This is a genomic window from Rhizobiales bacterium NRL2 (assembly GCA_001664005.1).
Lineage (GTDB): Bacteria > Pseudomonadota > Alphaproteobacteria > Minwuiales > Minwuiaceae > Minwuia.
Map to the genome: position 1 here is coordinate 1,257,059 of CP016093.1, position 115,343 is coordinate 1,372,401.

Genomic DNA, 115,343 nt, shown 5'->3' on the forward strand with positions numbered 1-115,343 from the left:
GTCGGTCACCTCGCGCTCGACCTTGCGGAAACCCTGGATGCCCTCGTTGACGATGTTTTCGACAAGGGTATAGCCCAGCAGGGTCAGCGGCATGTTGATCACAGCCAGCGCCACAAGCACGATCTGCTGCTTGTAGCTGTACTTCAGAATGAAGCTGAAGACGTTCCGTTCCATCCGCTTCCCCTCTGATGCGGGCTGAGTGGCCCGCATCCGTACCCCTCCAGGCCGTGCGCGCCACGCAACATTAGTTGACCGGACAGGCACCCACAATCTGTGACAGCCGACAATTTGATCATTTACGGTTCTTGCAACGATCTGGCATAGTCCGGCGAAAATCTGGGGCGTATCGGGGATTCGCATGGCTACTAGCCGTGGATCGCGCGTGCTGATTTACAGTCACGACACTTTCGGGCTGGGTCATCTGCGCAGATGCCGGACGATCGCGCATTCGCTGGTCGAGAACCACAAGAACCTGTCGGTTCTTATTCTCTCCGGCTCGCCGATCATCGGCAGTTTCGACTTTCGCGCGCGCGTCGACTTCGTGCGTGTGCCGGGCGTCATCAAGCTGCGCAACGGCGAGTACACCTCGCTGAACCTTCACATGGACATCGAGGACACGCTCGACCTGCGCGCCTCGATCATCCGCCACACCGCGGCCAGCTTCGATCCCGACATCTTCATCGTCGACAAGGAGCCGCTGGGCCTGCGCGGTGAGGTCAAGGCGACGCTGGAGATGCTGAAGAGCCGAGGCACGCGTCTGGTGCTGGGCCTGCGGGACGTCATGGACGAGCCCAAGCTGCTGGCGCCCGAATGGCAGCGCAAGAACGTCATGCCCGCGCTGGAGGATCTCTACGACGATATCTGGGTCTACGGCCTGCCCCAGATCTGCAATCCGCTCGAAGGGATGGAACTGACGCCGAAGGTGCAGTCCAAGATGGTCTATACCGGCTATCTGCCGCGCCGGCCCGGGACGGCCGCGTCCGTCTCCCTGCCGGAGATCACGCAGCGCCCGTTCCTGCTGGTGACCACAGGCGGCGGCGGCGACGGCGAGGGGCTGATCGACTGGGTGCTGAAAGCCTATGAAAGCGACCCGCTGCTGCCCTATCCGGCGCTGCTGGCCCTGGGGCCGTTCATGCCGCCGGAACTGCAGGCCAGCTTCCACGAGCGCGCCGCCCGGCTGGAACGCGTCGAGGCAATCACCTTCGATCCGCATTTCGAGAACCTGATGGCCAGCGCCGCCGGCGTGGTGGCCATGGGTGGCTACAACACCTTCTGCGAGATACTCTCGCTGGACAAGCGCGCCATCATCGTGCCGCGCCGCGTGCCCCGGCTGGAGCAGACGATCCGCGCCGAGCGCGCCGCCGAACTCGATCTGGTGCAGATGATTGCCGACGACGGAGAGCGCGATGCCGCGGCCATGGCGGCCGCGCTCAGGCGGATGCCGCGCCAGAAGCGTCCCTCGGAAGTGGTGGTGCCGGGTCTGCTGGAGGGGCTGACCAACGTCAACCGACTGGCCGAGCCCTGGCTGGTTCGCGCCAAGCCGCGTCTCAGCCGGGCCGAGCGGGCGGTGGGGTAACCGGGCGCGACGTTCCGGATCCGGCAAGATGGTTTCCCGCGCGCCCCAAAACGATTAGATAGCCGCCATGGCAATCGACGATTTCATCGAACCTCAGGCCTTCGTGCCCGCCGAACCCGGTCCGGGGCTGGACGCGGCGACGGCGGGCGCGATCAACCGTGACGGCTATGTCATCCTGCGCGGCCACGTCCCTCACGAAACGCTGGCGGCGATCCGGGCCGATGTCGAGCGGTTGGTGAGCCAGAACCACCGCTCGCAGAAGGATATCCATCTCAAGTCCGCGGCGATCGGGAACGCCATGCGCTCGGACATCGTCCAGGGCACGATCGAGCGCTTCAACGGTCCGTCCGAACTGCTGCAGAGCTTCGCCTTCACCAAGCTGCCGAACGAGGTGCGTACCAAGCACTGGCATCAGGACGGGGTCTACTGGGGGCTTTCGGATTCGCGGGTCTGCTGCCTGTTCGTGCCCATGACGGCGACGAACGAGGACAATGGCTGCATCTGGTTCGTACCGGGTACCCACAGGCTGGGCCGGATGTACCACTGGGTGGCGACCGACGAGTTCGGTCTGGAGAACCTGGAATGCGACATGAGCGCCTTCCGCGAGCCGGTGCCGATGATCCTGGAGCCCGGCGATGCGGTGCTGGCGCACACCTACACGGTGCACGGCTCCTTCCACAACACCACCGACGAGCCGCGCATCAGCCTCGGGTTCCATTTCCGCCATCGGGACACCGAGCTTCGCTTGCCCGAGCCCTACCGCAAGGCCCGGGCGGCTCGCCTGGGGCGCAACCCCGCCACCGCCGCCTGATGTCCGCGAAACCGCTGAAAAAGCTTGCGCTGAAGTTCGGCTACGACTTCACCTTCCGCAAGCTTCCCCAGCACGCACTGCGCAACCGCCAGATCAAGCTGCCGCGCGACGTCGAGCCGGAGTTCGCCGAGATCTTCGCCCGGGTCGGCGATTACACGATGACCACGCCGGACTGCGTCTACGCCCTGTTCAACGCCACGCGTCACATCGTCGGCCTCGGTATCAAGGGCGAGTTCGTGGAATGCGGCGTCTGGAAGGGCGGCAGCGCCATGACGATCGCGCTCACCCTGAAGCATCTGGGCGTCACCGACCGCCGCATCCGCCTCTACGACACCTTCGCCGGCATGACGAAGCCGGACCCCATCGACGTCCGCCAGCGCGACGGCTCCGACACGATCGCGCGCTGGGAGATGCAGCAGAAGGCCGATCACAACGAATGGGCCTACGCGCCGCTGGAGGAAGTGCGGCGCAACATGGCCGCGACCGGCTACCCGGCGGAGATGATCGACTATGTCGAGGGCAAGGTGGAGGACACGATCCCCGACCGCGCGCCGGCGGAGATTGCGCTGCTCAGGCTGGACACCGACTGGTACCAGTCGACCTATCACGAACTGGTCCATCTCTATCCCAGGCTGACGCCGGGAGGCTTCCTGATCATCGACGACTATGGCGCCTATGAGGGCGCGCGGCAGGCGACGGACCGGTATTTCGATGAGCATGGCGGGCGGCCCTTCCTGCACCGCATCGACACGGCGGCGCGGATCGCCGTCAAGGCCGGCTGAGCCGGCGCGCGATGGCGGGGCGCACGGCGTTCATCCTGAAAGGCTATCCGCGGCTGTCGGAGACCTTCATCGCGCAGGAGATCCGGGCGCTGGAGCGGCGCGGCCTCGCCATCGATATCTGGTCGCTGCGCCATCCGACCGACCAGGCGGTCCATCCGGTCCACGATGAGATCAAGGCGCCGGTCGCCTATCTGCCCGAGTATCTCAGGGATGAGCCGGAACGGGTCAGGCGCGCCATCGCCGCCTGCCGCGGCCTGCCGGCCTACGGTCAGGTGCTGAAGCTGTGGGAGCGCGATTTCGCGCGCGACCCGACGACCAACCGTGTACGCCGGCTGGGCCAGGCCTTCGTCATGGCCGCCGAACTGCCGCCGGACGTCGCCTGGCTGCACGCGCATTTCCTGCACACGCCGGCGTCGGTCGCGCGATACGCCGCACTGCTGCGGGGTCTGCCCTGGTCGGTCTCCGCCCACGCCAAGGATATCTGGACCAGCCCCGAATGGGAGAAGCGCGAGAAGCTGGCGGACTGCGCCTGGGCCGTGACCTGCACGGCGGTGAACGCGGACCACCTCGCCGCGCTGGCGCCCGCGGGCCGGGTGGAACTGGTCTATCACGGCCTCGACCTGGATCGCTTTCCGCCGCCGTCCGCCCCGGCGAAAGCGGCGCCCCCGGTGATCCTCTCGGTCGGCCGGGCGGTGCCGAAGAAGGGCTATGGCGATCTGCTCGAAGCCCTGGCGCGGGTCCGGGCGCCCTTCCGCTTCGTCCATATCGGTGGCGGCGGCGAGATCGGAAAGCTGAAGGCCAGGGCCGCCGAACTCGGCCTCGCCGACCGCGTCGAATGGCGCGGCCCGCAGCCACAGTCGGCCGTGCTGGCCGCCTGCCGGGAAGCGAGCCTGTTCGCGCTCGCCAGCCGCGTCACCGAGGACGGCGACCGGGATGGGCTGCCCAATGTGATCGTGGAGGCGCAGAGCCAGCAACTGCCGGTGGTCGCAACCGCCGTCTCCGCCATTCCGGAACTGATCCGTGACGGGGAGAACGGGCGTCTCGCCGCAGAAGGCGATGTTGCGGGCCTTGCCGCCGCGATCGAGGAATTGCTCGCCGACCCGGGACGGGCGGAGCGCATGGGCCGCCGGGGCGAGGAGATCGTGCGTCGCGATTTCGACCTGGACCGCTGCATCGGCCGGCTGGCGCAGCGTTTCGGACTGGCGGCGGCGTGATGCGTATTGCCTTCTACGCGCCGCTGAAGCCGCCCGACCATCCGCGTCCTTCGGGGGACCGGGCGATGGCGCGGCAGATGATCGCCGCGCTGCGGGCGGCCGGCCACGAGGTCTTCCTGGCCAGCCGGCTGCGTTCCCGTGAGGCGGCGGGCAATGCGGCGGCGCAGGGCCGCATCGTCTCCCAGGCCCGGCAGGAGGCGGCGATGCTGGCCGCGCGCCTGCTGGAGGATCCGCCGGACCTCTGGTTCACCTATCACGTCTACTACAAGGCGCCCGACCTGATCGGCCCGACAATCTGCGAGCACCTGTCGATTCCCTATGTCGTGGCCGAGGCGAGCCATTCGGCACGGCGTCTGATTGGGCCGCACGCGGATTTCGCGCGGGCCGCGCTGGACGCCATCGCGCGCGCCGACGGCGTGCTCTGTCTGACTGCGCGCGACCGGGCCGGACTGGAAGGCCTCGTCGCGCCGGAGAAGCTGTTCGACCTGACGCCTTTCGCGCCCCTGCGCGCCGGACCGCGGCGGGGGACGGGACGTCTGCCACGGCGGCTGTTGGCCGTCGGCATGATGCGCCCGGGCGACAAGCTTCACTCCTATCGGCTGCTGGCCCGTTCCCTGGCAGGCGTACGCCATCTGCCCTGGCGGCTGACCGTGGTCGGTGATGGCGCCGCGGCGCGGCATGTGCGCCAGGCCTTCGCGCCCTATCGGGGCCGGGTGGATTTCGTCGGCGCGCTCGCCTCGGGACGTCTGGCGCAGGTCTACCGCCAGCACGATCTGCTGGTCTGGCCGGCCGTCAACGAGGCCTATGGCATGGCCCTGATCGAAGCCTCGGCGCGGGGCCTGCCGGTAATCGCCGGCAACGAGGGCGGCGTCTCCGAGGTCGTCCGCCATGGCGTCAACGGTCTGCTGACGCCGCCCCGCGACCCCGTCGCCTTCGGCCGCATCCTGGCGCAGGTCATGACCCAGCGTGCGCTATACAGCCGTCTGCGCCAGCGCAGCTGGGGCCATGCCGGCGCACGCCACGGCTTCGCCGCCGCTGCGGCGCGGCTCAACAGCATTCTGGGCCGGATATGCGCATCCTGATGATCCGCCACGGGCGCACGGACTGGAACGCTGCGCTGCGCATCCAGGGCCGGACGGACGTGCCGCTTTCCGCAGAAGGCCGTCTGGAGCAATGCGGCCGCGCCGTGCCGGCCGATTTCGCCGGCGCCCCGGCCTTTGTCAGCCCGCTGCGCCGCGCCCGCCAGACTGCCGAATTGCTGGATCTCACAGGCGCTGCCGTCGAACCGCGGCTGACGGAAATGGATTTCGGCGCCTGGGAGGGCCGCACCCACGCCGAGCTGCGGGCCGAGGATCCGGAAGGGCTGTCGGCGCTCGAGGCGAAGGGGCTGGACATGCGCCCCCCAGGCGGTGAGACCCCGCGCGAGGTCGGCGAACGGCTGCTCGGGTTCCTCGCGGAACTGGACGCGGACCGCGCCGTCCTCGTCACCCACAAGGGCGTCATGCGGGCGGCGCTGGCCCGCGCCTGGGGCTGGGACATGACCGCCGATCCGCCGGAGAAGATCGACTGGTCGGCGGGACAGGTCCTCGATTTCGCGGCCGGCGGGCTGCGGCCCGTCACCATCAACCTGCCGCTCCGGCGATGACGGACCGGGTCATGATCCATGTCCAGCACCTGCTGGGCGTCGGCCATCTGAAGCGCATGGCCATGCTGGCCGGCGCCCTGGCCGAGCGCGGCGCGGCCGTCACCCTGGTTTCCGGCGGTCCGCCCGCGCCCCAGATCGGGCTGCCGTCCGACGTCGACTTCCGCCAGTTGCCGCCGGTCCGGGCGAAGGACCAGCGGTTCTCCGGCCTGATCGATGGGGAGGGGCGGGACGTCGACGACGATTTTCTCGACCGCCGCCGCGACGAACTGCTGGCGATCTTCGAGGAACGCCGGCCCGACATTCTGGTGATCGAACTCTTTCCGCTCGGCCGCCGCCAGCTCCGCTTCGAACTGCTGGCGCTGCTGGAGCGGGCGCGGGGACGCTGCCGTACCATCGCCTGCTCGGTCCGGGACATCGTCAACCGCCGGCCGCATCGCGAAGCCGAAGCGCTGGACTGGCTGCAGCAGTCTTTCGACCTGCTGCTGGTCCATGGCGACGCGCGCCTGACGCCGATCGTCGACAGCGTCGCCGGGATCGAGGCTTTCCGGGGGCGAATCGTGCACACCGGATATCTGGCTGAACCCTTGCCGGCGCCGGCCGGGGAGGGCGATATCCTGGTCTCGGCCGGCGGCGGCGCGTCCGGGGAGCGGCTATTCGGGGCTGCGGTCGGGGCCTCGGCGCTGCTGCGCGGCGAGGTTCCACAGCGCTGGCGGTTCCGGCATGGCGCAGGAACCCCATCCGCGCGGTTGAAGGAATGGCGGGCCGTGGCCGCACCGGGTTCGGTCTTCGAGGCGGTGGCGCCGGATTTCCGCGCCCGTCTGCGCGGGGCGGTGCTTTCGGTGTCCCAACTGGGCTACAACACGGCCGTGGACCTGATGCAGTGCGGAACCCGGGCCGTGGTCGTACCGTTCGAAGGCGAGGGCGAGACCGAACAGCTGCGCCGGGCGGCGGCGCTGGCGCCCTTCGGGCTGCGCGTGGTGCGTGAATCGGGCCTGGCTGCGCCGGCGCTCGCCGCCGCCGTCTGGGCGGCGCTGTCGGGCCCGGCGCCGGTCTTCGCGGGCGCCGTCGATCTGGACGGGCTGGCGCGCGCCGCCGAGACCCTTCTGGCGCGCCAATGACCCCGGGGGCAGGGGAATACCGCTATCCGCCACGGGCGCTTCGCGGAGACTATCTCAGGGCGGTGATCGGCCTCACAGTCTTTGCCGGTCCGGCATTGTTTGTCCCACTTTCTTCTGTCATGGTCTGGCTGCTCGGTGCACTTGGCCTTCTTTTTGCTGGGTTTGCGGTCAGGACGGTGGCGCGGCAGTTCAGCGTCACGATCGTCGATGCGGAGGCGGTCCGTCAGCGCGGTCCGCTGGCGAGGTCGGTGCGATGGGACGAGTTGGACGAGGTGACGTTGAGATTTTATTCAACCTGGCGCGATAGAACGTCGGGGTGGATGCAATTGAACATCAAGGGGGGCGGCTCAGCGATACGCGTGGATTCGGCGTTGCAGGACTTCGACCAGTTGGCCGAAGCGGCCTTTTCCGCCGCCGCGGGGCGCGGAATCGGTTTTGACGCCATGACACGGCAGAATGCGGGCGCCATGGGCTTGGACCTTCCCGAACCGGCTGGGGGACCGTTCTGAATGAGCACGAACGTGCTGCGCGTGCGCGACCTGAAGGTCGAGTTCCATGTATCCGAAGGCGTGATCAGGGCGGTCGACGGCGTTTCCTTCCGGGTGCCCCAGGGCAAGACGGTCGCGCTGGTCGGCGAATCGGGCTCGGGCAAGACGGTCATTTCCCAGGCGATCATGGGCATCCTGCCCAGGGCCGCGCGCATCGATCAGGGCGAGATCCTGCTGTTCGATCCCGAAAAGCCCGGCAGCTTCGTCGACATCACCAAGTTGAAACGCGACGGCGCCCAGATGCGGCGGCTGCGCGGCTCCAAGGTCTCGATCGTGTTCCAGGAGCCGATGACCAGCCTGTCGCCGCTGCACACCGTCGGCGACCAGGTGTCGGAGGCGCTGCGCCTGCACAATGAGAGGGGCGAGAAGTACGCCCGCGAGGTGTCCGAGGAAATGCTGGGCCTGGTCGGCTTTCCCGATCCGGCCAAGGCGATGCGGACCTATCCCTTCGAACTGTCCGGCGGCCTGCGCCAGCGCGCGGTGATCGCCATGGCGCTGGTCTGCCGCCCGGCGCTGCTGATCGCCGACGAGCCGACGACCGCGCTGGACGTGACCATCCAGGCGCAGATCCTGAAGCTGATGAACGATCTTCAGTCCGAACTGAAGATGGCGATCCTGATGATCACCCACGATCTGGGCGTGGTCGCCAACATGGCCGACGAGATCGTCGTCATGTACCACGGCCGGGTGATGGAGCGGGGGACGCTGCACGACATCTTCGACGCGCCGGAGCACCCCTATCTGAAGGCGCTGCTCCGCGCCGTGCCGCGCTTCGACATGGAGCCTGGCGAGCGCCTCGTTCCGATCCGGGAGATCAAGACCAAGGTCGGCAGCAAGCTGATGGAGAAGAAGGCGCACTGGCCCACGGACCAGGCCGATTCCGACAAGCCGATGCTGCAGGTCAAGGGACTTTCCAAGAGTTTCGCCATCAAGAAGAGCGGCGTTCTGACCTCCAAGGAGGCCGCCCGCGTGCTGGCCGTCGAGGATGTCAGCTTCCACATCAAGCGCGGCGAGTGCCTGGGCCTGGTCGGCGAGTCGGGCTGCGGCAAGACCACGACCTCGAAGGTGTTGATGCGCGCGCTCAGCCCCGACAGCGGCGAGGTCACCTTCAACGACCGCGGCAACATGGTCGACGTGCTGAGCCTGAAGGGGAAGGGGCTCTTCGACTACCGCCGGAAGGTCCAGTTCATGTTCCAGGACCCGTTCAGCTCGCTCAATCCGCGCATGACGGTCCTGGACATCATTTCCGAGCCCCTGGTGATCCACAAGGTCTGCGCCAAGGAGGAGCGGGTCGAGCGGGTGCGCGAACTGATGAATCTGGTCGGCCTGGACGAGCGCTTCCTGCGCCGCTACCCGCACAGCTTTTCCGGCGGTCAGCGCCAGCGCATCGGCATCGCCCGCGCGCTCGCGCTGCAGCCCGAACTGCTGATCTGCGACGAGCCCGTCTCCGCCCTCGACGTCTCGATCCAGGCGCAGGTGCTCAACCTGCTGAAGGATCTGAAGGAAGAGCTGGGGCTGACCTACCTGTTCATCTCCCACAACCTCGCCGTCATCGACTACATGGCCGACCGGATCGCCGTGATGTGCCAGGGGCGGCTGGTGGAGACGGCCGAACGCCAGACCCTGTTCAACAACCCCATCCACCCGTACACGCGCGCGCTGCTCAACGCGGTGCCGAAGCCCGATCCCGACGAACGGCTCGATCTGACGGCGCTCATGGAGGGCAAGGCCTCGATCCCCTCCGAGTGGCCGCGGCCCTTCACCGTCGACGGCACCACCGAACTCGAGCTGATCGACATCGGCGGCGGACACTGGGTCCGCGCCGCGCGCACCGCCGACATCAGGGAGATCGCGGCATGATCCGATGGCTCGCAGCCTTGTCCGTCGGGCTCTGCGCGGTCACCGGCGCGGCGGCCGAAAGCTACATCGAGACCCCGTGGTTCGAGCAGCAGGTCGAGAACCGCGAACTGCCGCCGGTCAACGAGCGGCTGCCGGACGAGCCGCTGGTGGTCAGCTATGGCGAGAACAGGTCCGCCGGCCTGCATGGCGGCGATCTCAACATCCTGATCCCGCGCGACCGCTATCTGCGCCACATGGTGGTCTACAGCTATGCCCGGCTGGTCGGCTATGATCAGAACTACGATTTCGTCGCCGACATCGCGAAGGATTTCACGGTCGAGGAAGGCCGCATCTTCACCTTCCACCTGCGCCGCGGACACAAGTGGTCCGACGGTCATCCGCTGACGTCGGATGATTTCCGCTATTTCTGGGAGGATCTGGTCCTCAACGAGGAACTCAATCCCGGCGGCGTTCCGGCCTATCTGCAGGTCGAGGGGCATTCCCCGGTGGTGGAGTTCCCCGACAAGTATACCGTCCGGTACACTTGGCCGGCGCCGAACCCGCAGTTCCTGCCGCGCCTCGCCGGCGCCTCGCCGCTGTTCATCTACCGGCCGGCCCACTACCTGAAGCAGTTCCACGTCAACCACGCCGACCCCGAAGAGCTGGCGCGCAAGGTGGAGGCGGCGCAGCGGCCCAACTGGGCCTCCCTGCACAACCGCCGCGACCGGATGTACCGCTTCGACAACATCGAACAACCGACGCTGCAGCCCTGGAAGAACCGCACCGAGGACAAGTCGACGGGCCGCTTCGAGGGGGTGCGCAATCCCTACTTCCACAAGGTCGACGAGAACGGCCGGCAGCTTCCCTATCTGGACCGCATGATCCTGACCGTCGCCTCGCCGGCGCTGATTCCGGCCCAGGCCGGCTCCGGTCAGACCGATCTGCAGGCGCTGGGGATCCGGCTGGTGGACTGGACCTTCCTGAAGGAGGCCGAGGACCGCGGCAATTACGACGTCTACGCCTGGGAAACGGCGATGGGCGCGGAAATGGCGCTGTTCCCCAACCTCAACTACGAGGATCCATACTACCGGGAGCTGCTCCGGGACGTCCGGTTCCGCCGCGCCCTCTCCCTCGCCATCGACCGTCAGCTGGTCAACGAGGTGATCTATTTCGGCGATGCGCGGGAACAGAACAACACCGTGCTGCCGCGCAGCCGCCTTTATGAAAAGAGTTACGCCAAACGCTGGGCGGAATACGACCCCGAGCGCGCAAGCGCACTGCTCGACGAACTCGGCCTGACGGAACGGAGCGGCGGCATCCGCCTGCTGCCCGACGGGCGCAAGCTGGAAGTGATCGTCGAGACCTCGGGCGAGGATCCGCAGCAGATCGACATCCTGGAACTGATCGGCGAGACCTGGCGCGAAGTCGGCGTGAAGCTGTTCATCAAGCCCTCGCAGCGCGACACCTTCCGCAACCGCGTTTCCGCGGGCCTGGCGATGATTTCGGTCTGGAACGGCATCCAGGCGGGCCTGGCCACGCCGGAGATGAGCCCCGAGGAACTGGCGCCGACCAGCCAGCTCGGCCTGCAGTGGCCGAAATGGGGGCTGCATCACGAATCGGGCGGCACCATGGGCTCGGCGCCGGACATGGAACTGCCGTCGAAGCTTCTGGATCTCTACAAGGACTGGAAGCTGTCGACCGACACCGCCGAGAAACGCCGCATCTGGCACGAGATGCTGGAGATCAACGCCGAACAGGTCTACTCCATCGGCGTCGTCACCTCCGTACCGCAGCCGGTCGTGGTGCGCCGCGGCCTGCGCAACGTGCCGAAGAAGGGTGTCTACCACTGGGACCCGGGCGCCTATTTCGGCATCTACAACCCGGACACGTTCTGGTACGAGCCCGAATCCCTTCGCACCGCCACCCGCTGAAGACGGAACGAGACCAGACGATGTTCACCTACATCATCCATCGCCTGCTGATCATGATCCCGACACTGGTCGTGATCTCGATCGTGACCTTCGTGATCATTCAGCTCCCGGAAGGCGACTACCTGTCGAACCTGGTCAAGGAACTGCAGGCCCAGGGCGAAGCCGCGGCGCTGGAGAGGGTCGAATTCCTGCGCCAGCAATACGGCCTGGATGAGCCGGCCATCGTCCAGTACGGCATGTGGGTCGGGCTCTGGCCGGGCCCCAACGGATTCGACGGCATTCTGCAGGGCAACTGGGGCTGGGCCTTCGAACAGGATCTGCCCGTGGCCGATGTGGTCGGCGACCGGCTGTTCCTGTCGATGCTGCTCAACTTCACCACGATCCTGTTCATCTACATCGTCTCGTTCCCGATCGGCGTCTATTCAGCGACAAGGCAGTACTCGATCGGCGACTACGGCTTCACCTTCCTCGGCTATCTCGGTCTGGCGACACCGAACTTCCTGCTGGCGCTGATCATCATGTATTTCGGCAATCTCTGGTTCGGCGTCTCCATCGGCGGCCTGATGGACCCCGAATATCTCTCCGAGGGCTGGTCGCTCGGCAAGGCGGGTTCCGTGCTGGCGCATCTGGTGGCGCCGGTGATCGTCATCGGCACCGCAGGCACCGCCGGAATGATCCGGCGGCTGCGCGCCAACCTGCTGGACGAATTGCAGAAGCAGTATGTCGTGACCGCACGCGCCAAGGGCGTGCCGCCCGGCCGGCTGCTGATCAAGTACCCCGTGCGCATGGCGCTGAACCCGTTCATCGCCGACATCGGCAACCTGCTGCCCGCCGTCGTTTCCGGCTCGGCCATCGTCGCCGTGGTGATGCAGCTGCCGACGCTCGGCCCGATCCTGCTGCAATCGCTGCAGAGCCAGGATCAGTACCTGGCCGGCTCCATCCTGATGTTCCTGGCATTCCTCACCGTGGTCGGCATGCTGATCTCCGACCTTCTTCTGGCGATGCTCGATCCCCGGATCCGGCTGGGCGGGGGCGTGGCGAAATGAGCGTTTCGGACTCCGAAGACAAGCTGCGCCACTGGGTCGACGATCAGCCCTTCGATCCCCAGTCGCGCGAGACGCTGACGCCGGAGCAGGAGAAATTCTACCTCGCCTCCCAGTGGCAGCTCATGTGGTGGAAGTTCCGCCGCCACAAGCTGGCGATGATCTCCGCCGCGGTGCTGGCGCTGTTCTACCTCTCGGTGCTGATGAGCGAATTCATCGCGCCCTACGACCTCAACACCCGCGACGCCCGGCACATCCTGGCGCCGCCGCAGACGATCCACCTGTTCCACGACGGCAGTCTTGTCGGCCCCTTCGTCTATGGCTACGACCTGGAGAAGGACGAGGTGATGCGTCAGCGCATCTACACGCCCAGTCCGGAAAAGGTGCAGCCGCTGCGCTTCTTCTGTCTGGGCGACAGCTACGATTATTTCGGCCTCGTGCCCGGCAGCTTCCATTTCGTCTGCCCGGCCGAAGGGGGCTCGTTTTTCCTGCTCGGCACCGACCGGCTGGGGCGAGACATCTTCAGCCGCATCGTCCATGGCGCGCGGATATCGCTCACCGTCGGTCTGTTCGGCATCACGCTGTCCTTCATCCTCGGCATCGTCATGGGCGGCATTTCCGGCTATTACGGCGGCTGGGTGGACAATATCATCCAGCGCGTCATCGAGATGATCCGCTCCTTCCCCGAACTGCCGCTGTGGATGGCGCTGTCGGCGGCGCTGCCGGCCAACTGGTCGCCCTTGCTGATATTCTTCGGCATTACGGTGATCCTGGCGCTGTTCGACTGGCCATCGCTCGCCCGCGCGGTCCGTTCCAAGCTGCTGGCGCTCCGCGAGGAGGACTTCACCGTGGCGGCCCAGCTCATGGGGGCCAGTCCGACCCGCGTCATCGGCCGCCACCTTCTGCCCAGCTTCATGAGCCACCTGATCGCCTCGGCGTCCCTCTCGATTCCGGCGATGATCCTGGGCGAGACGGCGCTGTCCTTCCTGGGCATCGGCCTGCGGCCGCCGATCACCTCCTGGGGCGTGCTGCTGAACGAGGCGCAGAACCTCAACGCCGTGGTGCTGACGCCCTGGCTGCTCTGGCCCATGGCGCCGGTCATCATCATCGTTCTGGCGTTCAACTTCATGGGCGACGGTCTGCGCGACGCCGCCGACCCCTACAAGTAGCGGCAAGGCAGGCGCAGCATGTGCGGTATCGCCGGCTGGTATCTGCCGGCCGGCTCCGCGCCCGGCGCCGCAGCACTGAAGGCCATGACCGACCGGATCGCTCATCGCGGTCCGGACGGCGAGGGCGCGCTGCTGGCAACCAGTTCCGACGGCGCCTGGCAGGGGGCGCTGGGCCACCGCCGGCTGGCGATCATCGATCTCTCGACTGGCGACCAGCCGATGCATTACACGGCGCCCGACGGGCGGCGGCTGTCGATCGTCTTCAATGGCGAGGTCTACAATTTCCAGACCCTGCGCACGGAACTGGAGGCGCTGGGACACGTCTTCCGCACTACTTCCGACACCGAGGTAGTGCTCGCCGCACACGCCGAATGGGGACCGGAATCGGCAAAGCGGCTGAGGGGCATGTTCGCCCACATCATCTGGGAGCATGAGCGGGGCCGCATGACGGTCGTCCGCGACCGCTTCGGCAAAAAGCCCTTGTTTCTCGCGCGGCGGCCGGAGGGCGGATTCTACTGCGCTTCCGAGATCAAGGCGCTGCTGTCTGCGCCGGGAGTCGGGGCGCGGCTCGACCGCTCGGTTCTGCCGCATTACCTGAACTACCGATACGTGCCCGGTCCGCACACGTTCTTCGAAGGGATCGAGAAGCTGTCGCCCGCGAGCATCGCTGTCTGCGAGGGCGGTGAAGTCACGGTCAGCCGTTACTGGACGACGCCGGACAGCCGGGTCGAGCCCCACGCCGCCGAGGGCGACCCGGTGGCCGCCTTCATGGACATGCTGCAGCAGGCGGTGGCGCTGCGCATGGTCTCCGATGTGCCCTTCGGCGCGTTCCTCTCCGGCGGCATCGACAGTTCGGCCATCGTCGCACTGATGAGCCGGGTGAGCGACCTGCCGGTGAACACCTTCTCCGTCGGCTTCGCCGAGGGCGAATACAGCGAACTCGGCTACGCCCGCCAGATCGCCGAGCAGTTCGGCACGCGCCATCACGAACTGGAGGTCTCGGCCGATACGCTGATGGACTGGCTGCCCGAGCTCATCGGCTTTCGCGACGCCCCGGTGGCCGAGCCGTCGGACATCCCTATCCACCTGCTGTCGGCAGAGGCCCGCAAGTCGGTGAAGATGGTGCTGACAGGGGAAGGATCGGACGAGATCCTGGCCGGCTACCCCAAGCACCGCGCCGAGCGCCAGGCCGCGCGCTATCACGCACTGATACCGGGGGCGCTGCACGAAAGCCTGGTCCGTCCGCTGGTTGCGGCGCTGCCCTACCGCTTCCGCCGCATCAAGACGCTGTTCGACAGCCTGTCGGAGCGGGATGTGCGCGACCGGTTTCCGCGCTGGTTCGGCGTGCTGGGGCCGAAGGCGCGGGCCCGCCTGCTGAAGGCCGGCATCGACCCGGCCGAACTGGACCCCACGCCGTTCGAAACCCGCGAGTGCGCCAGTCCGCTCCGCCGTCTGCAGCACTTCGATCAGACCTCCTGGCTGCCCGACAACCTGCTGGAGCGGGGCGACCGCATGACCATGGCGGCCTCGATCGAGGCGCGCATGCCCTTCATGGACCATGAACTGGCGGAACTGGTCGCCGGCCTGCCCGACGACTGCCGCATCCGCGGCGGCGAGGACAAGTGGCTGCTGCGCGAAGGCATGCGCCGCATCCTGCCGCGCGAAATCCTGGAGCGGCCCAAGGTCGGCTTCCGCGTGCCGGTGAACGAATGGTTCCGCACCACCATGCGCGACTGGGTGCGCGACCACCTTGCCGGGGCTGACAGCCGCTCGGCGGTGCTCTACGAAGGGGCGGAGCTGGCCCGGATACTGGACGACCACGAACAGGGCCGTCAGAATCACGAGAAGCTGATCTGGACGCTTGTCACGCTGGAACTGTTCCTGCGCCGCTATGCCCTGAACCCCTGAGGCCTCGCCGGATGAACGAAGAGCAAGTCGCCGATTTCTGGGAGACGCACCCCTGCGGCGATCATCAGGTCGGCGGGCTGAAGGACGACTATCTCGACTTCTTCGACCGTTACGACGCCTTCCGCTACGCCAAGGAAGGCCACATCCTGGGCTGTCTCGACGCCATCGACTGGCGCGGGAAGAAGGTGCTGGAGATCGGCCTGGGGCAGGGCGCGGATTCCGAACAGATCATCCGCCGCGGCGGCGAATGGTCGGGCCTGGACCTGACCAACGAGGCCGTCGACCGGACCCGCACGCGCCTTGGCCTGCGCGGCCTGCCCTTCGACGAGATCAGGCAGGGTTCGATCCTGGACGCGCCCTATGCGGACCGGAGCTTCGACATCATCTTCAGCCATGGCGTGCTGCACCACGTGCCGGATATTGCGACGGCCGAGAAGGAACTCCGCCGGCTGATCCGCGACGACGGCGAACTGGTCGTCATGATGTACGCGAAGTGGTCGCTGAACTACCTGCTGGCAATCGCCGTGCTGCGCCGCCTCGGGCTGGCGGCGATGGTGACGCTGGGCATGCGCGGTTCCGGCATCTACGCCGAGCACTACGACAATGCGAAGCGGGCCGGGCTCGGCGAGTATCTGAAGATGTCGAACTTCATCCACCGCAGCACCGACGGCGCCGGCAATCCCTACAGCAAGGTCTATGACCGCGCCGGACTGGAGAAGGACTTCCCCCATTTCCGCGTCACGCGGACCTACAAGCGCTTCATGTACGCGCCGCCCCTGCCGGTGACCAACTGGCCGGGCGGGCGTCTGATGGGATGGCATCTCTGGGCCCATCTGAAGCCCCGATGAGGTGGGCTGTCGGATGGCTGTCCGGTTTCGCGCTCCTTCTTGCCGCGCTTCTCGCGCCCGCCGCCGCGCAGGAGCGGATCGACATGGCGCTGGTGTTGTCGGTCGACACCTCCACCAGCGTCGACAATGGCGAGTTCCGGCTGCAGATGGCGGGGCTGGCGACGGCCTTCCGCCATCCGTCGGTGCAGTACGCCATCCTGACCGGCGCGCCGCGCGGCCTGGCGGTCACGCTGGTGCAGTGGTCGGGCGCCGGCGCCCAGGCGCAGGTCATCCCGTGGACCCTGATCCGGGAGAAGGCGGACGCCGACCGGCTCGCCAACCGCATTTCCGCGACCGGACGGCAGGTGGTCGGCGGCCGCACTGCGCTGGGGGAGGCCATGGCGCATGGCGTGGCCCTGCTGGCGGAACTCGAGCACGCGGCGCTGCGCCACGTCATCGACATTTCCGGCGACGGCGGCTCCAACGAGGGCCGGCTGCCGACCGAGGCGCGGGAACTGGCCCGCAGCGCCGGGGTGCAGATCAATGCCGTCGCCATCCTGAACGAGGAGCCGCGGCTGGATCACTATTTCAGCTCCGACGTCATCGTCGGCCCCGGGGCTTTTCTGGTCACGGCGACGGACTATGTCGATTTTGCCCGGGCCATCCGCCTGAAGCTGGTGCGGGAGATCCTGGGCACGCCCATCGCCTTCGAGGACAGCGGACGACGCCATTATGAATGACGGAACGGACGGCTACTGGCAGGCGGTGACGCTCACCGACCTGGCCAGCCTGGAGGAGATCGACCGGGCGCTGGGCGAACTGCCGCTTTCGACGGCGGTGTTCCGCGCCGACGACGGACGCTGGCGGGTAGAGGCGATCCTGGATCACGAGCCCGCCGAATGGCCGCTGCCGGGCGAGACAACGATCCAGCCGCTGGTCGAGCAGGACTGGGTGGCCCAGTCGCAGGCCGCGTTGCCGGCCATCCGCATCGGCCGCTTCCACATCCGCGGCGGCTGGGACGCGCCGCCGCCGGCCGGGATCATCGACCTGGTGATCGAGGCCGGACAGGCCTTCGGCACCGGCCGCCACGAAAGCACCTCGGGCTGTCTGACGCTGTTGCAGGGCGTGGCGCGCCGCCGGCCCGTGCGGCGTGTCCTCGACGTCGGCACGGGGGCGGGCATTCTGGCCATCGCCGCGGCGAGGCTGACCGGCGCCGTCTGCACCGGCACCGACATCGACCGCCGCTCGGTCGAGGTGGCGCGCGAGAACGCCTGGATCAACGACGCCGCCCACCGCTGCCGCTTCGAGGTCGCCGACGGCGTCCGCCAGCGCTGGGTCGCGGCGCGCGGCCCCTACGACCTGGTCTTCGCCAACATCCTGGCGCGGCCGCTGGTCGACATGGCGGGCGGTATCGCCGTCCGGGTTGCGCCCGGCGGGGATCTGATCCTGGCGGGACTGTTGACCCGGCAGATGCCGATGGTCATGTCACGCTATCGCATGGAAGGGCTGGTGCTGGCGGAGCACTGGCGAGAAAACGGCTGGAGCGCGCTGCGTCTCCACCGCCCGGGGGAGAGACAATGACGAAGGAACGGATCGACCGGCTGCGGGCGGAACTGGCGGCGCAGCAGATCAACGGCTTCATCGTTCCGCGCAATGACGAGCATTTCGGCGAATGGGTGCCGGCCTCGGCCGAGCGCCTGGCCTGGCTGACCGGCTTTACCGGTTCCGCGGGTCTGGCCATCGTGCTGGACGACCGCGCCGCCGTTTTCGTCGACGGCCGCTACACCCTGCAGGTGCGCGACCAGGTCGATCTGGACGTCTTCGAGCCGCGCCATGTCACCGAGGAGCCCGCGGGCGACTGGCTCCGGTCGGCGCTGAAGGCCGGCGACCGGCTGGGCTACGACCCCTGGCTGCACACGGAGGAAGGACTGAAGCGCCTGGCCAAGGCCGCCGAGGCCGCGCAAGCGGCGCTGGTGCCGGTCACGTCCAACCCCGTCGATGTCATCTGGACCGACCGTCCCGCCGCGCCCATGGCGCCGGTCGTGCCCCACGAGGACAGGTTCGCCGGCAAGCCGTCGGCCGAGAAGCGCGCCGAGATCGCCGCCGAGCTGGCCGGGAAGGGCGTCGACGCCGCCGTGCTGACGCTGCCCGAATCCTTTGCCTGGCTGCTGAACATCCGCGGCGGCGACGTCCCCCGCACGCCCCTGCCGCTCGGCTTCGCCATCCTGCACGCCGACGCGGCGGTCGATCTCTACATGGCGCCGGCGAAGCTGTCGGACGCGACCATCGCGCATCTGGGCGGGGCGGTGCGCCGTCACGCGCCGGGCGACTTCCTGGACGGGCTCGATCAGCTGGCGGAGAAGACCGTGCTGGTCGACAAGGCCACCGCCGTCGCCGCCGTCACCGAGCGCCTCGCCGCGGCGGGCGCGAAGCTGGTCCGGGGGAGCGACCCCACCGCCCTGCCCAAGGCGCGCAAGAACGAAGCCGAGATCGCCGGCACCCGCGCCGCCCATGTCCGCGACGGCGCGGCGGTGACGAAGTTCCTCGCCTGGCTGGACGCGCAGGCGCCGGGCACGGTCGACGAGATGACCGCGGCCGAGAAGCTGGAGAGCTACCGCCGCGAGGACAATCTGATGCGCGATCTGTCCTTCGACACCATCTCCGGCTCCGGCCCCAACGGCGCCATCGTCCACTACCGCGTGACCGAAGACACCAACCGCACCCTGGGGGCGGGCGAGCTTTTCCTGGTCGATTCCGGCGCGCAATATCTCGACGGCACCACCGACATCACCCGCACCGTCGCCATCGGCGAACCGAACGCGGAGATGCGGGAGCGCTTCACCCGCGTGCTCAAGGGCCACATCGCGCTGGCCACGGCGCGCTTCCCGAAGGGTACGACGGGCAGCCAGCTCGACACGCTGGCGCGCCTGCCGCTGTGGCAGGCGGGGCTGGACTTCGACCATGGCACCGGCCACGGCGTCGGCAGCTATCTGTCGGTCCACGAGGGGCCGCAGCGTATCTCCAAGCTGCCGAACGCGGTCCCGCTCGAACCCGGCATGATCGTCTCCAACGAGCCCGGCTACTACAGGACCGGCGAGTACGGCATCCGCATCGAGAACCTGGTCACGGTGGTCGCGGTGGAGACGCCGGGCGGCGAGCGGGAGACCTACGGTTTCGAGACCCTGACCCAGGCGCCGATCGACCGCCGCCTGATCGACGCCGACCTGCTGACCGCGGCCGAGCGTGACTGGCTCAACGCCTATCACGCCGGCGTCCGCGAGAAGCTCGGCGCCCTCGACCCCGACACCGCGCACTGGCTGGCCGAGGCCACCCGCCCGATCTGATCTGCTCCCGCAAGGTTGTCATGCCCGCCATCGTGCGGGCATTCGGCGATCCAATCGATTCGCGGCGAAGCCGCTCCGGACCCCCGCACGGGGGCGGGGGTGACAGAGATGACGTGCCTGAAGTGCCCCATCGAGGGACCCCCATGACAGCCGCGCGGCTTCCTGAAAGAATGGGGCGGTCAATCTCGGGGGAGGGGACCATGACCACGAAACACATCATCGACATGTCCGGCAAGGTGGTGGTGATCACCGGCGGCAGCCGCGGGCTGGGCCGGGAGATGGCGCTGGGCTTCGCCCATGCCGGCGCCGACCTGGTCATCGCCAGCCGCAAGCTGGAGAACTGCGAGGCCGTGGCCGAGGAGATCCGCGCGCTGGGCCGCCGCGCCCTGCCCGTCGGCGTCCACGTCGCCGACTGGGAGGACTGCGACCGTCTCGCCGACGCCGCCTATGACGAATTCGGCCGTGTCGACGTGCTGATCAACAATGCCGGCATGTCGCCGCTCTACGACCGGCCCGTCGGCATCACCGAGACGCTCTACGACAAGGTGCTCGACCTCAACCTGAAGGGCCCCTTCCGCCTGATGGCCAATATCGGCGAGCGCATGATCGAGGCCGGCGGCGGCGCCATCGTCAACGTCTCCTCGGTGGCCGCGATCCGGCCGAAGAAGAACGTCATCACCTACGCCGCGGCCAAGGCGGGGCTGAACGCCATGACCGAGGCCATGGCCGACGCGCTGGGCCCGACGGTCCGCGTCAACTGCATCATGCCCGGGCCGTTCCTGACCGACATCTCGAAGGCCTGGGACATGGAGGCGTTCAACGAGCGCGCGCGCAGCTCCATCGCGCTGCAGCGCGGCGGCAAGCCCGACGAGATCGTCGGCGCCGCGCTCTATCTCGCTTCCGAGCATGCCGGCTACACCACCGGCGCGATCATCCGTATCGACGGCGGCAGTCATTGAGTGATCGGGTCGCGTGTTCCTCCCCCTTGTGGGGGAGGTGGCTGCGCAGCAGCCGGAGGGGGTCCAAAGGCCACCCCCACCCCCACCCCGTCCCTCCCCCATCGAGGGGGAGGGAGAGATGCTTCAATCATCTGACCGGACGGGCTAGAAACGAGTTGGACTGGGCCCTGCAGCAAAGGAAATTTCGCGGATGACCACCGAACCCCGCGCCTTCGACGGCGTCAACGTGCTCGACTTCACCCAGGGCATCGCCGGCCCGCACGCCACCATGCTGCTGGCCCAGCACGGCGCCAACGTGATCAAGGTGGAGCCGCCGGAGGGCGACTGGGGACGCGGGCTCGGCGCGGTCTATGGCGATCAGTGCGCCCACTCCATCGCCTTCAACCGCGGCAAGCGCTCGCTGGCCATGGACATGAAGAACCCGGACGCCCAGGCGGTCGCGCGCCGCATCGCGGAGAAGGCCGACGTCATCGTGGAGGCCTTCCGCCCCGGCGTGATGGCCAAATTCGGTCTCGGCTACGAGCAGGTGCGCGCATTCAACCCCGACGTCATCTACCTCTCGGTGACCGGCTTCGGCCAGCAGGGCCCGTACGCGAACCGGCCCGTGACCGACGCAGTGATCCAGGCCTATTCCGGGCTGATGACCGTCAACCGCGACAAGGACGGCCTGCCCCAGCGGCTCAACATGATCCCCGTCGACGTCATCACCGGCCTCTACGGCTTCCAGGCCTTGTCCACGGCGCTGGTGCGCAAGTTCCGCTTCGGCGGGGGCTGCTACATCGACAACAACCTGATGCAGTCGGCCGCCGCCTTCCAGGCCGCCAAGATCATGGAGTTCCATCTGGAGAAGGGGCCGAGCCAGCCGCTCTACGTCCCCGTCGGCACCATGCCGACCACCGACGGCTTCATCAACATCACGGCGATGCGGGAGGCGCATTACCGCACGCTCTGCGACGTCATGGGCAAGCCGGAATGGAAGGACGACCCGCGCTTCGACAGCCGCGAGAAGCGCCTGGAGAACGAGGCCGTGCTGATGCCCATGATCCGGGAGGTCTTCGCCACCCGCTCCACCGCCGACTGGGCCGAGACGCTGACCGAGGCCGGGCTGATGAACGCGCCCGTCCAGACCTATGGCGACCTGATGGCGCATGAGCACGTCAGGGCGGTCGAGGCCATCGCCTGGGTCGAGCACGCCCAGACCGGCACGGTGCCCATGCCGCACATCCCCGGCCAGCCGCGTATCGACGGCCCCGGCCCGTTCACCCGCGCGCCCGCCATCGGCGAGCACGGCGCGGCGATCCTGGGCGAATGGGGCTACACGGACGCCGAGATCGCCGGCTTCCAGGCCAGCGGCGCGGTCCGGGGCGGGGAAGCGGCCCAGGCGGCGGAGTAGGAGGGATGCACCTTAAACAAGTGGCGTGGCTCAAGGCCAATCATTCTGATCGGCGGTTTGAGGAAAAATGCTGAATACTTTCTATGGTGCCAGAGCCATATTTCCGTTTCATCGAGACGATAAAGTACGGTTCGTTTGCATTCGCAAAAGATAACAATCCTCTCAATTGTACTATTTCACTGTCTTCAAGTTGACTGATTGAAAATTTATGTATCATTGCTGAAATTTTCCGCTTACGCTCCCGTCCAATAGATATCTTCCCGGTCGGAGTAACAACAAGTCCGGTGACCATTCGCCTCTGCCCGCGCGCGTATATTCCCCTTTTTTGTTCGTTAATAGTTATTCGAGGGCTTCGCATTCTCTTAATACGGTTTCGTATATTATTTTCGATATCTATTAGGACGTCCTTACTATGTGCCGATATTGTGATATCATCCGCATACCTAGAGTATTTCGCTTCTCTTTTTTCACATAATACCTTTACGTATTCATCAAAATCATAAAGAACGAGATTCGAGATAAGCGGCGAGGATGGGGCACCGATAGATAGACAATTGGGTGTATTGGATCCGCATCCCCAGAATATTAGCGGAATAATTTGGCGAAAGAATATTCGGTCAGATCTTGATAAATTCTGTTTGAAGATATACCGTTCCCAGTCTCTTGGAACTATTGAATTGAAAAAATTTTTGAAGTCGAGTTTCAAATAGACAGGATTATTTGAGTGAATTGAGGCGTTGTCTTTTATGCTGACGCCCTTCCTGTAGGCCATAGCCGCCTCATGGACCGGAAGGTGTTCCAAGTAGTTGTCACAGATATGACGCTGAACTATCTTCAGCTCGCGAGAGGGCTGAGCAATTATTCTCTCGCCACCTGATCTTTTTTCAATTGGATAGGTTTTGTATCTCTTTGGTGCTGTTGATAGTAATATATCTAAATAATAGCGATTGAGGCCTAATTCATAGGCCATTTTATCGAGTGTATTCATCGATCCAGCCTCTTTCGTTCAATGATTTTATTTTCAATGTATTTAGGTATATTTATGTCTTTTGAAAGTTCTGTATGAAATAGTGATTTCCAGCGAATTGTGTCTTTAATTTTGGCGCCGTCATGATACGAAATCTGTATTGGATCGGCTTCAAACGTCGTAATATAAAACTCCCTGTTACTATAGCCCTCCTTGACAATCCATTCTGCTAACATCAGGCAATATAATACCTGTGTAAGGCGTGTTTTGGATACGGGATGACCGAAGAACTGCATATAGTCCCTAATTTTTTCAAATGGAATAGCGCGACAAAAGTGAATAATTGAAATAACAAGGCAAAATTCCAGCAGGTCTGATCGAGCTGAAAGTCTGGAGCGCTTTTCTGCTTTTTTGATGTTAGTATTTATAAAGCTGACAATATCAGAAAAATGTGGCTTTACTTTTGATACCACGATTTTGCCATTATTCTTATGTGTTTCCCACGGATAATAGCCAACTCGTACCTGATCATCATTTTCAAGTCGTTTAACGGGACCAAATCTCAGAAATGATTCAGCGGTACGAAATTTTTCTTGAATCAATATTGCCAGTGAAGATCGAATTTCGGAAATGGATGCAAATGCCCCAAGTTCTGCAAATGACCCAACACTCTCTACAATTATCAATACCACAGAGGATATTTTTGCAATATCTTCTTCAAAAGAAATTAGGTCTTTGTAATCAGAATCCCTGTATAGCTGCGTGGCATTTTCCGCCAAAATAGTATCGCCTTGAATTTTTTTGTCGATTCTCCTTTCGCATATCAGGTATTGTCTCAGACTGTTTCGAGAGTTGCCGTTCTCAGGCATCTGGCCGCCACAGAAAAACACAAACTTCCGTGGGCGAACAAATCGAGATTCATTTAGATTGATCGCCGCGGCAAATTCTCTAAATGTCTCGACCATAAGGACTCTTTACCCTTGGTAGGCAGGTATAGGGCCTTGAGTTTATCGGCCGACAGGCGAGCGAAGAGCAATGAGCGATGAGCGAGAGATGAACTCAAGGCCCTATACCTGCCGATAAACCCACACAATAACGTTGCGTCTGGCTAAACGCCCGACGGGACTCCTTCGACGAGTTAGAGTCCGAATCGCGTAAAGAGGCTTTTATGTTCGCTGTCGGGTGCGCCCTCCGTCAAGGTGAAATCCGACTTGGTCCGGGCGGCCGGGATCGAACCGGCACGGGCATTCGCCCAACAGATTTTAAGTCTGTTGCGTCTACCAATTCCGCCACGCCCGGTTGCCATGACGCCGGCGGGAAGCCTGCCCCCGCGCCCGCGATTTGCCAAGGGGTGGCGCGCAGCAACAGACGGCGCCCCGGCCTTGAGCCGGGACCCATGCCGGAGCGGCTCCGGCGAACTGGGCGGCGGCGGCGAGGCTCAGGCGTGGGTCCCGGCTCAAGGCCGGGACGCCGTATTGTGGTGGCGGTGCGGAGCGGTTCCGGATGGTTTGGTGGCAGGAGTCAGAAGGCGCGCGGGCCAGCCCAACCAACCCCCGCGCGCCAACCGGTAGTGCCAGCCCAACCATCCCCGTCGCGCTGCACCGCCTCCGCCTATTGCTCCTCGATCAACCTTATCAGCGGCAGCCAGTCGTCGACCGCGCCGGCGCGGCGGGAGGGGGCGAGGTCGAAGATGCCGAGGCCGCGCCGCGCCACGTCCTGGTAGAGCGCGCGGTCGGCCAGCCGCGCCGCCGTCTCGTGGCCGAGCCCGGCCAGGAATTCGTCCAGCTCCTTCGCCGCGCGGGTATTGGCGCGCACCCGGTTGGCGACCACGGCCAGCGGCTTGCGCCCCTTCGCGATCGGCTTGATCTCCTCGACCTTCTTCACGAAGCGCTTCGTCGCGGCCTCGTCGAAGACCGAGGGCAGCACCGGCATCACCACCAGGTCGGCCTGTTTCAGCATCTCCTGCACCGCCTTCGAGGTGACCCCGGCCGGCGCGTCGATCACCAGCCGCTCGATCCCCTTCGGCACGTCGCCCGGCCCCTTGCGCCAGTCGAGGCCCTCGATCGCCGCGGCGTCGGCCGGCCGGCGCTTCAGCCATTGCAGGGCCGAGCGCTGCGGGTCGCCCTCGGCGATGGCGGTCCTGAGCCCGGCGGCGGCGAAGCAGGCGGCGAGATTGGTCGCCAGGGTGGTCTTGCCGCAGCCGCCCTTGGCGTTGGCCACCAGCACGGATATCAGCGCCATTCGCTCGTCCCCCTCATTCGCGCCAGAACGGCGCCGTCGCCCGGAAATCGTTCCAGGCCGCGATCATGTGCGGCTCCACCGCCTTCAGCCGGTGGGTGTACCAGCCCTTGACCAGCGCCGCGCCGACCATCGCTTCCGGCTGGCCGGCGGCGAGATCCTCGGCCAGCCCCTCGGCCACGGTGGCGTCGTTCATCCGCCCCAGGTCGTCCTGCAGCGCGCGCAGGCTCTCGCGGAACGTGCCGATGCGGCCGTCCGGGTACAGCGATTGGAAGAAGTCCAGCGCGTAGCGGAACTTCTTCACCGCGATGCGCACCTCGTGGCGCTGCGCCGTCGGCATGGTCTCGAAATCGCGGCCCTTCTTCCGGGCCTTGCGGAAGCGCTTGTCGAGCACCCGCGCGGCGAAGGCGGGCAGCGGCTCGCTCCAGTCGCCGGGCCCGGCCATGTTCTCGGCCAGCAGCATGACCGCGACCACCAGCCGGCTGAGCTCCCGCCCGGCGCAGAGCGCGCGCACCGCCTCGTAGGCCGCGGCCTGGCGGGCCTCGGCGGCCTCCGTCAGCAGCTTCAGCCCGCGCGCCTCGCCATGCGCGGCGGCGACCGGCGGCAGGGTCTCGGCCAGGAAGACGTCCAGGTCCCGCGCCGGACCCAGCGCCTTCAGCACCGGCCGCGCGCGCTCGTCGAGGCGCTCCGCCTCCGCGCCGATGGCCTTGCCGAAGACCTTGAAGGCCGAGCGCAGGCGGCGCAGCGCGACGCGGAGCTGATGCACGCCCTCCGGGTCGCGCCCGTCGGCGGCGGCGGGGATGTTGGCCATGATCTGGGTCGCGGTCTCGCCCAGGATGCGGGCGATGGCGCCGTTCACCGTGTCGCCGGGGCCGAGCGCCGGCTTGCGCGCCTTGCGCCAGGCCGGCGGCGCGTCGCCGGCGAGTTCCATACCGCGGGCGGCCTTGGAACGCGGCTCCAGCGCCAGCGCGTGCTTCGACAGCAGCATCTCCGCGGCGGCCAGCACGGCGCGCGGCTCGCCCTTCAGCAGTTCCAGCTCCAGCTCGCCCACGGGCATGCGGCGGTCCCCGGCCTCGATCCGGCCCTCGTCCAGCGAGGCCTCGATGACCGCGCCGTCGAACTCGACGATCTTCTTCGTGCGGCGGACGACGGTGCGGTGCCGCTCCGACAGCTCCTCGGGCAGGACGACGCCCAGCTCGCCCCGCGGCGCGCCCGCGGGCAGCAGGCCGGGATCGGCGGCAGGCGCGTCCAGCGTGGTCTCCCATTCGCCGCGCGCCAGCTCGCCCTGGCCCTCGCGCTTCAGTGTCAGGATGTGCTCGCCGCCCTTGTCGCGCAGGCGGAAGGTGAAGCCCTTGCGCCAGAGGCGGTCGTCGTCGGTGTCGTGATAGACGCTGACCACGTCCGAGCGCTTCGCCTCGCCGGGACCCAGATCGCCCAGCGCCGCCTTCAGCACGCGCGCCGGGCCCGTCAGCTTGATCTCCACCTCGACCGGCGCGTCCGTCATCTCCGCCTCCCTGGGCGCCATCCGGCCGCTGTGCGGCAGCCGATCCGGGGACGCCCTGACCAATCCCGTCCGTTTACCCCGGGTTTCGCGGTCCTGTCAGCCTGAATCGGCATCGCAACCCGAACAGCCGCGCTGTCACAAAAGTGAAACATTCACGGTGTTCAGTAATCGGTGGCATGGACAAGGATTGTTCAGGCGCGCGCCTTCAATAGCGCGTGGTCAGGGAAATCGCGGCGAAGTAGTGGGGATCCTGCTGTGTGTCGAACTCCCGGCTGCGCCGCACCATGGTATAGGCCAGCCGGAAACCGCCGATGTGAACGGCGACGCCGGCCTCCGCCTCGTGGACGAAGTTGCGCTTGTCGACCCGCGCGCTCTCGGTGAAGTTGTTGCCGTCCAGCACGAGGTTCTTGGCCACGCCGCGGGCCTGGAAGCCGGTGAAGAAGTACCAGTTGAAATCCGGCGCCCCGGCGATGAAGCCGCCGCCGGCGAGGCTCGGGCGGATGCGCGGCGGTCCCAGGTCGTCCTGCAGGTCAGGGCCGAAGCGGGCGATGAAACCCAGCCGGCCCTCGGTGCGCAGATTGCCGACGCTGACGCCCGCCGTGGGCAGCAGGTCGAAATTGTACTTCCGGCTTTCGCGCCAGAGCCGCCAGGTGCGGTCGAAGCTGAGCATCAGGACCGGTTCGTTCTCCAGCTGGTTGTTCCAGCCCTTGGCGATCTGGCTGGCGATGAGCTGGTGCACCGAATTCTGGGTGAACTCGCCCAGGGCCAGCGGGCCGACGACGCCGATCTGAGTGGTCAGGGTGTCGACGGCGAAGGTGCGGTCGACCACGCCGGCGAACTCCAGATAGAGATAGCCGGCATAGGGGTGCTCGCCGGGCTGCGGGTTGGGGTCGGTGATATCGCGCGGGGTGAACAGGTTCTGGCCGATGGAGACGCCCTCGTAGATGCGGGTCTCGTCATCCACGTCCAGGAAGGTCTTGCCCAGCCAGTCGGTAAGGTCGCTGACCGCGCCCTTGGGGCGCAGATACTGCAGGCGCCAGCCATTGGTGTAGTTCTGGTCGGTGCGGGCAAAATAGTCGTTCTCGATCACGACCGACAAGGTGCCGACCTCGGTCTCGGGCGCCTGCGCGCGCGCGCCCTGCAGGACGGCGGACAGCGCCAGCAGGGCCAGCAGGGTCAGCCAGATACGCGAAGCCTGGGAAATCATGCACTCATCCGAACCTGTCTCGGTTCGTATATGGCGACATGGTCGATGCGCGCAATGGCGCGGCCTTCCGAGAACAGGGCGACGTCCAGTTCGACGAAGCCATGGCCCTTGTGGTCGTAGCGCCGCGCGACCCGGGCGCGGGTCTCCAGATCGCCGCCGGCCTGCAGGGGCGCGAAATGGCGCACCGTGCTGCCGACATGGATCCACGGGCCCAGCCGGACATTGTCCTTCAGCGCGCTGTTCGCGCGGCGCAGCAGGAAGCCCGGATGCACCGCCCCGGTCTCCGTGTAGAGCGGATGCGTCTCGCGCACGTCGGCGCGGTAGCTCTGCTGGCCCGCGCCGTCGGCGGTCTCCCGGATCGTGCCCAGCGCCGCGCCTTCGGGCAGGGACTGCGCTGACGCCGGCGGCCGCGCGTCCGGCGCCGGCAGCTCGGCTGTCGGGTACTGCTCCGGCAGAGGCGGCTCCGCCGGCTCGGCCAGCCAGGCGGTGGCATGCGCCAGCTCCGTGTCCCGCGCCGAGAGCGCGATGGCCAGCCGGCCGTCCGCGTCGTCCCGGGCCTCGATCCGTGCGGTCTCGCCGTCATAGAGCGGCTTGCCGAAGCGGCACTCGATCATGCCCCGGGCGAGGAAAGCGGCGCCGAAACGGATCACCGCCGCCCGGGTCATGTAGGCGTAGACGTCGACGCCCGGCACCAGGCCGCCCTGGAAACCGAACTTCTTCGCCACCGAATCGTCATGGATACGGTTCTCGCTGGCCGTGGCCGTGTTGAAGGCCGCCACCTCGTAGGCAATCGCGCCGCTCATCGAATTCCTCCCTGTCACGCCGGCCCGAGCATATCCGCTCGCGTCTGAGGGGTCACGGGCCGCCGCCGCCGGGGCTCCCGCTTGTTAGGCGGTTTCTTCATGATGGAAACAGAAACGGAACATGTGTGCGCCGTTTTTCTCCACTTGTTGGCGGTCATCACCATCCGAATCCGGTCGATTCCATTGACGCCCCATTTTTTTCCACGTATATCCATTTTTGCCCCAGAAAATTCCGTGTATTTCCGGTGACATCCAGAAGCCTCGGAGGGGAGAAGGCGTAACGGGCGGCGCGCAGGAAGCCAGAGCAGCGGAGCATCAGGCCGGGCATGAAGTTCTTCCTCGGCACATATGTCCGAAAGGTGGACCGGAACGGACGGGTCTCCATTCCCGCCAAGTTCCGCACGCTGCTGGGCGAGAGCGACGAGTCCGCCGAAGTTCACATCTTCCGCTCGCGCCACGACGACAACGTCCTCATCGGCTGCGGCGACGCCTTTCTCGAAAAGCTGTTCGAGCGGCTGGAGCGGGAAGACCCCACCAGCCAGGCCTATGAAGACATCAGCTATTCCATCTTCGGCGGCGTCAGCACGCTGACCATCGACGGCGACGGCCGCATCGTCCTGCCGCCCGAACTGCGCGAAGCGGTCGGCGTGGAGAAGGAGATCGCCTTTGTCGGCCGGGGCGACCAGTTCTCGCTGATGCATCCCGACGTCGCCTCCGGCAAGGTTGAGGAGGGCCGCGTGCGTTCCCGCAGCGCCCATGAGGGCATGCTGTCCAAACGGGGGCGGGACGAATGAGCGCGCATCTGCCCGTCATGCTGGACGAGGTGACCGCGGCGCTGCGCCTGCGCGACGGCGGCCGCTATGTCGACTGCACCTTCGGCCTGGGCGGCTACACGGCGCACTGGCTGGCCGCGGCCGACTGCCAAGTCTACGCCATCGACCGGGATCCGGACGCCATCGCCGCCGCCGAGGTCATGGCAGAGGCTCATGGCGGACGGCTGACGCCCCTGCACGGCGCCTTCGGCGACATGGAGACCCTGTTGCGGGATGCGGACGCCGGCGCAGTCGACGGCGTGGCCATGGATCTGGGCGTCTCCTCGCCGCAGCTCGACCGCGCCGAGCGTGGTTTCAGCTTCCTGCGCGACGGGCCGCTGGACATGCGCATGAGCCGAAGCGGCGAGACCGCCGCCGACATCGTCAACACCTGGGAGGAGTCCCGGCTGGCGGACCTGTTCTACCATTATGGCGAAGAGCGCCGCTCGCGTCCGGCGGCCCGCGCCGTGGTCCGCGCTCGCGACGAAGCGCCCATCGACACCACGGGCCGGCTGGCGGAGATCATCGCCGCCGCCATCCCCGCGCCGGGCAGCCGCATTCATCCGGCGACGCGGGTCTTCCAGGCACTCCGCATCGCCGTCAACGACGAGCTGGGGGAACTGCGACGCGGTCTCCGCGGTGCGGAACGCGTGCTGGCCGAAGGCGGCCGGCTTGCCGTGGTGAGCTTCCACAGCCTTGAAGACCGGCTGGTCAAACGCTTCCTGACCGAACGCGCGGGCGCGGAGCCCAGGGGGTCGCGTCACCGCCCCGAGGCAGTGGACGGGCGGGAGCCGTCCTTCCGGCTGCTCAAGCGCGGGGCGATCAAGCCCGGCGACGCCGAAATCGAACGCAATCCGAGGGCCCGGTCGGCGCGGCTGCGGGTGGCCGAAAGGTCCGCAGCCGCGCCGTGGCCGCCTGGCGCGGGCACTGAGGACGAAGCCGCATGAAGGGCTATATCGCCATCGCTTCGGTGCTCGCCGGTCTTTCCGTGGTCGGCGGCGTCTACGAGATCGAGCGCCGCCATGACGCCGCGGACAGCCACGCCCGTGAGATCGAGCGCCGCATTGAGAACGCCCGGCGCGAGATCCATGTCCTGGAGGCGGAGTGGAGCTATCAGACCCGCCCGTCGCGGATCGAGGACCTGGCGGCGCGGCACCTGCCGCTGAAGCCGACCGCGGCGGACCGCATCCTGGCCGATCCGGCGGCGCTGCAGACGGTCATCGACCGCATGGGCGGCATTGTCGAAGCCCGATCGACGGAGGCACTGAAATGAGCCGCACCCTGTTCGATCCGGCGCCCTCTGCGGAGCTTACGGGCCGTGACCTGAAGTCCCGGCTGCCCTCCAGCGACGCCGCGCGCGTGCGCCGCCGGCTGGTGCTGCTGGCCGTGGCTTTCGCCATCGGGTTCTTCGGGCTTTCCGCGCGGACGGTGCAGCTTTCACTGCCCGCGCAGCCCCTGCTGGCCGACGCCGCCCGGGCGGCGGAGTCCGAGGCGCCGGCTGCGGCATCCGAGGCGCTGCCCTGGCGCAAGCGGGCTTCCATCGTGGACCGCAATGGCGGCCTGCTGGCCGTCGACCTGCCGACCCATACGCTGCTGGTCCACAAGCGGCGGGTGAAATCGATCCCGCAACTGGCGGAACGGCTGGCCGTGGCCCTTGGCGAAGACGACGCCGCCGGGATCCGCGAGCGGCTGGAATCGGCCCGCGCCAGCGTCATCCTGCGCCGCCGGCTGACCCCCGATCAGGTGGCCGCGGTCTACCGGGTCGGCGATCCGGCCATCGAGATGCTGCCCACGGTCACCCGCAACTACCCGGCGGGCGCGCTGACCGCGCACGTGGTCGGCTTCCTGGACGGCGAGCACCGCGGCCGCGCCGGCATGGAGCGGGGACTGGAGACGCGTCTGCACGATCCCGCCGCGGGGCCGGTCGCCCTTTCCATCGATCTCGGCGTGCAGCATGTCGTGCACCGGGAACTGAAGCGGGCCATCGAGACCTTCTCCGCCATCGGCGGCGCCGGCGTGGTGATGGACGTGGATACCGGCGAGGTGATTTCGCTGGTCTCCCTGCCGGATTTCGACGCCAACATGCGCGAGGCGATGCGCGAGGACGCGTTCTTCAACCGCGCCACCTATGGCCGCTACGAAATGGGCTCCACCTTCAAGGCCTTCACCACGGCCATGGCGCTGGAGGTGGGGCGCCTGCGCCTGACCGACGGCTACGACGCGACACATCCGATCCGTTATGGCCGTTTCACCATCCGCGACCACCACGCCAAGGCGCGCTGGATGACGGTCGCCGAGATCTTCATGTACTCGTCCAATATCGGCGCGGCGAAGATGGCGGTGGACGTCGGCACCGAAGCCCAGCGCCGCTTTCTCGGCTCGCTTGGTCTCCTGGACCGGTCGCCGCTGGAACTGCCGGAGGTGATCGATCCCCAGGCCCCGGCCCGCTGGAAGGAGCTTGAGACCATGACCATCGCCTTCGGGCATGGTCTCGCGGTCTCGCCGATGCAGGTCACCGCCGCCATGGCCGCCATGGTCAATGGCGGACGCTACGTCACGCCGACGCTGCTGCGCCGCGGACCCGGCAACCCGGCCACCGAGCGCGAGGTGATCTCCCCGGCGACCTCGGAGAAGCTGCGCAAGCTGTTCCGGCTCGTCGTGGCGGAAGGCACCGGCCGCAAGGCCCAGGCGCCGGGCTATGTCGTCGGCGGCAAGACCGGCACGGCCGAAAAGCCGAAGGCCGGCGGCTATTCCCGCAAGGCGATGATCACGTCCTTCGCGGGCATCTTCCCGATGCACGACCCGCGATACGTCATTCTCATCATGCTGGACGAACCGAAAGGCACCAAGGAAACCTTCGGCTACGCCACCGCCGGCTGGAACGCCGCGCCGACCGCGGGGCGCATCATTCCCGAGATCGCGCCCATCCTGGGCGTGCGCCCTGTCGCACCCGACGATCCGCGTGTCATCGAGGCGCTGTCCCTCCCCGCCAACGCCGAACGGACAGCGAGGCGGAATGAAACTCTCTAGGCTTGCAGGCGGGAGCGCGGGCGAACATGGCGATATCGACATCGCCGGACTGACAGCGGACAGCCGGGAAGTACGTCCCGGCTTTCTCTTTGCCGCGCTGCCGGGCGTCCGCCATGACGGCGCGGAGTTCGTGCCACGGGCCGTGGCGAGCGGCGCCGTCGCCGTGCTTGCCGGACGCAGCCTGGACGCCGGCGTACCGCTGATCACCGGTCAGGACCCGCGACGCTGCCTGGCGCGCATGGCGGCCCGTTTCTACCGTTCCCAGCCGGAAACAGTCGTCGCCGTGACCGGCACCAACGGCAAGTCCTCGATCGTGTGGTTCCTGCGCCAGATCTGGGCAGCGGCGGGGATCAACGCCGCCTGCCTCGGCACGCTGGGCGTGACCACCCGGAACGGCCACTATCCCGGTTCGCTGACCACACCGGACCCGGTGGCGCTGCAGCGGCAGGCGGCGGCGCTGGCCAATGACGGCGTGACCCATCTGGCGCTGGAGGCCTCCAGCCACGGGCTGGCCCAGCGCCGCCTCGACGGGCTGTGTCTGACCGCCGGCTGCTTCACCAATCTCAGCCATGACCATCTCGACTATCACAGCTCCGTCGAGGACTACCTCGACGCCAAGTGCCGGCTGTTTGCCGAGCTGTTGCCGAAGGGCGCGCCGGCGGTGATCTGCGCCGATTCCGAACATGGCGCCACGGTCGCCGGCCGCGCCCGCGAGGCCGGGCTGCACGTGGTCACCTATGGCCGGGGCGACGCCGACGTCACCTACCGCGTGCTGGAGGCCGACCTGGACGGCCAGCATCTCGAGATCGACGCCGCCGGAGTGCGGGCGCAGGTCCGCCTGCCTCTCGTCGGCGCGTTTCAGGCCGAGAACGCGATCGCGGCCTTCACCCTGGCGACCGTCCTGGACTCCGGGCGCCGGGGTGCTCTGGCGGCGCTGGCCGGACTGACGGGGGCGCCAGGCCGGCTGCAGCCGGCCGGCAGCTCCGCCGGCGCCGCCGCTTTCATCGACTACGCGCATACGCCCGAGGCGCTGCGCGCGGCGATCGCCGCCCTCCGGCCCCACACGGCGGGCCGCATCGTCACCGTCTTCGGCTGCGGCGGCGACCGCGACCGGGCCAAGCGGGCGGTCATGGGACGGATCGCGGCCGAGCTGTCGGACGTCGCCATCGTGACCGACGACAATCCCCGCAGCGAGGATGCCGCCGCCATCCGCGCCGAGATCATGGCGGCCTGCCCGGGCGGAATCGAGATCGGCGACCGCCGCGAGGCGATCGTCCGCGCCGTTTCCATGCTGCGCCAGGGCGATGCCGCGCTGATTGCCGGAAAAGGCCATGAAACCGGCCAGATCGTGGGCGATCAGGTGCTTCCGTTCGACGACCTGTCGGTGACGGGCGAGGCAATGGAGGCGCGGACATGATCGATCTCTGGCATGCGGACGAGGTGGCGGCGGCCACGGAAGGGCAGGCGGCCGGCGGCTGGCGGGCCGGCGGCGTCTCCATCGACAGCCGCACCGTGACCGCGGGCGATCTCTTCGTGGCCCTGGAAGGGCCGAACTTCGATGGCCACGACTATGTCGAAGACGCGCTCGCGAAGGGCGCCGCGGCGGCCATGGTCCACCGTGCGCCGGCCGGCGCCGATCCGGCCCGGCTGGTCGTCGTGGGCGATACGCTGAAGGGGCTGCAGGATCTCGGCCGCGCCGCCCGCCAGCGGACCTCGGCGAAGGTACTGGCAGTGACCGGCTCCGCCGGCAAGACCGGCGCCAAGGAGGCGCTGCGCCACTGTCTTGCCGCCTGCGGGGTGCGGGTCCACGCCTCGGACAAGAGCTTCAACAACCATTGGGGCGTTCCGCTGACACTGGCGCGGATGCCGCGCGATGCCGAGTACACCGTCCTGGAACTGGGCATGAACCATCCCGGCGAGATCTCGGCGCTGGTCGAGATGGCCCGGCCCGACGTGGCGCTGGTCACCACCATCGCGCCAGCGCATATGGCGGCGTTCGAATCCCTGGATGCCATCGCCGACGCCAAGGCCGAGATCTTCGAGCGCCTCGGCCCTGATGGCGCAGCGGTCATTCCCGCCGACCTGCCCCAGACCGCACGTCTGACCGCGGCGGCAAAGCGGGCGGGCGCCGGGCGGATCGTCACCTTCGGCGCGGCGGACGCGGCGGACGTCCGGCTGATCTGCGCGAAGGTCAAGGCCGACCGCTCCTGCGTCCGCGCCGATCTCGCCGGCGTGGAGGCCACGTTCTGCGTCGGCCTGCCCGGCGAACACTGGGTGATGAATGCGCTGGGCGTGCTGGCCGCGCTGCAGGCCGCCGGCGCAGACATCGGCCGTGCGGCGCCGGCGCTGGCGCGGCTGCGGCCGCTGGCCGGCCGGGGCGCGCGCGAACAGGTGTCAATGCGCGGCGACCGCTCCTTCACCCTGATCGACGACAGCTACAACGCCAATCCGGCCAGCATGCGCGCCGCCTTTTCCGTGCTCGGCGCCGCCGAGCCGGCAGGGCGCGGCCGCCGTGTCGCCGTTCTGGGCGACATGCTGGAACTGGGCCGCGAAACGGGCCGGATGCACGCCGGCCTGGCCGATGACCTCGCCGAAAGCGGCGTCCGGCTGGTCTTTCTCTGCGGCCCCGAGATGGCCCGGCTGGAGGCGGCGATGAAGGACCGCGCCGAGGTCACGCACGCGCCCGACTCCGAGACACTGGCGCCTAAGGTGGCCGCCGCGGTCGGCGACGGCGACGTTGTGCTGGTCAAGGGCTCGCTCGGCAGCCGCATGGCGGTGGTCGTGGAGGCGCTGAAATCCCTGGGCGAGGGCGGCCGCGCAGCCGCCGCCCGCGGCTGAAGGGGGCGAGCATGCTCTACAACCTCCTTTCGCCGCTTTCGGAGCAGTTCCTGTTCTTCAACCTGTTCCGCTATCTGACCTTCCGGACCGGCGGCGCGGTCATCACGGCGCTGCTCGTCTGTTTCATCGTCGGGCCCTACTTCATCCGCTGGCTGCGGTCCCAGCCGCGCTACGCCCAGCCGATCCGCGAGGACGGGCCCCAGGGCCACATCGTGAAGAAGCAGGGCACGCCGACCATGGGCGGGTTCCTGATCCTGTTCTCCGTCACGGTGGCGACGCTGCTCTGGGCGGATCTGTCGAACCAGTATGTCTGGATCGTCGTCATGGTGACCCTTGGCTTCGGTCTGGTCGGCTTCGTCGACGACTATTCCAAGGTGAAGGGCGGCACCCATCGCGGCCTGCCGGGCCGGTTGCGACTGGGCGTCGAGTTCGGGATCTGCCTGGTGGCCACCGTCTGGCTGGCGCTGATTGCGCCGGAGAACCTGTCCAACCAGCTCGCCTTCCCGTTCGTGAAGGACTTCATGCTCGATCTCGGCTGGTTCTTCGTGCCCTTCGGCATGTTCGTCATCGTCGGCACGGCGAATGCCGTGAACCTGACCGACGGGCTGGACGGCCTCGCCATCGTGCCGGTGATGATCGCCTCCGCCACCTTCGCGCTGATCGCCTATGTCAGCGGTCACACGGTCTTCGCCGAGTACCTGCAGATCAACTTCGTGCCCGGCGCGGGCGAGCTGGCGGTCTTCACCGGCGCGCTGGTCGGCGCCGCTCTGGGGTTCCTGTGGTTCAACGCGCCGCCGGCGATGGTCTTCATGGGCGACACCGGCAGCCTGGCGCTGGGCGGCGCGCTCGGCGCCATCGCCGTCGTGGTGAAGCACGAGTTCGTGCTCGCCATCGTCGGCGGCCTGTTCGTTCTGGAAACCGTTTCCGTCATCGTTCAGGTGGCCAGCTTCAAGCTGACCGGCCGCCGCGTCTTCCGCATGGCGCCGCTGCACCACCATTTCGAACAGAAAGGCTGGGAAGAGCCCACCATCGTCATCCGCTTCTGGATCATCGCCCTCATCCTGGCGCTGATCGGCCTCGCCACGCTGAAGCTGAGGTGAGCCGATGATCGCATTGAGGGGGATGGAGGGGAAACGGATCGCGGTCCTGGGCCTCGGCAAGAGCGGCCTTGCCACTGTCCGCGCCGCCCGCGCCGGCGGCGCCGAGGTCGTCGCCTGGGACGACAGCGCCGAACGCCGCGCCGCGCTGAAGGACGCCCCGGTTGAAGCGCTCGAGCGTATCGACTGGGCCGCCGTCGACATGCTGGTGCCCGCGCCGGGCATACCGCTGACCCATCCCGAGCCGCATCCGGCGATCCGCGCGGCCACGGCCTCCGGCGTCGAGATCGCCGGCGACATCGAGCTTTTCGTCCGCGCCTGTCCCGAGGCGCGTGTTATCGGTGTGACCGGCACCAACGGCAAGTCCACGACAACGGCGCTGATCGGCCATGTCCTGAGCGCCTGCGGCGTCGACGCCGCGGTCGGCGGCAATATCGGCACCGCCGTGCTCGACCTGCAGCCGCCGAAGCCGGAGCAGGTCTGCGTCCTGGAGCTCTCCTCCTATCAGCTCGACCTCACTGAATCGCTCAAGCCGAAGGTGAGCGTGCTGCTCAACATCACCCCCGACCATCTGGACCGGCATGGCGGCATGGCCGGCTATGTCGCGGCGAAGGAGCGGCTGTTCGCCCGGGTCGGCCAGGGCGACACGGCGGTGATCGGCGTCGACGACGACTTCGGCGCGGATCTGGCGCAGCGCCTCGCCGACCGCCACGACGTCCATGTCGTGCCCGTCGCCGTCGGCCGGCCGCTGGCCGATGGGGTCTATGTCCTGAAGGGCCAGCTCTTCGATGGCGGGCTGAAGGTCATGGACCTTGCGGCGGCCAGGGCGCTGCCGGGCGCGCACAATCACCAGAATGCCGCCGCCGCCTACGCAGCCTGCCGCGCCATCGGCTGCCGGACCGCCGATATCGCCCGCGCCATCGCGAGCTTTCCCGGTCTGCCGCACCGGATCGAACGCATCGGCGAGCGCGAGGGCATAACCTTCTACAACGACTCCAAGGCCACCAACGCCGAGGCCGCGGCCCGGGCGCTGGGCGCCTTCGCCGGCATCTACTGGATCGCCGGGGGCAAGCCGAAGCAGGGCGGACTGGGCCCGCTTTACCCGTTCCTCGAGCGGGTGCGCCGCGCCTATCTGATCGGCGAGGCTGAAGCCGCCTTTGCGGACGAGCTGGAGGGCCGCGTCGAGACCCGGCGCTGCGGTACGCTGGCCGCGGCGGTCGAGACCGCCTGGTCCGACGCCCGGCAGGCCGGTTCCGGCGTGGTGCTGTTGTCGCCTGCCTGCGCCAGCTTCGACCAGTTCCCGAACTTCGAGGCGCGCGGCGACGCATTCCGCGCCGTGGCGTCCTTCATCATCGAACGGTCGGACGCGGAGGGCGCGTCATGATCGGCTTCGGACGCACCGACCGCTCGACCCTGGGCCGCTGGTGGTGGACGGTGGACAAGTTCACCCTGGTCGCCTTCGTGCTGCTGATCGGCATCGGCATCACCCTCACCCTGGCGGCGGGGCCCGCGACCGCGCACCGCAAGGGGCTGGACCACTTCTTCTTCGTGCAGCGCCAGATGATCTTCCTCGCGCCCGCGCTGGCGGCGCTGGTCGGACTCTCGATCCTTTCGGTCGCGCAGGTGCGGCGCCTTGCCATCATCGGTTTCGCGCTGGCCTTCCTCGCCACGCTGGCGACGCTGTTCATGGGCGTCGACGTCAACGGCGCCACCCGCTGGCTCCGCCTGGGCGGTCTTTCGGTGCAGCCCTCGGAGTTCATCAAGCCGACCTTCGTCGTGGTCACCGCCTGGCTGATCGCCGCCGGCCGCCGCGAACCCGGCGGACCGCCGGGCGTCGGCATTTCCGCCCTGCTCTGCCTGCTGATCGTCGGCGTTCTGGCAATGCAGCCGGACATCGGCATGTCGCTGGTCGTGGCCTGCGTCTGGGCCGCCCAGTACTTCGTCGCCGGAATGCCCATGCTGCTGGTCGGCGTGCTGGCGGCGGCGGGGGCGGGGGCGCTGTTCGGCGCCTATCACCTGTTCGAACATGTCCGGGAACGCTTCGACCGGTTCCTCGATCCGTCGGCCGAGAACTACCAGGTCGAGCGCGCGCTGGAAGCCTTCGAGGCCGGCGGCCTGACCGGCCGCGGTCCGGGGCAGGGGGAAGTGAAGTACCTGCTGCCCGACGGCCATACCGACTTCGTGTTCGCCGTCGCCGCGGAGGAGTTCGGCGCCCTGGCCTGCGTCGTCGGCATCGCCCTGTTCGCCCTGATCGTGGTGCGCGGACTGATGCGCATGCGCCGCGAGGACGATCTGTTCGTCGTGCTCTGCTGCACTGGCTTCCTCGCCATGTTCGGCCTGCAGGCGGCGGTCAATATCGGCGTCAATCTCAATCTGCTGCCCACCAAGGGCATGACCCTGCCATTCATCTCCTATGGCGGCTCCTCGCTGGTGGCCCTGTCGATCGGCGCGGGTTTCCTGCTGGCGCTGATGCGCCGTCAGGCGCCGGGAGGCGGCGGCTGATGGCGGCGCGGAAGAAATTCGTGCTGACCGCCGGCGGGACCGGGGGCCACCTGTTCCCGGCGCAGGCGCTGGCCGAGCAGCTCGCGCGCCGTGGCCATGGTCTGGCGCTGATGACCGACCGGCGCGGAGCGCAGTTCGGCCAGCGGTTCCCCGACGCCGAGATCGTCACCGTCGAAGCGGCGTCTCCGGCCGGCGGAATCGGCCAGAAGCTGCGGTCGGCGGTACGCATGGGGCGTGGCTGCATGCAGGCACTGGCGGCCCTGCGGCGTCTGGCGCCTGCGGCCGTCATCGGCTTCGGCGGTTACGCCTCCCTGCCCGCGCTCTGGGCGGCGGGGCGGCAGCGCCGGCCCATCGTCCTGCATGAGCAGAACGCGTTCGCCGGCCGCGCCAACCGGCTTTTCGCCGGCCGCGCCGCTGCGGTCGGTCTCTCCTTCGCGGCGACCGGCGGGCTGGAGCGGTTCGAGGACACGCGCACCGTGGTGGTCGGCAATCCGGTTCGTGACGCGATCCTGACCCTGCGGGATGCGCCCTATGAAAGCCCCGGTCATGACGGCCCGCTGAACCTGTTCGTGTTCGGCGGCAGTCAGGGCGCGGCGGTCTTCGCCGAGACGGTGCCCGAGGCCCTGGGCGGCCTGCCCGAGCGGCTCAGGTCGCGGCTGAGCGTCACCCAGCAGGTTCGCCCGGAGAACATGGATGCCGCCCGCGCCGCCTATGCCGCCGCCGGGATGGAAGCACGGCTGGAGCCCTTCTTCGAGGACATGGCGGCGCTTCTGGGTACGGCGCATCTGGTGCTGTCCCGCGCCGGCGCATCGACCGTGAACGAACTCGCCGTTGCCGGGCGGCCCTCGGTCCTGGTGCCCTATCCCCACGCCGCCGACGACCATCAGACGGCCAACGCCCGCGCCATGGCCGATGCCGGCGGGGCCTGGCTGGTGCCCAACGAGAGATTCGACGTGGCGACCTGCCGCCGCACGCTGGAGGCATTGCTGGAGGATCCGGCGGCCCTGTCGCGCATGGCGGCGGCCGCACGGCAGATCGCGATGCCCGACGCGGCCGAGCGGCTCGCCGATCTGGTCGAAGAAGTTTCCGGCGTGCGTAGTGTGGAGGACCGGACATGACCCAGATGCCCCTGGATATCGGACCCATCCATTTCGTCGGCATTGGCGGCATCGGCATGAGCGGCATCGCCGAGGTGATGCACACGCTGGGTTACCGCGTGCAGGGCAGCGACATCGCCGAGAGCGCCAATGTCGAGCGGCTGCGCGGTCTCGGCATCGGGATTTCGATCGGCCACCGCGCCGAGAACCTGGGCGAGGCGCAGGCGCTGGTCGTCTCCTCGGCGGTCAAGGCCGACAACCCGGAGGTTCGCGCCGCCCGCGAACGGCACGTGCCGGTGGTCCGCCGCGCCGAAATGCTGGCCGAGCTGATGCGGCTGAAATGGGCGCTGGCTGTCGGCGGCACCCATGGCAAGACGACGACGACTTCCATGGTGGCGCAATTGCTCGACCATGCCGGCTTCGATCCGACCGTGATCAACGGCGGCATCATCAACGCCTACGGCACCAACGCCCGTCTGGGCCGCGGCCAGTGGATGGTCGTGGAGGCTGACGAGTCCGACGGCAGCTTCGTCAGGCTGCCGGCCGCTGCGGTGATCGTGACCAACATCGACGCCGAACACCTGGATCACTACGCCGACTTCGACGAGATCCGCGATGCCTTCGTCACCTTCGTCGAGAACATCCCCTTCTACGGCGTCGCCGTGATGTGCATCGACCATCCGGAAGTGCAGTCGCTGATCGGCCAGATCACCGACCGCCGCGTCATCTCCTACGGCTTCAGCCGCCAGGCCGACGTGCGCGCGGTCGACGAGAGCTTCAGCGAAGGCGCGGCCCATTTCGCCGTCGAGTTCCACGACCGCCGCACCGGTGCGGAATCGCGCGTCGATGGCCTGACGCTGCCGATGCCGGGCCGCCACAACATCCTCAATGCCCTGGCCGCGATTGCTGTCGCCCGAGAGATCGGCATCGGCGACGAGGCGATCCGCGACGGGCTCGCCGCCTTCTCCGGCGTGAAACGGCGCTTCACGAAGACCGGTGAGGCCGGCGGCGTCACCGTAATCGACGACTACGGTCATCATCCGGTGGAGATCGCCGCCGTGTTGAAGGCCGCGCGTGAGAGCACGGCCGGCCGCGTCATTGCCGTGGTCCAGCCGCACCGCTACTCGCGGCTCGCCGCGCTCTTCGGCGACTTCTGCTCCTGCTTCAACGACGCCGACACCGTGCTGGTGGCGCCTGTCTATCCGGCCGGCGAACAGCCGATCGAAGGTTTCGACCGCGACGCCCTGATCGAGGGGCTGAACGCCCGCGGACATCGCCGCGTGCGCGCGCTCGCCGGACCGGAAGCGCTGGCGGCGATGGTGCTGGACGAAGCGGAAGGGGGGGACATGGTCGTCTGTCTCGGCGCGGGCTCCATCACCCAGTGGGCGAACGCGCTGCCCGGGCAGCTCCAGGCGCTGCAGGACGGAACGGCATGAGGGCGGCGGTGATGACACGACGGGCCACATCGCTGATCGACCGTCTGCCGCAGGTGCGCGGCAGCTACACGGCCGAGGCGCCGATGAGGGACCTGACCTGGTTCCGCGTCGGCGGTCCGGCGGAGGTGCTGTTTCGGCCCGCCGACCTGAACGATCTGGTTCACTTCATGGCGAACCGGCCGAAGGACGCGCCGCTGACCTTCATCGGCGCGGGCGCGAACCTGCTGGTGCGCGACTGCGGCGTCCCCGGTGTCGTCATCCGGCTGGGCCGGGGCTTCGGTCATATCGAGGACGACGCGCGCGGCCTGCGCGTGGGCGCGGGCTGCAGCAACGTCTCGGTGGCGCTGCGGGCGCGCGACCGCGGGCTGAAGGGCTATGAATTCCTGCGCGGCGTCCCGGGCACCATCGGCGGCGCGCTGCGCATGAACGCCGGCGCCTATGGTCAGGAGATGAAGGACATCGTGCTCGCCGCGCGCTGGGTGGACGGGGACGGCTTCCTGCAATGGTCTTCGGTCGAGGAACTCGGCTATGGCTATCGGCACTGTTCGCTGCCCGAGGACCGGATCTTCGTGGAAGCGGTCCTGCGCGCCGAGCCGGGCGATCGGGAGGCCATCCGCCGCCGGATGGACGAGATCAGCGCCGAACGCACCACCACGCAGCCGGTGAAGACCAGCACCGGCGGCAGCACTTTCGCCAACCCGCCCGCACACAAGGCCTGGGAACTGATCGACCGCGCCGGCTGCCGCGGCCTGGTGATCGGCGACGCCCAGGTTTCGGAGCAGCACTGCAATTTCCTGATCAACCGCGGTGCGGCCACGGCCGCCGACCTCGAGACCCTGGGCGAGACGGTGCGCGAACGCGTGAAGGCCGTCACCGGCATCGAACTCCGCTGGGAGATCCGGCGCATCGGCGTCGCCCGGGAGGCCCGCTCATGAGCCGGATCGCGGTCATCATGGGCGGCTGGTCGGCCGAGCGCGAAGTTTCGCTGGTCACCGGCGAGGCCTGCGCGAAGGCGCTGGAATCGCTGGGCCACGACGTGGTCCGCATCGACGTCGACCGGCGCATTGCCGAGACCCTGAACGCCGCGAAGGTCGATCTGGTCTTCAACGCCCTGCACGGCCGCTACGGCGAGGACGGCACGGTGCAGGGGATGCTGGAAATGATGGGTATTCCCTACACGCACTCCGGGGTCCTTGCCTCGGCCCTGGCGATGAACAAGCCCGAAGCGAAGATCCTGTTCCGCGACGCCGGCATCGCCGTGCCCGACGGCGAGGTCATGACCCGCAAGGCGCTGGCCGCGAGCCGGAAATACGCGCCGCCGCTGGTGCTGAAGCCGCTCAACGAGGGCTCTTCGGTGGGCGTCGAGATCATCCTGGAAGGCGACAATTTCCGCCCGCTCGATCAGGGCGAACCGGATGAGCGCCTGCTGGTCGAAAAATACATCCCCGGCCGGGAAATCCAGGTCGCCGTCATGGGCGACCGGGCGCTGGGCGCCATCGAGATCGTCTCGCCGGGCCGCTTCTACGACTACGAAGCGAAATACGCGCCGGGCGGGTCGAAGCACCTGATGCCCGCGCCCATGCCGGAGGGAGACTACAAACTGGCGCTCGACTATTCGCTGCGCGCTCACAAGGCGCTCGGCTGCCGCGGTCTGACCCGGAGCGATCTTCGCTACGACGACACCGGTGCGGGCGGCGCGGAACTCTACCTGCTGGAGGTCAATACCCAGCCGGGCATGACGCCCACGTCCCTGGCGCCGGAAATCGCCGCGCACCAGGGACTCAGCTTCGAGGACCTCTGCAGGGAACTGGTGGAGGACGCATCATGCGACCGTTGATGGCGGACAGCGCCGACCGCGTGCTGGGCGGCGGCGAGAAGAGCAAGGGCGCGGCGGGCCGCAAGGCGCCGGTGGAGCGGGAACTGTTGCGGCGCCAGCGTCATCGCAAGCTCGGCCGCTTCGTCATCGCCGGAGCCTTCGCGGTCGCCCTGGCCGGTGGCTATGTCGGCCTGCAGCGGGACTGGCACGGCGCGGCGCTGGCGGCGATGGACCAGGGCCTCGACACTGCATTCCGCGCCGCAGGGCTGGGTGTCGCCGAAGTGACGCTGGAAGGCCGCCGCCGGGCCGGCCCCGAGGCGCTTCGCCGCGCGCTGGGCGTCGCCGTCGGCGACCCGATCCTGCGCCTCGACCTGGAGGACCTGCAGCATCGCGTGGAGGGTGTCGGCTGGGTCGAGACCGCGACGGTCACCCGCCGTCTGCCGGACCGGCTGCACATCGCCATCGTCGAACGCGAGCCCTTCGCGCGCTGGCAGCTCGATGGCCGCACCGCGCTGATCGACCGTACGGGCCAGGTGATTCTGGCCGATGTGGGCGCGCGCTACCTCACTCTGCCGCGGCTGGTGGGGCCGGGCGCGAACCTCCGAGCGGCCGAACTGTTCGCCCTGCTGGACAGCGCGCCGGCGCTGAAGCGCCAGGTGAGCACCGCCAGCCTGATCCGGGAACGCCGCTGGGACATCGGCATGGAAAGCGGCGTCACCGTGCGCCTGCCGGAGACCGATCCCGGCGAGGCGTGGGCCCGCTTCAGCGAGGTCAACCGCCGGGACGGGCTGTTGGAGAAGCGTCTGAATCTTATCGATCTTCGCGTGCCCGGACGGGTGATCGTGCGGCTGGAGCCGCCGGCCGCCGAACCCGGCGCGGTTGAGCGGGAGACCTGAAAGCATGGCCAGTTCGCGTTCCCACATCATCGCCGCGCTCGACGTTGGTTCCGCCAAGGTGGCCTGCGTCGTCGCCCGGCCCGGCGAGGACGGCTACCGCGTCCTCGGCGCCGGCACGCGGCGCGCGCACGGGCTGCGCAAGGGCGTGGTGACCGACATGGACGCGGCGGAAGCCGCGATCCGCGCCGCCGTGGATACCGCCGAGAAGATGGCCGGGATCGCCATCGACGAGGTCTTCGTGGTGCTCTCGGGCGGCCATCCCGCCTCCCACATGGTGGGTGTCGAGGTGGCTGCCCCGGACCGTCCGATCGGCGATCATGACGTGCAGCGCCTGCTGAAGCAGGCCGGCGCCCGCTCGGAGCCGGGCGAACGCTCCGTGCTGCACGCCATTCCCGTGGGCTTTTCCCTGGACGGCGCCGGCGGCATCCACGATCCGCGCGGCATGGAAGGCCGGCGGCTGGGCGTCGACGTTCACATCGTCACCGCCGCCACCTCGGCCCAGCGCAACCTGGACATCTGCATCGGCCGTGCGCACCTGACGCCGGTCGACCTGGTGGCCGGCGCCTACGCGGCCGGACTCGGCGCGCTGACCTGGGACGAGCGGGACCTCGGCGCGGTGGTCGTCGACATCGGCGCCGGCGTCACCAAGATCGGCATCTTCCGCGACGGGCACCTGATCCACGTCGATTCGGTGCCGATCGGCGGCGCGCACGTCACCAACGACATCGCCCGCATTCTCGCCACCTCGATCGATGCCGCCGAGCGGCTGAAGACCACACGCGGCGGCGTCTTCGTCGGCCCGCATGACGACGACGAGACGATCCCCGTGCCCGCGATCGGCGACGGCTGGACCGAGAGCGCCTCCAGCCGCATGCCGCTGTCGCTGCTGATCGGCGTCATCCGACCGCGCGTCGAGGAAATCCTGGAGACCGTGCGCGAACGCATCGAATCGAGCGGCCATGCCGCCATGGCCGGGCGCAAGATCGTGCTCACCGGCGGCGGCAGCCTGCTGTCGGGAATCGACCGCCTCGCTCACGACATCCTGGACAAGCCGGTTCGTATCGGCCGCCCCCAGAACGTCACGGGTCTGCCCGAGGCCATGCTGAGCCCCGCCTACTGTGCGCTGGCCGGCAGCCTGGCCTTCGCCGACCGCAGGCTGGAGGCCAGGGCGCAGCTCGCCGGCGGCCCCACGGCGCAGCGCCGCAGCGGCGGGCTGATCCGCATCGGCCGCTGGCTCAGGGAGAACTTCTGATGGCCCGGGCCGATCGAATCCACACGCAATTCCCCCGGTCGGGGAACCGACGGGAAGGCGCGCCCGCGAACAGCGCCACGGGACCGGCAAACCGGCTCCGCAACCCTGAACCCCTCTGTCGAGCATTGAGCAAGGAGGCATCAACATGCCCATCAATCTGACTTATCCGGAACTGACGGAAACGCTGCCCCGGATCGTCGTCTTCGGCGTGGGTGGCGCCGGCGGCAACGCAGTCAACAACATGATCGAATCCGAACTGCAGGGCGTGGAGTTCGTCGCCGCGAACACCGACGCGCAGGCGCTGAACAAGTCCCGCGCCTCCAAGCAGATCCAGCTTGGCGCGGGTCTGACCCAGGGGCTGGGCGCCGGCGCCCAGCCCGATGTCGGCCGCCAGGCCGCCGAGGAGGCCATGCCCCAGCTCATGGAGCATCTCGAAGGCGCGCACATGTGCTTCATCACCGCCGGCATGGGCGGCGGCACCGGCACCGGCGCCGCACCCGTGATCGCCCGCGCGGCCCGCGAGGCCGGCGTGCTAACCGTCGGCGTGGTCACCAAGCCCTTCCAGTTCGAAGGCAAGCGCCGCCTGGCGATCGCCGAGGAGGGCGTCAAGGAACTGCAGCGCAATGTCGACACGCTGATCGTCATTCCGAACCAGAACCTGTTCCGCGTGGCCAACGAGAAGACCACCTTCGCCGACGCCTTCAAGATCGCCGACGAGGTGCTGCACTCGGGCGTGCGCTCCATCACCGACCTGATGGTGCAGCCCGGCCTGATCAACCTGGACTTCGCCGACGTCCGCACCGTGATGAACGAGATGGGCAAGGCGATGATGGGCACCGGCCAGGCCGAGGGCGAGGAGCGGGCGCGGCGCGCGGCCGGCGACGCCATCGCCAACCCGCTGCTCGAGGATCTCAGCCTGAAATCCGCTCGCGGCGTGCTGATCAATGTCACCGGCGGCATGGACCTGACACTGCACGAGGTCGACGAGGCCGCCAGCCTGATCCGCGAGGAGGTGGACGAGGACGCCCACATCATCATCGGCTCCATCCTGGACCCGGAACTGGACGGCCAGATGCGCGTGTCCGTGGTCGCCACCGGCATCGACGCGATCGAGGAAGAGGCCGCCGAGCCCATGGCCGGCTTCACCCCGCGCGTGGTCGCCTCGACGGGTCAGACGGGCCGTCCGGCCGCCACGGCGGCGCAGCAGGCCGCCGCCAATCCGCCGCAGCCGCAGCCTTCCATGCCCCGCATGCCGTCATTCGGCGCCGGCGCGACGGCGCTGAAGATGGAGCCGGAGGACCATGCCGCGCCCGACGAGGAAGCCCGCGTTCAGCCTCCGGTGGTCGATGACGTCGCCGAAGCGGCGGCGCGTCCCGAACCCCGGGCCGAAGCCGCCGAACAGCATGCGGACAAGCAGAACTACGAGTTTCCGACCTTCCCGACCAACCGCAACGGTCCGCCGCCGGCCCGTCCGGTGATTGGCAGCAAGGCGCCGGTCGAGCCCGAGCCGAAGCCCGCCGTTGCCGCGCCGCGTCATGCTGCGGGTGCGGAAAGGGATGACGCCCCGAAGGCGCGGTCGCTGTTCGACCGGCTGACCGGTCGCGCACCGAAGCAGGAGGAGGCTTCGAAACCCGAACCGCGACGCGGTCTGTTCGGCGCCAGGACCGGCGGTTCCGCCGAAGACGAGGCCCGCAGCGAGCCCCAGATGGGCGCGCCGCGTCTGGATCTGGGCGAACCGGAACAGAAGCGCAGCCAGGCCGTCGAGGACGACCTCGACATTCCCGCTTTCCTGCGGCGTCAGGCGAACTGAAGACCGCCCCGCCAGAGGCTTGGCAGGGTAACAGAGGGTAACAAAGAGTGACTTGAGCGCTGTCAGGGCCGTTCATATAACCCTGACAGCGCCTTTCTTTAAGTGATTCAGTCGCTTAATCGAGGCGACAGCATGGCCGGCGAGGGGCTTTTTTTCACCCGGCCGACAGATTGGATGAGTACCGGTATCGGGTCACGATAGGGGCATTACGCGTGAGCTTTCAGAAAACCATCGCGAAGGGCGTCGAGCGCAACGGCGTGGGTCTCCACTCCGGCGTGGATGTGCGCCTTGCCCTCAGGCCCGCCCCGGCGAATACAGGCGTCGTTTTCCGCCGTACCGACCTGGAAGGCGATGCCGCCGTGATTCCGGCGCGCTTCGATCATGTCGCCGACACGCGGCTCTGCACGGCGATCGCCAACGCGGACGGCGCGTCGGTCGCCACCATCGAGCACGTCATGTCGGCGCTGTCCGGCATGGAGATCGACAACTGCTTCGTGGACGTCTCCGGCCCGGAAACCCCGGTGATGGACGGCAGCGCCGCGCCCTTCGTGGAGATGATCCGCGAGGCCGGCATCAAGCAGCAGGACATGCCGCGCCGGGTCATCCGCATCCTCCGCGAGGTGCGCGTCGGCGACGACCGGACCTGGGCACGGCTGTCGCCGGCGGACGAGTTCCGGCTGAGCTTCAACATCGCCTTCGACAATGCGCTGCTCGCGGCGCAGTCGACGCAGTTCCATCCCGGCTTCCACAGCTTCGAGCAGGATGTCGCGCGGGCGAGGACCTTCTGTCTCTACGAGGAGATCGAGGGGATGTGGGCGGCCGGACTCGCCAAGGGCGGTTCGCTGGACAACGCTGTCGTGGTGCAGGGCGACAAGGTGCTGAATCCCGAGGGGCTGCGCTACGAGGACGAGAGCGTGCGCCACAAGGCGCTCGACGCGATTGGCGATCTCTATACCGCGGGCCATCGCATCGTCGGCGCCTATCACGGCGAACGCGCTGGTCACGGGCTCAACAACCGGTTGCTGAAGGCCCTGTTCGCGGACCGGGCCAACTATGTCATCGAACAGGAAACGGCTGACTGGGAAGAGCTCAGGCTGGTCGACGCAGCCGACTGACCGTCGGCATCCCTTCGGACCCGCATTGCCGCGGTGCGGCTATTCCGCCGCGATCCGGTGGGCCGCGGCCTGAATGTCGGTTTCCTCGCCGTCGGCCAGCGCGCGCACCAGGCTGCTGATCGCCCCCTTCACGGTGCCGGTCGGCAGGCGATTGAAATTGCGCGCCAGTTCGATCGTGGTCCGGTTCTGACCGCCATGACCGAGTTCCGGCATCACGGTGGACGGTTCCAGCCCGTCGAAGAAATATCCGACATGGCAGCCGAGCCGCTGGGAGAGGTCATAGAGCCGTCCCGCGCTGACGCGGTTGGACCCGGTCTCGTATTTCTGAACCTGCTGGTAGGAGATGCCCAGCGTCGACGCCAGATCGTGCTGCGTCAGGCCCAGTTCGGCCCTGCGGCTGCGGATCCGCTCCCCGACATGCCGGTCGACGCTTCGGTCGTGTTGCATTTGGTCTCTCCCTGTCACCAATTGTGATCCAGTTGGGGACTTGGCTCCGGCCGGGCTCGGTCGGCGTCTGGTCCGCAGCCGGAAGCTTCAAGTCCCGTGCCGTCTTCCGTTACGGCGCGCGGACGGGCTCGGGGCCGCTTGATTTCGCTCATCCGTCGTGAGAATAAGCCCCTATGGAATCCAGATTTCCGATCGTGCGCTCACTGGGCGCGCTGACGCTGTTGACCCTGCTTGCCGCGTTTCTCGCCGGCTGCTCGGGCGGCGAGGACGAGACTCCGGTCGCCGGCGCGCAGCCAGCCCCGGAACCCCCCGTCGAAGTGCTCTACAACAGTGCGCTGGATGCGCTCGTGGCCGAAGATTACGAACAGGCGGCGGCTGGCTTCGATCTGGTCGAGCGGCAGTATCCCTATTCGGTCTGGGCCACCAAGGCGCAGATCATGGCGATCTTCTCCTATTACATGACCAACGATTACGACCTCGCCATCGGCGCGGCCGAACGCTTCATTCGCCTGCATCCGGGCAGCAAGGACACGCCCTATGCCCACTACATGATCGCGGTCTCCAACTACGAGCAGATCGCCGATGTGGAGCGCGACCAGGGCCGCACGCGCGAGGCGCTGAACAAGTTGCAGGAGGTTCTCCAGCGCTATCCGCGCTCGGCCTACGCGCAGGATGCCCAGGCCAAGCTGGCGCTGACCCGCGATCATCTGGCGGGCAAGGAGATGACGGTCGGCCGCTACTACCTGCAGCGCGGTCACTACGTCGCGGCCATCAACCGGTTCCGCAATGTCGTGGAGCAGTTCCAGACCACCAGCCACACGCCCGAGGCGCTGCACCGGCTGGTCGAATCCTATCTGTCCCTCGGTGTGACCGACGAGGCGCAGGCGACCGCGGCCGTGCTGGGCCACAATTACCCGCAGAGCCAGTGGTATCGGGACTCCTATGCCATGCTCCAGGGCGAGGACCTGGAGCCGGAGGCCAGCGAGGGTTCCTGGATTTCGCAGGTCTGGAACAGCATTTTCTGATGTATATGGGCGATGCTCCGGTCGCTCTCGATTCGTGACATCGTCGTCTTCGACCGGCTGGATATCGATCTGGCCGGCGGCCTTTGCGCGCTGACCGGCGAGACCGGCGCCGGCAAGTCGATCCTGCTCGATTCCCTCGGCCTCGCTATCGGCCAGCGCGCGGAGGGCCGGCTGGTGCGCTCCGGCGCCGACCGCGGCGCGGTGATCGCTGTCTTCGAACTTCCCGACGACCATCCCGCGCAGGAACTGTTGCGCGAACAGGAAATCGAGCCCGAGGATCAGCTCATCGTCCGCCGCACCCTGTCGGCGGACGGCCGTAGCCGGGCCTTCGTCAACGACCAGCCGGTCAGCGTGGGGTTCCTCGCACGGCTGGGCGAAACCATTGTCGAGGTTCATGGACAGGCGGCGGAGGTCGGGCTGATGAAGACGGCCAACCATCGCGGCATTCTGGACCGCTTTGCGGGCAACGACGCCCGCCTGGGGGCCGTCGGGAGCACGCACGCCGAATGGCGGCGGCTGGAGAAGGCCCACGCCGCGCGCGTCGCGGAAGTCGAGAAGGCGCGGGCGGAGCAGGACTTCCTTGAACACGCCCTGGCCGAGTTGGAGGAGCTGTCGCCGGAGCCCGGTGAGGAGGAGCGGCTGGCCGAGCGCCGCGGCTTCCTGATGCAGGTGGAGAAGATCGCCGAGGCGGTCTCCGACGCTGTCGGCGCACTGGAGGACGAAGGCGGCGTGGCTTCCCGCCTGCGTGCCGCCGAACGCGCCCTGGACAGGGTTCGGGACCGGGCCGCGGGACGGCTGGAGGCGGCGCTCGACGCCCTGGCGCGGGCGGCGGTGGAGGCCGATGAGGCGGTGAACGCGATTTCGGCCGTGGCGGCCGATCTGGACGCGGAACCGGGCGAACTGGAACGCGTCGACGAGCGGTTGTTCGCGCTGCGCGGCGCGGCGCGCAAGCATCGGGTCGAAGCGGACGGTCTCCCCGAACTGCTGGAACGCTACCGCAGCCAGCTCGCCGCGATCGAGGGCGGTGGTCGGGACATCGAGCGGCTGGCCGGCGAAGCGCGGGCGGCGCGGGAAACCTATCTTGCGGCCGCGGAGACGCTGTCGGCCGCGCGCCGCGAAGCGGCCGGCCGGCTGGACGAGGCGGTTCGCGGCGAACTCGAGCCCCTGCGGATGGGCGGGGCGCGGTTCCTGACCGGTGTTGCGCCGCTGGCGGAGCAGGACTGGGGTGCGCAGGGCGCCGATCAGGTGCGCTTCGAGGTCGCGACCAATCCGGGCGCGGAGCCGGGCCCGATCGCGAAGATCGCTTCGGGGGGCGAGCTCTCGCGATTCATGCTGGCGCTGAAGGTGGTGCTGGCCGGTTCGGGCGATGCGCCGGTGCTGATCTTCGACGAGGTCGACCGGGGCGTCGGCGGCGCGACGGCGGACGCCGTGGGCGAGCGGCTGCAACGTCTCGCCGGGCGCTTCCAGGTTCTGGTCGTCACCCACAGTCCGCAGGTCGCCGCGCGCGCGGGGCGGCAGTGGCTGATAGCCAAGGACGTCTCCGACCGCGCCACGACGCGCGTTGTCCGGCTGGAAAGCGGCGAACGGCGCGAGGAGATCGCGCGCATGCTGTCCGGCGCGGAAATCACGGCGGAAGCGCGCGCCGCCGCCGACAAGCTGCTGAGCGGGAGGCAGCCATGAGCGACAGGGCGCCGATCGAAGCGCGCGAGGAGCACGCCGGGCTGGTGAAGCAGATCCGCGAACACGACCGCCGCTACTACCAGGAGGATGCGCCGACGGTCACGGACGCCGAATACGACCGGTTGCGTGCGCGTCTGGAGGAACTGGAGGCGGAGCATCCGGACCTCGTGACCCTGGACAGCCCGACGCAGAGCGTGGGCGCGGCGCCGGCCTCCGGCTTCGGCAAGGTGACGCACGCCCGACCCATGCTCTCGCTGGGCAACGCCTTTTCCGAAGAGGACGTCGCCGACTTCATCCAGCGCGTGCGCCGGTTTCTCAACCTCGACGCCGAAACGGAAATCGCGCTCAACGCCGAACCGAAGATCGACGGGCTGTCGGCCTCGCTCCGCTACGAGAAGGGGCGGCTGGTCACCGGCGCCACGCGCGGCGACGGCTATGAGGGCGAGGACGTCACCGCCAATGTCCGCACCGTGGGCGACATACCGAACGAATTGCCGAACGGCGCGCCGGATGTCTTCGAGGTGCGCGGCGAGGTCTACATGTCGAAGACGGCCTTTGCCGAGCTGAACCGCGCCCAGGCCGAGGCGGGGCGGCAGATCTACGCCAATCCGCGCAATGCGGCGGCCGGTTCGCTCCGCCAGATCGACGCCTCGGTCACGGCGAACCGGAAACTCGCCTTCTTCGCCTATTCCTGGGGGGAGGTCTCGGCCCTGCCCGCCGACACCCAGTCCGGCGTGCTGGCGGCGCTCGAGGGCTGGGGCTTCACCATCAACCCGCTGACGCGCATCTGCCGCGGCGTCGACGAGATCATGGCGCTCTACCGGGAGATCGAGGCCGGGCGCGGGGAACTCGACTACGACATCGACGGCGTCGTCTACAAGGTCGACCGCCTCGACTGGCAGGACCGGCTCGGCTATGTCAGCCGCTCTCCGCGGTTCGCCATCGCCCACAAGTTCCCCGCCGAAAAGGCCATGACGGTGCTGAAGGGCATCGACATCCAGGTCGGCCGGACGGGCGCGCTGACGCCGGTGGCGCGGCTGGAGCCGGTGACCGTCGGCGGCGTCGTGGTCTCCAACGCGACGCTCCACAACGAGGACGAGATCGCCCGCAAGGACGTCCGTATCGGCGACACGGTGATCCTGCAGCGCGCCGGCGACGTGATCCCGCAGATCCTGGGCGTGGTCGAGGACAAGCGGCCCGTAGACGCGAAGCACTACGCGTTTCCCGAGACCTGCCCGGCCTGCGGCAGCCACGCCGTCCGCGACGTGCGCGCCGACGGCCAACTCGACGTGGTGCGCCGCTGCACCGGCGGGCTGATCTGCCCGGCGCAGGCGGTGGAGCGGCTCAAGCACTTCGTCTCCCGCAACGCCTTCGACATCGAAGGCCTGGGCACGCGGCAGATCGAGATGTTCTTCCAGGAAGGCGTGATCCGCGCCCCGGCCGACATCTTCACCCTGCCCGGTCGCAACGGGGAACTGAAGCTGGAGGAGCGCGAGGGCTTCGGCGCGACATCGGTGCGGAACCTGTTCGCCGCCATTGAGGAACGCCGCGAGATCGGCCTGGACCGTTTCCTGTTCGCCCTCGGGATCCGCCATGTCGGCCAGCAGACGGCGCGCGTGCTGGCGACGAACTATCTCAGGCTCGACGACCTTCTGGCGGCCGCGCGGGCGGCGGCGGAAGGACCGGAGTCCGAGGCCTATCAGGAACTGGTCGCCATCGACGGCATCGGCGCGACCGTCGCCGACGCGCTGGCCGAGTTCGCCGCCGAACCGCACAACCGCGAGGTGCTCGACGCGCTGCTGGCGGAAGTGCGGGTCACGGATTTCGAAGCGCCGAAGCGCGACACGGCGGTCGCCGGCAAGACCGTGGTGTTCACCGGCACGCTGGAAACCATGACCCGGGACGAGGCCAAGGCGCGTGCGGAATCGCTGGGGGCGAAGGTTTCCGGCTCGGTCTCGAAGAAGACCGACTACGTCGTCGCCGGCCCCGGGGCCGGCTCCAAGGCGAAGAAGGCCGCCGAACTGGGTGTCACGACCCTGACCGAGCAGGAATGGCTCGATCTCCTGGGTTAGATCGTTCCGGTGTTAGATTGAATCGCCACCGCCGCTTGGGTGTCATGCCCGCCCCCGTGCGGGCATCCGGCCAGGATCATCGACTTGCGGCGAAGCCGCTCCGGACCCCCGCACAGAGGCGGGGGTGACACGCCGAGTGAGTGGCGGTCCCGTAATTGGCGAATCGATCTGGCCGGTTGACCGTTTAATCGTCCCACCTCAACCGCACCCGGCATGACGCGACGGCGAGGCCGGCGACGCCGATGTCGGTGACATAGATGCTGCCGCAGTTCTCGTGCGGGCCCTCGCGGGAGCCGGTGACGACATAGAGATCGCGGAGATCGCCGCCGCCGAAAGCCACGCTGGTGACCATGGGCAGCGGAACCCGGAGGCTTTCCCGCAGCGATCCGTCCGGCTCCAGCACGGCGACGCGGCTGCCGAAGGCGACGGCGACGACGACAGCGCCGTCCTCGGCGACACACAGCCCGTCCGGATGGCCGTCCTCGAACTCGGCGAACACCGACCACTCGCCGACCCGGCCGTCGTCGACCTCGTAGACCCGCACGATGTTCCGGCGCGCATCCGAATGGTAGAGCCGCGTGCCGTCGGGCGAGAAACCCATGCCGTTGGTCAGCATGATGCCGTCGGAAACCGTCGAGGCGGTGCCATCCAGGTGAATGACATGGAGGTGTCCCGGCCGTTCGGGATCGCCGCTGAAGACCTGGAAACCGAGCGAGCCGACAAAGAGCCGGCCGGCCGCGTCGGTGGTGAAGTCGTTGAAGCCGATGGCCGTTTCGGTGATGTCCTTGTCCAGCAGGATCTCCGTGCGCGTCCCGTCGAAGCTCTTGAAGGCGATGTTGCGCCCGCCGACCACCACGCCGCCGTCGACATGATGGACCATGCCGCCGATGCCGCGGCGATGGGGGATGAGCGTCGTCACCGCGCCGTCACGGCTCAGGGCATGGACCCCGCCGTTCTGCACGTCGCTGAACAGCAGCCCGCGTTCCGCATCCCACAGCGGCGCCTCGATCAGGCCGTAGCCCGTGGCCAGTTGCTTCATGTCGCATTCCTCCCGCGCGGCATTCTGGGCGAGGGCGGCGGAGCGGGCAAAGAAAAACCCCGGAAGCGGCGCTTCCGGGGTTTCCCGTTCAGTTCGGGCCGTGGCGTCAGTCGCGCCGGCGGGGACGGCGGTCGCCGCCGCCCGAGCGCTCGCGCTGGGGCAGGGGCTCGATGCCCTCCTTCTCGATGCCGGTCTCCTGATCGACATAGCGCATCGACAGGCGCACCTTGCCGCGGTCGTCGACCTCCAGCAGCTTGACGTAGACCTCGTCGCCTTCGTTGACGACGTCGGTCACCTTCTCGGTGCGGCCTTCCTGCATCTCGGAGACATGGACCAGGCCGTCGCGGCTTCCGAAGAAGTTCACGAAGGCGCCGAAGTCCATGATCTTCACGACCTTGCCCTTGTAGACCGCGCCGGGCTCCGGCTCCGCGACGATGGAATGGATCCAGTCGAGCGCCTTCTGCGCGGCGTCGCCGTCGTTGGAAGCCACCTTCACCGTGCCATCGTCGTCGATGTCGATCTTGCAGCCGGTGACCTCGGTGATTTCCCGGATCACCTTGCCGCCGGTGCCGATGACGTCGCGGATCTTGTCGGTCGGAACCTTGATCACGGAAATGCGCGGAGCGGTTTCCTTCAGCTCCTCGCGGCCTGCGCTGATCGCCTTCGACATGCAGTCCAGGATGTGGGCGCGGCCCTCATTGGCCTGACCGAGGGCGGTCTTCATGATCTCCTCGGTGATGCCCGCGATCTTGATATCCATCTGCAGCGAGGTGACGCCCTTCGACGTGCCGGCGACCTTGAAGTCCATGTCGCCCAGATGATCCTCGTCGCCGAGGATATCGGACAGGACGGCGTGACGATCGCCTTCCAGGATCAGGCCCATGGCGATGCCGGAGACCGGGCGGCGCAGCGGCACGCCCGCATCCATCATCGCCAGCGAGGTGCCGCAGACGGTCGCCATCGAGGAAGAGCCGTTGGATTCCGTCACCTCGGAAACGATCCGGATGGTGTAGGGGAATTCGGTCTTCGACGGCATCAGCGGATGGACCGCCCGCCAGGCCAGCTTGCCGTGGCCGATTTCCCGGCGTCCCGGGCCCAGGCGGAAGCTGGTCTCGCCCACCGAATAGGGCGGGAAGTTGTAGTGCAGCATGAAGTGCTCGCGGCTTTCGCCGGCCAGCGCGTCGATGATCTGCTCGTCCTGGCCGGTCCCCAGCGTGGTGACCACCAGGGCCTGGGTCTCGCCGCGGGTGAACAGCGCCGAACCGTGCGCGCGGGGCAGGATGCCGACCTCGCATTCGATCGGGCGAACCGTGCGGGTATCGCGGCCGTCAATGCGCTGTCCGGTGTCAAGGATACCGTTGCGGACGATGTTCTTCTCGAGGTCCTTGAGCGCGGCGCCGACCGCCTGCCGGCCTTCCTCGTGTTCAGCGAGGGCGTCCTTGACCTTCTGCTTGGCCGCCGAGACGGCGTCCTGGCGGGCGGTCTTCTCGCGGATCGTGTAGGCGGCGGCGAGATCGTCGCGGGCGATGCCGGAGATCTGCTCCATCAGAGAGTCGGTGTAGAGCGGCGGCGGCGGGGCCCAGGGCTCCTTCGCGGCCGTCTCGGCCAGGTCGATGATGGCGTCGATGACTTCCTGATAGGCCTTGTGGCCGAACATCACCGCGCCCAGCATCTCGTCCTCGCTGAGCTCGTCGGCCTCCGATTCCACCATCATGACGGCGTCGACGGTGCCGGCGACGAACAGGTCGAGACGGGAGTCGGGCATCTGCTGGCGGGATGGATTGAGGACGTATTCGCCGTCCACCATACCCACACGGCAGCCGCCCAGCGGGCCCATGAAAGGCAGGCCGGAAATGGTCAGCGCCGCGGAGGCGCCCACCATCGCGGCGACGTCGGGCTCATTCTCCAGATCGTGCTGCAGCACGGTGCAGATGATCTGGGTCTCGTTCTTGAAGCCCGGGGCGAACAGCGGCCGGACGGGCCGGTCGATCAGGCGGCTGGTCAGCGTCTCGCTGTCGGCGGGCCGGCCCTCTCGCTTGAAGAAGCCGCCGGGGATCTTGCCCGCGGCGAAATACTTCTCCTGGTAATTGACGGTCAGCGGGAAGAAATCCAGGTCCGGCTTCGGGGACCTTTCGGCGACGACCGTGCAGAGCACCATGGTCTCGCCATAGGTCACCATCACGGAGCCTGTCGCCTGGCGGGCGACCTTGCCCGTTTCGAGGACCAGCTTGCGCCCGCCCCACTCGATCTCTTTTCGTTTTACCTGAAACATTCTTGCATACCTTCCTTCAGCCCCCCTGGGCTGATCCTGAAACCGGAAGGCGGGGTCCGCCCCTGCGGCCCGCGCCTGTCAGCTTTCCGATTTCCTTGCCCGGCGCGCCGGCCGGGCCGCAGCGTCAGCGGCGGATTCCGAGACGCTGAATGAGTTCGCGATAGCGCGCCTCGTCCTTGCCCCTGACATAGTCAAGCAGCGAGCGCCGCTTGGAGACCAGCATCAGCAGGCCGCGGCGCGAGTGGTTGTCCTTCTTGTGGGTCTTGAAGTGCTCGGTCAGATTGACGATCCGTTCGGTCAGGATCGCGATCTGGACCTCGGGGGAACCCGTGTCGCCGCCTTCGCGGGCAAATTCCTTGATCAGTTCCGACTTGCGTTCGGCAGTGATCGACATCGTATTCTCCATCTCGATTTCGCAGACCGGCCGTGGCCGGTCAGAGATTGAACACACGCACCGGCTCGACGAATTCCGAGCGGTAGCGGGCCAGCGCCACCGGCTTGCGGTCGTGCATCACGCACAGCAATTCCGCCTCCGGGGACGTGAAGTTGAGGACCCGGACCGGCTGACCATGACGAAGTCTGTCAGCCTGCTCACCGGTCAGGGCCAGAGCCGGGATGTCGTCCAGCGCGGTCTCGATCGGTGACAGGGCCTCAAGGCCGGCGCGCTTATCGCACAGGGAAACGAAATCATCCAGAGAAATCGCCGCGCTTTCGCGGAACGGACCCACCGCCGTGCGGCGCAGTTCGGCGACGTGGCCGCGGGCGCCGAGCGCCAGGGCCAGATCGCGCGCCAGGCTGCGCACATAGACGCCCTTGCCGGACCGCATCTCGAAGCGGCTGTGGTCCGGATCCGGGTCGTCGAGATGCACCAGGCTGTAGATCTCCGCCTCGCGGGGCGGCAGATCCGGCGGGGCGCCGGCGCGCGCCAGATCATAGGCCCGTTGGCCATTCACCTTGATGGCGGAGAAGGTCGGCGGAGTCTGCATGATCCGGCCGGTGAACGCGGTCAGCGCGGCGTCGATGGCGGACGGGCCGGGCCGGACATCGCTTTCGGCCAGAGCCTCGCCTTCGGCGTCGTCGGTCGTGGTCTGCACGCCCCAGCGCACGGTGAAGCGATAGACCTTCGTGGCGTCGTTCAGCAACGGCACGCATTTCGTGGCCTCGCCGAAAGCGATGGGCAGGATGCCGCTGGCCAGCGGATCGAGGGTGCCGGCATGGCCCGCCTTCTGCGCGTCCAGCAGCCGCCGGGCGCGATTGACCATGTCGGTGGAGGTCGGCCCCACGGGCTTGTCGAGGACCAGCCAGCCATGTACGGGCTGGCCGCGCCTACGCCGTCCCATCGTCGTCCAGGTCGCCGCGGACGGCGTCGGAGCGCAGTATCCGGTCGATGTGGTCGGCGTGTTCGAAGGTCTCGTCGCGGCGGAAGACCAGCTTCGGCGCGTATTTCAGCTTCACCGAGCGGGCGATCCGGCCGGACAGGAAACGGGCCGAGCGGTTCAGGCCGGCCAGAACGTCATCGACCTCGACGCCGCCCAGCGGTTCGACGAAGACCGTGGCGTTGCGCAGGTCGGGCGAGAGCGAAACCTCGGTCACGGTGATCGAGCGGCCGCTGACCGCCGGATCCTGTACCTCGCCGCGGTTCAGCGTTTCCGACAACGCGTGACGGATCAGTTCGCCGACACGCAGTTGCCGCGTGCCGGGCCCTTCGGACTTGTTGCGGTGATGACGCATGGGATAGAGAGCGGCCGCTGCGCGCCGGTCATGGCGCTACAGCGTCCGCTCGATCTCCTGAATCTCGTACACCTCGATCTGATCGCCGTCCTGGATGTCCTGATGGTTCTGGAAGGCAATGCCGCATTCGCTGCCTTGGCGCACTTCGGCCACTTCTTCCTTGAAGTGCTTCAGGTTGGCGATGGTGCCTTCGTGCAGCACGATGCCGTCGCGCAGCTGGCGATATTTCGCATTGCGCTTGACCGTGCCGTCCACAACCAGACAGCCGGCAATCTTGCCGACCTTGGTGATGTTGAACACCTGACGGACCTCGGCCGTGCCCAGGTTGATCTCCCTGGATTCGGGTTCCAGAAGGCCGCTCATGATGGCCTTCAGGTCGTCCGTCAACTCGTAGATGACGTTGTAGTAGCGGATATCGACGCCATCGCGTTCGGCTGCCTCGCGCGCCTGCTTGTTGGGTCGCGCGTTGAAGCCGAAGATCACCGCCCCGGCGGACTTCGCCAGGGTGACGTCGGTTTCCGTGATGCCGCCGACGCCAGCGTGGAGGATGCGCGCCTTGACCTCGTCGGTCGACATCTTCTCCGCCGAGGCCACGATCGCCTCGACCGAGCCCTGCACGTCGCCCTTGATGAGGATCGGCACCTCGGCCGCCTGGCCTTCCTTGATGGCTGACAGCATCTGCTCCAGCGTGCCGCGGCCGCCCTGCGAGGCGAGGTGGTTCTTCATGCGCCGGGCGCGGACCTCGGCCACTTCGCGGGCGCGGGATTCGCTGTCGACCACGATGAAGTCGTCGCCGGCCGACGGGGCGTCCTGATAGCCCAGCACCTCGACCGGACGGGACGGCTCGGCCGCGTCCAGACGTTCGCCGTGTTCGTCCACCAGGGCGCGGACACGGCCCCAGGTCGCGCCGGAGACGAAGATGTCGCCGACCTTCAGCGTCCCGCCCTGAACCAGAACGGTCGCCACGGCGCCGCGGCCCTGTTCAAGCTGCGCCTCGATCACCGTACCGTTGGCAGTGCGGTCGGGATTGGCCTTCAGGTCCATCAACTCCGCCTGGAGCACGATGGTCTCCACCAGCGAATCGAGGTTGGTGCCCTTCAGCGCGGAGATCTCGACGACGAGTTGCTCGCCGCCCATCTCCTCGACCACGATGTTGTGCTGCAGCAGATCCTGCTTCACGCGGCTCGGATCGGCGTCCGGCTTGTCGATCTTGTTGACCGCGATGATGATCGGCGCCCCGGCCGCCTGGGCGTGATGGATCGCCTCGACGGTCTGCGGCATGACCGAATCGTCGGCCGCGACCACCAGCACCACGATGTCCGTCACCTTGGCGCCGCGAGAGCGCATGGAGGTGAAGGCCGCGTGGCCCGGCGTGTCGAGGAAGGTGATCTTCTGGCCGTTGTCCGTGGTGACCTGATAGGCGCCGATGTGCTGGGTGATGCCACCGGCCTCGCCGCGGACGACATCGGTCTTGCGCAGCGCGTCCAGCACCGAGGTCTTGCCGTGGTCGACATGGCCCATGACCGTGACCACGGCCGGGCGCGTCTTCAGATCGGCGTCGACATCCTGCGGCGGGACGATCGCGTCCTCGACATCGGTTTCGGAGACCCGCTTGATCCTGTGGCCGAACTCCTCGATGACGAGTTCCGCGGTGTCGGCGTCGATGGTCTGGTTGATGGTCGCCATCACGCCCATCTTCATCATCGCCTTGACGACGTCGCCGCCGCGTACGGCCATGCGGTTGGCCAGTTCGCCCACGGTCAGCGCCTCGGGCACCACGACCTCGCGCACGATCCTGCCCTGAGCCTCCTGGCCGCCGCCGGAGCCCTTGGAGGACCGCTTGTCGCGGTTGGTGCGGCGGCGGAAGGCGGCCAGCGATTTCTGCTTCTCGCCGGTATCGTCGAGCGCCTGGGATATCGTCAGCTTGCCGCTGCGGCGGTTCTTGCCGCCCGGCTTGCCGCGCGCGGGCGGGCGCGCTGGCGTCGCCGCAGGGCGGCCGCCCTTGCGGGCGCGGCTGCTCTCGTCGCTTTCTGTTTCCTCGGCGGCGGCGTCGGCCGTCCTGGCCGGCCGGGGCTTGTCGGTCGCCTGCTTCGCCTTCTCTTCCTCTTCGGCCTTGCGGCGGGCTTCCTCTTCCTCGGCCTGCTGGCGCGCCTCTTCCTCTTCGGCCTTGCGGCGGGCTTCCTCTTCCTCGGCCTGACGACGCGCATCTTCCTCTTCGGCCTTGCGGCGGGCCTCGGCGGCGGCGAGCCGCTCGGCGTCCTCGCTGGCCTTGGCCTTGCGATCGGCGGCCTGCGCCTGGGCCGATTTCAGCGCCTTCGCGCGCGCGGCCTTCTCGTCCTCTGTCAGCCGCGGCAGGACGTTGCGGTTGCGCGTCTGTTCCAGACGTGAGCGGCCATCGGGCTTCGCCGGCGGCGAGGTCGCGCCCTGACGCCTGGTGATTTCCTCGCGCTCGGCGGCGCGGGCCGGATCGGCCGGCTTGGCAGCCGGCTGCTCGGACTGTGGCGCCGGGGTCTGCCGCTCGGGCTCGCGCTTCGTCGAACGCTTCTTCTTGACCTCAACCTGGACGTTGCGCGTGCTGCGGCCGCCCGAGCCCTGACGGCCCGGACTTCCGTCCGAACGTTTCTTCAGTTCCAGCCGTGCGCCTCGCGAGACGGTCAGTGTCTTCTTCTCGCCAGGTTGCTTTTGGTCAGTCATGTACGATCCGCTTTTCCGTTACCAATCTACCGGCGACCCCGAGATCAGGCTCAGCCGTTCCGTTTCACGCAGGAACATGTCGGCCAGCCGCCCCGACGCGACCGCAGCATGTACCACATTTCCCCGGCCCAAGGCCAAGCTCAATTCCTCCCGGCCGAACAGGCCGACCAGAGGCGCCGGACCGGCCAGCCTGGCCGCCCTTTCCCGGGCGGTCCCGCCGCCGTCGGCGGCGACGATCATGACCGCCGCCTCGCCCTTTCCGGCCTTGTCGGCGACCTTCTCGAAGCCCGCCGTCACCAGGCCGGCGCCGTTCGCCAGTCCCAGCAGGTCCAGGCAGCGCCGCCGGAGCAGCCGTTCCGTCAGACCCGCCAGATCCTCGGGCAGCTTCGCCTCCTCGCGGAAGGCGCGGGGAAAGGGATTTCTCCGTCCCAGCCCCTCGAAGACCTTCCGCTCGGCCGACAGCCAGGCGCCGCGGCCGGGCAGCTTCTCCTCGACGTCCGGCGTCACCACCCTGGCCGGATCCAGCACGAACCGGATCAGCCGGGCCGTCTCGCCGCTGGCGCCGCTGACGATGCAGCGCCGCTGCGGCGTTTCGCGCGCGGGCTTGCCGGTCGCCGCGTCCGGCGGATCAGACCGCCGGGGATTCCTCGTTTTCGTCGCTCTCCGCAGTCTCTTCTTCCTCGTCGGCGAACCAGTGCGCCCGCGCGGCCATGATGATCTCGTTGGCGTCCTCGACGCTCAGGTCGAATTCGCGCAGCGGCGCGTCCGCGTCGGTGACAAGCTCCTCCGATGCGAAGTCGCCCAGGTCGTCGAGGGTCTTGACCCCGGCCTCGCCGAGCTTCACCAGCATGGCCGGGGTAAGCTTCTCGATCGCAGCGATGTCGTCGTCCACGCCGAGCTCCCGGCGCTTCTCGTCCATCGCTTCCTCGAGCCGCTGGAGATGCTCCTGGGCCCGCGACGACAGCTCTTCGGCAACGTCGCGATCGAAGCCCTCGATCTCCTCCAGATCCTCCAGCGGGGAATAGGCGACTTCCTCGACGCTGTCGAATCCTTCCGCCACCAATAGCTGGGCAATCATCTCGTCGACGTCCAGAGCCGCGATGAACATTTCCGAGCGTTCACGGAACTCCGTCTGGCGGCGTTCGGATTCCTCTTCCTCGGTCAGGATGTCGATATCCCAGCCCGAAAGCTGGGAGGCAAGGCGCACGTTCTGGCCGCGTCGGCCGATCGCCAGGCTGAGCTGGTCGTCGGGCACCACCACCTCGATGCGGTTCTGATCCTCGTCCAGCACCACCTTCATCACATCGGCCGGCGCCAGCGCGCTGACGATGAAACTGGCCGGGTCGGAGGTATGCGGGATGATGTCGATCTTCTCGCCCTGCAGTTCGTTGACCACCGCCTGGACGCGGCTGCCGCGCATGCCGACGCAGGCGCCGACCGGGTCGATCGAGGAATCGTGGCTGATCACGGCGATCTTGGCGCGGCTGCCCGGATCCCGGGCCACGGCCTTGATCTCGATGACGCCGTCATAGACCTCCGGGACTTCCTGGGCGAACAGCATCGCCATGAAGCGCGGATGCGTGCGCGACAGGAAGATCTGCGGCCCGCGGTTCTCCCGCCGGACATCGTAGATGAAGGCCCGGACGCGGTCGCCGGGGCGGAAGGTCTCCCTGGGCAGCAGTTCGTCGCGGCGCAGGATCGCCTCGGCGCGGCCGAGATCGACCATGACGTTGCCGTGTTCGACGCGCTTGACCAGACCGTTGATGATCTCGCCGACGCGGTCCTTGTATTCGTCATACTGGCGGTCGCGCTCGGCATCGCGGACCTTCTGGAAGATGATCTGCTTCGCCGACTGGGCGGAGACGCGGCCGAAGTCGATGGGCGGCAGGGGCTCCGAGATCAGGTCGCCGAGCTGGGCGTCGGGGTTCATCTCCCGGGCGTCATCCAGCGAGATCTGGGTGGCCGCGTCCTCGATCTCGTCGACCGTCTCGCGCAGGCGCCAGATGCTGATGTCGCCGGATTTGCGGTCGATCTCGGCGCGGATCATGTGCTCGGCGCCGTAGGTCACCTTGGCCGTGCGCTGGATCGCTTCCTCCAGCGCCTCCATCACGATCTCCGGATCGATGGACTTCTCGCGGGCGACCGCGTCGGCCACCTGCAGCAGTTCCAGCCTGTTCGCTGTGGTCACCGCCATGATGCTGCTACTCCGTCTCTTCCGTCTTGCGGCGCGCCTTTTCGCGCGCCTTGCTTTCCTTGAGGCTCGCCTCGATCAGCCGATCGGTGAGAACCAGCTTGGCGTCCGCGATATCGTCCAGCGGCAGGGTGACCGCCGCGTCCTCCGGCCTGACGCCGTTCAGTTCCATCTTCACGGCGTCGCCGTCCAGGCCGGTCAGCAGGCCCTTGAAGCGCTTGCGGCCGTCGATCGGCTGGTGCAGCTCCACGCGGGCGTCATGGCCGGCATAGCGCTCGAAGTCCTTGCGCCGGGTCAGCGGCCGGTCGATGCCCGGCGAGGAAACTTCCAGCGAAAAGGCCTCGCTGATCGGATCCTCGACGTCAAGCAGCGCCGAGACCGCGTGGCTCACCGTCTCGCAGTCCTCGACCTCCATGCCGCCGTCCGACATCCGCTCCGCCATGATCTGCAATACGGGCCGCGCGCCGCCCGTGTAGCGGATGCGGACGATCTCGTATCCCATGCTTTCCAGTGACGGCGCGATCAGTTGCCCGATGCGGTCCGTCAGTGCCGATGTCATGAATCCGGTACCCAAAGATTGCCCAAACCGGCTGCCGACACACGCCAGAAACAAAAAAGTGGGCCCGCGGCCCACCCGATCCGACGCTCCAAGCAGCGTTTACTGGTGTAGGGCGGATAATAAGGATTTCCGCCACATCTTCAAGTGTTTCTCGTGAAGCGGAAATACAGTGGCCGGTCGCCCTTCTCCAGCGCCTTGGCCTCGTAGCGCGTCCGCCGGTGGCCGGCCGGCGGCAGCCGCCAGTCGTCGGGGCGCTCGGCGGGCCAGTCGAAGTCGGGATGGGCCAGCAGATGGCGCAGGATCCAGCGGGCGTAGTCCATGTGGTCGGTGGCGATGCGCAGATCGGCGCTTGGCTTCAGAACCCGCGCCAGGCTGTCCAGGTTCTCCCGCGAGACGATGCGCCGCTTGTGATGACGCAGCTTCGGCCAGGGATCGGGGAACAGGATGAAACAGCGGTCGACCGACGAGTCCGGCAGGCCGTCGAGCAGGGGCCTGACGTCGTCGTCCAGCAGCAGGACGTTTCCCAGCCCCTCGTCCTCGATCATGCCGAGCGTCTTGGCCACGCCTTCCAGGAAGGGTTCGCAGCCGATCAGCGTGGCCTCGGGGTGGTCCGCGGCCTGGGCCGTCAGATGCTCGCCGCCGCCGCTGCCGATTTCCAGCCACACCGGCCCGGCTGGCAGGCGCGCCGGATCGGGCGCAAGCCGGGGCAGCAGGTCGTCGATCAGCCGTTCCTGGCGCGGACTGAGCCGCTTGCCGCGTCGCCGGCCGTAGAACCGGTAGGGCGGTCCGTCCGCGCGGCCCAACTCAGGCGCAGGCGTCTTTCAGCGCGCCGACCAGATCCAGCTTCTCCCAGGTGAAGCTGTTGTCGGCGCCCGGCTCGCGGCCGAAATGGCCGTAGGCAGCGGTGCGCTCGTAGATCGGCCGCATCAGGTCCAGGTGCTGGCGGATGCCCCGCGGACTGAGGTCCATGACCTGGCGCAGCGCGCCTTCCAGCTTCTCCTCGTCAACCTGACCGGTGCCGTGCAGATCGACATAGACCGACAGCGGCTTGGAGACGCCGATGGCGTAGGACAGCTGGATCGTGCAGCGCTCCGCGAGTTCGGCGCCGACGACGTTCTTGGCCAGGTAGCGCGCGGCATAGGCGGCCGAGCGGTCGACCTTGGTCGGATCCTTGCCCGAGAAGGCGCCGCCGCCATGGGGCGCCGCGCCGCCATAGGTGTCGACGATGATCTTGCGCCCGGTCAGGCCGGCGTCGCCGTCGGGTCCGCCGATCACGAACTTGCCCGTCGGGTTGACGTAGAATTCGTCCTCCGGGCACATCCAGCCGTCGGGCAGGGCGGCGGTGACGAAGGGGCGCACCATCTCGCGCACCTCCTCCTGGCTCAGGCCGTCGGCGTGCTGGGTCGAAACCACGACCGAGGTCGCGCCCACCGGCTTGCCGCCGACATAGCGAAGCGTCACCTGGCTCTTGGAATCGGGGCCGAAAGCGGGCTGGCTGCCGTCATGTCGGGCCTTCGCCATGGATTGCAGGATGCGGTGCGAGAAGTAGATCGGCGCCGGCATCAGCGAGTCGGTCTCGCGGCAGGCATAGCCGAACATGATGCCCTGGTCGCCGGCGCCGAGATCCTTGTTGCCGGCCGAATCCACGCCCTGGGCGATGTCCATCGACTGCTCGTGCAGGTAGATCTGCACCTTGGCGTCGCGCCAGTGAAAGCCGTCCTGCTCGTAGCCGATGTCGCGCACCGCCCGCCGTGCCGTCTCCTCGATCATGTCCTCGGTGATCGACGCCGGCCCGCGGGTCTCCCCGGCGAGCACGATCAGATTGGTCGTGGTCAGCGTCTCGCAGGCGACGCGCGCGTCCGGTTCGTGCTTCAGGAACAGGTCGACGATCGCATCCGAGATGCGGTCGCAGACCTTGTCGGGATGACCTTCTGAAACGGACTCGGACGTGAAAAGATAATTCTGCCGCGGCACCGGGGCCCCTCCATTGTCGTCTGCGGGGCGTGATGCCCTTCGATTTCGATCGCTGTTTCTGGCAAGCGGAAACGGCGCGGTCAAGCGCGACCGCGCGCGTATCGCCGGCGGCCGGGCTGCCGCCTTCAGTCCTTGCCGGAGTACTGTCCGCCGATGGCCTTGACCAGTTCGAACAGCCTCTTGCGCACGGCCGGGTCCGAGATCTTGTCGTAGGCGCGCACGAACTCGAGGATCTCCCGGCGGAAGAGCCGCTCGGAATCGAAGGGGGTCTGGTCGCCCTCGGAGAGACCGGGAGCCGCCGACGGCTCGCCGTCGCCGCCCGGTGCGCCGTCGAAGAAGAACGATGGCGGGACGTCCAGAATGCGGCTGAGTTCGAACAGCCGGCTGGCGCCGATGCGGTTGGCGCCGCGTTCGTATTTCTGGACCTGCTGGAAGGTGAGGCCCAGCGCCTGGGCGAGTTTCTGCTGACTCAGGCCTTTCAGGGTCCGGCAAAGCCGCACGCGGCTGCCCACGTAGATGTCCACGGGATGCGGATTCTCAGCCAATCTGTCGTTTCCCCTTCGTGTCGTCGCCCGGCTTGGTTTCGCCCGGCGCTCTCAAAATGTCGGACCCCTTCTCCCTTTCGCTTCTATGTAGAAGCCGTGCCGTCGGGTCAAGCGAAAACCACGCCTCTAAAGAAGCTGATTAACGCTTGGCCAAGGTCTTCAAGCAATCGATGTTCTGGTATATTTGTTTCGCATTCTCAATTTCTTGCTGCCAATGCCTCGCAAAATCACGAATATTTTACCTAATGCGTCGTCGAAGCGCTACCGGAAGGTAGGTCTTCATTTCGCCGCGAAAGTAAAGCCCTCGCGGCTACCAATAAAAGAACTGCCAGGGTCGTTCCGAAGACAAGTGCATTACCGGTTTTTGCATAGAATGTCTTGGCGGCCGGCGCAGGCAGCCGCGCGTCGATCACGCCGGCGCTGTTGAGCGGCAGCGATGCGACAATTCGCCCGCGGGCGTCCACGACCGCCGAAATCCCGGTGCCGGCGGCGCGGACGAGGGGCAGGCCCTGCTCGACGGCGCGGAAGCGTGCCATGGTGAAATGCTGATCGGGACCGGTGAGTTCGCCGAACCAGCCGTCATTGGTGAGGTTGAGCAGCCATTCCGGACGCGCACCGCGGTTGCTGAGAGCGGGAAATATCGCCTCGTAGCAGATCAGCACCGATGCGGGGGGAAGGCCCGGCGGATCGAAGCGCTGGTCCTTCGGGCCGGGGATGAAGTCGCCCCGTCCCCGGGCCAGTTTCTCCAGACCCAGGAACTGCAGCAGTCCGCGCAACGGCAGGTACTCGCCGAACGGCACCAGGTGGGTCTTGTCGTAGACGGCGACGATGCGCGCCGCCGGGTCGATGGCCAGAGCCGAGTTGTGCGGCAGTTCCCGCCCGTCCCGGACCTCGACGCGCGGCGCCCCGGTGATCACCAGTCCGCCCCGGCCATCGTCCAGTGCGGCGGCGATGGCCCCCAGCGTGCGGCGGGGCTGCTCGGCGCGCGAGAGCAGGAACGTCGCCGCCGTCTCCGGCCAGATCACCAGGTCCGGCGTTCCCTCCGCGGCCGGCCGCATGCTCATCTCGACAAGCTTCTCGAAGTTCGTGCGGATCAGGTCGGGCCGCCATTTCTCGCGCTGCGGGATATTGGCCTGGACGATGCGCAACTGAACGGGCTCGGCGCGCGCGCCCGGCGCATCGAGACGCAGCGCGCCGGCGCCGGCGGCCAGTACAGCCGGAAGGATCAGAGCCAGCGCCGCCCATGTCCGGCGGCGGGGCAGAACAAGGAGCGCCGGCGCGGCGAAGGCGAGCACCGCGAGAAAGCTCAGCCCATAGACGCCGATCCAGGCGGCGGGCTGCATCGCCGCCGGGTGGAAGCCGAAGGCATAGCCCGTCAGGTTCCAGGGGAAGCCGGTCAGGACATGGCCGCGCGCGAATTCCAGCAGCGTCCATGACGCCGCCAGCGCCGCCACGCGCAGCGGACCCGGCGCGGTCAGCCGCCAGGCGGCGGTCACGGCGACTGCCGGGAACAGGGCGAGAAAGGCGGGCAGGCCCAGCAGGGGGCCCGGTATCATCCAGGCGAACTTGTCCGCCTCAACCAGGAAGGCGGATGCGGTCCAGTACAAGCCGGCGATGAAATGGCCCCAACCGAAGAACCACGCGGTCCAGAAGGCGCCCGCCATCCGCCCGAGCCGGTCGAGCAGCACCGCGAGCCCGGTGAAGGCCACGAAGCCGGCCAGAGGCAGGTCGAAGGGCGAGAAGACCAGCGTGGCGAGCGCGCCCAGCAGGAACGCCGCCGCCAGACGCAGGGGCGTGGAGAGCGTCCGCCGCCCCGCCTGCGCCGCCTGGTTCACGCCTGCGGCGGGTCGCTGCCGGCCGTTTCCGGGGCCCGGGCGGTCCGGTGCACCTTCAGCCTGTGGATGCGGCGGGGATCGGCGTCGACGACCTCGAATTCCAGGCCGCAGTCATGGCGGATGACTTCGCCGCGCTTCGGCACGCGGCCCAGGGCGACGAAGACGAAGCCGCCCAGCGTGTCGATCTCCTCGTCCTCCTTGTCGGCCAGCAGGTCGCAGCCGACGCGGGATTCGAACTCCTCCAGCTCGAAGCGGGCGTCGACGTCGATGCTGCCGTCGGGCTGCTCGATGAACAGGGGATCCGCCTCGCTGTCGTGTTCGTCGCGGATGTCGCCGACGACTTCCTCGATCAGATCCTCGATGGTGACCAGACCGTCCACGCCGCCATATTCGTCCACCACGATGGCCAGATGACGGCGGTTGGCCCGCATCTCGACCAGCAGGTCTATGACCGGTTTCGAAGGGGGCACGACCACCGGCTCGCGCAGGATGGACTGCAGGTCGACCTGGCCGGTATGGCCCCAGAACTTCACCAGATCCTTGATGTGCAGGATGCCCGCGATGTCGTCCAGATTGTCGCGGTAGACCGGCAGCCGGCTGTGCGGCGCCTCCATGTAGCGGTCCACGACTTCCTCGACGGGCAGGGAAATGTCCAGCGCCACGATGTCGGCGCGGGGAACCATGGCGTCCTCCACGCGCTTGCCGTCCAGCGCGATGATGTTGGTGAGAAGCCGGCGCTCCTCCAGGCTCAGTCCGTCGTGCTCGTCGGTATCGTGTTCCTCGAGGATCTCCTCGAGGCTCTCGCGCCAGCCATTGTCGCCGTTGCGGCCGCGGCCCAGGCCCCTCCAGATGTCGCCGAACCAGCCGCCGAGACCGGAGCCGCCCTCTTCTTGCTGTTCATCCCCGCCTTCCGCGGGGACGCTACTCGATGCGGAATCGCTCATTGCTCCTGTCCGTCAAGTTGCTGCCCGGCATAGGGGTCGGCGATGCCGAGAGAGGACAGGATGCGCCGCTCCATATCCTCCATCAACTCCGCTTCGCCGGGCGTCTGGTGATCATGCCCCAGGAGATGGAGCATGCCGTGAACCACGAGATGACACAGGTGGTCCTCGAAAGTCTTTTCCTCAAGTCCCGCTTCGCGCCGAGCCGTCTCCAGCGCCAGGGCGATATCGCCGAGCATGCCGTCATGGCCCGCCACGAGGTCGTCCTCGGCGGGGAAGGACAGCACGTTGGTGGGGCCGTCCCTGCCGCGGAACTCCGCGTTGAGACGGCCGATGGCCGCGTCGTCCATCAGCGCGACGGCGACCTCCGCCCGGCCGCCATCGCCGGCGGCGGCCCAGGCTGCGGCGGCGGCGCGCCCGATCAGGCCGGCGACGTCAGGCCAGTCGCCGCTGTCGGTAACGATGTCTGTTGCGAGTGCCGCGTCGTGGTTCGCGGCCGGCGCCACGCCCATGGTCAGTTGCCCTTGTCTTCCCTGCCGCCTTCGAACAGCTCGGGCTGGCGGGCGTAGGCGCGGACGATCTTCGTGACCAGAGGGTGGCGCACCACGTCGCGGTCGTCGAAGGTGGTGAAGGCTATCTCGTCGATGTCGGCGAGCACCTCGATCGCCTCGCGCAGCCCCGATTTCGTGCCCCGCGGCAGATCCACCTGACTGAGGTCGCCGGTGATCGCCATGCGCGAGTTCTCGCCCAGACGGGTGAGCAGCATCTTCATCTGCACCGGCGTCGTGTTCTGCGCCTCGTCGAGGATGACGAAGGCGTTGGCCAGCGTGCGGCCGCGCATGAACGCCAGCGGCGCGATCTCGATCTCGCCGGTTTCCAGCTTCTTGGCGACCTGCTCCGCCGGCAGCATGTCGTAGAGCGCGTCGTAGAGCGGCCGGAGATAGGGGTCGACCTTCTCGCGCATGTCGCCGGGCAGGAAGCCGAGCCGCTCGCCGGCCTCGACGGCGGGGCGCGAGAGCACGATGCGGTCGACCCGGCGCGCCAGCATCAGGTTCACCGCCGCCGCGACGGCCAGATAGGTCTTGCCGGTGCCGGCGGGACCGATGCCGAAGACCAGCTCGTTTTCCAGAAGATTGCGGGCGTAGTGGATCTGGTTGGGCGAGCGCGGCTGGATCGGTCGCTTGCGGGTCTGGATCACCAGGTGGCTGGCCGCTTCCGAGTCGTCGCCCAGGCGGATGGCGTCGTCGACCTCGCGGCGGCCGACCGGCCGGCCCATCTCCAGGCGTTGATAGAGTCCCTGCAGGATGCCGCGGGCGCGTTCGCAAAGCTGCGGATCGCCGCCGATGAGCACGCGGTTGCCGCGCGTGGTGAGCGAGACGCCGAGCTGATCTTCCAGGCGCACGAGATTCTGGTCGTGATCGCCGAACAGGGCGGACAGCAGCGTATTGTCCTCGAAGTCGACCATCAGGCCGCTCTGATCGCGATCCTCTCCGGGCCGCGCTACCAATGTATCATCCGTCCGCACTGCATCAGGCGGCGTCCCGCGCCGGATTCGCGGCCAGCCGCCCGGAGAGCGAGTTCGCCTTGCCGGCCTCGATGATCACAGGCGCGATGCGGCCCAGCCGGTGGCCGGGGGCGTCGACATGGACGGCCTGCATGTAGGGGCTGCGCCCGACGAGCTGGCCGTCGCGCCGTCCCGTGCGCTCCAGCAGCACATCCAGGGTGCGGCCGGCGGTGGCCTGGTTGAAGGCGAGCTGCTGGGCGTTGAGCAGCTCCTGCAGGCGCTGCAGGCGCTCGGCCTTCGCGGCTTCCGGCACCTGGGCCGCGGCCGCGGCCGCAGGCGTGCCCGGACGCGGGCTGTACTTGAAGGAGTAGGCCTGCGCGTAGCCCACGCGGCGCACAAGATCCATGGTCTGTTCGAAGTCCTCGTCCGTTTCGCCGGGGAAGCCGACGATGAAGTCTCCGGAAAGCGCGAGGTCGGGCCGCGTGTCCCGCAGACGATCTATGATACGGAAATAGGTGTCACGATCATGACGGCGGTTCATCGCCGTCAGAACGCGGTCGGCGCCGGCCTGCACCGGCAGGTGCAGATAGGGCATGAGCTGCGGCACCTCGCCATGAGCGGCGATCAGGTCGCCGGTCATTTCCAGCGGGTGCGAGGTTGTGTAGCGCAGCCGCGCCAGTCCCGGCACCTCGGCCAGTTCGCGGATCAGCCGGCCCAGCGTCCAGTCGCGGCCGTCCGGACCCTCGCCGTGATAGGCGTTGACGTTCTGGCCCAGCAGGGTGATCTCGACCACGCCGTTGGCGGCCATGCCGCGCGCTTCGGCCAGGATATCGCCGGCGGGCCGCGAATATTCGGCCCCGCGGGTATAGGGCACGACGCAGAAGGTGCAGAACTTGTCGCAGCCCTCCTGCACCGTCAGGAAGGCGGCCGGCCCGGCGTCGGCCGACGGCGCCGGCAGGGCGTCGAACTTCTCGACCACGTCGAAGTCGGTTTCCAGCACCGTCTTTCCGGCGGCGCGTGACGCGCGCGCGACCATCTCCGGCAGACGGTGATAGCTCTGCGGTCCGAACACGATGTCGACATAGGGCGCGCGGCGGACGATCTCCTCGCCTTCCGCCTGGGCGACGCAGCCGGCCACGCCGATGACCATGTCGGCGCCGGCCTCGCGGCGCTGTTCGCGCATCTGACGGAGGCGGCCCAGTTCGGAAAAGACCTTCTCGGCGGCCTTCTCGCGGATGTGGCAGGTGTTGAGGATGACCATGTCGGCGTCGGCGGGCGCATCGACCGTGCGATAGCCGAGCGGCTTCAGGATGTCGGCCATACGATCGGAATCGTAGACGTTCATCTGACAGCCATAGGTCTTGATAAAGAGATTCTTCGTCACTCAGGACCGTGTCTTGCGGGGCCGGCGAACCATGCGCCGGGAACCCCATTCTTACGCGCTCTTCGCAACCTAGCCGCCACGCAATCGAAGTCAAGACCGGCCGGGCTTCAGGCGCGGGCGGACAGGGCCTCCGAATTGCCCTCGACGATCAGCCGGCGGCAGTGCTGCGCCAGGGCCTTGCGGTTGCCGAACTGCTCGATGGTGACCGGTTCGAAGAACTTCAGCGTCGCCTCGTAGGGACCGCCCAGCAGGAAGTCCTTCAGATGCGGCGCCAGATCCATGTCGCCGTACCAGGCGGCCTTGTCCATGGAGCGGCGGGTGACGGGGAAGCCGTCGACCCGGGTATAGGTGATGGAAAACGGCTGCACCTTGAGGGCATGGCCTTCGGCTTTCAGCTCGGCCAGCGAGAAGAATGCGGCGCGGAATTCGCCGATGCGCAGGCCGTCCGAGGACGTGCCTTCGGGAAACAGGATCAGGCTGTCGCCCTTCCCCAGCCTTTCGGTCATGTCCTCGCGCTCCTTCGCAGCGGTCTTGCGGTCGCGGGAGACGTAGACCGTGCGTTGCAGGTTCGCGAGATACTTGATCACCGGCCAGGTGCCCACCTCCCGCTTGGCGACGAAGGAGGCCGGCAGGACCGCGCCCATCACCACGATGTCGACCCATGAGACATGGTTGGAGACGAACAGCGCCGGCTCTCCGATCAGCGGCCGGCCGACGACCCGGATGCGGATGCGCAGCAGCCGCCGTGTGAACTGGTGCCAGAAGACCGGTATCCACTTGGCGATGCGCGCGCCCAGCGACAGGCCGAGTGCCGAAAGCGCGAGCCCGACGAGATGGGGAAGCAGCACCACCAGCGTCATGAGAAGAATCGCCAGGATGACGAACGCGATCCTGATGACAGCCATGCTTCAGTCGTTCTTGCGGTCGGCCCGCGTGCCATAGAGCTCCAGGCGGTGGCCGACGAGCCGGTAGCCGAGCTGTTCGGCGACGACACGCTGGAGTTCCTCGATCTGTTCGTTGCGGAACTCGATCACCTCGCCGGAGTTCACGTCGATCAGGTGGTCGTGATGCTCGACCGGCGCCTCCTCGTAGCGGGCGCGGCCGTCGCCGAAGTCGTGGCGTTCCAGGATGTTGGCTTCCTCGAACATCCGCACCGTGCGGTAGACGGTGGCGATGGAGATGTTCTCGTCGACTTCGCTGGCGCGCTGATAGACCTGCTCGACATCCGGATGGTCTTCGGATTCGGAGAGAACACGCGCGATGATGCGGCGCTGCTCGGTCATCCGCATGCCGATGTCGATGCACTTCTGCTCCAGGCGGGAAGGCTGGTCGTTCGAGGGCATGGTGCAATCTCTCTCGTTCAGGCCCGCGCTGTATAGCGATGGCGCATCCGCCTCGCAACCGAACGGCAGCCGCCGCGCCAGAACCAGGGCGTCGGCGCCATTGTCGTAGTATTTTGGTCTGCGGCCAACCTCGTTGAAGCCGAGGCCGCGATAGAGCCGTCTCGCGGCCCGGTTGTGCTCCGATACTTCCAGAAAGAGCGTCGCGCAGTTCTCCAGTCCGCGGGCCGCGCGCCGAATCAGCTGGCCCGCCATGCCCCGGCCGCGCATCTCCGGCACGACGCCCACGCTGATGATCTCGGCCTCGTCGGCGGCCTGGCGGACAACCGCGAAGCCGGCGGGGGCGCCATCAAGCGCCGCTGTCCAACCGAGCGTGCCCGGCATGGCGAGAATCCCGGCGAAGGCCTTCTCGTTCCAGGCATCGGCGAAGCAGGCCGCGTGCAGCGCCGCCAGCAGCGCCGGATCGCGCGTGATCCCGATGGCGATGGTCATCGGTCCGGACGGGGCCGGGCGGGCGTCGCATCGGCCTGTCTCAGATAGATCGGCGCCGGCGGCGGCGCACCGCGCCATACAGGTCCCCGGGAGGCGGCGATCCGCGCGATGTCGCGGGCATCCGGCTCCATGTCGGCGGCCAACACGCCCGGCTGCGCCGCGCCGCAATGGGCGGCGACGAGAGCTGCGCCGCTGCCGGCCAGCGCCGTGCCTGGCGACAGCATGGCCGCGGCCGCCGCCGCCGGCATTGCGGCCGGGGCGGTCCAGGCTTCGGCGAAGGGTCCGCCGGCGCGGCGGAAATACTGGACGTAGACCTGATCCCGGCGGGCGTCGATCGCGGCCAGCACCGGCCGGTCGGGCCAGCGCCGCGCCGCGCCCGCGGCCAGCGCTTCCAGGGTTGAGAGTCCGATGACGGGAATGCCGAGCGCGACCCGGAAGCCGCGCGCCGCGGCCAGTCCGATGCGCAGTCCGGTGAACGTGCCGGGGCCCAGCGTGACCGCGACGGCATCCAGTTGCGCGGGCGTGGTTCCGGCGGCGTCGAGCACCCGCTCCAGCAGGGGCATCAGCGCTTCGGCATGGCCGCGCCGCCGCCGCTGGAAGACCGCGAACCGCACGCTGTCCTCCGCCCAGAGGGCGGCCGAGAGCGCGCCGCAGGCGGTATCGAAGGCCAGGATACGCAAGGCGTCAGAGGATTTCGCAGGCCTCGGCGAACGCGGGGCGGTCGCCGGGCGGCTGCAGCGCCGAGGGATCGCCGTGGCCAATGGCGCAGACGAAGCACGACCGCGCGCCGCCGCCGGGAAAGAACGCCGCGTCCACCAGCGCGGCGTCGAAGCCGCTGATCGGTCCGCAGTCGAGACCCAGCGCGCGCGCGGCGATCATCACGTAGGCGCTCTGCATGGCCGCGTTGCCGGTGTCCTCCGCGCCGGCGCTGTCATGGGCCACGACAACGATGACGGGTGCGGACATGGCCGGCTCGCGCTCCGCCACCGGCAGGGCAGGGGCGAGGCGGGCCTTGGCTTCCGGCGATTTCAGGAATCGCAGCCGCGCAGTCGCGCCGGCCGGATCGGTCGGGCCCTGGCGTACAAGATCGTAGAGGGCGTGCAGGCTCACGTCCGCGACCGGCTTGTCCAGCCATGCGCCATGCGTTCCCGCGTGGCGGAAGATCAGGTCCATGCCGGCGTCGCTGAGTATGGATGTCACTGGGCGTCTCCATGCCGGGGCCGAGGTGGCGGAGCGAGGTGCTCCATACTAGATTGACGACCAATTCTGAACAGCCGGTTGAGGAACCCTGAACGATGCCGCGCTTCCGCTTCGCCGCACTGCTGCTCGCGGGGCTCGTCGCGTCCGGCGCGCGCGCCGCCGACCATGCCGTCGTGTTCATGTATCACCATTTCGGCCAGACGGGTCTGCCGGCGACCAATATCCGTCTGGAGCAGTTCGAGGCGCATCTGGATTACCTGGCGGCGGAAAACTACACGGTCTGGCCGCTCTCGCGCGTCGTGCAGGCGCTGCGGACCGGCGAATCCATGCCCGAGCGGACGGTGGCGCTGACGGCCGACGACGCCTATCGCAGCGTGATGACGGAGGCCTGGCCGCGGCTGAAGGCGCGGGGCTGGCCTTTCACGCTGTTCGTCGCCACCGACCAGGTCGACGGCGGCGGCAAGCGGCTGTTGAACTGGGACGAAGTGCGCCGGCTGCGCGATGAGGGCATGGAGATCGCCGCCCATTCGGCAGCTCACGGCCACATGGCGGACATGACGCCGGAGGCGGCGGCGGCCGACTTCGAGCGCGCCAACCGGCGGTTCCGGAAGGAACTGGGGTTCACGCCGGAGATCCTTGCCTATCCCTATGGCGAATACAGTCGGGCGCTGATCGACGTGGCGCGGCAGGCCGGGTACAGCGCGGCCTTCGGTCAGCATTCCGGGCCGGTAGGCCCGGGGCGGCCGATCATGGCCCTGCCGCGCTTCGCCCTGAACGAACGCTTTGGCGAGATGGAGCGGTTCCGAACCGCGGCCGCGAGCCTGCCGCTGCCGGTCGCCGACCCCGAGCCGGCGGACACCCTGCTTCCGGCCGGCGCAACGCCCTTGATCGCGTTCACCCTGCAGGGCGGTGTGGCGCCCGAAGCCGTGGCCTGCTTCCATTCCTCGGCGCCGGGCCCGCTGCCGCTCGCAATCGAGGGACAGCGGATCAGCTTCGAGTTTCCGGTCCCCGCGCAGCCCGGGCGTTCGCGCTTCAACTGCACGGCGCCGGCGGGGGAGGGGCGCTTCTACTGGTACGGGCGTCAGTTCGTGGTGAAGGGTGGGCGCGACTAATCCCGGAAGTTGCGGGCGACCCTGTCGGCCATGACAGGAACGATGCGGCGGTCGAAGTCGCGCAGATCGTTCACCCGCATGATCAGACGCAGGTCGTCTACATAGACCTGGCCGGTTTCGGCGTAGCGGGTCAGATGGCCGGCGAGCCGGTAGCCGTCGATCAGCCGGCCCTCGCGGCGCATTTCCGCGCGCGCGCGTCGCAGTTCGGCATAGGCCGGATGCGTGTTCAGGTTCCGCATGTAGGCGTTGACCGATTCCAGCAGGCTGCGGAACGCCTTGACCTCGAAATTCTCGCCGCTGCGGCGGCGCTCGGGAACGATGCCGTCGCCGCGCGACCAGGTCCGCTGGCCGTAGAGCGCCCGTCCGTCCTGGGCGAAGCGTGAGGTGCCCCAGCCACTTTCCGTGATCGACTGGGCGATGGCCAGCGAGGGCGGGATGATATCGACGCGCAGCAGCAGCGGCCGCACGAGGTCGCGCGGCGTGCCGTCCATGCCGTAGTCCCAGGCCAGTTCCTGGATCCAGAGACGGTCTTCCCGCGTCAGCACGCCCTGACGCGCGATCTCCAGCAGCCGATGGCGATTGGCCAGGATGCGGGCGTTGGCCTCCATCACCAGCGGCAGCACCAGCCGGATGAAGGTGCGCTTCTTCTGGGCCGTGTCGGTGATCTCGCCGATATCCTCGGGAAGGGCCGTGGCGAAGACCGGCGGCGGCAGAGCCGCGCCGCGCCGGACTGCGTCAAGGTCGTAGCTCAGCCTGCCCTGCTCCCAGAGAATGGCCGAGTGCGGCGTCGGCGGAGCCGCGCCCTTCAGCCTGGCCTCAGTCGCGTGGGCACCCTGCAGCAGCAGCGGCAACGCCAAAAGCGCGGCCGCCGCATGGCGTCCATACAGCCCCATGGTCAAATACCCCGATTTCCGAATCGCCCAGCCGCGCACGCCCCGCGACCCTTGCGTCGTTGTTGTTCTTACGGTTCGGCGCGGAGGCTAGACCGCGCGGACCTCTTGCACTTCCGGCACGTAGTGGCGCAGAAGATTCTCGATACCATGCTTCAGGGTCATTACCGAGCTGGGGCAGCCCTGACAAGCACCTTGCATCGCAAGGTACACGACGCCGTCATCGAAGCCATGGAACACGATGTCGCCCCCGTCCTGGGCCACGGCGGGCCGCACGCGGCTGTCCAGCAGTTCGACGATCTGCTTGACGATCTCCGGGTCGCCGTCGCCGGCGTCCGCGTGAGCGCTGGCGGTCCCGATGCTGGCGCCGTCCTCGATCACCGGAAGGCCGGCGCTGAAGTGCTCCATGATGGCGCCGAGGATCGAGGGCTTGATGTGATGCCACTCGACATTCTCGTGCTTGCTGACCGACACGAAGTCGTGGCCGAGATAGACACCTTCCACGCCGTCGACCTCGAACAGCCGGCGGGCGAGCGGAGAGACGGCCGCGTCCTCGGGGCCGCGGAAGTCGGCGACGCCCTCGTTCATGACCGTGACGCCGGGAATGAACTTCAGCGTCTGCGGGTTCGGTGTCGGTTCTGTCTGGATGAACATCCGTTCCTCCGTCATGCCCAGTGGACCCTTGCTCTCGGGTCTCAGGCAGCCTATCTGGCGCGCTCGGACGCGCCGGTCAATACTGGCCCGTCGCCGACGAGGCCTCGAGAGGGTGGAGTTTCGAAACTGGCGGGGCATATGCCACAGACTGATCGGGAAACCAAGGCCGCCGTGATCGCCGGCGGCGGCTGGCGCTCGGACCCGATGGCGCTCTGGCTGATGACGGTCCTGCACCGGCCCAATGCCGAGCTGGATTTCTTCGCCGAGCTCTGCGAGCGGCTGACGGAGGAGGGCATGGAGCTGGCCCGCGGATTCTGCGGGCTGCTGTCCCTTCATCCGCAGTTCGTCTCGCGGAACCTGATCTGGACGCCGGAAACCGGCAGCGAGGTCAAGGGCCGCGAGCACGGCGTCGTCAGCACGAATTTCTACTACCAGAGTCCTGTCTATCTGATTCACCAGGGCGCCGAGGAGGTGCGGCAGCGTCTGGATGTGGACGAGGATCTGCTGGCCTTCGATATCTGGAAGGAAGCGCGGGCGGCCGGCATGACCGACTATATCGCCCTGCCGCTCAGGCATTCGACCGGCGAGGTCAACGTGCTGTCCTTCGCGACCCGCCGGTCCTCCGGCTTTGCCGACGCCGAGATCGGGCGGTTCAAGGATCTGCTGCCGCTGATCGCTCTCCGCCTGGAGTTGATGAACAGCTACTTCGCCACCAACACGCTGCTCACGACCTATCTGGGCGAGGCGGCGGCGCGGCGGGTGCTGGCCGGCACCATCCACCGCGCCGAGGGCGAGGCGCTGCGCGCCGCCATCTATTTCTGCGACCTGCGCGGCTTCACGCGCCTCTCCGACCAGCTGGGCGGTGAGCAGATGATCGAACTGCTGGACGATTACTTCGACTGCATGATCGAACCGATCCGCGCCTGCGGCGGAGAGGTGCTGAAATTCCTCGGCGACGGCATGCTCGCCATCTTTCCCATGGACGACCGCACCGCCCGGCTGGCCTGCCAGTCGGCGCTGGTCTCCGCGGAGGAGGGCATCGCCAATCTGGCCGCGCTCAGCCGTCGGCGCGAGGCCGAGGGCCAGCCGCCGCTGGTTGCCGGCGTCGGCCTGCATGCGGGCGACGTGATCTTCGGCAATATCGGCGCGGCGGACCGCCTAGACTTCACGGTGATCGGCCGCGCCGTCAATGAAGTCAGCCGCGTCGAGGCCCTGACCAAGCGGCTCGCCCGGCCGGTGCTGATGACTGCCGAATTCGCCCGTCTGCACGGCGACGGGCGCGCCCTCCGCTCGCTCGGACCGCAGCGGCTGGCCGGCATATCGGAACCGGCCGAGATATTCGCGCCGGCCTGACCGCCACCCCGCCCCGCCCGCAGCCGCAGGACCCAGAATCCGGATGATCCAGTTCGCCCTCGCCGTCGCCTTCCTGATCATCACGCCCGGCCCCGGCGTCCTCTCGGTCGCCGGCGTCGGCGCCGGGTTCGGCCTGCGCGCCGGCGCGCGCTACATCGCGGGGCTGTTCGTCGGCACCAATCTGGTCGCCATCGCCGTGGTCAGCGGACTATGGGCGGCGGTGTCGACGGTGCCGTACCTGAGGACGGCGCTGCTGTTCGTTTCGGTCGCCTTCCTGACCTATCTGGCGCTGCGCATCGCCTTCGCCGGCGCCTCCATCGCCTTCAACCGCGCGCTCAAGCAGCCCGGCGCGGCGGACGCGGTCTTCCTGCAGTTCGTCAATCCGAAGGCCTATGCCGTCAACACGACGCTGTTCGCCGGTTTCCCGATGGGCTTCACCGATCCCGCGACCGAGATCGCCATGAAGTTCCTGATCATGAACCTGATCTGGGTGCCGGTGCATTTCGGCTGGCTGTGGCTGGGCATCACCATCAAGCGTCTCGACCTGCCGGCGTGCACCCAGCGGCGCATCAACTATCTGATGGCCGTCGCCATGATGGCGGTCGTGGCGATGACGCTGCTGGCAGGCGGCATCGCCGGGGCGTGAGGCCGGCCGCGGCTCAGTCGCGCCTTTCCATCTCCAGCAACGCCTGCTTGCGCTCCAGCCCCCAGCGGTAGCCGTGCAGCTTGCCGTCGGAGCCGACGGCGCGATGGCAGGGTATGGCCAGCGAGACGGGGTTGCGCCCGCAGGCCGAGCCCACGGCCCGGACCGCCTTCGGCTTGCCGATTGCCTCGGCGATCTCCGCATAGGTGCGTGTCTCGCCGTAGGGGATGTCCATCAGCGCCTGCCAGACCCGCCACTGGAAGGCTGTCGCCCGGACGTCGAGCGGCAGGGCCGGGTGCGGGCCGTCGCTGTCGAGATAGGCTGTCAGCGCCGCCAGCGATTCCGACAGCGCCGCGCCGTCCTCGGCCAGTTCCGCATTCGGATACTCCTCGCGCAGTTCGCCGGCAAGCCGGGCCGGATCGTCGCCCAGATAGACCGCCGAGACGCCCTTTTCTGTCGCCGCCGCCAGGACCAGGCCCAGCCGGCTCCCCGCGAAGCCGTAGGCCATGCGCACGCCCGGCGCGCCCCGGGCGTAGACGCCGGGCGCCATGCCGAGCGTCCGGTCCGCGTTCTCGTAGACCCGGCTGGGCGAACCGTAGCCCGCGCCGTAGATGGCGTCGGCGACGCCGTTCTCCGCGCGCAGCCCTGTTTTCAGCAACGCCACCCGCCGGGCCTCGGCGTACTGGCGCGGGCTCACGCCCACGGCCTTCTTGAACGCCTTCTGGAAGTGATGGGCGTTGAAGCCCGCCCGCTCGGCCAGCGCCGAGAGCGAGGGCACGGCTGCGGCCTCCGTCAGGCTCCGCTCGATGCCGCGCGCGGCATCCTCGATGGCGGCCATCATCGGGTCGGCCAGGTGCTGGCGCTGGGGATGGCAGCGCTTGCAGGGGCGGAAGCCGGCCTGCTCGGCGGCCGCCGGCACGTCGAAGAACGTCACGTTCTCGCGCTTCGGCGTGCGTGCCGGACAACTCGGCCGGCAGTAGATGCCCGTGGTCTTCACGCCCAGCACGAAATGGCCGTCGAAGGTCGCGTCGCGCGTCTCGACGGCGGTCCAGAAGTTCTGTTCGGTCATGGTTCGCTCCTCGATCATGACCGGCAATGTCGTCCTTTCTCCCCGCCGCGGCTATCCGGGGCTTGTCGTCTATATCAGGCGGCGGCCCGGCCCGCGTCGACGCCCCACGACCTGGGAACCTCGATCTCCATGTCCATCAGCATCTGGGCGTAGGCCTTGCCCTGCGGGTCGTTGCGCAGGCTGGCGACGCCGCCCCCGCCCAGGCTGCCGTAGAGCATGAAGTTCATCGCCCCGATGCCGGGCAGGTCGAAGCGGTCCACCTTCACCTGGTCGTCGAAGACATGCGCCATGTAGGCGCCGACCGCCTCCGCCGTCAGGGCGTGGCGCAGCACGGGCAGATATTCCGGCCGGCGCGCGACGACGCCGATGTTGGAGTGTGCGCCCTTGTCGCCGGAGCGGCCGTGGGCGACCGCCAGCAGCGGCACCGTGACCGTTTCGCCGGCCGGGGCCTCGGCGGGAGCCGCCTCGACATCGCTGATCGTGGCGGGATCGAAGCCTCCGGCGGCGGGCACGTCGACATCGAACCGCTTGCCATCGACCACGACGGAAACGGGCACGTCCGACTTCTTCGCCAGGAATGAGAACAGGCGGATGACCGGCTGCGCCTTGGGCCGGCCGGCGCCGAATCCGGTGGTGCCCTGGCTGAACGACGTGCCGGCGGCCGCAATTTCCTTGGTGAAGATCGACAGCGCCTTCATGTCAGGATGCTTGACGGCGAGCTTCATGATCGCCTCGCGTGCGGCCCGGGCGCGGGAATGCGGGCCGTACATGGCCTCGCCGCCGAGTATCTCCAGATGCGTTTCGGTGTAGTCGCCCAGATTGCGCTCCGCCAGCATCCGCCGCGTGCGCTTCAGGATGGCTTCGGCGGTCTTCTCGCACTTCGCCACGGCCTCCCAGCCGCCGATGGTCATCATGGCCACGGCGCGGTAACCGTCCTGCCAGGTGGCGGAGACCTTGTAGCTGTCGGTCGGCGGTCGGCCCTTCGCCCCCTTCACCAGCACGCGGTTCTCGCCGACCTCCTCGACCTCGACGGTGGTGAAGTCGCAGACCACGTCGGGCAGCATGTAGGCGCGGGGATCGCCGATCTCGTAGAGCAGCTGCTCCTTGATCGTCCCGGCCTCGACCAGTCCGCCGGTGCCTTCGGGCTTGGTCAGCACGAAGCTGCCGTCGGCGCGGCATTCGGCGATCGGATAGCCGATGTCGTCCCAGTCGGGGACGCGGTGATAGTCGGTGTAGAGGCCGCCCGTCGCCTGGGCGCCACATTCCAGGATGTGGCCGCACAGGCTGCCCGCGGCCATCAGGTCGTGGTTGTCCGGCGACCAGCCGAATTCGTGCATCAGCGGCCCGAGGGTCACCGCCGAATCGACCGCGCGTCCGGTAATGACGACGTCCGCACCCTCGTCCAGCGCCTTCGCGATCGGCACCGCGCCCAGATAGGCGTTCATCGACCAGCATTTCTCGGGGAACGGCGCGCCGGAGAACATTTCCGTCACCCCCGCCTTCCGCAGGGCCTCTTCGCGGTCCATCAGGTCGTCGCCCTCGACCCAGGCGATCTTCAGGCTGACTCCGGCCTCCTCGGCGACCTGGCGCAGCGCCTCCGCGCAGGCCTTCGGATTCACGCCGCCGGCATTGGAGACGACCTTGATGCCCTTTTCGGCGATGTCGCGAATGACCTGCTTCATGGCGACGGAGACGAAGTCGACCGCATAGCCGGCGTTCGGATCCTTGGCGCGCATGCGGGCCATGATCGACATGGTGATCTCGGCCAGGTAGTCGAAGACCAGATAGTCGATCTCGGCGCGGCGTACGAGCTGCGGCGCGCCGACCCCCGAATCGCCCCAGAAGCCGGATGCGCCGCCGATGCGGATGATCTTCTCGCTCATGTCATCCTCCCCAGAATGAACTGACTTTGTGCCGCAGTAGCAGAAAATTGCCCTGACCGCCGCCTCTACCTATCCTGCGCCGCCATGAGCGAGTTGCAAGCCTTCTGGGAAGAGATCGAACTCGTCTGGCAGCGCGGCGTCTTCGGCGTGGAGACCGACCGCGCACTGCTGGCCATCGCCGTCTTCCTTCTTTTCGTCGTCCTGCGCGGGCTGTTCACCGCGGTCGTGGTCGCAGGGCTGGGGCGTCTCACCCAACGGACCGAGACCACGATCGACGACCAGATGCTGGAGGCGGCGCGGGGCCCGCTGCGGTTCGTGTTCCTTGTCGCCGGGCTGTTCTTCGCGGCCCGGGTCGCGCCGCTGCCTCCGGAGGTGGACGAATACGCCACGAAGATCGTCCGCTCACTGATCGCCTTCACCATCTTCTGGACCATCTACCGGATGGCGGAGCCGCTGTCGTTCCTGCTCGACCACGCCTCCAACGCCATGCGCGGCCAGGAAATCGGCGCTGCACTGAAGAAATTCGCCGTCCGCATCTTCCGGGTGATCGTCGCCGTCATCGGCGCCGCCGCGATCCTGGAGGAATGGGACTTCGACGTCGCCGCCGTGCTGGGCGGTCTCGGCCTGATCGGCATGGCGGTCGCCTTCGGCGCCCAGAACCTGATCGCCAACCTGTTCGGCGGTGTGGTGATCTTCCTCGACAAGATCTTCGTCGAGGGGCACTGGATCCGCGCCGGCGACGTGGAAGGCGTGGTGGAGAAGATCGGCTTCCGCACCACCAAGATCCGCCGCTTCGACAAGTCGCTGGTCACCCTGCCGAACACGAAGCTTTCCGACGACGCGGTGGTCAATTTCTCGATGATGACCAACCGCCGCATCTACTGGGTGATCGGGCTGGAATACCGCACCACCCACGACCAGCTCCGCCAGGTGGTCGAAGGGATTTCGGCCTACGTCCACAACAATGAGGACTTCGAGACCGATCCCAACCGCGTCTCCACGCTGATCCACGCCGACAGTTTCAACAACTCCTCCATCGACATCATGTTCTACGCCTTCACCAAGACGACTGTCTGGGCCGAATGGATGCGGGTGAAGGAGGAACTGCTCTACGAAGTGAAGCGGATCGTCGAGGAGGCCGGCACCTCCTTCGCCTTCCCGTCGTCGTCGCTCTACGTTGAGACCTTGCCCTTCGGAGCGCCCGAAGTGCCTATCCGCATCGAGGACACGCGCTCGTCCGGCGGCGGCGAACCCGACCGCTCGGTCCGGCCCAGTGGCGATACCCAGACCGTCCGTCCCGGCGCCCGCGGGCCCAGCGGCGAAGACGGGGAATAGGTCCCGGTTTGAAGATGGCGTACGGGCTCGGTCGCCGTCGATCCTCCTCTCGCGTCAGCTGACGCGGGACCACCCTCCCCCTTGGTCAAGGGCGAGGGCAGGGTGGGGGATCGTCCGTTCGTCGTAGTTCAGAAGACGCCGATGCGTTCGACGGTCCAGTAGAGCCCGGTGAGCGCGATCGCCGAGGAGGCGGGTATCACCACGGCGCGGCGGTAGATCCGCTCCGGCATGCCCCAGATGCCGATGGCCAGCCAGGCCACCAGGATCACGGTGAGCTGGCCGAATTCGACGCCGATGTTGAAGCCGATCAGCGCCTCCAGGAACTCGCCGCGCGCCAGGCCGAGGTCGGTCAGCACGCCCGCGAAGCCGAGCCCGTGCAGCAGGCCGAAGCCGAAGACGACGAAGGGCCGCCATGGCGTCAGATTGCGGGTGAAGATGTTCTCTATGGCGACGAAGGCGATGGAGAGCGCGATCAGCGGCTCGACGATTGACGGCGGCAGCTGGACAACGCCGTAGAGCGACAGCGCCAGGGTGATGGAATGGGCCACGGTGAAGGTCGTCACCTGCACCAGAAGGGGGCGCATGCGCTGGGAGAGAAGAAACAGCCCCAGCACGAACAGGATGTGGTCGAGGCCCCTGGGCACGATGTGGATGAAGCCCACCCAGAGATAGTCGGCCACCACCTCGATGGCTGTTCTCTGCGGCGCGAGCCCTTCCAGCGGCAGGCTCTGTTCCGCCGTCCCCTCGGACAGCCACCAGGTGCGGAATTCGCTGTCGCCTTCGCGTTTCATCTTCAGCGCGATGGGGCCGTAGGCTTCCGGGTAGGACCAGGTGAAACGCTCCGAGCCGGGCGGGATCGGCCCTTCGGCGGCGATGCGGGTGACACGTGTCACCGAGATGTCTTCCGCCGGCTGCGGTTGCACTGCCACCAGTTCCGGCGTCACCGCCCGCCCGTCGAAGCGCAGCGCGAAGTCGTCCATCACCCGCGCCGCGTCGGCCCGGAAGGCCTCGGCCAGCTCGGCGTCGCTCATGGCGCGGTAGCGGTCATAGGCCGCGGCATTCGGGCTGTCGTTGGTGTCGTCATAACCGGGGCCGATCTCCGCCAGCATTGCCTCGGCGTTCATTTCCATGTCTATCTGGAAACGGCCGTCGGCGCCGAGGACGACCTCCACGACGGAGGGCTTGATCTCGTGTGCGTCAGCGGCCGTGCCCCACAGGCAGAGCGGCGCCGCCGCGAGCAATGCGAGGATCGAGATGACGAAAGCCCGGCGCATCGGCCGCTCCCTGAATCGTGCTGGACGGACCATGGCTTACCGCGTCGCCGCCCTTGGCGCCATCGCCCTGTTGGCCGCCGGCGGAGCTACGGCGCACGAGTTCTGGCTGCTGCCCGACAAGAGCCGCGCCGGCACCGACGAGGCCGTGGAGATCACCATCGCCGTGGGCCAGAACTTCGTCGGCAACACCCTGCCATTTATCCCGGACACGACGGAACGGTTCGACATCTACGGACCGGGCGGCACGCTGACCGACGCCGCCCGCGGCTTCGCCAGGGATCCGGCCGGCGTGGTCCGCCCCAGCCGTCCCGGCCTTTACACCGTCGCCTATCAGAACAAGGGCAATTCGATCGTCATCGACCCGGAGACCTTCAATAAGTATCTCCGCGACGAGGGACTGGATATCGCCCTGGAGCACCGGCAGGCCAACGACCTGATGGACACGCCGGGACGCGAGTTCTACACGCGCTACCCGAAAACCTGGGTGCTGTCGGGCGACAATGTCGACGCTGGCCGCTGGGCGCTGGCGCCGTCGAACCTGCGCTTCGAAATGGTGCCGCTGTCGAACCCCTTTCGCTGGCGCCCGGGCGATTCGGTCGATGTCCGCGTGCTCTATGAGGGCCAGCCGATCGAGAGCGTGCTCGTCACCACCTTCACAAAATCGAGCCAGGGCCGCATCGGCGCGGTCCGCTCCGGCCCGGCCGGTGTGGCGAGGATTTCGATCGACCGGCCGGGCCGTTGGCTGGCGGCGGCGGTGCACATGATCCCCGCCGAGGGCCGCCCCGACATCGACTGGGAGAGCTTCTGGACCAGCTTCACCATCGACGTGCCGGCGGAGTGACGCCACTTTTGCGGCGTCCCGCGACCTGATCGCGGGACCCGGCCCGGCGGTGCTGAAGTACTGCGCCCCTGGATCGGGTCCAGGGGCGCCATTCCGGGTTACTTCGCCAGCACGTACTCTGCGCCCTTCTCGGCGATCATGATCGTCGGCGTGTTGGTATTTCCGGACGTGATCGTCGGCATCACCGAGGCGTCGATGACGCGCAGGCCCTCGAGACCGATGACGCGCAGCCGCTCGTCGACCACCGCATGGGCGTCGTCCGGGCGGCCCATCTTCGCCGTGCCTACGGGATGGAAGATCGTCGTGCCGATGTCGCCCGCCGCCTGGGCCAGCGCCGCGTCGTCGTCGCCGACGCCGGGGCCGGGCAGGAACTCCTCGGGCTCGAACTGCAGCATCGCGGGCTGCCGCATCAGCTTTCGCGTCACCCGGATCGCGTCCGCGGCGACCTGCCGGTCCTCCGCCGTCGCCAGGTAGTTGGGCGCGATCAGCGGGTGGTCTTCGGGCTTCGGTGAGCGGATGCGGATCGTGCCCCGGCTGGTCGGCTGCAGGTTGCAGGCGCTGACCGTGATCGCGGGGAAACGGTGCAGCGGGTCGCCGAACTTGTCGAGCGAGAGCGGCTGGACGTGGAACTGGATGTTGGCGCAGTCCCGCGAGGGATCGGAGCGTGTGAAGATGCCGAGCTGCGACGGCGCCATGGTCAGCGGGCCGCGGCGGAACAGCGCGTATTCCAGGCCCATCGCCGCGCGGCCGATCAGCGAATGGTAGGTCTCGTTCAGCGTCTTGACGCCGTGGACCTTGTAGATCGCGCGCTGCTGCAGGTGGTCCTGCAGGTTGCGTCCGACGCCCTGGCGGTCGGCAATGACGTCGATGCCGTGCTCGCCGAGCCATTCCGCCGGTCCCACGCCGGAGAGCTGGAGGATCTGCACCGAGCCGATGGCGCCGGCGGACAGGACCACCTCGCCCCGGGCCTTCGCCAGGTACTCGACGCCGTCGCGGCGGAACCGCACGCCCGCCGCCCGCCGGCCCTCAATGGCGACGCGCTCGACGGTGACGCCGGTCTCCACGCGCAGGTTCGGGCGGTGCATCACGGGCTTCAGGAAGGCGCGGGCCGCCGAGACGCGGACGCCCCTGCGCTGGTTGACGTGGAAGTAGCTGACGCCTTCGTTGTCGCCGGTGTTGAAGTCCGGGATCCGGCTGACGCCCATCTGTTCGGCGGCGTCCTCCACCGCATCCAGCACCTTCCAGGAGACTCGGGGCGGCTCGACCCGCCATTCGCCGCCCGTGCCGTGATGTTCGTTTGGTCCCAGGAAATGGTCCTCGATCCGGCGGAAGACCGGCTGCACATCCTCCCAGTCCCAGCCGTCCAGGCCGAGCTGGCGCCAGTGGCGGTAGTCGTCCGCCTGGCCGCGCATGGAGATCATGGCGTTGATGGCGGAACTGCCGCCCAGCGCCTTGCCGCGCGGATAGATCAGGCTGCGCCCGTTGAGTCCGGCCTCGGCCTCGGTCCTGTAAAGCCAGTCCGAGCGCGGATTGCCGATGGCGAACAGGTAGCCGACGGGGATGTGGAACCAGATCCAGTTGTCCTTGCCGCCGCCCTCTAGCACCAGTACCCGGTTCTTCGGGTCCGCCGACAGCCGGTTGGCGAGCACGCAGCCGGCCGAGCCTGCGCCGACCACGATGTAGTCCCATTCGCCCTCGAAGGGCGTGGCCTCGTCTCCGTTCCCCATGGGGGGATTGTCTCAGGCGGCAGGGTACCGTGGCAAGCGCATGCGCGTTTCGCTAGTCTTCCGCCATGACAGAGACGCTCGACGAGATCCGCCAGCGGCTCCGGGCCGCGATCCTGGCCGACGAGGCCGAGACCATCGCCCGGCTGCGGGAAGATGCGCGGCTGTCGCCGGCGGAACGCGATGCCGTCAGTCACCGTGGCGCCGGCCTCGTCCGGTCGGTGCGGGAAGCCGGTCCGCCCGTGGCGCTGGAAGCCTTCCTTTCCGAATACGGCCTGTCGACGCGGGAGGGCGTGGCGCTGATGTGCCTGGCTGAGGCCATGTTGCGGGTGCCCGATGCGGAAACCATCGACGAACTGATCCGCGACAAGATCGCGCCGCACGACTGGGGCAGCCATGTGGGCGATTCCGGCTCCATCATGGTCAACGCCTCGACCTGGGCGCTGATGCTGACCGGCCGGGTGCTGGAGGACGAGGAGCCGGGCATTGCCGGCGCCCTGCGCGGGCTGGTGCGGCGGATGGGCGAGCCTGTCATCCGCACGGCGGTCGCCGGCGCCATGAAGGAACTGGGCGGGCAGTTCGTCCTCGGCCAGACGATCGACGAGGCGATGAAGCGCGGCCGAGGCATGGAGGAGAAGGGTTACACCTACTCCTATGACATGCTGGGCGAAGCCGCGCGGACCGAGGCCGATGCGGCGCGCTACCGGGAGGCCTACCGCACCGCCATCGCTTCGATCGCGAAGCACGCGAAGTCCGACGAGATCGCCGCCAATCCCGGCATATCGGTCAAGCTCTCGGCCCTGCACCCGCGCTACGAGTTCGGCAAGGGCGAAGCGATGATCGGGACGCTGGCGGAACGGACGCTCGAGCTCGCCCGGCAGGCCGCCAGGGCCGGGATCGGCTTCAACATCGACGCCGAGGAGGCCGACCGTCTCGACCCCTCGCTGGACGTGATCGAGCGCGTGCTCTCCGATCCGGAACTTGCCGGCTGGGATGGCTTCGGCGTGGTGGTCCAGGCCTATGGCCAGCGCGCCGGCCCGGTCCTCGACTGGCTTCATGCCCTGGCGGAGAAGCTGGACCGGCGGATCATGGTCCGCCTGGTCAAGGGCGCCTACTGGGACACCGAGATCAAGCGCGCCCAGGTGATGGGCCTCGACGGCTTTCCCGTCTTCACGCGCAAGATCAACACCGACATCAGCTACATCGCCCATGCGCGGAAGCTGCTGGAGATGCGCGGCCGCATCTATCCGCAGTTCGCCACCCACAACGCCCACACGGCGGCGGCGGTGCTGCACATGGCCGGCAACCGCATGGAAGGCTTCGAGTTCCAGCGGCTGCATGGCATGGGGGAGGCGCTGCACGAAGCGGTCCGGAAGAAGGACGGCACGCGCTGCCGCATCTACGCGCCGGTCGGCAAGCACCGCGACCTGCTGGCCTATCTGGTCCGGCGGCTGCTGGAGAACGGCGCGAACAGCTCCTTCGTCCACCAGATCGCCGACACCGAGGTGCCGCCGGAGGAGATCGCCCGCGACCCCTTCGCCGAACTGGAGAAGGTGGAAAGCGTGGCCCACCCGAAGATCGCGCGCGGCGCCGAGCTCTACGGCAAGGGGCGGCGCAATTCGAAGGGCTGGGACGTCACCGATCCGGCGGACGTGGCCCGCATCGAGGCCGGCCGCGCGCCCTTCGCCTCGCCGCACCAGTGGACCGCGGGGGCGGAAGGAACGGTCCGCGGCGTGATCAACCCGGCCAACCCCGACGACGTGGTGGGCCATGTCTACGAGGCCGATGCCGCCATGGCGGAGGCTGCGGTAGGCCGCGCCGCAAGTGCGCAGCCCGGCTGGGCCGCGACGGCGGTCGCCGAGCGGGGGGCCATCCTGAACCGCGCCGCCGATCTCTACGAAGCGGCGACCGAGGAGTTCTTCGCCATCGCCGCGCGCGAGGCCGGCAAGACGCCGCTGGACGCCGTCGCCGAGGTGCGGGAGGCGGTCGACTTCCTGCGCTACTACGCCATGCAGGCGCCCCGCGTGGAACAGGGCACGGCGGCGCGCGGCGTCATCGCCTGCATCAGTCCCTGGAACTTCCCGCTGGCGATCTTCACTGGCCAGGTGGCCGCGGCGCTGGCGACCGGCAATGCGGTGATCGCCAAGCCCGCCGAGCAGACGCCGCTGATCGCCGCCCGCGCCGTGGAGGCCATGCACGAGGCCGGCGTGCCGGCGGACGTGTTGCAGCTGCTGCCTGGCGACGGGCCGTCGGTGGGCGCGCCGCTTGCCGCCGATCCGCGCATCGCCGGGGTCTGCTTCACCGGCTCTACCGAGGTCGCGAAGCGAATCGAGCGGCAGCTCGCCGAGACGGGTCCGGCGGAAGCCATGCTGATCGCCGAGACCGGCGGGCTGAACGCCATGATCGTGGATTCCACGGCGCTGCCGGAGCAGGCGGTGCGCGACATTCTGGCCAGCGCCTTCCAGAGCGCAGGCCAGCGCTGCTCGGCGCTGCGCGTGCTCTACGTGCAGGACGATGTCGCCGACACCATGCTGGAAATGCTGTTCGGCGCCATGGATTCGCAGGCGCTGGGCGATCCCTGGTCCTACGCGACCGATGTCGGCCCGGTGATCGACGAAGAGGCCCGCGACGACATAAGGGCCTATGTCGACGCCGCCGAGCGGAAGGGCCGGGTGCTGAAGCGCATGGCCGTGCCGGAGCGCGGCCTGTTCGTCGGCCCCGTGGCGATCGAGGTCAGCGGGATCGGCGAGATGGAGCGCGAGGTCTTCGGCCCGGTCCTGCACATCGCCCGCTACGACGCCGAGAAGGTCGATGACGTCGTTCGCGACATCAATGCCCGGGGTTATGGCCTGACCTTCGGCATGCACAGCCGCATCGACCGCCGGGTGCAGGACCTGGTCGAGGGCGTCCATGTCGGCAATCTCTACGTCAACCGCAACCAGATCGGCGCCATCGTCGGCTGCCAGCCCTTCGGCGGCGAGGGGCTGTCGGGCACCGGACCCAAGGCCGGCGGCCCGCACTATCTCCGCCGTTTCCGCCGGGCGGTCGAGGGGGCGCAGGACGCGCCATCAGACAAGACCATCGACGCGGGCGACCTCCGCAAGGCGCTCTCGAAGCTCGATGCCGGCGGCTGGGCCGGTCAGCCGGGGCGGGTGACGGCGCTGCGCAACGCGCTCCGCGGCCGGGCGGAAGAGGCCATGGCTGCCGCGGCCGCGCTGGACTGCGGGCCGATCGACCTGCCGGGTCCGACAGGCGAATCCAACCGCTACTGGCTGAGCCCGCGAGGGCCCGTGATTTGCCTGGGACCGACGCCGGAGGCGGCGCTGGACCAGGCCGTGCAGGCGCTCCGCGTCGGCGCACCGGCGCTGATGGTCTGTCCCGGCGCGGCCGACGCCACGCAGCCGCTGATCGAGGCGAAGCTGCCCGTCGCGGCGCTGGATGGCGAAGCCGACGCGGCGGCGCTCGCGGAACTGGAGATCGGCGTTGCGGCCTTCTGCGGCGGGACGGACCGGATGCGCGCGCTCAAGCAGGCGCTGGCAGCCCGGGAGGGGCCGATCACGCCGCTGATCACCGAACGCATCCACCCGGCGGCCTTTGCCCACGAACGCGCCATCTGCATCGACACCACCGCCGCCGGCGGCAACGCCCAGCTGCTCGGGAGCGTCTGACTGCCCGCCGCGGGTGGCGTGATTCTCCGTGTCATGCCCGCCCTCGTGCGGGCATCCGGCCCAATACTGGATTCGGCGGCGAAGCCGCACCGGACCCCCGCACAGAGGCGGGGGTGACATCGCATATTCAATGATGAGTTCCGGACCGGACCGGCGCGGGCCCCGGGAAGCCGGGTCCGTCAGATCCGCGAGAGCAGCTCGGTCTTCTTGGCGTTGTAGTCCTCGTCCGTCAGCGCGCCCTTGTCACGCAGTTCGGCCAGCCGCTCGATGGTCCTCAGCACGGAATCGACGTCAGCCAGCGCAGTGGAGGGGCTGGAGGTCATCGTCGCGGGCGGCGGGGGCGGTGGGGCCGCCCGGGGCGCCTCGGTCCTGGTCTCGTGCGGTGTTTCCGTTTCCGCACGCGTCGGAGCGCGTTCAGACTGCACGCCTGAGTCCTGCCAGGACGCCTGGCCGCCGCCGCCCTGGGCCTGGCCCTGGTCGCCGCCGCCCTGCGCCTGCGTCTGGCCGCCGCCGTCGACGCGCGGCAACTCGACGAGGGCCAGATTGCCGTACTGGCTCTGGAAGCTGAGCGACGACAGTCCGCCGCCCGCCTGGCTCTGGGAGACGCCGCCGATATTGTGCTCGCGGGTGTCGAACAGGAAGACGCGCTCGCCCAGCTTCACCGCCAGCCGCCGCGTGGACGGGAAGACGGCGTAGGCGATGTCGTTCTGGCCGCCGGTGGCGCTCGGCTGGCCCAGCCCGTCGGGCCACCAGCCATGGCTCTGGCCCATCATGCGCATGGACGTGGCTTTCGGCGCCTCGACCAGCCGTTCCGCGCTCATCGCACCCGCCAGATCGCTGGCGAGCCCCGAGACAGTCGCCTGCAGCCCATGATTGAACATGTCGCCGACCATGGTCATGCCGCCGGCCAGCCACTGGCCGCTGCCGCCCAGTTCGGGAATGTTGAATTGCGCCATGGTGCCGCCGCCGCGGACCAGCGCGTGTAGCATGGCTTCGGCCGTCTGCTCGGAGACGCCGTATCGCCCGGCCGCCTCGCGCACCGCCCGGCGGCCGGCCTCGGTCAGTCCGCTCATTGTCGCCTCCTTGATGGATTATGGCACGGAGATGAGGCTTCCCCCGGGCGAAGTCCAGCGGGAAGTTGGGGCCGGCGTTGCTCAGACCGCCGTGCCGACCTCGAGCGCGGTGCCGTCGGCGAAGCGGCCGAAGCGGAAGGCGGCAAGGTCGAGGGAGGGCCTGCCGTCTGCGACGATCTCGCTGACCAGCCGTCCGACGATCGGGCCCATGCCGAAGCCGTGTCCGGAGAAACCGGTGGCGATGACGAGTCCCTGCGGCTTGTCCACCGCCTCGATTACCGGCAGCAGATCCGGCGTCATGTCGATATAGCCGGCCCAGCTCCGCTCGATGCGCGCCTCCTTCAGCGCCGGAATCGACTGCTTCAGCTCGGCCAGGGCCTCTTCCAGCACCTTCATGTTGGGCTTCGGATCGAGCACGCGATGGCGCACCAGTTCGTTGGCCAGCGCGGCCTCCGAGAAATGGCCCATGGCCGTGTCGAGCAGCAGCTTGCGGAAGCGGATGCGGAAGTCGCCGGCGTGCTGGCGGCTGAGTTTCAGGAACGACCGACCGTGCAGCAGGCTCTGCACCATCAGGTCGTGATCGGCGGAGCGGCGGGCGAAGTTGACGGTGCCGTCGCGGCGCTGGCGGATGCCGACGCCGGCCCAGATGGCGGACTTCGCGAACTCCGGCTGCGGGTCGGTGCGTCCGACCGAGCCGGTGACCCAGACCTGCGGCAGCTTCAGCCCCAGGTGGCCCAGCATCTTCGACGACCAGACGCCGGTGGCCAGCACCACGGCGGGCGCGCGGATTTCGCCCCGTTCCGTCTCGACGCCGGCGACGCGCCCGCCCTCCCGGATCAGCCGGAAGACCGCGCAGTTTTCCATGAATGTCGCGCCGCGGCCCGCGGCGGCGCGCGCCAGAGCGGGCGTGACCTTCGCGGGTTCGGCATGGCCGTCGGAGGGGGTGTAGATGGCGCCGTGTTCGCCGAAATTCGTGCCCGTGGCGATCCGGTCGATATCGGCGCGGTCGACCATGCGGCTGTCTAGGCCATGCGCCTTCGCGTGCTCGAGCCAGCGCCCGAACATCGCCCGCTCTTCCTCGTTGCGGAAGACCACCATGTTGCCGCCGGCGGTCCATTCCAGGTCGGCGTTCAGTTCCCGCTCCAGCCCGCGCCAGATGCGGTTGGCTTCCATCATCAGCGGGATCTCGGCCGGGTCGCGGCCCTGCTGGCGGACGAAGCCCCAGTTGCGGCTGGACTGCTCGCCGGCGATGCGGCCCTTCTCGCAGACGACGACGTTCAGCCCCCGCGAGGCCATGTAGAAGGCGCTGGCCGCGCCGGCGATGCCGGCCCCAATGACGACGGCGTCGGCGGCGGCGGGAACACCTATCATGAAATCAATATGCCTCCCCCCTTGTGGGGGAGGTGGTCGCGAAGCGATCGGAGGGGGGTAAGGCCGAAGGCCCGATTGTATTTCCACCCCCACCCTGGCCCTCCCCCATCAAGGGGGAGGCGAATGCAGGGACGCCGGCACGCCATCGAACTGCTTCTGGCCGGCAGGAGGAGGATCACGACGCCGCGCGGCGCTCGGACTTCTTGCGCTCGTGGCGGTCCAGGAAGCGCTTGCGCAGCCGGATGTGGCCGGGCGTGACCTCGACCAGCTCGTCGTCGTCGATATAGGCGATGGCCTGCTCCAGGCTCATCCGCCGCGGCGGCGTCAGGTCGACAGCGTCGTCCTTGCCGGCGGCGCGGATGTTGGTCAGCTTCTTGCCCTTGAGCGGGTTGACCTCCAGGTCGCCGGAGCGCGCGTTCTCGCCGATGATCATGCCGTCGTAGATGTCCTCGCCGGCGCCGACGAACATGACGCCGCGCTCTTCCAGGTTCCACAGGGCATAGGCCACCGACCGGCCGGTCTCCAGGCTGATCAGAACGCCGTTGCGGCGTCCCTGGATCGGCCCCTTCCAGGGCGCGAAGCCGTGAAAGACGCGGTTCATGATGCCGGTGCCGCGCGTGTCGGTCAGGAACTCGCCGTGATAGCCGATCAGCCCGCGCGAGGGCGCGACGAAGGTAATCCGGGTCCGGCCCTCGCCGGAGGGGCGCATGTCGACCAGCTCGCCCTTGCGGCCGGCCATCTTCTCCACGACGATGCCGGAGAACTCGTCGTCGACGTCGATGACGACGTCCTCCATCGGCTCGATGCGGTTGCCCTGCTCGTCCTCGCGGAACAGGACGCGGGGACGCGAGATCGAAAGCTCGAAGCCTTCCCGGCGCATGGTCTCGATCAGCACGCCCAGCTGCAGCTCGCCCCGGCCGGCGACCTCGTAGGCGTCCTTGTCGGCCGTCTCGGTGACGCGGATGGCGACGTTGCCTTCCGCCTCCTTCAGCAGGCGGTCGCGGATGACGCGGCTCTGCACCTTGCCGCCGTCGCGGCCGGCCAGCGGCGAATCGTTGATGCTGAAGGTGACCGCCAGGGTCGGCGGATCGACCGGCTGGGCCGGGATCGGGTCGGTGACCGTCGGGTCGCAGATGGTGTTGGAGACGCCGGCGGCGGTGACGCCGGCGATGGCGATGATGTCGCCTGCGCGCGCCTCGTCGATCGGCGTGCGCTCCAGTCCGTCGAAGCTGAGCAGCTTGGTCACCCGCAGCGTCTCGACCTTCTTCCCATCGCGGCTCAGCGCCTGGACGGTCTGGTTGGGGCGGATCGTCCCGTCATAGACCTTGCCGGTCAGCGTGCGGCCCAGGAAGGGGTCGGCGTCGAGCAGGCTGGCCAGCATGCGGAACGGCTTGGCCGGATCGCCGCCGGGTGCGGGCACGTGGCGCATGATCAGCTCGAACAGCGGCTTCAGGTCGCCGCCGCGGTCGTCGGGGGTCTCGGCGGCCCAGCCGTCGCGGCCCACGGCATAGAGGACCGGGAAATCGAGCTGTTCGTCATTGGCGTCGAGGGCGGCGAACAGGTCGAAGACCTCCTCGTGAACCGCCTCGGGACGGGCGTCGCCGCGGTCGACCTTGTTGACCACGACGATGGGCTTCAGACCCAGGCCGAGCGCCTTGGAGGTGACGAACTTGGTCTGCGGCATCGGCCCCTCGGCCGCGTCGACCAGCAGGATGACGCCGTCGACCATCGACAGGATGCGCTCCACCTCGCCGCCGAAATCGGCGTGGCCGGGCGTGTCAACGATGTTGATGCGGGTCTCGCCGTACATCACCGAGGTGCATTTGGCGAGAATGGTGATGCCGCGCTCCTTCTCCAGGTCGCTGGAGTCCATGGCGCGCTCCGCGATCTGCTGATGCGCCTTGACGGTGCCGGACTGCCGGAAGAGTGCATCCACAAGGGTGGTCTTGCCATGATCGACATGGGCGATGATGGCGATGTTGCGGCGATCTGTGCTCATGGGCGGCTATGTAGCCCCGGGCGGAGCTTGCTGCAACGCACAAAAACGAGGAGCACGCTGGATCAGCCGCCGCGTCTGCTCATGGCCTCGAGCTGTTCGGCGGCCTTGATCCGGGTTTCGGGACCGATCCAGGGCTGGGCCAGCGGCTCCGCGCCTTCCAGCGCGGCGGCCATTCGCACCAGCGCCGGCGCCCGGAACTGGCGTTTCACGGCGGCGTAGGTCTCCCGCGGGGATCCGGCGAGATGCGCCGCCATCTCCAGCGACCGGGACAGCACTTCGGACGCCGGGCGCAGTTCGTCGACCATGCCGCGCGCCAGCGCCTCGCCGGGTCCGAACAGATCGCCGGTCAGCACGGCCTTGCGCCATTCCTCGGGGCGCAGTTCCGCCTTGAGGATTTCGATCGCCGTCACCGGATAGGGGATGCCGACACGGATCTCGGTGACGCCGAGTAGCGCCTTCTCATCGACCGCGACCCGGTAGTCGGCCGCCAGCGCGAGAACCAGGCCGCCGGCGATGGCGTGGCCGTTGACGGCCGCGACCAGGGGAACGGGGAGCCGGTAGGCGGCGTGGAACAGCCGGTTGAGGACGCGCAGCATCGTTCGCTGCTCCCCGGCATCGTAGTGCGGCACCGTCTTCAGGTCGGCCCCGGCCGAAAAGCAGTCGCCCCGACCGGTCAGCACCGCGGCCCGTGCGCGTCCATCGGCGGCGAGGGCATCCAGCTCACGGGTCACGGTTTCGCAGTAGTCGATGTCGAGCGCGTTCACCGGCGCCCTTTGCAGTCTGAGGAGCGCGATATCGCCTTCCCAGTCCACCGCCATGTCTTCGGACATGCGACCCTCCCCTTGTGCGATCATGATCTGCCGACCGCCTGCTGCGTCGCAACAGGTCCGGTCATTCCGGAGCGCCCGGCTTGCTGTCTACTTGGGCGAGCGTTTCGCCAGAATGCGCTGCAGCGTGCGGCGGTGCATGTTGAGCCGGCGCGCGGTCTCGGAGACGTTGCGGCCGCAAAGCTCGTAGACCCGCTGGATATGCTCCCAGCGGACGCGGTCCGCCGACATGGGATTCTCCGGCGGCGCCGGGCGTTCCCCGTCGACCACCAGCAGCGCCTTGGAGACGTCGTCGGCGTCGGCCGGCTTGGCCAGATAGTCGATCGCGCCGGCCTTCACCGCGGCCACCGCCGTGGCGATGTTGCCGTAGCCGGTCAGCATGACCACCCGCGCCTCGGGCCGGACGTCGTGAAGGACGGTGACGATATCGAGGCCGTTGCCGTCCTCGAGACGCAGATCGACCACGGCGAAGGCGGGGTGGATCTCTCGCACCAGCGCCATGCCTTCCTCGACCGACTCGGCCACTTCCACGTCGAAGCCCCGTTTCTCCATGGCGCGCGCCAGGCGCTGGCGGAAGGGGCGGTCGTCGTCGATGATCAGCAGCGAGCGGTCGTCCAGGGTCTCCAGATCGATCTGCTGCTGGCCGTCATCGGCGGCGTCGTTGTTGTTTTCGTTCATGCTCACGTTCCGGAAGCTCCGACTCGATACTCTTGTCCGTCACTGTTGCCCTACAGGTAAATGACCCGCAAGGTTCGGGTCAATAATGCCACGCCCCCAGCGGATGGCAACGCGGGCGCCGGTGACGATGCCGTTTTCGACGCGGTTGGCATAGGTCACGCGCGCCCCGGAATGCTCCAGCAGCGTCGTGGCGATGAAGACGCCGAGGCCCATGCCGCCCTTGTCGGGCCGTGACGTCTTGTAGGGCTCGCCCAGGTTGCGCAGCACCTCGGGCGGGATGCCGGGGCCGTCGTCCTCGATGACGATGACGATCTCCGGTTCGTCCCAGTAGATGCGGATCCAGACATGGGCGCGGGCGAAGTCGACCGCGTTCTCGGTGATGTTGGCCAGCCCGTGCAGCACCTCGGGGCTGCGGTAGACATTGGGCGGCCGGCCGGTCTGCGGCTCGATCGAGATCGCGACGCCGAGACTGGCGTAGTGTTCGGCGGCGGCCTCGACCAGGCCGACGATCGTGGTTTCGCGGAAGGCCCGGTCACCCTCGCCGGGCCGGCGGGAGAGTTCGGCCAGGATATCGCGGCAGCGTTCGGCCTGGCTGACCAGAAGGTCGAGATCCTCGCGGTGCTCCCAGTCCCCGGGCAGTTCGCGCCCCAGCTCCTTGGCGACCAGGTGGATGGTGCCGAGCGGCGTGCCGAGTTCGTGCGCCGCCGCCGCGGCCAGTCCGCCGACCGCCGAAAGCTGCTGTTCGCGCGACAGCGCCGACTGGGTCGCGGCCAGCGCGTCGGACATGCGCTTGGTCTCGAAGGAAATCCGCCCCGCATAGGCGGACATGAAGACGATGCCCAGCGCCAGACCCGCCCAGATGCCGCCGATGTAGAGGTCGGGCAGCACCAGCGGCTCCGGCGACCAGGGCAGCGGCAGGTACCACATGGCCAGCAGGCTGATGAACAGCAGCGCCAGCCCGCCGAGGACGATGGTGCTCCAGAACGACAGGATGGTGGCCGAGATCGTCACCGGCACCAGGATCAGGATGGCGAAGGGGTTGGTCAGGCCGCCCGTCATGTACAGCAGGGCGCCGAGCTGCAGCAGGTCGTAGGCCAGGAACAGCGAGGCGCCCCGGTCCGAGAGCCGCGCCGTGTTCGGGTACTGCAGCGCCAGGATGATGTTCAGCCCCGCCGAGGCCGCCACAGTGACCATGCAGGGGACGATCGGCAGCTCGAAGCCGATGCCATAGCGCACGAAAAGCAGCGAGAAGCTCTGGCCGATCACCGCCATCCAGCGGATCAGGATCAGCGTCTGCAGCCGCACCCGCCCGGAGCCGCTGCTGCCCGGTCCGGTCCCGACGACGAAGAGATCCTCCGAATGGAAGGTGCGATCGTTCATGACTCTCCAATACCGCCGAACCGCCGTCGAGGGAAACAGGACTCGAAAGTCCGGACAGGGCCCAACCCTCGGTTGGATTGGGGCGGCGCTGGCGCTAGATAGGGCGCGTGAGAACACGATGCGGATACGGGGCGGACCCATGGCCTCCGACGGCGTGAGCGGCGAGCGATCCCCGGAGCGGGCCGGTGCGCTGGCCCGCCTGCGTGCGCCCGCCATGGAGACGGGCATGGTTCTGGCCGTCTTCGGACTGGCGGTGTTGATCGGCCCTTTCGGCACGTTTGGCCTGACGGTGGCGGAGCGGGCCCAGTACTGGGGCACCATCATCGTGGTGAACTGGGCGCAGCTCCGCTTTCTCCAGATACTGCTCTTCCGGCTCGCGGGCCACGACCGGTTCTGGCTCGCCACACTGGGCAGCACGCTGACGGCGTCCTTCCCCGCGACGCTGGAGGTGCTGTGGCTGGAGCGGACCTTCCGTCCGGAGATTGCGGCGGACCTGACCTATCTGGAGCTCTATCCCCAGGTTCTGGCCCTGACGCTGGCGATCATGGCGCCGGTTTCCTGGTTCTTCTTCAGCCGCGCGATGGCCGCCGAGCTGGACGAGATCGAGGCCAATGCGCCGCGGATGCCGTCCGCCGCCGAGAGCGCGTTCCACCGGCGCATCCCGCTGGCGCTGGGGCGCGAACTGCATGCCCTGCAGGCCGAGGATCACTATGTCCGGGTCTACACGTCGAAGGGCGACGATCTTGTTCTGCACCGTTTCAGCGACGCGGTCGAGGAACTGGCCGGACATGACGGGCTGAGGGTGCATCGTTCCTGGTGGGTCGCCCGCGAGGGCGTCGCCGGCGTCGAGCGGCGCGACCGCAAGGTCTGGCTGAAGCTGAAGAACGGCCAGGAGGCGCCGGTCAGCCGCACCTATCTGGGCGACGTGCGTGAAGCGGGGTGGCTGTCATGAGGTCGATCGCCGCCCGCCGCCTGCGGCAGAGCCGCTTCTGGGAAAAGAAGAGCCTGGCCGAGATGACCGACGCCGAGTGGGAAGCGCTGTGCGACGGCTGCGGCAAGTGCTGCCTCTACAAGCTGCAGGACATCGACACCGACGAGATCGTCTTCACCAATGTCGCCTGCCGCCTGCTGGACTGCCGCACCTGCCGCTGCGGCGATTACGCCAACCGGTTCGCCCGCGTCGACGACTGCGTCCAGCTCAGCCGGGAGAATGTCGGCGATCTCGCCTGGCTGCCGTCGAGCTGCGCCTATCGCCGGCTGGACGAAGGCCGGGGCCTGGCGGACTGGCATCCGCTGGTGACAGGGGACCCCGAAAGCGTTCATCGTGCCGGCATATCCGTGCGTGGCCGCGTCGTCCCCGAGGACGAGGCCGATCCCGATCTCGAAAACCATGCCCTGGAAGGGGAGCCATGACTGACGCGCGCCAGGGGGTCTGGGCGGCCTCGATCACGCCCTTCAACGCCGACATGTCCATCGACCGCGGCGCGCTCTGCGCCCATGTGGACTGGCTGCTGGAGAATGGCTGCGACGGTGTCGCGCTGCTGGGGACGACGGGCGAGGCGAACTCGCTGGGCGTCAACGAGCGTCTGTCGCTGATCGAGGAAATGGAGGGCCGCTGGCCGGCGGACCGCATCATGATCGGCGTCGGCACCACGGCGATACCCGACACGGTGGCGCTGATCCACGCCGCGGTGGACCACGAATTCCCCAACGTGCTGATGCTGCCGCCCTTCTACTACAAGGGCGTGGCCGACGACGGCCTCTACCAGACGGTGGCCGAGGTGATGCGGCGGATGGGCACCTCCCGGCCGCGCATCCACCTCTACGACTTTCCCGCCATGGTCGGATTTCCCTTCTCGACCGGGCTGATCGCGCGGCTGAACGACGCCTTCACCCACACCGTCGTCGGCATGAAGGACTCCTCGGGCGACTTCGCCAAGATGAAGGACGTGCTGACCCGGGTGCCGGGCTTCGCGGTCTATGCGGGGACGGAGGCGCTGCTGCTGGACATCCTGAAGGAAGGCGGCGCGGGTTGCATCTCGGCGACCTGCAACGTCACCGCGCCGGGCGCGGCGGCGGTCTGGCGGGCCTGGCAGGCCGGCGACATTGCGGCAGCCGAGGCCGCGCAGGCGACGCTGACGGCCCAGCGCGCGGCGCTGCAGAAATGGCCCATGGTGCCGGCGGTCAAGGCGGTGCTGCGCCGGGCCTTCCCCGACCGGGTCGGCCGCGTCATCCGCCCGCCGCTTCTCAGCCTGTCGGACCTGGACCGCGAGCGGCTGTTCCAGGCCCTGGACGAGATCGGCTTCGAGATCGCGGGAGCGGCCGCCAGGACTGCATAGTGCTGGCATATCTCGTATTTCGACATGTCGCCCACACCTGATATGGTGGCTTGGGTTTCAGCCAACAGCGTGATTCGATGAACGACATGAGCGATCTCTTCGCCGCGGGCAAGAACGACGGCGGCGACAGCTATTCCGCCAAGGACATCAAGGTTCTGGAAGGGCTCGAGCCCGTCCGGCAGCGCCCCGGCATGTATATCGGCGGCACCGACGAGCGGGCGCTGCACCATCTGGTGGCGGAGGTGCTCGACAACGCCATGGACGAGGCCGTGGCCGGTCACGCCAGCCGCATCGAGGTAGGGTTGGACGCCGACGGGGCGGTCACGGTCGACGACAACGGGCGCGGCATTCCGGTCGATCCGCATCCGCGCTTCACCGACAAGTCGGCGCTGGAGGTGATCCTCACCACCCTGCATTCGGGCGGCAAGTTCGAACAGGGCGCCTACGCCACGGCGGGCGGCCTGCACGGCGTCGGCGTGTCCGTCGTCAACGCGCTTTCCGACGAAGTGAACGTGGAGGTCGCGCGGGAGCGGCGGTTGTGGCGGCAGTCCTTCCGGCGGGGCAAGCCCATGGGGCCGCTGGAGGACCTGGGTCCGGTGCAGAACCGGCGCGGCACGCGCGTCCGTTTCCATCCCGATCCGGAAATCTTCGGCGCCGGCCTGTCGTTCAGGCCGGCCCGCATCTACCGCCTGGCCCGCTCCAAGGCCTATCTCTATCCGGGCGTCGAGATCCGCTGGCGCTGCGCGCCGGAACTGATTCAGGACGACACGCCGCCCGAAGCGGTGCTGCGGTTTCCCGGCGGGCTCGCCGACTACCTGACCGAGAACCTGGGCGAGCAGCCCGTGGTGGCGCCTGCGGCCTTCGCCGGTCAGGTGGAGCTGCCCGACGGCCAGGGCCGGGTCGAATGGGCCCTGCAATGGCTGGAATACGGCGACGGCTGGACCACCAGCTACTGCAACACTATTCCCACGCCGCAGGGCGGCAGCCACGAGAACGGCTTCCGCTCGGCGATCAGCCGCGGGCTGAAGGCCCATGGCGAGCTGACGGGCAACAAGCGCGCGGCGCAGATCACCGCCGACGACGCGCTGGGCGGCGCGGCGGGGCTGCTCTCGGTCTTCATCCGTGATCCGCAGTTCCAGGGCCAGACCAAGGAGAAGCTGGCGAGCCCCGAGGCCCAGCGCCTGGTCGAGAACGTGGTCAAGGATCATTTCGATCACTGGCTGTCGGGCAGCCCGAAGATCGCCGAACGGCTGCTGGAAAAGGCGATCGACCGCGCCGAGGACCGCCTGCGCCGCCGCAAGGAGAAGGAAGTCAGCCGCAAGACCGCGACGCGCAAGCTGCGCCTGCCCGGCAAGCTGGCCGATTGCACCTCCAACCAGCGCGACGACACCGAGCTGTTCATCGTCGAGGGCGATTCGGCCGGCGGCTCGGCCAAGTCCGCGCGCAAGCGCGAGACCCAGGCGATCCTGCCGCTGCGCGGCAAGATCCTGAACGTGATGAGCGCCGGCGCGGAAAAGCTGGCCCAGAACCAGGAACTCGCGGACCTGTCCCTCGCGCTCGGCTGCGGCATGGGCGCGCGCTTCAACCCCGAGGATCTGCGCTACGGCAAGGTCATCATCATGACCGACGCCGATGTCGACGGCGCGCATATCGCCGCGCTGCTGATCACCTTCTTCTTCCGCGAGATGCCGGGGCTGGTCGACCAGGGCCGGCTCTACCTCGCCTGTCCGCCGCTCTACCGCATGAGCCAGGGCGGCAAGACGCATTACGCCATCGACGACCGCCACCGCGAGGCGCTGCTGAAGACGGAGTTCAAGGGCAAGGCGAAGGTCGAGGTCAGCCGCTTCAAGGGCCTGGGCGAGATGCCGCCGGCCCAGCTCCGCGAGACCACCATGGACCCGAAGAAGCGCCGGCTGCTGCGCGTCGACCTGCCGGCCGAGGACCGCGCCGACGCCGCCGGCCTGATCGAGCGCCTGATGGGCCGCAAACCGGAAAAGCGCCTGGAGTTCATCCAGGACAACGCCCGCTTCGTCGACGACGTGGACGTGTAGACACCTCGGTCACCCCCGCTTCGTGCGGGGGGCCGGTCGGCGCTTCAACCTGTTCGCGGCATCTGTCCGATTGCATTTACCGTGCAAACCGGATGCCCGCACAAGGCGAGCATGACAAGATGACCCTCTGATCATCAGTCCTTGGGGGAGGAAGACCATGAAATTCGGCGTGATGATGTTTCCGACGGACTATTCGATCGCTCCGGCGGCGCTGGGCAAGGCGGCGGAGGAGCGCGGCTTCGAGAGCATCTGGCTGCCCGAGCATTCCCACATCCCGGCCTCGCGCCGCTCGCCCTGGCCGGGCGGGGCGGAGCTGCCGAAGATGTACTACGACGTCATGGACCCGTTCGTGGCGCTGGCGACGGTCGCGTCCGTGACCACGAAGCTCAAACTCTGCACCGGCATCTGTCTGATCGTGCAGCGCGACGTCATCCAGCTGGCCAAGGAAGTGGCGACGCTGGACCAGCTCTCGGGCGGGCGGGTGATCCTCGGCATCGGTGCGGGCTGGAACGCCGAGGAGATGGAGGATCACGGCACGCCCTTCGACCGGCGCATGAAGGTGATGCGGGAGAAGGTCGAGGCGCTGAAGGCGATCTGGACCGAGGCGAAGGCGGAATACCACGGCGAGTTCGTGAACTTCGACGAGATGATGACCTGGCCCAAGCCGGTGCAGAAGCCGCATCCGCCTATCCTGGTCGGCGGTGGCTTTCCCGGCGGCGCCAAACGCGCGATCCGCTATGGCGACGGCTGGATGCCCATCGACGGGCGCGGCTGGGACATCACGGAGACGCTGTCGGAGTACCGCCAGATGGCGGCGGCGGAAGGCCGCGAGCCCGACGCCCTGCCGCCCACCATCTTTGCCGCCTCGGAGGATCCCGACCGGATCAGGACCTATCGCGACGTCGGCGTCGAGCGCCTCGTGTTCGGCCTGCCGCCGGAGAAGGAAGACACCATCCTGCCGAAGCTGGACCAGCTGGCGAAGCTGATGGAGTAGATTCCGCCAATACTCGATGGAACCACTCAGCTCTGTCGCCCATGGATCGAGTCCAAGGGCGGCATCGTTGAACGGTTCGATCGAACGCTGGAAAAGTCGAGGGGACTGCAAACCGACCCCCTCCCAACCCGCTCGCGCGGGCCACCCTCCCCCTTCGGGAAGGGGGAGGGTGGAGTGGGGGATGCGCTTCGCAGGCGTGCCAGCCCGGACAAGCCGAGCCATGAAGATGCAGTCCAGGTCGCCGATCCTCCTTCGCCGCGCCGGCGTCTCAGGGCGGTGTTTCGCCGTCGATGAATATGCGGTGCCAGTGCTCCAGCGCCAGCAGGGCGCGGATCTCTCGGGTGTTGTTCTGCGATCCCTGGATATGGTTCTCCAGCATCAACTCGACGCCGTCGCGGTCGAACAGCCGCCGGTCGTGGAACCGCTCGCCGCGCAGCATCTCCCGGGCATAGGCGGCCAGTTCGGTGCGGAACCATTCGCCGACGGGGACGGTGAACATCTGCTTGCGGCGGTCGGTCAGGGCCGCGCCGATCAGCGGCCGGACCGTGTTCTTGAGCACCACCTTGGTCTCGCCGTTCCGGAGCTTCATCGCGCCCGGCAGGCGGAAGGCGTGCTCCACTACGCGGTAGTCGAGGAAAGGCGTCCGGGCCTCCAGCGAGACCGCCATCGCCATGCGGTCCGGCTTGACCAGGTTGTTGCCGGGCAGCAGCAGGGCGGTGTCGAGATAGAGGGCCTGATTGACGCGGTCCATGTGGGCGGCGGCCTCGAAATGCTCCTCGATCAGTCCGAAGGTGGAGCAGCCGTCAGTCTCGGCGGCGAAGTCGGGGTGGTAGAGCCCCCGCCGCGCCTCGCCCTCGGGGAACATCGCCAGCGCGCGATCGAAATAGCGCCGGCGGAAGGCGGCCTCGTCCATGTCCCCGGGCATGTCGGCGAAGGCGTGCACATACTTGTCGTAGCCGGCGAACAGCTCGTCGCCGCCGTCGCCGGTCAGCACCATCTTGACCTGCCGCGCGGCCAGTTCGGCCACTCTCAGCGTCGGCAGGAAGGAGACGTCGCCATGGGGTTGGTCCAGGTGATGCAACGCCCGGGGCCAGCGGTCCAGCATGCGCGGCGAGACGATGTCCAGGTGATGGGCCGCACCGAAGCGGCGGGCGGCGGCCTCGGCATGGGCGCTCTCGTCGAAGCGCGGATCGTCGAAGCCGATGGCGAAGGTCTCGACGGGCCGTTCCAGGTGCATCGACATCAGCCCGACCACGGTCGACGAATCGATGCCGCCCGACAGGAAGGCGCCGAAAGGCACGTCGGCCCTGAGCCTGAGGCGGACCGCGTCGTCCAGCAGGGCCAGCAGCTCCGCCTGGGCGCCGGCCTCCTGACCGCGCCACGGCTGGTGGCCGCAGTCCGCCAGCCGCCACCAGGCGTCGGTCTCCGCGCCACGCGGGGTGATCTTCATATGTCCGCCGGGCGGCAGGTGCCGGATGCCGCGGAATGCCGTGAGAGGCGGCGGCACGTAGTTCAGTGTGAGGAAATGGTGCAGAGCCGCCTTGTCGGCCTCAGCCGGCGCGCCGCCGGCCAGCAGCGCCTTGATTTCCGAACCGAACAGCAGCCGTTCGCCGTTCTCGTAGACGAACAGCGGCTTGACGCCGACCCTGTCGCGCCAGAGGTGCAGCACCGGCTCCGGTCCGCGTGCGTCGTAGACGGCGATCGCGAACATGCCGTTCAGCCGGCGGACGAAACCCGGCCCGTCCCTGAGATAGAGGCCGAGCAGGACCTCGGTGTCGGAATGGGTCCGGGGGCGCCAGCCCGACTGCCGGAGCTCTGCGCCCAGTTCCACGTAGTTGTAGATTTCGCCGTTCTGAACCAGAGCGACCTTGCCCTCGGCGGCGGTCATGGGCTGGTGGCCGCCGGCGATATCGATGATCGACAGCCGGCGATTACCGACGGCGCCGTGGTCGAAGCGTGCCACGCCCGAATCGTCGGGGCCGCGATAGACCAGACTGTCGCTCATGGCCTTCAGCGCCGCATCGGTCATCGGCCGTGCGCCGCGGTCGAAATATCCGTAGATGCCGCACATCAGCCGGCCGCCCTCTGCGCCGCCGCGAGTTCCGCGATGCGCCGGGCGATACGCTGCCGGTCATGTTCGATTTCCGCGGGCGTGCGCGCCGCCAGAGCGCGCTCGCAGTCGCGGATGCGGCCGACCTCCCGGCCCCAGTCGAAATCCGCGCCGGCGGTCGCCTTGAAACTGCGCGAAAGGATGACGGCAGTCGAGCCGAGGCGGACATGCTCGCCCAGGATCCATTCGGCCGGCAGATCGCCGCGGCCGATGCGGGCCATGCCGCCGAAACCGAAGGACAGGCCCTGATCCAGCGCGATGCGGCCCAGGCGCTCGACGGTGCCGTCGGCCAGGGGTTCGAACATGAACCGGTCGCCGCGCTGGCGATGCAGGTCGTTCAGGCCCACAAATATCTCGCCGACTCCCTCGATCGCGCAGATCCCGGCCAGTCGGTCGGCGGAGGCGACGGTCTCGATCAGCGGAACCACGGGCGCGCGGCCTGCGACCAGGCGGCAGAGCGCGCCAACCTCCTCTGGGGTCGTGATCATCGGCAGCATCAGCATGTCGGCGCCCTGGTACAGGACATGCTCGATATCCGCCGCCGCCACGGCGGGCCACGGGTCGAGCCGCACCAGCAGCGTGGCGTCCGGCGCGGCGCGGCGGTAGCGCGCGATCTCTTCGATGCCGTGTTCGCTGATCCAGGTGCCGCCGCCCTGGCGCTCGAACTTCCCGCTGCGCTCCAGGTCGACGAAGATCCTGTCGACGCCGCCCGCGGCCGCGGCCGCCGCCATCTCCGGGCTTTCCGGAATTACCATCAGACGAATCATATGGCGACTGCCTCGGTCAGGGCGTCGATCACGCGGCCCTGTTCGTCATCGGTCATGCCCGTGCCGGACGGCAGGCACAGGCCGGTGAGGAACAGCCGGTCGCTGACCGACTGGCGCTCCGAATGAGTGAAATAGTCCGCGCCGCGGAACAGGGGCTGCAGGTGCATCGGCTTCCATACCGGCCGGGTCTCGATATTGCGCTGACGCAGCAGGCGCATGATGGCGTAGGGGTGGCGGTCGGTCCGGTCGGGATCGAGCGTGATGACCGACAGCCAGCGGTTGCTGCGGCTCCATTCCGGCTCCGGCATCCAGCCGACGCCCGGCAGGTCGCCCAGACCCTCGCGGTAGCGCTCGAAGATGGCGCGGCGGCGCGCCACGCGGTCGTCCAGGGCCTTGAGCTGGCCGCGGCCGATGCCGGCCAGGACATTGGACAGCCGGTAATTGAAACCGATGGTGCTGTGCTGGTAGTGCGAAGCCGGATCGCGCGCCTGGGTGGCGAGCCGCCGGGCCTCCGCCATCATCTCCCGGTCGCCGCCGACCAGGGCGCCGCCGCCCGAGGTGGTGATGATCTTGTTGCCGTTGAAAGAATACACACCCAGCCGGCCGAGCGTGCCGCTCGCGCGGTTGCGGTAGCGCGCGCCGAGGGATTCGGCGGCGTCCTCGATCACCGGTACGTCGTGGGCGTCGCAGAGATCCAGGATCGGCGCCATGTCCGCGCTCTGGCCGTAGATGTTGACGACGATGACCGCCGCCGGCTTGCGGCCGGCGCGGCGGTCCGCCTCCAGGGCGCGCTCCAGCGCTGCGGGGCTCATGTTCCAGCTCTCAGGCTCGCTGTCGATGAAGACCGGCTCCGCGCCCTCGTAGAGTATCGGATTGGCGCTGGCCACGAAGGTCAGGCTGGAGCAGTAGACCCGGTCGCCGCGCCTTACCCCCAGCAGTCGCAGCGCCAGGTGAATGGCCGCCGTGCCGGAACTCAGCGCCACGGCCTCGCTCGCCTCCACGGTTTCCGCCAGTTCGCGCTCGAAGGCGTCCACATGCGGTCCGACCGGCGCGATCCAGTTGGTGGCGAAGGCTTCCGCCACCAGCGCCTGTTCGGTCTCGCCCATGTGCGGCGCCGACAGCAGGATCGGCGCGCTCATCCGGCCGAGGTGATAGAGGCCGATCGGCCGCCCCGTCTCGTCCAGCACCGGCAGGTGAACGACCTGCCGTTCCCGCATGATGCGCCGCGCACCGTCCTCGTCCAGGCCGCGCCGGGCGACGGTCGGCTCGACGGGTTCCAGGACGGTCAGATCCGCGTCCAGGGCGTGGCCGGCGATGACGGCCCGTCGCAGGTCGCCATCGGTGATCATGCGCCGCAGCGCGCCGTTGCCGTCGACCAGCAGCAGGCAGCCGCTGCTGGCGGTATTGAGCTGCGCCATCGCTTCGCGGATGGTCGACTTGGCTTCGATGAGAAGGGGCTGCAGGTCGGTGATCATGGGCGCCCGCGTCTGGCGATCCGGGTTCGGGAACGGGCGGCACTATCGTGGCGGGGCCGCCGGCGGTCAACTCGCGGTGCGCCGGGCGGCACGGTCACGCTTTGCCCTCGCGCCGCGCCAGGACGATCGCCAGGCCCGCCAGCATGAAGAAGGCGCACAGCCACCAGCCGAGCCAGATCGAGTGCGCCGCGCCGAGCGCCGCCAGCACCATCACCGCAAGCGCCGCGAAGCCCGGCCGGAGTGCCGGCGCCGCGCGCAGGATGGCGAGAAAGACGCCGGCGACCAGCGCGCAAAGCAGCGCCGCGCCCGCGAGACCCAGATCCTGCCAGATCTGGACGAAGATCGAGTGCGGGTGCCAGATGCCTTCGGGGATGTAGAAGACGTTGGGGCCGGGATAGTCGCCATGCACGCGCTGATAGCCGATGCCGTGGCCCAGCCAGAACCGCTCGGGGACTGTCTCCGCCAGCGCCGCCCAGATCTCAGAACGCTCCCGGATCTTGTGGGTCAGCGTGCTGCCGCCGGCGAATATCGCGCCGGTCGCCCGGTCGAGCAGCGGAAACAGCCAGGGCGTCGTCAGGATGGCGGCGAGGACGGAAGCCATGATCGCGATGACGCCCGCGCGGCCCGCCGCCAGAACCAGCAGGGCCGCGATCAGGCCGGCCAACGCCATAACCAGCGACGTCTCGCTGATCGTCAGCAGCGACACGGCCATCAGGGCCGCCAGCACGAGCGGCGGGACCCAGCGCCGCCCGGAGGTGACCGCGAGCAGGGTGAGAGCCAGTGTCGCCAGCATCCAGAAATCGTTGAACCGCGCCAGGAATGCCGCCGGATCGTAGCTGCTCGCGCGGTCCAGCAATCCGCCGTCCCATCCCCCTTCGGCCACGGCCAGCCGCAATCTCAGCAGCCAGCGGCCGCTCAGCATGTCGACAAGCGCGATCAGCGCGGCGATGCCACACCCGGCGGCGAGCCAGGGCCGCAGGCGGACGCCGTCCAGCGGCGCGCGGGCGGCGCACCAGAGGAGGACGATGCCGGCCAGCAGCGCCGGGCCGGCGCGGCCCGCCAGTTTCTCCATGCCAGGCCGATAAGCGCTCTCGCCCCAACCCGGGCTTAGCACGGCAAGCAGCGTGATTGCCGAAAGGGCGGCTAGGGGCAAGACGAGCGGCAGCCCTGGTCCCGAGGCGCGGAACTCGCGCCGCCCCACGAGCCAGGCAGAAAGGAACGCCAGCACGGCAGGTGCGATCAGCCAGGCCATGGCGCGGTCCGACGGGAAGGCGAGCCAGGGAAGGAACAGCGCCATGAGGATCACGGCGGTCTGGGCGAGCCTTGGCCCGAGCCGGATGGCTGTCATGGACGGCACCTTCTGGGAGCGGCGGATTCGGCGGCGAAATTGCGTCAGGCGGGTGCGGGCCGCAAGCTCTTCCTTGCCGGGTGCGCAATCCCCTCTGGCGAGTGCCGCCCCGCGTCGGTATCTGTTGATCGAATGGGAGGACGGGAGGACTTCGCCATGGGTGCAACGATCGCGGACAGGATGCTGGCGCGGCGGGCCTTGCGCGAGGTGCTGCCGGGCGGCGGTTTCGTGCTCAGTTCGCCGGCGGCGCTGGGCGAGCATTCGCCGACGATCGGCACGGCGCTCGGCGAGCAGGCCACGCGGCGGCCGGATGCGCCCTTCCTGCGCTACCGTGAGGGCGATGGCTGGGCGACGCTGAGCTATGCCGACACACTCGGCCGCGCCAACGCGGTGGCGCACCGTCTGCGGGAACTCGGCCTCTCCAGCGAACGCCCGCTGATGATCCTGTCGGGCAACTCGATCGGCCACGCGCTCGCCAGCCTCGGGGCGATCGTGGCGGACGTGCCTGTCGTCCCCGTCTCGCCGGCCTACAGCCTGATGAGCGGCGACATGGGCAAGATCGCCCACATTGCCGGGCTGGTCACCCCCGGCGCGCTCTATGTCGACGCGCGCGAGCCCTTCGGGAAGGCCATCGCCGCCGCCGGCCCCGACCTGCCGTTGCTTCAGGCCGCCGATATCATGGAACTCGCGCCTTCCGAGTCGGGTCCGGCCGCGCACACGGGACCGGACGAGATCGCCAAGATCCTCTTCACCTCCGGTTCGACAGGCATACCCAAGGGCGTGATCAATACCCACCGCATGCTCTGCGCAAATCAGGCGATGATCCAGGCCGGCTGGCCGTTCGTCATGGAGTCGCCGCCGGTGCTGGTGGACTGGCTGCCCTGGAACCATACCTTCGGCGGCAATTTCTGTTTCAATCTGGCGCTGTTCAACGGCGGCGTCTTCCACATCGACGACGGCAAGCCGGCGCCGGGCCTGATCGAGCGCACGGTGGAGAACCTCCGTCTGGCGTCGCCGAACCTCTATTTCAATGTGCCCGCCGGTTTCGCGGCGCTGCTGCCGTTCCTGGAGGACGACGCGGCCTTGCGCGAGAACTTCTTCCGCGATCTCAAGCTGATCTTCTACGCCGGGGCCGCGCTGCCCCAGGATCTGTGGGAGCGGCTGGAAAAGGTCGCCGCGCGCTCAGGCAAGGAGCCGCCGATGATGGTCTCCGCCTGGGGCTCGACCGAGACGTCGCCGCTGGCGACGCTGGTGCATTTCCCGATCCCGCGCGCGGGCAATATCGGCCTGCCGGCGCCGGGGGTGGAACTGAAGTTCGCGCCCGTCGGCGACAAGCTGGAACTCCGCGTGAAGGGGCCGAACGTGACGCCCGGCTACTGGCGGCAGCCGGATCTCACCGAAGCCGCCTTCGACGCCGACGGTTTCTACCGCATGGGAGACGCCGGCTATCTGGCCGATGAGGCCGACCCTTCGGCCGGTGTCATCTTCGATGGCCGGGTCTCCGAGGATTTCAAGCTGATGACCGGCACCTGGGTCAGCACCGGCGCGCTCCGGGTCCGGCTCGTCGCCGCCTGCGCGCCGCTGGTCCAGGACATGATCGTCTGCGGCCACGACCGGGCCGAGGTCGGCGTCCTGATCTGGCGCGGGCCGGGCGCGGCCGACATGGCCGCCGACCGGCTGGCCGACGAGCTGTCGCAGCGGCTGGCCGCATGGAATGCGGAGAACCCCGGCTCGTCGACCGCGGTGCGGCGGTTCCGGGTGCTGGCGACGCCGCCGTCCATCGACGCCAACGAGATCACCGACAAGGGCTATGTGAACCAGGGCGCGGCGCTGGCCGCGCGCGCCGCCGATCTTGCCGCGCTCTACGACGACACGGCGGCGGGGACGTATCCGGTCGCCCGCTGACTGGCCCCGCCATTGCAACCTGCCTTCGTGAAACCGTGCCGGGGACGACCTTCCGGTACGGAGAAGAAGGCAGAAAGCGATGGAATTTCATAAGCTTGACCAGAAAGACGGGCTGATCCGGGCGGCAGGAAGAATCTGCCGGGCGGATCGCCGGACGTCAGGGATTCCGGCAAGGCTTGCCGCCCGCCGTGGAGGTCGCGCATGAGCCTGACCGCTTCTCTCAACTCCGCGCTCAGCGGCCTCAACGTCGCCCAGGCCGGCATCGCCGTCGTCTCCGACAATGTGGCCAACGTCAACACCGAGGGCTATGCCCGCAAGTCCGTGATCCAGAACGCCCGGGTCACCGGCGGCGTCGGCACGGGCGTCAAGGTCGAAGAGGTCCGCCGCATCGCCGACCAGTTCCTCAACAGCGAACTGCGCATCGCGATGGCCGAATTCGGGCGCTTCGAGGCGAAGAGCACCCTGCAGGAGCAGGCGACGTCGCTGATCGGCGATCCGACCGGGGAGCGCAACCTGGTCGCCCTGCTGGACAAGGCCCTGGTGGCGGCAGGCGCTCTCTCCGCCAACCCCGAGGCCAGCGGCAACCGCAGCGCACTGGTCGACGCCCTGCAGCGCTTCGGCGAGGATCTCGACCGGGTTTCCGACGGTATCCTCGATCTGCGCCGCCAGGCCGACCGGCGCATCGACGAAAAGGTCGGCCAGGCCAACACGCTGCTCTCGCAGGTCCACGACCTGAACCTGCGTGTCGCTTCGCTGGCCCAGTCCCAGGATGCAAACGGCCTGATCGAGCAGCGCGAGAAGAAGCTGGACGAGCTCTCGCAGATCATCGGCATCCGCGTCAGCAACACGGAAGACCGCCGCGTCTCGATCAGCACGACCGCCGGTCTGCCCCTGCTGGACACGGAGTTGCGCCGGATCGTCCACGAGAATGCCGGCAGCAGCGATTTCGGCCAGGTGTTCTCGCCGCTTTCGGTCGAGCGGGTGGATTCGCTCAGCGGCCAGACCTTCACCATCGACGGCAATATCGACGACCTTCTCGGTTCGGGCGAACTGCGCGGCCTGCTGGAAATGCGCGACGGCGATCTGAACCAGCTTTCGGTCGAGGTCGGCGCCTTCGCCGGCCAGGTCGCCGACCGGATCAACGCCGTGCACAACGAATTCACCGCCGTGCCGCCGCCTTCGGCCATGACCGGTCACGACACCGGCGCGCTGGCCACCGACCCGCACGGCTTCACCGGCATTGCCAGCTTCCACGCCTTCGACGGCAGCAACAACACCGTCGCCACGGCGACCGTCGACTTCGGCGCCATCGGCGGCACCGTCAACGATGTCATCAATGCCGTGAACGCGGGCCTGGGCGGCGCTGGCACGCTGGCGCTGAACGGCGGCGTCATGAGTTTCGCCGCCGCCGGAGGCTCCGCCGGCGTCGGTATCGCCCAGGATGCGGCGAACCCCGCCGACGCCAACGGACGCGGTTTCGCGCACCGCTTCGGGCTGAACGATCTGGTGCGTACGCCGACGGGGCCGCATTTCCAGACCGGTCTTGCCGCCGGTTCGGCGCACGGCTTCACCGGTGAAGCAACCTTCGCCATGGTCGGCCCGCGCAACGAACGGCCGTTGTCGACCACCATCGACCTCGGCGCCGTCGGCGGCACGGTCAACGATCTGCTCACCCAGCTCAATACCGACTTCGCGGGCGCCGCGACCTTCGGCATCGATGGCGCAGGCAAGCTCACCATGACCCCGGCCGGCGGCTTCTCGGATTTCCGTCTGGAACTGACCGCAGACAACACCCAGCGCGGCGCCTCGTCCCGTTCGGTTTCCGACTTCTTCGGCCTCGGTTCGGGGCCGCAGGCCTCGATGGCCGCCGGCTTCGCCGTCCGCAGCGACATCGCCGCCAGTCCGTCTGCCCTTGCCCTTGCGGAAATCAACGCCACGGGCACGCCGGCGGTGGCGATCGGCGACAACGCCGGGGCCGTGGCCCTGCAGGGACTGACCTCGGACACCGACGCCTTCTCGGGCGCAGGCCGTCTGCCGGCAATGAACGCGACGCTTTCCGAGATCGGGGCCGAACTGATGGGCCGGGCCGGGCAGGCCGCACAGGACATCACCATCCGCGCCGAGGACCGCGAAGCCCTGATGGAAGAGCTGAAGCTCAAGGTCGCGGAAATTTCGGGCGTCAACATGGACGAGGAAATGGCCCAGTTGATCCAGCTGCAGACCGCGTTCAACGCCGCCTCGCGCGTCATTTCGACGACGAACGAGCTGTTCGACATGCTGCTGCAGATCTGATTGGAGTGAACATCTGATGCGGATTGGAACCTTCAGCCAGAACGACCTGCTGGTACAGCAGATGCTGCGCCAGCAGGTGGAGCTCAGCCGCAGCCAGGAGCAGGTCTCCACCGGCAAGCGCTACAACGACACCGAGGGCTTCGGCGCCCAGTCGGCCAACATCGTCAACAGCCGCTCGCTGCTCACCCAGATCGAGGGCTTCCAGACCTCCAATCAGGCGCTGAAGGGTCGGCTTTCGGCCTTCGATTCGGCGCTTGTCGAACTGGAATCGATCGGCGGCGATCTGCGCGACGCGCTTCAGAAGGCCCGGGGTCTGGGCGACGGCACAGGCCTGGGCACGACGGTCAGCGGGTTGCTGGAACGCGCCGCGGCCGTGCTCAACACCCGCTTCGAAGGCCGCTTCCTGTTCGGCGGCACGACCTCCGATCAGCCGCCTCTGCTGGTCACCGACGAAGCCGAGATCCTCGCCGTCGCGGAGCCGCCGGGCGGGCAGTTCTTCGCCGACAGCGGCGAGGCGCTCACGGCCCGCGTCGACGAGCGCACCACCATCGAGATCGGCGTCACCGCCTCCCAGGTCGCCGGCGACCTGCTGCATTCCATGCAGCGCATCCTGATGTTCGATTCCGGCACCCTGCCGGCGGGCGCGGCCGGCTTCGCGCCGGCGGACGCCCTGGCCGGCCAGCTTTCCGAGAACGAGATCGACTTCATCGCCGACGAACTGGACAACGTCTTTTCCGCGGTCACCGGTCTGCAGACCGCGGCGACGGAGAACGGCCTCAACATGAAGGCCCTGGACGACGTCCAGGGGCGTCTGGAGGACCAGCAGATCGCGCTGA

General features: G+C 68.1%; 96 protein-coding genes and 1 tRNA gene (2 of these 97 running past the window's edge). 53 read left to right on the top strand and 44 right to left on the bottom strand.

Annotated features, from left to right (window positions below):
- On the bottom strand, window positions 1–210 hold the 5' portion of the coding sequence (locus TEF_05785) for a hypothetical protein (protein ID ANK80354.1). Its footprint begins 2,553 nt before the window's first position; 210 of the gene's 2,763 nt are visible here — the first part of the coding sequence; its start codon is at window positions 208–210; the stop codon falls past the left edge of the window.
- A 148-nt stretch (window positions 211–358) separates the two neighbouring features.
- On the opposite strand from TEF_05785, the gene TEF_05790 reads away from it, so the two are divergent.
- The 19 genes from TEF_05790 (at window position 359) to TEF_05880 (ending at window position 22,107) form a co-directional block, all read left to right on the top strand.
- Entirely contained in the window at window positions 359–1,576 is a 1,218-nt protein-coding gene (locus TEF_05790) for a hypothetical protein (GenBank protein ID ANK80355.1), read from the top strand.
- Window positions 1,577–1,643: 67 nt separating this feature from the next.
- Window positions 1,644–2,387: a hypothetical protein gene (locus TEF_05795; GenBank protein ANK80356.1), complete on the top strand. Its 744-nt coding sequence runs from the start codon at window positions 1,644–1,646 to the stop codon at window positions 2,385–2,387.
- Complete coding sequence (locus TEF_05800; GenBank protein ID ANK80357.1) at window positions 2,387–3,169, top strand: hypothetical protein; 783 nt, start codon at window positions 2,387–2,389, stop codon at window positions 3,167–3,169. Before TEF_05795 ends, TEF_05800 begins: the two co-directional genes overlap by 1 nt.
- 11 nt (window positions 3,170–3,180) lie before the next feature.
- A complete protein-coding gene (locus TEF_05805; protein ID ANK80358.1) occupies window positions 3,181–4,383 on the top strand; it encodes a colanic acid biosynthesis glycosyltransferase WcaL in 1,203 nt (400 codons plus the stop codon).
- A complete protein-coding gene (locus TEF_05810; GenBank protein ID ANK80359.1) occupies window positions 4,383–5,465 on the top strand; it encodes a hypothetical protein in 1,083 nt (360 codons plus the stop codon). The genes TEF_05805 and TEF_05810 overlap by 1 nt, the downstream gene beginning before the upstream one ends.
- Window positions 5,453–6,028 (top strand): hypothetical protein, encoded by a 576-nt coding sequence (locus TEF_05815; protein ANK80360.1) that lies wholly within the window; start codon window positions 5,453–5,455, stop codon window positions 6,026–6,028. Before TEF_05810 ends, TEF_05815 begins: the two co-directional genes overlap by 13 nt.
- Window positions 6,025–7,146: a hypothetical protein gene (locus TEF_05820; protein ID ANK80361.1), complete on the top strand. Its 1,122-nt coding sequence runs from the start codon at window positions 6,025–6,027 to the stop codon at window positions 7,144–7,146. The genes TEF_05815 and TEF_05820 overlap by 4 nt, the downstream gene beginning before the upstream one ends.
- On the top strand, window positions 7,143–7,655 hold the full coding sequence (locus TEF_05825) for a hypothetical protein (GenBank protein ID ANK80362.1): 513 nt from the start codon (window positions 7,143–7,145) through the stop codon (window positions 7,653–7,655). The genes TEF_05820 and TEF_05825 overlap by 4 nt, the downstream gene beginning before the upstream one ends.
- The gene (locus TEF_05830) at window positions 7,656–9,554 is read left to right on the top strand and encodes an ABC transporter ATP-binding protein (GenBank protein ID ANK80363.1); all 1,899 of its coding nucleotides are present in this window, start codon (window positions 7,656–7,658) and stop codon (window positions 9,552–9,554) included. It abuts the gene before it with no gap.
- A complete protein-coding gene (locus TEF_05835; GenBank protein ANK80364.1) occupies window positions 9,551–11,464 on the top strand; it encodes a peptide ABC transporter substrate-binding protein in 1,914 nt (637 codons plus the stop codon). The genes TEF_05830 and TEF_05835 overlap by 4 nt, the downstream gene beginning before the upstream one ends.
- A 20-nt stretch (window positions 11,465–11,484) precedes the next feature.
- A complete protein-coding gene (locus tag TEF_05840; protein ANK80365.1) occupies window positions 11,485–12,510 on the top strand; it encodes an ABC transporter permease in 1,026 nt (341 codons plus the stop codon).
- Window positions 12,507–13,676, top strand: coding sequence for a peptide ABC transporter permease (locus TEF_05845; GenBank protein ID ANK80366.1), 1,170 nt, complete (start codon window positions 12,507–12,509; stop codon window positions 13,674–13,676). The genes TEF_05840 and TEF_05845 overlap by 4 nt, the downstream gene beginning before the upstream one ends.
- 18 nt (window positions 13,677–13,694) lie before the next feature.
- Complete coding sequence (locus TEF_05850) at window positions 13,695–15,584, top strand: asparagine synthase (glutamine-hydrolyzing) (protein ID ANK80367.1); 1,890 nt, start codon at window positions 13,695–13,697, stop codon at window positions 15,582–15,584.
- 11 nt (window positions 15,585–15,595) lie between these two features.
- Complete coding sequence (locus tag TEF_05855; protein ANK80368.1) at window positions 15,596–16,432, top strand: hypothetical protein; 837 nt, start codon at window positions 15,596–15,598, stop codon at window positions 16,430–16,432.
- The gene (locus TEF_05860) at window positions 16,429–17,151 is read left to right on the top strand and encodes a hypothetical protein (GenBank protein ANK80369.1); all 723 of its coding nucleotides are present in this window, start codon (window positions 16,429–16,431) and stop codon (window positions 17,149–17,151) included. The genes TEF_05855 and TEF_05860 overlap by 4 nt, the downstream gene beginning before the upstream one ends.
- Window positions 17,144–17,992 carry a hypothetical protein gene (locus TEF_05865; protein ID ANK80370.1) on the top strand — a complete coding sequence of 283 codons (849 nt, stop codon included), beginning with the start codon at window positions 17,144–17,146 and terminating at the stop codon, window positions 17,990–17,992. The genes TEF_05860 and TEF_05865 overlap by 8 nt, the downstream gene beginning before the upstream one ends.
- On the top strand, window positions 17,989–19,755 hold the full coding sequence (locus TEF_05870) for an X-Pro aminopeptidase (protein ANK80371.1): 1,767 nt from the start codon (window positions 17,989–17,991) through the stop codon (window positions 19,753–19,755). The genes TEF_05865 and TEF_05870 overlap by 4 nt, the downstream gene beginning before the upstream one ends.
- Window positions 19,756–19,955: 200 nt before the next feature.
- Complete coding sequence (locus tag TEF_05875) at window positions 19,956–20,714, top strand: short-chain dehydrogenase (GenBank protein ID ANK80372.1); 759 nt, start codon at window positions 19,956–19,958, stop codon at window positions 20,712–20,714.
- Between the two features lie 190 nt (window positions 20,715–20,904).
- On the top strand, window positions 20,905–22,107 hold the full coding sequence (locus tag TEF_05880; GenBank protein ID ANK80373.1) for a hypothetical protein: 1,203 nt from the start codon (window positions 20,905–20,907) through the stop codon (window positions 22,105–22,107).
- Window positions 22,108–24,286: 2,179 nt separating this feature from the next.
- On the opposite strand, the gene TEF_05885 is transcribed toward TEF_05880, so the two are convergent.
- The 5 genes from TEF_05885 to TEF_05905 form a co-directional block, all read right to left on the bottom strand.
- Window positions 24,287–24,373 (bottom strand) — tRNA-Leu (locus tag TEF_05885).
- A gap of 312 nt (window positions 24,374–24,685) precedes the next feature.
- Window positions 24,686–25,315, bottom strand: coding sequence for a chromosome partitioning protein ParA (locus tag TEF_05890; GenBank protein ANK80374.1), 630 nt, complete (start codon window positions 25,313–25,315; stop codon window positions 24,686–24,688).
- Window positions 25,316–25,328: 13 nt separating this feature from the next.
- Window positions 25,329–26,837, bottom strand: a complete 1,509-nt coding sequence (locus TEF_05895; protein ANK80375.1) for a hypothetical protein — start codon at window positions 26,835–26,837, stop codon at window positions 25,329–25,331.
- A gap of 184 nt (window positions 26,838–27,021) precedes the next feature.
- Complete coding sequence (locus TEF_05900) at window positions 27,022–27,987, bottom strand: hypothetical protein (protein ANK83306.1); 966 nt, start codon at window positions 27,985–27,987, stop codon at window positions 27,022–27,024.
- Between the two features lie 32 nt (window positions 27,988–28,019).
- Window positions 28,020–28,826 (bottom strand): hypothetical protein, encoded by an 807-nt coding sequence (locus TEF_05905; protein ID ANK80376.1) that lies wholly within the window; start codon window positions 28,824–28,826, stop codon window positions 28,020–28,022.
- Between the two features lie 326 nt (window positions 28,827–29,152).
- Here TEF_05905 and TEF_05910 point away from each other — a divergent pair, with 326 nt between their 5' ends.
- The 17 genes from TEF_05910 to TEF_05990 all read left to right on the top strand — a co-directional run bounded on the left by TEF_05910 (window position 29,153) and on the right by TEF_05990 (window position 48,527).
- Window positions 29,153–29,620, top strand: a complete 468-nt coding sequence (locus TEF_05910; protein ID ANK80377.1) for a hypothetical protein — start codon at window positions 29,153–29,155, stop codon at window positions 29,618–29,620.
- The gene (locus TEF_05915; GenBank protein ANK80378.1) at window positions 29,617–30,585 is read left to right on the top strand and encodes a 16S rRNA (cytosine(1402)-N(4))-methyltransferase; all 969 of its coding nucleotides are present in this window, start codon (window positions 29,617–29,619) and stop codon (window positions 30,583–30,585) included. The genes TEF_05910 and TEF_05915 overlap by 4 nt, the downstream gene beginning before the upstream one ends.
- Entirely contained in the window at window positions 30,582–30,911 is a 330-nt protein-coding gene (locus tag TEF_05920; GenBank protein ANK80379.1) for a hypothetical protein, read from the top strand. Before TEF_05915 ends, TEF_05920 begins: the two co-directional genes overlap by 4 nt.
- Window positions 30,908–32,668, top strand: coding sequence for a hypothetical protein (locus tag TEF_05925; GenBank protein ANK80380.1), 1,761 nt, complete (start codon window positions 30,908–30,910; stop codon window positions 32,666–32,668). Before TEF_05920 ends, TEF_05925 begins: the two co-directional genes overlap by 4 nt.
- Entirely contained in the window at window positions 32,655–34,085 is a 1,431-nt protein-coding gene (locus tag TEF_05930; GenBank protein ANK80381.1) for a UDP-N-acetylmuramoyl-L-alanyl-D-glutamate--2,6-diaminopimelate ligase, read from the top strand. The genes TEF_05925 and TEF_05930 overlap by 14 nt, the downstream gene beginning before the upstream one ends.
- Entirely contained in the window at window positions 34,082–35,506 is a 1,425-nt protein-coding gene (locus TEF_05935; protein ID ANK80382.1) for a hypothetical protein, read from the top strand. The genes TEF_05930 and TEF_05935 overlap by 4 nt, the downstream gene beginning before the upstream one ends.
- 11 nt (window positions 35,507–35,517) lie before the next feature.
- Window positions 35,518–36,606: a phospho-N-acetylmuramoyl-pentapeptide-transferase gene (locus TEF_05940; GenBank protein ID ANK80383.1), complete on the top strand. Its 1,089-nt coding sequence runs from the start codon at window positions 35,518–35,520 to the stop codon at window positions 36,604–36,606.
- A gap of 4 nt (window positions 36,607–36,610) precedes the next feature.
- On the top strand, window positions 36,611–37,987 hold the full coding sequence (gene murD, locus TEF_05945; protein ID ANK80384.1) for a UDP-N-acetylmuramoyl-L-alanine--D-glutamate ligase: 1,377 nt from the start codon (window positions 36,611–36,613) through the stop codon (window positions 37,985–37,987).
- On the top strand, window positions 37,984–39,105 hold the full coding sequence (locus TEF_05950) for a cell division protein FtsW (protein ANK80385.1): 1,122 nt from the start codon (window positions 37,984–37,986) through the stop codon (window positions 39,103–39,105). Before murD ends, TEF_05950 begins: the two co-directional genes overlap by 4 nt.
- On the top strand, window positions 39,105–40,223 hold the full coding sequence (locus TEF_05955; protein ANK80386.1) for an undecaprenyldiphospho-muramoylpentapeptide beta-N-acetylglucosaminyltransferase: 1,119 nt from the start codon (window positions 39,105–39,107) through the stop codon (window positions 40,221–40,223). Before TEF_05950 ends, TEF_05955 begins: the two co-directional genes overlap by 1 nt.
- Window positions 40,220–41,638, top strand: a complete 1,419-nt coding sequence (locus TEF_05960; GenBank protein ANK80387.1) for a UDP-N-acetylmuramate--L-alanine ligase — start codon at window positions 40,220–40,222, stop codon at window positions 41,636–41,638. Before TEF_05955 ends, TEF_05960 begins: the two co-directional genes overlap by 4 nt.
- Window positions 41,635–42,573, top strand: coding sequence for a UDP-N-acetylenolpyruvoylglucosamine reductase (locus TEF_05965; GenBank protein ID ANK80388.1), 939 nt, complete (start codon window positions 41,635–41,637; stop codon window positions 42,571–42,573). Before TEF_05960 ends, TEF_05965 begins: the two co-directional genes overlap by 4 nt.
- On the top strand, window positions 42,570–43,475 hold the full coding sequence (locus tag TEF_05970; GenBank protein ID ANK80389.1) for a D-alanine--D-alanine ligase: 906 nt from the start codon (window positions 42,570–42,572) through the stop codon (window positions 43,473–43,475). The genes TEF_05965 and TEF_05970 overlap by 4 nt, the downstream gene beginning before the upstream one ends.
- Window positions 43,475–44,350, top strand: coding sequence for a hypothetical protein (locus TEF_05975; protein ID ANK80390.1), 876 nt, complete (start codon window positions 43,475–43,477; stop codon window positions 44,348–44,350). Before TEF_05970 ends, TEF_05975 begins: the two co-directional genes overlap by 1 nt.
- Before the next feature lie 4 nt (window positions 44,351–44,354).
- Complete coding sequence (locus TEF_05980; protein ID ANK80391.1) at window positions 44,355–45,602, top strand: cell division protein FtsA; 1,248 nt, start codon at window positions 44,355–44,357, stop codon at window positions 45,600–45,602.
- A gap of 145 nt (window positions 45,603–45,747) precedes the next feature.
- Complete coding sequence (locus TEF_05985; protein ANK80392.1) at window positions 45,748–47,412, top strand: cell division protein FtsZ; 1,665 nt, start codon at window positions 45,748–45,750, stop codon at window positions 47,410–47,412.
- Window positions 47,413–47,624: 212 nt separating this feature from the next.
- Window positions 47,625–48,527, top strand: coding sequence for a UDP-3-O-[3-hydroxymyristoyl] N-acetylglucosamine deacetylase (locus TEF_05990; GenBank protein ANK80393.1), 903 nt, complete (start codon window positions 47,625–47,627; stop codon window positions 48,525–48,527).
- 39 nt (window positions 48,528–48,566) lie between these two features.
- Here TEF_05990 and TEF_05995 read toward each other — a convergent pair whose 3' ends face one another.
- Window positions 48,567–48,974 (bottom strand): hypothetical protein, encoded by a 408-nt coding sequence (locus TEF_05995; protein ID ANK80394.1) that lies wholly within the window; start codon window positions 48,972–48,974, stop codon window positions 48,567–48,569.
- 173 nt (window positions 48,975–49,147) lie between these two features.
- Between TEF_05995 and TEF_06000 the strand changes: the two genes are divergently transcribed.
- The 3 genes from TEF_06000 to TEF_06010 are packed head-to-tail and all read left to right on the top strand — an operon-like array spanning window position 49,148 to window position 53,751.
- Entirely contained in the window at window positions 49,148–49,999 is an 852-nt protein-coding gene (locus TEF_06000; protein ID ANK80395.1) for a transporter, read from the top strand.
- A gap of 12 nt (window positions 50,000–50,011) precedes the next feature.
- A complete protein-coding gene (locus tag TEF_06005; GenBank protein ID ANK80396.1) occupies window positions 50,012–51,679 on the top strand; it encodes a DNA repair protein RecN in 1,668 nt (555 codons plus the stop codon).
- Window positions 51,676–53,751: a DNA ligase (NAD(+)) LigA gene (locus TEF_06010; GenBank protein ID ANK80397.1), complete on the top strand. Its 2,076-nt coding sequence runs from the start codon at window positions 51,676–51,678 to the stop codon at window positions 53,749–53,751. The genes TEF_06005 and TEF_06010 overlap by 4 nt, the downstream gene beginning before the upstream one ends.
- A gap of 184 nt (window positions 53,752–53,935) precedes the next feature.
- Here TEF_06010 and TEF_06015 read toward each other — a convergent pair whose 3' ends face one another.
- The 21 genes from TEF_06015 to TEF_06115 all read right to left on the bottom strand — a co-directional run bounded on the left by TEF_06015 (window position 53,936) and on the right by TEF_06115 (window position 75,452).
- Window positions 53,936–54,790 carry a hypothetical protein gene (locus TEF_06015; protein ID ANK80398.1) on the bottom strand — a complete coding sequence of 285 codons (855 nt, stop codon included), beginning with the start codon at window positions 54,788–54,790 and terminating at the stop codon, window positions 53,936–53,938.
- 106 nt (window positions 54,791–54,896) lie between these two features.
- Window positions 54,897–57,062, bottom strand: coding sequence for a polyribonucleotide nucleotidyltransferase (locus TEF_06020; GenBank protein ANK80399.1), 2,166 nt, complete (start codon window positions 57,060–57,062; stop codon window positions 54,897–54,899).
- A gap of 124 nt (window positions 57,063–57,186) precedes the next feature.
- A complete protein-coding gene (locus TEF_06025; protein ID ANK83307.1) occupies window positions 57,187–57,456 on the bottom strand; it encodes a 30S ribosomal protein S15 in 270 nt (89 codons plus the stop codon).
- A 40-nt stretch (window positions 57,457–57,496) separates the two neighbouring features.
- Window positions 57,497–58,402, bottom strand: a complete 906-nt coding sequence (locus TEF_06030) for a tRNA pseudouridine(55) synthase TruB (GenBank protein ANK80400.1) — start codon at window positions 58,400–58,402, stop codon at window positions 57,497–57,499.
- Entirely contained in the window at window positions 58,389–58,793 is a 405-nt protein-coding gene (locus tag TEF_06035; protein ID ANK80401.1) for a ribosome-binding factor A, read from the bottom strand. The genes TEF_06030 and TEF_06035 overlap by 14 nt, the downstream gene beginning before the upstream one ends.
- A gap of 36 nt (window positions 58,794–58,829) precedes the next feature.
- Window positions 58,830–61,487, bottom strand: a complete 2,658-nt coding sequence (locus TEF_06040) for a translation initiation factor IF-2 (protein ANK80402.1) — start codon at window positions 61,485–61,487, stop codon at window positions 58,830–58,832.
- 18 nt (window positions 61,488–61,505) lie between these two features.
- The gene (locus tag TEF_06045; protein ID ANK80403.1) at window positions 61,506–62,027 is read right to left on the bottom strand and encodes a hypothetical protein; all 522 of its coding nucleotides are present in this window, start codon (window positions 62,025–62,027) and stop codon (window positions 61,506–61,508) included.
- 88 nt (window positions 62,028–62,115) lie between these two features.
- Complete coding sequence (locus TEF_06050) at window positions 62,116–63,681, bottom strand: transcription termination/antitermination protein NusA (protein ID ANK80404.1); 1,566 nt, start codon at window positions 63,679–63,681, stop codon at window positions 62,116–62,118.
- 7 nt (window positions 63,682–63,688) lie between these two features.
- On the bottom strand, window positions 63,689–64,237 hold the full coding sequence (locus TEF_06055; GenBank protein ID ANK80405.1) for a ribosome maturation factor RimP: 549 nt from the start codon (window positions 64,235–64,237) through the stop codon (window positions 63,689–63,691).
- Window positions 64,238–64,377: 140 nt separating this feature from the next.
- Window positions 64,378–65,040 carry a tRNA (guanosine(46)-N7)-methyltransferase TrmB gene (locus TEF_06060; protein ID ANK80406.1) on the bottom strand — a complete coding sequence of 221 codons (663 nt, stop codon included), beginning with the start codon at window positions 65,038–65,040 and terminating at the stop codon, window positions 64,378–64,380.
- 1 nt (window position 65,041) lies between these two features.
- A complete protein-coding gene (locus TEF_06065) occupies window positions 65,042–66,211 on the bottom strand; it encodes a methionine adenosyltransferase (GenBank protein ANK80407.1) in 1,170 nt (389 codons plus the stop codon).
- A 125-nt stretch (window positions 66,212–66,336) separates the two neighbouring features.
- Complete coding sequence (locus TEF_06070) at window positions 66,337–66,756, bottom strand: XRE family transcriptional regulator (GenBank protein ID ANK80408.1); 420 nt, start codon at window positions 66,754–66,756, stop codon at window positions 66,337–66,339.
- 242 nt (window positions 66,757–66,998) lie between these two features.
- Window positions 66,999–68,591, bottom strand: a complete 1,593-nt coding sequence (locus TEF_06075) for an apolipoprotein N-acyltransferase (protein ANK80409.1) — start codon at window positions 68,589–68,591, stop codon at window positions 66,999–67,001.
- Entirely contained in the window at window positions 68,588–69,535 is a 948-nt protein-coding gene (locus TEF_06080; GenBank protein ID ANK80410.1) for a hypothetical protein, read from the bottom strand. The genes TEF_06075 and TEF_06080 overlap by 4 nt, the downstream gene beginning before the upstream one ends.
- Window positions 69,532–70,044 carry an rRNA maturation RNase YbeY gene (locus tag TEF_06085; protein ANK80411.1) on the bottom strand — a complete coding sequence of 171 codons (513 nt, stop codon included), beginning with the start codon at window positions 70,042–70,044 and terminating at the stop codon, window positions 69,532–69,534. The genes TEF_06080 and TEF_06085 overlap by 4 nt, the downstream gene beginning before the upstream one ends.
- Window positions 70,045–70,046: 2 nt before the next feature.
- Window positions 70,047–70,997, bottom strand: a complete 951-nt coding sequence (locus tag TEF_06090) for a phosphate starvation-inducible protein PhoH (GenBank protein ID ANK80412.1) — start codon at window positions 70,995–70,997, stop codon at window positions 70,047–70,049.
- A gap of 64 nt (window positions 70,998–71,061) precedes the next feature.
- Entirely contained in the window at window positions 71,062–72,420 is a 1,359-nt protein-coding gene (locus TEF_06095; GenBank protein ID ANK80413.1) for a tRNA (N6-isopentenyl adenosine(37)-C2)-methylthiotransferase MiaB, read from the bottom strand.
- Between the two features lie 107 nt (window positions 72,421–72,527).
- Window positions 72,528–73,325 (bottom strand): hypothetical protein, encoded by a 798-nt coding sequence (locus tag TEF_06100; GenBank protein ANK80414.1) that lies wholly within the window; start codon window positions 73,323–73,325, stop codon window positions 72,528–72,530.
- 3 nt (window positions 73,326–73,328) lie between these two features.
- On the bottom strand, window positions 73,329–73,763 hold the full coding sequence (locus tag TEF_06105) for a transcriptional repressor (GenBank protein ID ANK83308.1): 435 nt from the start codon (window positions 73,761–73,763) through the stop codon (window positions 73,329–73,331).
- Window positions 73,764–74,248: 485 nt separating this feature from the next.
- Window positions 74,249–74,932, bottom strand: a complete 684-nt coding sequence (locus TEF_06110; protein ID ANK80415.1) for a tRNA N6-adenosine(37)-N6-threonylcarbamoyltransferase complex dimerization subunit TsaB — start codon at window positions 74,930–74,932, stop codon at window positions 74,249–74,251.
- 4 nt (window positions 74,933–74,936) lie between these two features.
- Window positions 74,937–75,452, bottom strand: a complete 516-nt coding sequence (locus TEF_06115) for a hypothetical protein (protein ID ANK80416.1) — start codon at window positions 75,450–75,452, stop codon at window positions 74,937–74,939.
- A 95-nt stretch (window positions 75,453–75,547) separates the two neighbouring features.
- Between TEF_06115 and TEF_06120 the strand changes: the two genes are divergently transcribed.
- Window positions 75,548–76,564: a hypothetical protein gene (locus TEF_06120; protein ID ANK80417.1), complete on the top strand. Its 1,017-nt coding sequence runs from the start codon at window positions 75,548–75,550 to the stop codon at window positions 76,562–76,564.
- Here the strand turns inward: TEF_06120 and TEF_06125 are convergent.
- Window positions 76,561–77,457, bottom strand: a complete 897-nt coding sequence (locus TEF_06125) for a hypothetical protein (GenBank protein ID ANK80418.1) — start codon at window positions 77,455–77,457, stop codon at window positions 76,561–76,563. The two genes, TEF_06120 and TEF_06125, sit on opposite strands and share 4 nt — an antisense overlap.
- An 87-nt stretch (window positions 77,458–77,544) precedes the next feature.
- Complete coding sequence (locus TEF_06130; GenBank protein ID ANK83309.1) at window positions 77,545–78,108, bottom strand: iron transporter; 564 nt, start codon at window positions 78,106–78,108, stop codon at window positions 77,545–77,547.
- A 138-nt stretch (window positions 78,109–78,246) separates the two neighbouring features.
- Between TEF_06130 and TEF_06135 the strand changes: the two genes are divergently transcribed.
- Together TEF_06135 and TEF_06140 are read left to right on the top strand one after the other, a co-directional pair.
- Window positions 78,247–79,461, top strand: coding sequence for a hypothetical protein (locus TEF_06135; protein ID ANK80419.1), 1,215 nt, complete (start codon window positions 78,247–78,249; stop codon window positions 79,459–79,461).
- 43 nt (window positions 79,462–79,504) lie between these two features.
- Complete coding sequence (locus TEF_06140) at window positions 79,505–80,107, top strand: lysine transporter LysE (protein ID ANK80420.1); 603 nt, start codon at window positions 79,505–79,507, stop codon at window positions 80,105–80,107.
- A gap of 13 nt (window positions 80,108–80,120) precedes the next feature.
- Here the strand turns inward: TEF_06140 and TEF_06145 are convergent, their stop codons facing one another.
- Together TEF_06145 and TEF_06150 are read right to left on the bottom strand one after the other, a co-directional pair.
- Entirely contained in the window at window positions 80,121–81,191 is a 1,071-nt protein-coding gene (locus TEF_06145; GenBank protein ANK80421.1) for a hypothetical protein, read from the bottom strand.
- A 56-nt stretch (window positions 81,192–81,247) separates the two neighbouring features.
- Window positions 81,248–83,056 carry a terpene utilization protein AtuA gene (locus TEF_06150; GenBank protein ID ANK80422.1) on the bottom strand — a complete coding sequence of 603 codons (1,809 nt, stop codon included), beginning with the start codon at window positions 83,054–83,056 and terminating at the stop codon, window positions 81,248–81,250.
- An 84-nt stretch (window positions 83,057–83,140) separates the two neighbouring features.
- On the opposite strand from TEF_06150, the gene TEF_06155 reads away from it, so the two are divergent.
- A complete protein-coding gene (locus tag TEF_06155) occupies window positions 83,141–84,391 on the top strand; it encodes a hypothetical protein (protein ID ANK80423.1) in 1,251 nt (416 codons plus the stop codon).
- Between the two features lie 128 nt (window positions 84,392–84,519).
- Here the strand turns inward: TEF_06155 and TEF_06160 are convergent, their stop codons facing one another.
- Entirely contained in the window at window positions 84,520–85,665 is a 1,146-nt protein-coding gene (locus tag TEF_06160) for a hypothetical protein (GenBank protein ANK80424.1), read from the bottom strand.
- A 31-nt stretch (window positions 85,666–85,696) separates the two neighbouring features.
- On the opposite strand from TEF_06160, the gene TEF_06165 reads away from it, so the two are divergent.
- Window positions 85,697–86,506: a hypothetical protein gene (locus TEF_06165; protein ID ANK80425.1), complete on the top strand. Its 810-nt coding sequence runs from the start codon at window positions 85,697–85,699 to the stop codon at window positions 86,504–86,506.
- Between the two features lie 98 nt (window positions 86,507–86,604).
- Here the strand turns inward: TEF_06165 and TEF_06170 are convergent, their stop codons facing one another.
- Complete coding sequence (locus TEF_06170) at window positions 86,605–88,233, bottom strand: choline dehydrogenase (protein ANK80426.1); 1,629 nt, start codon at window positions 88,231–88,233, stop codon at window positions 86,605–86,607.
- Window positions 88,234–88,298: 65 nt separating this feature from the next.
- Here TEF_06170 and TEF_06175 point away from each other — a divergent pair, with 65 nt between their 5' ends.
- Window positions 88,299–91,898, top strand: a complete 3,600-nt coding sequence (locus tag TEF_06175) for a bifunctional proline dehydrogenase/L-glutamate gamma-semialdehyde dehydrogenase (protein ANK80427.1) — start codon at window positions 88,299–88,301, stop codon at window positions 91,896–91,898.
- A gap of 179 nt (window positions 91,899–92,077) precedes the next feature.
- Here the strand turns inward: TEF_06175 and TEF_06180 are convergent, their stop codons facing one another.
- From TEF_06180 to TEF_06205, 6 genes are all read right to left on the bottom strand, one after another.
- Window positions 92,078–92,971, bottom strand: coding sequence for a hypothetical protein (locus TEF_06180; protein ANK80428.1), 894 nt, complete (start codon window positions 92,969–92,971; stop codon window positions 92,078–92,080).
- Window positions 92,972–93,052: 81 nt separating this feature from the next.
- On the bottom strand, window positions 93,053–94,342 hold the full coding sequence (locus TEF_06185) for a hypothetical protein (GenBank protein ID ANK80429.1): 1,290 nt from the start codon (window positions 94,340–94,342) through the stop codon (window positions 93,053–93,055).
- A 175-nt stretch (window positions 94,343–94,517) separates the two neighbouring features.
- A complete protein-coding gene (locus TEF_06190; GenBank protein ID ANK80430.1) occupies window positions 94,518–96,341 on the bottom strand; it encodes a GTP-binding protein TypA in 1,824 nt (607 codons plus the stop codon).
- A 62-nt stretch (window positions 96,342–96,403) separates the two neighbouring features.
- Complete coding sequence (locus TEF_06195; GenBank protein ANK80431.1) at window positions 96,404–97,171, bottom strand: hypothetical protein; 768 nt, start codon at window positions 97,169–97,171, stop codon at window positions 96,404–96,406.
- 87 nt (window positions 97,172–97,258) lie between these two features.
- On the bottom strand, window positions 97,259–97,846 hold the full coding sequence (locus TEF_06200; GenBank protein ANK80432.1) for a two-component system response regulator: 588 nt from the start codon (window positions 97,844–97,846) through the stop codon (window positions 97,259–97,261).
- A 39-nt stretch (window positions 97,847–97,885) separates the two neighbouring features.
- On the bottom strand, window positions 97,886–99,151 hold the full coding sequence (locus TEF_06205; protein ANK83310.1) for a hypothetical protein: 1,266 nt from the start codon (window positions 99,149–99,151) through the stop codon (window positions 97,886–97,888).
- Between the two features lie 214 nt (window positions 99,152–99,365).
- Here TEF_06205 and TEF_06210 point away from each other — a divergent pair, with 214 nt between their 5' ends.
- The 5 genes from TEF_06210 (at window position 99,366) to TEF_06230 (ending at window position 104,610) form a co-directional block, all read left to right on the top strand.
- A complete protein-coding gene (locus TEF_06210; GenBank protein ID ANK80433.1) occupies window positions 99,366–100,178 on the top strand; it encodes a hypothetical protein in 813 nt (270 codons plus the stop codon).
- Window positions 100,175–100,639 (top strand): hypothetical protein, encoded by a 465-nt coding sequence (locus TEF_06215; GenBank protein ID ANK80434.1) that lies wholly within the window; start codon window positions 100,175–100,177, stop codon window positions 100,637–100,639. Before TEF_06210 ends, TEF_06215 begins: the two co-directional genes overlap by 4 nt.
- Window positions 100,636–101,565 carry a hypothetical protein gene (locus TEF_06220; GenBank protein ANK80435.1) on the top strand — a complete coding sequence of 310 codons (930 nt, stop codon included), beginning with the start codon at window positions 100,636–100,638 and terminating at the stop codon, window positions 101,563–101,565. The genes TEF_06215 and TEF_06220 overlap by 4 nt, the downstream gene beginning before the upstream one ends.
- Before the next feature lie 86 nt (window positions 101,566–101,651).
- Window positions 101,652–103,616: a DNA topoisomerase IV subunit B gene (locus TEF_06225; GenBank protein ANK83311.1), complete on the top strand. Its 1,965-nt coding sequence runs from the start codon at window positions 101,652–101,654 to the stop codon at window positions 103,614–103,616.
- A gap of 157 nt (window positions 103,617–103,773) precedes the next feature.
- Window positions 103,774–104,610, top strand: a complete 837-nt coding sequence (locus tag TEF_06230) for an LLM class F420-dependent oxidoreductase (protein ID ANK80436.1) — start codon at window positions 103,774–103,776, stop codon at window positions 104,608–104,610.
- A gap of 268 nt (window positions 104,611–104,878) precedes the next feature.
- Here TEF_06230 and TEF_06235 read toward each other — a convergent pair whose 3' ends face one another.
- The 4 genes from TEF_06235 to TEF_06250 form a co-directional block, all read right to left on the bottom strand.
- A complete protein-coding gene (locus tag TEF_06235; protein ANK80437.1) occupies window positions 104,879–106,681 on the bottom strand; it encodes an asparagine synthase (glutamine-hydrolyzing) in 1,803 nt (600 codons plus the stop codon).
- A complete protein-coding gene (locus tag TEF_06240) occupies window positions 106,681–107,487 on the bottom strand; it encodes a hypothetical protein (GenBank protein ANK80438.1) in 807 nt (268 codons plus the stop codon). Before TEF_06240 ends, TEF_06235 begins: the two co-directional genes overlap by 1 nt.
- Window positions 107,484–108,962, bottom strand: coding sequence for an aminotransferase (locus tag TEF_06245; protein ANK80439.1), 1,479 nt, complete (start codon window positions 108,960–108,962; stop codon window positions 107,484–107,486). Before TEF_06245 ends, TEF_06240 begins: the two co-directional genes overlap by 4 nt.
- A 94-nt stretch (window positions 108,963–109,056) precedes the next feature.
- On the bottom strand, window positions 109,057–110,310 hold the full coding sequence (locus TEF_06250; GenBank protein ID ANK80440.1) for a hypothetical protein: 1,254 nt from the start codon (window positions 110,308–110,310) through the stop codon (window positions 109,057–109,059).
- A 156-nt stretch (window positions 110,311–110,466) separates the two neighbouring features.
- Between TEF_06250 and TEF_06255 the strand changes: the two genes are divergently transcribed.
- The 3 genes from TEF_06255 to TEF_06265 all read left to right on the top strand — a co-directional run.
- The gene (locus tag TEF_06255) at window positions 110,467–112,215 is read left to right on the top strand and encodes a hypothetical protein (GenBank protein ID ANK83312.1); all 1,749 of its coding nucleotides are present in this window, start codon (window positions 110,467–110,469) and stop codon (window positions 112,213–112,215) included.
- Window positions 112,216–112,416: 201 nt separating this feature from the next.
- Window positions 112,417–114,507, top strand: coding sequence for a flagellar hook-associated protein FlgK (locus tag TEF_06260; GenBank protein ANK80441.1), 2,091 nt, complete (start codon window positions 112,417–112,419; stop codon window positions 114,505–114,507).
- Between the two features lie 16 nt (window positions 114,508–114,523).
- Window positions 114,524–115,343, top strand: the 5' portion of a protein-coding gene (locus tag TEF_06265) for a hypothetical protein (GenBank protein ANK80442.1). It continues 137 nt past the right edge of the window; the window shows 820 of its 957 coding nt (coding positions 1–820); it begins with the start codon at window positions 114,524–114,526; its stop codon lies beyond the right edge, outside the window.

What these genes read in the sequence shown, in the direction of transcription:
- TEF_05790 (ANK80355.1), top strand. Translation starts at nt 359, where the DNA reads ATGGCTACTAGCCGTGGATCGCGCGTGCTGATTTACAGTCACGACACT.
- TEF_05795 (ANK80356.1), top strand. Translation starts at nt 1,644, where the DNA reads ATGGCAATCGACGATTTCATCGAACCTCAGGCCTTCGTGCCCGCCGAA.
- TEF_05800 (ANK80357.1), top strand. Translation starts at nt 2,387, where the DNA reads ATGTCCGCGAAACCGCTGAAAAAGCTTGCGCTGAAGTTCGGCTACGAC.
- TEF_05805 (ANK80358.1), top strand. Translation starts at nt 3,181, where the DNA reads ATGGCGGGGCGCACGGCGTTCATCCTGAAAGGCTATCCGCGGCTGTCG.
- TEF_05810 (ANK80359.1), top strand. Translation starts at nt 4,383, where the DNA reads ATGCGTATTGCCTTCTACGCGCCGCTGAAGCCGCCCGACCATCCGCGT.
- TEF_05815 (ANK80360.1), top strand. Translation starts at nt 5,453, where the DNA reads ATGCGCATCCTGATGATCCGCCACGGGCGCACGGACTGGAACGCTGCG.
- TEF_05820 (ANK80361.1), top strand. Translation starts at nt 6,025, where the DNA reads ATGACGGACCGGGTCATGATCCATGTCCAGCACCTGCTGGGCGTCGGC.
- TEF_05825 (ANK80362.1), top strand. Translation starts at nt 7,143, where the DNA reads ATGACCCCGGGGGCAGGGGAATACCGCTATCCGCCACGGGCGCTTCGC.
- TEF_05830 (ANK80363.1), top strand. Translation starts at nt 7,656, where the DNA reads ATGAGCACGAACGTGCTGCGCGTGCGCGACCTGAAGGTCGAGTTCCAT.
- TEF_05835 (ANK80364.1), top strand. Translation starts at nt 9,551, where the DNA reads ATGATCCGATGGCTCGCAGCCTTGTCCGTCGGGCTCTGCGCGGTCACC.
- TEF_05840 (ANK80365.1), top strand. Translation starts at nt 11,485, where the DNA reads ATGTTCACCTACATCATCCATCGCCTGCTGATCATGATCCCGACACTG.
- TEF_05845 (ANK80366.1), top strand. Translation starts at nt 12,507, where the DNA reads ATGAGCGTTTCGGACTCCGAAGACAAGCTGCGCCACTGGGTCGACGAT.
- TEF_05850 (ANK80367.1), top strand. Translation starts at nt 13,695, where the DNA reads ATGTGCGGTATCGCCGGCTGGTATCTGCCGGCCGGCTCCGCGCCCGGC.
- TEF_05855 (ANK80368.1), top strand. Translation starts at nt 15,596, where the DNA reads ATGAACGAAGAGCAAGTCGCCGATTTCTGGGAGACGCACCCCTGCGGC.
- TEF_05860 (ANK80369.1), top strand. Translation starts at nt 16,429, where the DNA reads ATGAGGTGGGCTGTCGGATGGCTGTCCGGTTTCGCGCTCCTTCTTGCC.
- TEF_05865 (ANK80370.1), top strand. Translation starts at nt 17,144, where the DNA reads ATGAATGACGGAACGGACGGCTACTGGCAGGCGGTGACGCTCACCGAC.
- TEF_05870 (ANK80371.1), top strand. Translation starts at nt 17,989, where the DNA reads ATGACGAAGGAACGGATCGACCGGCTGCGGGCGGAACTGGCGGCGCAG.
- TEF_05875 (ANK80372.1), top strand. Translation starts at nt 19,956, where the DNA reads ATGACCACGAAACACATCATCGACATGTCCGGCAAGGTGGTGGTGATC.
- TEF_05880 (ANK80373.1), top strand. Translation starts at nt 20,905, where the DNA reads ATGACCACCGAACCCCGCGCCTTCGACGGCGTCAACGTGCTCGACTTC.
- TEF_05890 (ANK80374.1), bottom strand. Translation starts at nt 25,315, where the DNA reads ATGGCGCTGATATCCGTGCTGGTGGCCAACGCCAAGGGCGGCTGCGGC.
- TEF_05895 (ANK80375.1), bottom strand. Translation starts at nt 26,837, where the DNA reads ATGGCGCCCAGGGAGGCGGAGATGACGGACGCGCCGGTCGAGGTGGAG.
- TEF_05905 (ANK80376.1), bottom strand. Translation starts at nt 28,826, where the DNA reads ATGAGCGGCGCGATTGCCTACGAGGTGGCGGCCTTCAACACGGCCACG.
- TEF_05910 (ANK80377.1), top strand. Translation starts at nt 29,153, where the DNA reads ATGAAGTTCTTCCTCGGCACATATGTCCGAAAGGTGGACCGGAACGGA.
- TEF_05915 (ANK80378.1), top strand. Translation starts at nt 29,617, where the DNA reads ATGAGCGCGCATCTGCCCGTCATGCTGGACGAGGTGACCGCGGCGCTG.
- TEF_05920 (ANK80379.1), top strand. Translation starts at nt 30,582, where the DNA reads ATGAAGGGCTATATCGCCATCGCTTCGGTGCTCGCCGGTCTTTCCGTG.
- TEF_05925 (ANK80380.1), top strand. Translation starts at nt 30,908, where the DNA reads ATGAGCCGCACCCTGTTCGATCCGGCGCCCTCTGCGGAGCTTACGGGC.
- TEF_05930 (ANK80381.1), top strand. Translation starts at nt 32,655, where the DNA reads ATGAAACTCTCTAGGCTTGCAGGCGGGAGCGCGGGCGAACATGGCGAT.
- TEF_05935 (ANK80382.1), top strand. Translation starts at nt 34,082, where the DNA reads ATGATCGATCTCTGGCATGCGGACGAGGTGGCGGCGGCCACGGAAGGG.
- TEF_05940 (ANK80383.1), top strand. Translation starts at nt 35,518, where the DNA reads ATGCTCTACAACCTCCTTTCGCCGCTTTCGGAGCAGTTCCTGTTCTTC.
- murD (ANK80384.1), top strand. Translation starts at nt 36,611, where the DNA reads ATGATCGCATTGAGGGGGATGGAGGGGAAACGGATCGCGGTCCTGGGC.
- TEF_05950 (ANK80385.1), top strand. Translation starts at nt 37,984, where the DNA reads ATGATCGGCTTCGGACGCACCGACCGCTCGACCCTGGGCCGCTGGTGG.
- TEF_05955 (ANK80386.1), top strand. Translation starts at nt 39,105, where the DNA reads ATGGCGGCGCGGAAGAAATTCGTGCTGACCGCCGGCGGGACCGGGGGC.
- TEF_05960 (ANK80387.1), top strand. Translation starts at nt 40,220, where the DNA reads ATGACCCAGATGCCCCTGGATATCGGACCCATCCATTTCGTCGGCATT.
- TEF_05965 (ANK80388.1), top strand. Translation starts at nt 41,635, where the DNA reads ATGAGGGCGGCGGTGATGACACGACGGGCCACATCGCTGATCGACCGT.
- TEF_05970 (ANK80389.1), top strand. Translation starts at nt 42,570, where the DNA reads ATGAGCCGGATCGCGGTCATCATGGGCGGCTGGTCGGCCGAGCGCGAA.
- TEF_05975 (ANK80390.1), top strand. Translation starts at nt 43,475, where the DNA reads ATGGCGGACAGCGCCGACCGCGTGCTGGGCGGCGGCGAGAAGAGCAAG.
- TEF_05980 (ANK80391.1), top strand. Translation starts at nt 44,355, where the DNA reads ATGGCCAGTTCGCGTTCCCACATCATCGCCGCGCTCGACGTTGGTTCC.
- TEF_05985 (ANK80392.1), top strand. Translation starts at nt 45,748, where the DNA reads ATGCCCATCAATCTGACTTATCCGGAACTGACGGAAACGCTGCCCCGG.
- TEF_05995 (ANK80394.1), bottom strand. Translation starts at nt 48,974, where the DNA reads ATGCAACACGACCGAAGCGTCGACCGGCATGTCGGGGAGCGGATCCGC.
- TEF_06000 (ANK80395.1), top strand. Translation starts at nt 49,148, where the DNA reads ATGGAATCCAGATTTCCGATCGTGCGCTCACTGGGCGCGCTGACGCTG.
- TEF_06005 (ANK80396.1), top strand. Translation starts at nt 50,012, where the DNA reads ATGCTCCGGTCGCTCTCGATTCGTGACATCGTCGTCTTCGACCGGCTG.
- TEF_06010 (ANK80397.1), top strand. Translation starts at nt 51,676, where the DNA reads ATGAGCGACAGGGCGCCGATCGAAGCGCGCGAGGAGCACGCCGGGCTG.
- TEF_06015 (ANK80398.1), bottom strand. Translation starts at nt 54,790, where the DNA reads ATGAAGCAACTGGCCACGGGCTACGGCCTGATCGAGGCGCCGCTGTGG.
- TEF_06020 (ANK80399.1), bottom strand. Translation starts at nt 57,062, where the DNA reads ATGTTTCAGGTAAAACGAAAAGAGATCGAGTGGGGCGGGCGCAAGCTG.
- TEF_06025 (ANK83307.1), bottom strand. Translation starts at nt 57,456, where the DNA reads ATGTCGATCACTGCCGAACGCAAGTCGGAACTGATCAAGGAATTTGCC.
- TEF_06030 (ANK80400.1), bottom strand. Translation starts at nt 58,402, where the DNA reads ATGGGACGGCGTAGGCGCGGCCAGCCCGTACATGGCTGGCTGGTCCTC.
- TEF_06035 (ANK80401.1), bottom strand. Translation starts at nt 58,793, where the DNA reads ATGCGTCATCACCGCAACAAGTCCGAAGGGCCCGGCACGCGGCAACTG.
- TEF_06040 (ANK80402.1), bottom strand. Translation starts at nt 61,487, where the DNA reads ATGACTGACCAAAAGCAACCTGGCGAGAAGAAGACACTGACCGTCTCG.
- TEF_06050 (ANK80404.1), bottom strand. Translation starts at nt 63,681, where the DNA reads ATGGCGGTGACCACAGCGAACAGGCTGGAACTGCTGCAGGTGGCCGAC.
- TEF_06055 (ANK80405.1), bottom strand. Translation starts at nt 64,237, where the DNA reads ATGACATCGGCACTGACGGACCGCATCGGGCAACTGATCGCGCCGTCA.
- TEF_06080 (ANK80410.1), bottom strand. Translation starts at nt 69,535, where the DNA reads ATGAGCGATTCCGCATCGAGTAGCGTCCCCGCGGAAGGCGGGGATGAA.
- TEF_06085 (ANK80411.1), bottom strand. Translation starts at nt 70,044, where the DNA reads ATGGGCGTGGCGCCGGCCGCGAACCACGACGCGGCACTCGCAACAGAC.
- TEF_06090 (ANK80412.1), bottom strand. Translation starts at nt 70,997, where the DNA reads ATGGTCGACTTCGAGGACAATACGCTGCTGTCCGCCCTGTTCGGCGAT.
- TEF_06100 (ANK80414.1), bottom strand. Translation starts at nt 73,325, where the DNA reads ATGGCTGTCATCAGGATCGCGTTCGTCATCCTGGCGATTCTTCTCATG.
- TEF_06105 (ANK83308.1), bottom strand. Translation starts at nt 73,763, where the DNA reads ATGCCCTCGAACGACCAGCCTTCCCGCCTGGAGCAGAAGTGCATCGAC.
- TEF_06120 (ANK80417.1), top strand. Translation starts at nt 75,548, where the DNA reads ATGCCGCGCTTCCGCTTCGCCGCACTGCTGCTCGCGGGGCTCGTCGCG.
- TEF_06125 (ANK80418.1), bottom strand. Translation starts at nt 77,457, where the DNA reads ATGGGGCTGTATGGACGCCATGCGGCGGCCGCGCTTTTGGCGTTGCCG.
- TEF_06130 (ANK83309.1), bottom strand. Translation starts at nt 78,108, where the DNA reads ATGTTCATCCAGACAGAACCGACACCGAACCCGCAGACGCTGAAGTTC.
- TEF_06135 (ANK80419.1), top strand. Translation starts at nt 78,247, where the DNA reads ATGCCACAGACTGATCGGGAAACCAAGGCCGCCGTGATCGCCGGCGGC.
- TEF_06140 (ANK80420.1), top strand. Translation starts at nt 79,505, where the DNA reads ATGATCCAGTTCGCCCTCGCCGTCGCCTTCCTGATCATCACGCCCGGC.
- TEF_06145 (ANK80421.1), bottom strand. Translation starts at nt 81,191, where the DNA reads ATGATCGAGGAGCGAACCATGACCGAACAGAACTTCTGGACCGCCGTC.
- TEF_06150 (ANK80422.1), bottom strand. Translation starts at nt 83,056, where the DNA reads ATGAGCGAGAAGATCATCCGCATCGGCGGCGCATCCGGCTTCTGGGGC.
- TEF_06155 (ANK80423.1), top strand. Translation starts at nt 83,141, where the DNA reads ATGAGCGAGTTGCAAGCCTTCTGGGAAGAGATCGAACTCGTCTGGCAG.
- TEF_06160 (ANK80424.1), bottom strand. Translation starts at nt 85,665, where the DNA reads ATGCGCCGGGCTTTCGTCATCTCGATCCTCGCATTGCTCGCGGCGGCG.
- TEF_06165 (ANK80425.1), top strand. Translation starts at nt 85,697, where the DNA reads ATGGCTTACCGCGTCGCCGCCCTTGGCGCCATCGCCCTGTTGGCCGCC.
- TEF_06170 (ANK80426.1), bottom strand. Translation starts at nt 88,233, where the DNA reads ATGGGGAACGGAGACGAGGCCACGCCCTTCGAGGGCGAATGGGACTAC.
- TEF_06175 (ANK80427.1), top strand. Translation starts at nt 88,299, where the DNA reads ATGACAGAGACGCTCGACGAGATCCGCCAGCGGCTCCGGGCCGCGATC.
- TEF_06180 (ANK80428.1), bottom strand. Translation starts at nt 92,971, where the DNA reads ATGAGCGGACTGACCGAGGCCGGCCGCCGGGCGGTGCGCGAGGCGGCC.
- TEF_06185 (ANK80429.1), bottom strand. Translation starts at nt 94,342, where the DNA reads ATGATAGGTGTTCCCGCCGCCGCCGACGCCGTCGTCATTGGGGCCGGC.
- TEF_06190 (ANK80430.1), bottom strand. Translation starts at nt 96,341, where the DNA reads ATGAGCACAGATCGCCGCAACATCGCCATCATCGCCCATGTCGATCAT.
- TEF_06195 (ANK80431.1), bottom strand. Translation starts at nt 97,171, where the DNA reads ATGTCCGAAGACATGGCGGTGGACTGGGAAGGCGATATCGCGCTCCTC.
- TEF_06200 (ANK80432.1), bottom strand. Translation starts at nt 97,846, where the DNA reads ATGAACGAAAACAACAACGACGCCGCCGATGACGGCCAGCAGCAGATC.
- TEF_06210 (ANK80433.1), top strand. Translation starts at nt 99,366, where the DNA reads ATGGCCTCCGACGGCGTGAGCGGCGAGCGATCCCCGGAGCGGGCCGGT.
- TEF_06215 (ANK80434.1), top strand. Translation starts at nt 100,175, where the DNA reads ATGAGGTCGATCGCCGCCCGCCGCCTGCGGCAGAGCCGCTTCTGGGAA.
- TEF_06220 (ANK80435.1), top strand. Translation starts at nt 100,636, where the DNA reads ATGACTGACGCGCGCCAGGGGGTCTGGGCGGCCTCGATCACGCCCTTC.
- TEF_06225 (ANK83311.1), top strand. Translation starts at nt 101,652, where the DNA reads ATGAGCGATCTCTTCGCCGCGGGCAAGAACGACGGCGGCGACAGCTAT.
- TEF_06230 (ANK80436.1), top strand. Translation starts at nt 103,774, where the DNA reads ATGAAATTCGGCGTGATGATGTTTCCGACGGACTATTCGATCGCTCCG.
- TEF_06235 (ANK80437.1), bottom strand. Translation starts at nt 106,681, where the DNA reads ATGTGCGGCATCTACGGATATTTCGACCGCGGCGCACGGCCGATGACC.
- TEF_06240 (ANK80438.1), bottom strand. Translation starts at nt 107,487, where the DNA reads ATGATTCGTCTGATGGTAATTCCGGAAAGCCCGGAGATGGCGGCGGCC.
- TEF_06245 (ANK80439.1), bottom strand. Translation starts at nt 108,962, where the DNA reads ATGATCACCGACCTGCAGCCCCTTCTCATCGAAGCCAAGTCGACCATC.
- TEF_06250 (ANK80440.1), bottom strand. Translation starts at nt 110,310, where the DNA reads ATGACAGCCATCCGGCTCGGGCCAAGGCTCGCCCAGACCGCCGTGATC.
- TEF_06255 (ANK83312.1), top strand. Translation starts at nt 110,467, where the DNA reads ATGGGTGCAACGATCGCGGACAGGATGCTGGCGCGGCGGGCCTTGCGC.
- TEF_06260 (ANK80441.1), top strand. Translation starts at nt 112,417, where the DNA reads ATGAGCCTGACCGCTTCTCTCAACTCCGCGCTCAGCGGCCTCAACGTC.